This is a genomic window from Xanthomonas axonopodis pv. maculifoliigardeniae, from assembly GCF_041519315.1.
In the GTDB taxonomy this organism is placed as follows: Bacteria; Pseudomonadota; Gammaproteobacteria; order Xanthomonadales; family Xanthomonadaceae; genus Xanthomonas; species Xanthomonas euvesicatoria.
Genome location: NZ_CP167998.1, coordinates 4,020,227 through 4,132,190, shown reverse-complemented (window position 1 = coordinate 4,132,190; position 111,964 = coordinate 4,020,227). Strand labels below are relative to the sequence as shown.

The following is a 111,964-nucleotide window of genomic DNA, read 5'->3' as shown; positions in this document are numbered from 1 at the left end:
GGGAAGAACTGGTCAGCGGCGACGCTGCGCTGGCCAGTGCATTGCAGGCTTCGCTTGAAGACCGTTAGCCTGGCGGTGCCGGGCAGCGTGTGAAGCGCGAATGGAACCACTGCGTTCACCGCCTGGCGGGCGCGGCTGGTGACCGTGCGGTCGCGCGTCCTCCGCGGTTCACCTGCGCCGTCCATGCCGACCTGAGGCGTGCTTGATGGTGGTCGACGCTGCGCTTGGCGTGGCTCGACCTTCCAACGACCAGAACAAGTGCAATGGCTGGTTCGGCACGACCACCTGCAATGCCGGCGTCCGGTAGAGGCCATTGCACGTTACTGCCAGCACCGATGCGCTCTGCAATGCACGCAGGCCACCACCGCGCTCGCGTCGCTCAGCGTGTGGCAAACAGCCGCGCCAGTTCGCGCACCGCCGCTTCCGTTGCGGCGCGGTCGGGCATGGCGTCTGCGTTATTGAAGTCGTGTGCGCCTTGCGCCTGCACCAACAACCCGTCGCGTCGCGGCACGACGTTGAGATTGTGGCCGCGCCAGACCAGGCCATAGGTGACTTCCGGCTGCGGGATCAGGCGCGCGGTCTGCCCGCGCACCGGAATCACGCTGTCGTCGCCCAGCAAGGCGCGCGCCCCGTAACCGGTGGCGTTGATCAGGATCTTCTCGCGCAGATCGCCGAATTGGCGCGGATGCTCGAACTCGCGCGTGTAGAGCTCGCCGCCTGCCTGCAGGAAGTCATCCATCAACAAGCGCGCATACGCGCTGAGGTTGAAGGTGAGCTGGCTGTAGCGGCGCACGAACGCCACCGGAAATGGATGATCACCGGGCGCCACCGGCTGCGAGCGCGGGCCCAGATCATCGAGCAGTTCGCGCTCCAGCGGCGGATAGTCCGGCTCATGCGCTTCGGCAGAGGCGACAGGTTGATCGAAGGGCACGTCCGAGAGCACGTAGCCATCGCGCCATTCAATCGGCTCGCCGGGCAGGCCCAGCAAGGTCTGGTAGCGGCGAAACGACGTGCGCGCCATTTCTTCCCAGCGCCTCTTGAAGTCGGCAGTGGCGTGGTCGCTGGTGCACACGCGCGAATCCGGCGACCACACGCCGGTGGCATAGAACGAGCGCACATCCGGCAGGCGCTCGCGCGCGTAGATGCGCACACGCAAGCCGGCGCGTTGCGCCACCAGGGCGGTGGTCAAGCCGATCGCGCCGCAGCCGATCACCGCCAGCACGCGCGCCTGCGGGTCGGCGGCACGCACCAACCGTAATGCCTGTTCGGCGGCACCCCACGAGAGCGACCACCCGCTGCCGCCATGTCCATAGTTGTGCACCACCGTCTTGCGGCCGATGCGCTCGGCTTCGATCCGCGGCCCCTGCGCGCGGAACGGACGCGTGCACCCGTTGATGGCGATGATGCGATCGACCGAGGCGCGCATCGGCGCCAATGGCGGGGCAGCCGCGAACGGCGCAGGCAGACCACCCGGCAGCGTGACCGGCTGGGTGGCGGGCGGGACGGCGAGCGCCTTGTTCGTTGCTGCCCAGCTCGCGGTGGAGGCGGCCGCCAGCGCAACACCGGCGCTGCGTAGAAAATGACGACGGTGCATGCAACTCCTTACAAGGTGTGGTGGGTGATGGGGTCGCCATGATGCGGCTCGCCACGCCTGCGCGGAGGCATGCCGAGGCCATCTTCAGATGCTGTCTGCCGCGTGGCAGCAACCGAGCGCGGCATGCGCAGCGCAAGCGTGCATCCAGCATAGCGCGCGCATCTGCCGCGGCCATGGCCCGGCACCAGGGTTTCGCACCGCAATCCTGGCGTTTGATGCCACGCTGGCGGCCATTCGTCGCCCGGGGCTTTCGCAGTGGCGCGCGCCGGCTATGCTCGCTCCCGTCCCATCCCAACGAGCTGCCCACCCGTGTCTGCCAGTGTCTTCCTGATCGTGCGCATCGTGTTCGCCTGGGCCGCCGCGTTGGTGGTGGCAGGGATCATGTGGACGCAGTTGTTCGGCTCCATCGGCCCGATCTTCGCGCTGGCCTGCATGGTCTTGCTGACGCTGGCGTTGATGAGTTCGGTCACCCATGTGCGGCGCGTGCGCCTGATCGCCGATCGGCTGGACCACACCACCTTGTCCACCCGCCAGCGCCGCCAGATCGAAGTACCGCTGGATGTGCAGGCCAGCTTCGCGGTGATGGAAGAGGCGGTGCGTGCGCTACCGCGCGTGCAGGACATCGAATGCGCGCCGGGCAGCCTGCTGATTCGCGCCAAGGTGCGCCGCATCGACCCGTACGCAGGTCGCCAGCCCTCGCGCTGGAACCTGTTCGCGCGCTTTGCCATCACCCACAACCAGATCCTGGCGACGATCGCGCCGGGGCAGGGCACCAGCAGCGTCACCGTGTTGTGCGAGCCCGACGCTGGCGCCTGGGTGGATCTGTTCGCGGTGGACGAAGGCAGCAACTACGAAAACGCCGAGGCGATCAATCGCGCGGTGGTGCGCCGGGTCGGTGAGCAACGTCGTGACGAACAGGCCGCCGCCGAGCAATCGGTCATGGAAAAGGAACTGGCCGTGGCGCGCCTGAATCTGCTGCACGCCCAGGTCGAGCCCCACTTTCTTTACAACACGCTGGCCAGCGCGCAGGTGCTGGCGCGCACCGACCCGCCGCGCGCCGAGATCATGATCGGCCATCTGATCCAGTACCTGCGCAGCTCGCTGCCCAGCGCCGACGGTGCCATCGCCACCCTGGGCGAGGAACTCGAACGCACCCAGGCGTATCTGGAGATCCTGCGCATCCGCATGGGCACGCGGCTGGCCCTGCAGGTGGAAGTGCCCTACGAACTGCGTGCGTTGCCGCTACCGTCGATGATGTTGCAGACCTTGGTGGAAAACGCCATCAAGCACGGGCTGGAAGCCAAGCCCGGTGGCGGCACCGTGTGGATCCTGGCGCGTCGCCACGATGACCATGTCACGCTCACCGTGGCCGACGACGGCCAGGGCTTCAACACGCACAGCCACGGCACCGGCATCGGCTTGAAGAACCTGCGCGAGCGGCTGAAGCTGATTTATGCCGACAAGGCGAGCTTTGCCATCGTGTCCAACTTCCCCAGCGGGGTGGCGGCCACCTTGAGCCTGCCGCTGCCGACGCAGTTGGGTGCCGCGCCACCGCCGCCGTTGCCCGTTGCGGGCGCGCAGGCCGCACACGCCGCACAGGTGCGGGCATGAGCGCGCTGCGCGCCGTGGTGGCCGAAGACGAGGCCTTGCTGCGGCAGTCGTTGCTGACGCTGCTGGCCGAGGTGTGCCCGCAGTTGCAGATCGTGGGCGACTGCGAGGACGGTGCCAGCGCGCTGGAGACCATCGCCGCGCAGCAGCCGGAGGTGGTGTTTCTGGATATCCGCATGCCCGGCCTCACCGGCATCGAGGTGGCGCGTGCGATGCGCGAGGTCAGCCCGCGCAGCCAGGTGGTGTTCGTCACCGCCTACGACCAGTACGCCATCGATGCGTTCGAACACGGCGCAGTGGATTACCTGCTCAAGCCCATCGGCCGCGAGCGGCTGCAGGCCACCTGGCAGCGCGTGCAACAACGCGCTACTGCCGGCCAGCCGGATGGCGCGCTGCTGGAGGCTTTGCTGCAGCGTCTGTCCGCGCGCCCGGCCGCTGCCAGCCACACGCCGCCGCTCGCCTGGCTGACCGCCAGCAGCGGGCGCGAGACGCGCTTGATCGCGCTGGACGAGGTGGCGTATTTCCAGGCCGATCAGAAGTACACCACGGTGATGACTGCGGCCGGCGACGCGGTGTTGCGCACGCCATTGCGCGAACTGCTGGATGTGCTGGACCCGCAGGTGTTCAAACAGATCCACCGCTCGACCATCGTCAACATGAAGGCGGTTGCCTCGGTGGTGCGCGAGGACACCGGCAAGGGCCGGCTGGCGCTGCGCGGCCGCAGCGAAACGCTGACCGTCAGCCAGCCGTTCATGAGCCTGTTCCGCGGCATGTAAGTGCGACTGCAAGACATCGCGCGCAGTCCCGGATGGATGCGGACAGCGCGCGTGGAACCTACGTATGCGCGTGAGTGCCACAGCGTTCCGATGACCGACAACCGCTGCCTGACGCGCTGCAGCCTGCCTTGATTCCCCCGTTTGCATCGACTGAAAGGACTGTCTCCATGCGCCTGATCGCCTCCCTGGTGTATTGCCTGCTTGCCCTGGCCGGCTGCCATGAACGCAATGGCACCACCTCGATCACCCGTGCCACCCGCGATGGCCACGATGTGATCTTCAGCAAGACGCTGATCACCGCGAGCAGTACCAGCGTGCATTGCCTGGCCAGCGATACCGGCCATTGCTACTACCTGATCTTTGAGGAGCAGTGCGGCGCTCGCGGCAGCGGCGATGGCGCAAGCGCACCGACGTGTGCCCGCAAGACCCTGGACAGCTTTGTGCTGGTGCCAGGGCAGGTGCGCGAATTGCGCGGCGTTCCCAGCCAGGCGCACACCTGCGTGGAGACCACCGCACCGCAGGCCGATTGCCACGGCTGAGGAAGGCGCACGCACGCACCGAGCTGTGGTTGGGCGTGCGTGCGTGTGCGTAGGCCACGCGCAGAAGCCTTAGTGCCCATCGCGGGTGCCTGCGGGTTCCGGGCACCGGCGGCGCCAGCCTGGCGGCTGTGCAGGCGCTGCTGTCGCTGCTGCAGACAACGAGCCCTGGCGTGCGTGGATCTGCCGCGCACTGCCGGATCGGCAGGATGTCGGCAGCGACGCCCCGGTCGTGCCTGAATACGCACTGACGGCAAGCGGTCGCTTCTGCGATCATTACCGGCTTGTTGCCGGTTCACGGCGTCCTCACTGCCAGGCTCCTCATGTCCGAACACTCGCTACGCCGCGACGTTGGCCCCTTCGCCCTCATGCTCACCGGCCTGGGCTCGATCATTGGCTCTGGTTGGCTGTTCGGCGCCTGGCGCGCGGCCGGCCTGGCCGGCCCCGGCGCGATCTGGGCCTGGGTGCTGGGCGCGGCGATCATCACCACCATCGCGCTGTCGTATGCCGAGCTGGGCGCCATGTTCCCCGAATCCGGCGGCATGGTGCGCTACAGCCATTATTCGCACGGCTCGCTGGTGGGTTTCATTGCCGGCTGGGCCAACTGGATCGCCATCGTCTCGGTGATCCCGGTCGAGGCCGAGGCCTCGGTGCAGTACATGGCGTCCTGGCCATGGGCCTGGGCGCAGGGCTTGTATGTGCAGGCGCCTGGTGGCGCAGGCGAGCTCTCTGTGCCCGGCCTGCTGATTTCCGCGGTGCTGGTGCTGGTGTATTTCTTTCTGAATTTCTGGAGCGTCAAGCTGTTCGCACGCTCCAATACGCTGATCACCGTGTTCAAGCTGGTGGTGCCTGCCGCCACTGGCGTGGCGCTGATCGCCAGCGGCTTCCATAGCGAAAACTTCAGCGTCGGCATCCACGGCGATTCGCATGTGCTCGACCTGGCTGCGGTGCTCACGGCGGTGGCCACCGCCGGCATCGTCTTCAGCTTCAACGGCTTCCAGAGCCCGGTGAATCTGGCTGGCGAGGCGCGTAACCCCGGCCGCAGCATTCCGTTCGCGGTGCTGGGTTCGATCGCGCTGGCCACGGTGGTGTACGTGATCCTGCAGGTGGCCTACATCGGCGCCGTGCCGCCGGATCTGCTGGCCAAGGCCGGCTGGCACGGTATCGATTTCCGCTCGCCGTTCGCCGAGCTGGCCATCATCGTCAACCTGCATTGGCTGGCGATGCTGCTCTACATCGATGCGTTCGTCAGCCCCAGCGGCACCGGCATCACCTATACCGCGACCACTGCACGCATGGTCTACGGCATGGAAAAGAACGGCACCATGCCGGCCGTGCTGGGCAAGCTGCACCCGGTCTGGGGCGTGCCGCGCATGGCGATGTTCTTCAACCTGGCCGTGTCGTTCGTGTTCCTGTTCTTTTTCCGCGGCTGGGGCACGCTGGCGGCCGTGATCTCGGTGGCCACTATCATTTCCTACCTCACCGGCCCGATCAGCGCGATGGCGCTACGCCGGCACGCGCCGGAACTGCACCGCCCGCTGCGTATCGCCGCACTGCCGGTGCTGGCCGGCGTGGCCTTCGTGATGGCCACCGAACTGCTGTATTGGGCACGCTGGCCGCTGACCGGCGAGATCATCCTGCTGATGGTCGTGGCGCTGCCGGTGTACTGCTATTACCAGGCCAAGCAAGGCTGGCCGGATCTGCGCCGCAACCTCAAGGGTGCGGCCTGGATGATCTGCTACCTGCCCACCATTGCACTGGTCTCGTGGGCCGGCAGCACCGATTTCGGTGGACATGGCTACCTCAGCTACGGCACCGATCTGATCGTGGTCGCAGTCGTGGGCGCGGTGTTCTACGTCTGGGGCGTGCGCAGCGGCTGGCGGACACCCTCGGTGGAGAAGGCGGTTGCGCAGGCGTGAATGTTCACAGGCGCTAGCCGGCGCCGACTCCCGGAAACCGGCTGGCGGTCACCGCTGGGAATAAACAAGAACGGCCGGTGCAGTGCGCACCGGCCGTTCTTGTTTGCAGCCGAATCATTGCTGCAGGTAGCGTGTTTCTCGGTCAACGCGTCGCTGCATCGCCACGGGGGGGGGCTGGTCAGGAATTGACCACCAGCCGTGGCGCGCCATCGAAGCGGTCGAGGTCGCGCAGCAGTTCGGTATAGCGGCGTAGCCGGCCCATTTCGCGCATGTTGACGATGTCTTCGTGGCGCAACTCGCGCTTGGACGTGACCTCCTGCTTGTAGCGCAGCACCTCCGGGTAGCGGCGCGTCATGTCCAGCGCGTCGGCAACGCATTCGACCGAGTCGGCGTCCGGCGTCACCCGCGCGCGGCTGTTGAAGGCGCGTAGCCAGCGTTCGAAACCGGCGCTGTGGTCGAACAGGTCGGCGATGTACCACATCACGAACAGGATCGACGCCCACGAGGTGAAGATGATCACCACCCGGCTGAAGGTCAGGTGGTAGTCGTTCTGCCACAGCTGGTGCGTGATCACGCCCAGCAATATCAGCGAGATCGCCTGCCAGCCGATGATCGAGGCGATCACCCACTGCTTTTTGGCCACCTTGAGCAGCGAGAGCTCTTCGTCGAGCTGCGCGTCGGTCTTGTCGCGCCAGTGAGCCACCTGCTCGTCGAAGGGGAGCCGATGGAGTGCGTTGTCCTGCAATAGCAGGCCTAAACCCTGGAACAAAGCGATCATGACAAGCTCCTGACGGATGGCTGGTACGAACGACTTGCTGCACTGGCCGCGGCCGGTGCCCTGGAGCGTCCGCAACGTGCTGGCGAAGCAGTGCGTCGACGGACGGCCTTAGTTCTAGCACTTTCGCTGTGCATGGCAATGCCTCAAACGAAGCGCTGGCCGCGCAATTCTGCGCGGACGCGCACAAATTGCTGAATTCAGGCGGATTTGCTGCCATGCCGTCGCCGCGTGCCTGCGCGGCGCCTTCGATCTTGCTGCACTGCACACCCGGCGCTGCGGCAATTGCCGGGTTCCAAGGACAGGCAAGCTGGCTTGCCGGACATGCTGCAAGGGTAGGACGTTCGGCGACGCCGGGCCCGTTGGTAGAAAGCTCAGCGGGCCTGATCGCCCGGATGGTCAGTACCCCACCCAGGTGCCAGGTCGCGTTCTTCCGGCCGCGCGGTCACGATGCCCGTCAGCATCTGGTCGCCATCGCCATCGCCATCGCCACACTGACGTGCCGAACGAATGCCGGTCAGCGCTACGCTGACCTGGCGTTGCAGATGGGCTGCGTATCATTGCCGCATGTCAGCCGTCCTGCGCACTCTCACTGCCCCCGCCGCCAAACAGATCCACCGCTGGGTGCTCGACGCGTTTCCGCGTGGTCAGAGCACCATCGAATACGATCAGCCGCTGGGCGATCCCGGCATCTTCGGGCCCGACAGCATCACCTGGCGCATCCACTCCGAATTTCCGGGCATGCTGTCCGGCGGCCTGTGCGCATTGATGTTGCAGTTGTTGCATCCGCGGGCGCTGGCCGGGGTCTACGACCATTCCAACTTCCGCACCGATTTGATCGGGCGGCTGCGGCGCACCACCAACTTCGTCGCCGGCACCACCTACGCGCCAGCCGCGGAAGCCGAACAGCTGATTGCGCGCGTGCGCAAGATCCACTCGCAGATTCGCGGCCACACTGCCGACGGCGTGCCTTACGAGGCCAACGACCCGCAGTTGCTCACTTGGGTGCACGTGACCGAGGCCTATGGGTTCTTGCAGGGATGCCGGCGTTATTGCCGCCAGGTGCCTGCTGCCATCGCCGACCGCTACTACGACGAAGCGCGACGCGTGGCCGAGGCGTTGGGCGCAGCCGATGTGCCGGCCAGCGAGGCGCAGGTGGATGCGTATTTCGCATCGGTGCTGGGAGAGTTACGCATGGACGCGCGCTCGCGCGAGGTGCTCGACATCCTCACCAGCATCCAGCTGCCGGTGCCCGCCGCGGGTCTGTCGCGCGGGGTATTTCTCGGCGCCGGCACGGCCTTGTTGCCCGGCTGGGCCAGCGACATGCTCGGCCGCACCACCACCCAACGCGCGCAGGCGCGCGCATCGGCACGGTTGCTGCGCAGCCTGTCGCCGCTGTTCCGCACGGCCTTGCGCGACGGACTGTCTGCGCGCGCATGCAGGCGCATGCAATTGCCGCCGGCGATGTTGCTGGAGTGGCCTGACAGCGTGTAACGGCGGTGGGCCGGGCGGAGCGGGTGTTCTGAGGTGCGCTGGTGGCGCGATAGGCAATCGCTGGTCGTGCCGTTTTTTCGACGGCAACCACGACGTGGGTACTCACGCACTTCGCCATCCCCCGGCATGGCACTGCCGCGCGCCACGACAAACAATGCCGCAGACACCAGCTCCACTGGCGCTGCATCGACCTCGACCAGCACCTACCAGATCCTGACCCGCTGCTCCGGCGCCAGATACAGCTGCTGACCCTGTGTCACATCGAAGGCCGGGTACCAGGCATCCAGGTTACGCACGGTTTGCGCGCGGAAGCGGCCAGGTGCATGCACATCGGTGAGTAGCGCATTGCGCAGTGCCGCGTCGCGATACTTGCCGCGCCAGGCCTGTGCAAAGCCAAGGAAAAAGCGCTGATCCGGGCTGAAACCGTCCAGGGTCCGGGGCTGCTTGCCCTGCAGCGACAGCTGGTAGGCGTCATATGCAGTGGCCAGGCCTGCAACGTCGGCGATGTTTTCGCCCAGCGTCAGCTTGCCGTTGACCGACAAGTCGTCGAACGGTTGGTAGGCGCTGAACTGCGCGGCCAAGGCGTTGCCGGCGCTCTCGAATTTTTTCAGGTCTTGCGGTGTCCACCAGTTGTGCAGCTCGCCGTGTTCGTCGAACAGCGCGCCCATGTTGTCGAAGCTGTGGCTGATCTCGTGGCCGATCACCGCGCCGATCGCGCCATAGTTCACCGCATCGTCGGCGGCGGGGTCGAAGAACGGCGGTTGCAGGATCGCCGCCGGGAAGATCAGGCGGTTTTCCAGTGGTACGTTCAGCGCGTTGACCTCCTGCGGCAGCATGTACCACTCGCGATGATCGACTGCCTTGCCCAGCTTGGCCAGGTTGCGGCGGTATTCGAAGACCTCGGCGCGTTGCACGTTGCCGAGCGCATCATCGCGGCGCACGTCCAGCCCGCTGTAGTCGCGCCAGGTGTCCGGGTAGCCGACCGCCACCGTCAGGCCGGCGATTTTCGCCTTGGCATGCTGTTTGGTTTCGGCGCTCATCCACTCCAGTGCGTCGATGCGTTTGCCGAACGCGGTGATGATGTTCTTCACCATCTCTTCGGCACGCGTCTTGGTCTGCGCGCTGACGTACTTCTGCACGTAGCGCTTGCCGACCGCTTCGCCCAATGCGGCGTTGGTCGCGTCGATGCCGCGTTTCCAGCGCTGGCGCTGCTGCGGGGTACCTTCCAGCGTGGTGCCGTAAAACGCGAAGCGCTCGTCGGCGAAGGCCTTGGACAGGTAGGGCGAGGCGCGATCCAGCGCGCGGAAGCTCAGGTAATCCTTCCAGGTCTGCAGCGGCTCGGACTGCACCAACGCCGACAACCCGCTCACCGCGCGCGGCTGCCATACGATGAAATCCTGTTGTGCGTTGAGGCCCGCTGCCTCGAAGAACACCGCCCAGTCCAGGCCGGGCGCATTGCGCGCGAAATCGGACTGCTTCCAGGCATTGGCGCCGGCCTGCACGTTGTTGGTCTGCTCGGGAGTCGCGTGCACACGTGCCATGGCGATTTCCAGCGCCAGGATGCGCTCGGCCCTGGCGGGCGCATCGTCGATGCCGGCCAGCTCCAGCAAGGTGACGATGTGCGCGCGGTAGGCTTCGCGCAGCTGCGCCATACGCCCGCCGTCCAGGTAGAAACTGCGCTCGGGCATGCCCAGGCCGCCTTGCACCAGATAGGGCACGTAGCGGCCCGGATGATGCAGGTCCTGCGACACCCACAGGCCGAACAGCCGGTCGGTATGGAAATTGGTGGCGTTGAGCAGATCGACATCGGCACGCAGCTGGCCGCCCAAGGTGCGCGCCAGGGCCTGCTTGTCGTCGAGCTGGGCGATCGCTTCCAGTTCCGGTTGCACCGGGCGCACGCCCTTGGCCTCGATGCTGGCTTCGTCCATGTAGGCGGCGTAGTAGTCGCCGATCTGTTTGTCTTCACCGGTGACGCGGTCGTTGGCGGCAGCGCCTTCGATGATGTCGCGACTATGCCGCTCGGTCTCGATGGCGATGGAAACGAAACTGTTGAAGCTGGCGCGATCTTCCGGGATCTGCGTGCGCTTGACCCAGTTGCCGCTGGCGTAATCGAAGAAGTCGTCGCCCGGCGCCACGCTGCGATCCATACCGGCCGCATCGAAGCCGAAATCGCCGAGCTTGGGCTTGCTAGGGGGCGGCGCGGGGTGCGTGCTCGCGACCGGTGTCGCGCCATCGCGGTGGCATGCGGCGGTGGTCAACAGCGCGGCAGACATGGCGGCGATGAGGACGGGGCGATGCAAAGAAGCCATGCGGCGCAGCTCGTATAACCAAAACGGACAGCACAGTGTAGTGGCCTGCAGTGCCGGGTGCCGGTTCCAGCGTAGGCTTCGCCGCGGATCGCGGTGATGCGGACACGCTCGGTTCAGCGCCGGCGCTGATACCAGAAGCCGAGCGCGTCGCGGGTCTGCAGCATGCGCCGCCCGCGCCACAGAAACCGCAACAGCAGGCTCAGGTGCTCGCGCTTGGAAAAGCTGCGCAGCTTGCGGTCGGAGGTGTGCACGGTCTGGCGCAAGATCACAAAGCGTCCGCAGCGCGCCAGGGCGCGGCTCAGTGCCACGTCTTCACCGGCGTAGTAGCGCGTGTTGAAGCCCCCTGCACTGACGAAGGCCACCCGCGTGCAAAACAGAAAGCACCCGGGCGCAATGCCGGAAACACGGAAAAACCAGCCAAACACCGCCTGCGCCATGCGCTCGGACCACACCCGCTTGCCCTGCAGATGCACCTGCGCCCCACCGCCTACCGCGCCGGCATCGAGCGCAGCCAGTGCTGCGCCAACGACGTGCGGGTTGATCAGTGTGTCGGCATCCAGAAACAACAGGCGCTCGCCTCGTGCGGCCTGTGCGCCGGCATTACGCGTGGCGGCGATGTGGCGCAACTGCACCTCCAGCACCTGCGCGCCATGGCTGCGTGCGATGGCTGCCGTGGCGTCTTCGCAGGCATCGGCCACCACGATCACTTCATAGTCCAGCTGCATGGCCTGCGCGCAGGCATGCAGGCACTGCAGCGTGTCGCCGATCAGGGCAGCCTCGTCATGGGCGGGAATCACGAAGGACAGCATGGGGCAATAGGCGTGTGAACTGCAGCCAGTGTGCAAGGGGCTGCGAAGCGGGAGTGTGAGCAGGGGCGGTCAGCATCCAGTACGCGCGATCGACGAGCGCTGCGAAACACACACGCATCTATCGATTGCGGTGTGACAGTTGGATGGCAGCAGTGGCGCGCGGCAAGCTCCACCGGCGCCAACGCAGTGCCGCAGCGCTGGCTGTGCGCTGCGAGGACCCGCGGCATACCGCAAGGCGATTGCGCTCACCGCCATGCGGGCGCGGCCGTGCCCAGAATCGGCATGTGCCACGTTCGTACACGCCGGTTCCAAGTGCGCCGTCCGCAGCCACCTGGCAGCCGCCGCTGCGTGTCAGCCAACCTAGGCCACGCAGCACGGCTCAGCGGTTGACCGCGCCCATCATTGCTTCCGGGTAGCGCGTGCCAGCCGCAGCCTGCGGCGGGAAGATGGCATCGATGCGGGCCAGTTCGTCCGGCATCAGGGCCACATCCAGCGCAGCGATGTTTTCTTCCAGATAGGCCAACCGCTTGGTGCCCGGGATCGGAACCAGGTCCTGGCCTTGCGCCAGCACCCAGGCCAGTGCCAGTTGCCCCGGTGTGATGCCCTTGTCGGCAGCAATGGTCTTGACCTGCTCCACCAGTTGCAGGTTGCGGGTGAAGTTTTCGCCTTGAAAACGCGGCGAATGGCGGCGGTAATCGTCGGCATCGAAATCGTCCGGCGACGAAAACGCGCCGGTCAAAAAACCGCGCCCCAGCGGCGAGTAAGGCACGAACCCGATGCCGAGTTCGCGCACCGCGGCGAATACGCCGTTGTCTTCAGGCTCGCGCGACCACAGCGAATATTCGGTCTGCACCGCAGTGATGGGGTGCACCGCGTGCGCACGGCGAATGGTGGCTGCGGCCGCTTCCGATAAGCCGAGAAAGCGCACCTTGCCCTGTTCGACCAGGCGCGCCATCGCGCCTACGGTGTCTTCGATGGGCACGTTGGGGTCGACGCGGTGTTGGTAGTACAGGTCGATATGCTCCACGCCCAGCCGACGCAGGCTGGCTTCGCACGCGGACTGCACATACGCCGGGCTGCCATCGATGCCGCGCACCGACGGGTCGTTGGGGTCGAGCTTGATGCCGAATTTGGTGGCCAGAAACACTTCATGCCGGCGCGAGGCAATCGCCTTGCCGACCAGCACTTCATTGGTGTGCGGGCCGTACATGTCGGCGGTGTCGAGCAAGCTGATGCCACGATCGAGCGCGCGGTGGATCACCGCGATCGAGGCGGCCTCGTCGCTGCGGTCGCCATAGAACGCGCTCATCCCCATGCAGCCAAGGCCCAGGGCCGAAACGGTGGGGCCGGAACGGCCAAGCGTGCGGGTTTGCATGGGGGGACTCCGTGCAGCAAAAGGTCGGGAGACAATGGCGTGAAAGGCGTTAGCGCGATGTGGCCCACGCGCTAACGCACGGCCCGCGCAGATCGGCAGGCCATGCTGCGATCTGCGCGGGCTGGCGCGGTGTGCAATCAGCCCTTGAGCTTGGCGGCCACTTCGGCCACGCGCTTGCCGAACAGCTTGGCCGTTTCCAGGTCGCCGCGACGCGGCGCTTCGTCCGGCGACGCGTCCGATGGCGAGATCGCCAGTGCACCGCCCCAGCCGCCAGTCCAGTTCACGTCCTGCGGCCCATGCGCCTTGGTGTTGGCCGGCGGCAGCCCGGTGCCCACCCAGATCTGGCCATGCTGTTGCGACAGCGTCCACAAGTACTGGATGGTGGTGGCCTTGTCGCCGTTGGCCGATGCCGAATTGGTGAAGCCGGCAGCGACCTTGTCCTTCCAGGCCTGCGCAAACCACGGTTTGGAGCTGGCATCGGCAAATTTCTTGAACTGCCACGCCGGGCCGCCCATGTAGGTGGGGCTGCCGTAGATGATGGCGTCGGCGGCACTGATGGCATCCCACGCGTCGTCGGGCAGGTTGCCGTCCTGGTCGATGCGGTACAGCGTGGCCTCACCAACGCTGGCCGCGCCTGCGTGCACGGCTTCGGCCTGCTTGACGGTGTGGCCGTAGCCGCTGAAATACACGATGGCGATCTTGCTCATGGGCACTCCTGTTGAACGGGGAGCCGGATTGTGCGCACACCGGTCGCGACAGCAGAATGACCACGCACGGGACGAACTGTTGCCGCGGTCGTTTGCCGCCGCGGGTGAACCGGGATGCGTTTGTCGAAATGTCGCGTGCTTGCGCGCCCAGTTCCCCGATCCCACATCCCGGCCGCATTGGCTCACGTGCCGGATCAGCGACCTGTTTCTTGGCGTCGCCGCTGGCTCAACCAGGTCCGGGCTCGGCCATGCATTCGATCAGGTAATCGATGAAGCTGCGCACCTTCGGTGCCAGGTGGCTGCGGCTGGTGTACACCGCAAAGATGCCGATTTCGTCCAGTGCGTAGTCCGGAAGGATGCGCACCAGCCGCCCTGCGGCGAGGTGCGGCTCGGCCAGGAAATCCGGCTGCATCACGATGCCTTGCCCGGCCAGCGCGGCAGCGTTCAGCACATGCCCGTTGTTGGCGCGCAGGCCGCCGCGCAGGCGCACGTCGATATCGCCCTCCGGGCCCTGAAAGCGCACCTCGTCGCCGCTGGGGGAGTAGTGGTAGAGCAGGCATTCGTGGCCGGCCAGATCGGATGGGTGCCGGGGTGTTCCGGCACGCGCCAGATAGGCCGGCGATGCACATGCCAGGATGCGGACCTTGCCCAACTGCCGGGCGATCAACATCGGCGCCGGCCGGCGGGTGATGCGGATGGCGACGTCGAAGCCTTCTTCGACCATGTCCACCAGGCGGTCGGACAGCGACAGGTCCAGTTCCACCTGCGGGTAGCGTGCACGAAAGCCCGGCAGCAATGCGCCCAGGCGCTCGATGCCATAGCTCACCGGCGCGTTCACCCGCAGTACGCCGGCTGGCTCCAGCGCTTGCGCGCCGATGGTGGCCTCCAGGTCGTCTAGATCGGCCAGCAGCTGCCGGCAGCGCTGGTAGTAGGCGCTGCCGGCACTGGTCAGGCTGACCCGGCGGGTGGTGCGGTTGAGCAGGCGGGTGTCGAGCCGCTGTTCAAGCGCGGCGACCTGGCGGGTGACGCTGGCAGTGGAGCGGTCCAATGCATCGGCGGCGGCGCTGAAGCCGTTGCGCTCGGCCACCGCGGCGAACACGCGCATCGCATCGAGGGTATCCATGGCGGGTCCGATTGTTACCTCAAGTGAAATAATTTATCTGAAGTAACTGTATTTATCAGAATTCTGTAACGAATAGGCTGGTGTGGTGCCTACTGGAGTCCGCCATGACGGCTGGCCTTGCATCTTCGCGTCCCCATCGGCACGGCTGTCTGCATCAGCGTGTGCGTTTGCGGTGCCCGGCATGACCTGCGTGATGGCGTGCGCTCCGGCCGGCTTGCGCCCGCTGGCTGGCGCTTGTGGGCTTGCCGCCGCCGACAGACACGCTTGTCACCGTGGCTGGCGCCCGAAACCCGGGCGGCGACCGGGGACCTGGCGTCATGGGCGGAGTCGGTGATCGCCCGGGCCTTGCCCGACCAGGCGCATTCGCCATGAGGCCGTCGCGCTGATGCTGTTTTCATCGATCAAGGAGCTGTCCATGACCCGCTTGCCTTCCCTGTACATCTCGCACGGCTCGCCGATGACTGCGCTGCAGCCGGGGCAGGTCGGCGAGCGCCTGGCCGACCTGCGGCACGCGTTGCCGCGGCCGCGTGCCATCGTGGTGGCGAGCGCGCACTGGCTGGGCCGTCGCCCGCTGGTCAGCGGTGCGCTGCGGCCGCCGACCATTCACGACTTTGGCGGCTTCCCGGCGCCGTTGTATGCGCTGGACTATCCGGCGCCCGGCGAGCCGGCATTGGCGCAGCAGATCGTGCGCCGGCTGGAGCAGGCCGGCCTGCATCCGCAGCTGGACCCGCAGCGCGGCTTCGATCACGGCGTCTGGGTGCCGCTGCGCCTGCTGTATCCGGACGCCGACATCCCGGTGGTGTCGCTATCGATCCAGCCCGAGCTGGGACCGGCGCACCAGTTCGCGGTGGGGCGTGCGCTGGCGCCATTGCGCGATGACGGCGTGCTGGTGGTTGGCTCAGGCAGCATCACCCATAACCTGCACGACTTGCGCCACGGCTACAGCGCCGAGCGGCAAGCGCCGTACGTGCGGCCCTTCATCGAATGGACCGAACGCAAGCTGCTGGACAACGACATCCCCGCGCTGCTGGACTACCGCCGCCAGGCGCCGCATGCCGCACGCGCGCATCCCAGCGACGAGCACTGGCTGCCGCTGTACGTGGCGATGGGGGCGGCCGGCGATGACCGGCTTGGTGCGCAGCGCATCGACGCCGGCATCGATGCGGGTTTGATGGCCATGGATCTGTATCGCTTCGACGGCCCTGCAGCGGCGGCGGAGCCGATCGCGGCATAGCGCCGGGGTGCGGACGTGGGCGCATCGGCATGTTTGCGCCAAGTGCTGCAATGCCGATCGGGATGGTGCAATCGCACGGTCGGCAGGGGCGGGACGCATGCAGTTGCGAGCGGCCGGATCGCGCCAACCCGCAGCGCTCTAAAGCATTCACGATCGGGTGCATGCGAGTCTCATAGGCTGAGACGCCACCGCTGCATGCTGCCCGCGTGAAAATCCTCGACAAGCTCGCCGTCCTCGCCGACGCCGCCAAATACGATGCCTCCTGTGCTTCCAGTGGCGCCAACAAGCGCAACTCGCTGGGCACCGGCGGCATCGGCAGCACCGAGGGCATGGGCATCTGCCACTCGTACACGCCCGATGGCAGATGCGTGTCGCTGTTGAAGATCCTGCTGACCAATTTTTGCATTTTCGACTGCGCGTACTGCGTCAATCGCGTGTCCAGCAATGTGCGCCGTGCGCGCTTCACGCCGGAGGAAGTGGTCACGCTCACGCTGGATTTCTACAAGCGCAACTACATCGAAGGCTTGTTTCTCTCCAGCGGCATCATCCGCAACTCCGACTACACCATGGAGCAACTGGTGGAAGTGGCGCGGCAGCTGCGCGAGGTGCACCATTTCGCCGGTTACATCCATCTCAAGACCATCCCGGATGCGGCCCCGGAGTTGCTGGCAGCGGCCGGACGCTATGCCGATCGCTTGAGCATCAATGTGGAGTTGCCCACCGAACAGGGCCTGACGCTGCTGGCGCCGGAAAAAAGCGTGGGCGGCATTCGCTCGGCGATGGGCGAGTTGCGCTGGCGCATCGAAGAGAACCAGCTCGAACGCAAGGCCGAAACGGTGCGCCGCGCCAAGCCGCCACGCTTTGCACCGGCCGGGCAGAGCACGCAGATGATCGTCGGCGCCGACAATGCCAACGACCGCAGCATTCTGGACACCAGCCACAACCTCTACGGCAATTACCGCATGCGCCGGGTGTATTACTCGGCCTTCAGCCCCATCCCGGACGCCTCGTCCAAGCTGCCGTTGCAGGCGCCGCCCCTGCAGCGCGAGCACCGGCTGTATCAGGCCGACTGGTTGCTGCGTTTCTACGAGTTCAGCGTGGAAGACATTGCGCCGGCGCAGTCCAGCGGCATGCTCGACCTGGACGTGGACCCCAAGCTGGCCTGGGCATTGCGCAATCCCGAGCGGTTTCCGGTGGATCTGAATGCGGCACCGCGCGAAATGCTGCTGCGCGTACCGGGCCTGGGCACGCGCAACGTGGAGCGTCTGTTGTTGTCGCGGCGGCATGCGCGCTTGCGGGTTGGGGATCTGGCACGGCTGCGCGTGCCAATGAAGAAGTTGCTGCCGTTTGTGAGTGTGCTGGATCATCATCCGCGTCAACGCTTGGATGATCCTGTGCGGTTGCGGGCGCAATTGGCACCTGCGCCTAGGCAGGCGGGGTTGTTTGATTAGTGCCTCTGCGATAAGGCCGCACCGGTCCCCTGCGCTCCTCGCCACGCGCGGCACGGCGCCCAAACTCGCTACGCTCAAACAAGGGCGCCGCTTCGGCCACGCATGACTGCGGTGCTCGGCTCGCTTTAAGGCGACGGGGTGAAGCAAGATCCACGGCCACGGCCACGGCCACGGCCACGGCCACGGCCACGGCAATAGCAGCGGCGATAGGGTCTTGGTGTTGATGGTGGCGTTAGTCTCTGGGGAGTGCGGTGTGAGCGATGTTCAGCGCTGAGGTGGAGCCGCCGTGGAGCTTTGAGGCGTGGCGCGCGTTGGCGCGGGCGGGCTGGTGCGCGCAGGTGGAGCCGGACGATGTGGCCTGGAATGGCGGGGCGCAGGGCGGCTTGTTGATGGGGCAGGGCCTGTTGGCCTTGCCGGCTGTGGTGCCACCACCACGGGTCTCTGCGGATTTCATGCAGCTGGCGGCCTCGGTGCTGTGTCACCGCGACCCGCAACGGCATGCCGTGTTGTATCGCTTGCTGTGGCGCGTTGCCTCTGGAGAAAAAGCCTTGCTGGAGCGCGCCACCGATGTGGATGTGCACCGGCTACGGCAGTGGCAAAAAGCGGTGCAGCGCGATACGCACAAGATGAAGGCCTTCGTGCGCTTTCGCCGCCTGCCCGGGGAAGAAGAAGACTTCGTGTCCTGGTTCGAGCCCGAGCACTGGATCGTGGATCGCGTGGCGCCGTTTTTTGCGCGCCGGTTTGCCGGCATGCGCTGGGCGATCCTGACCCCGTACCGCAGCGTGCGTTGGGATGGGCAGGCGTTGGCCTTTGGCGAAGGCGCGGTGCGCACCCAGGTCCCGGCCGACGATGCGCAGGAGACGCTCTGGCGCACGTACTACGCGCACATCTTCAACCCGGCGCGGCTCAACCCGACCATGATGCGGCAGGAAATGCCGCAGAAATATTGGAAGAACCTGCCCGAAGCCACGCTGTTGCCGGAGCTGATCCGTGAAGCCGGCGTGCGCGTGCGCGAGATGGCCGAGCGCGCGCCCGAGCCGGTACGGCGACGGGTGCCGGCGGCGCCTGCGCCACTGCCGGACGTGGCCACCCAAAGCCTGGCCCAGTTGCGCACTGCCGCACGCGATTGCCGGCGTTGCGAGCTGTGGCAACCAGCAACGCAAACAGTGTTCGGCGAAGGGCCCGACGATGCGTCGGTGATGGTGATCGGCGAGCAGCCTGGCGATGAAGAGGACTTGAGCGGTCGTCCGTTTGTCGGGCCTGCCGGGCGCCTGTTCAACATGGCATTGGGCGAGCTGGGTGTGGACCGAGAGAAGTTTTACGTCACCAATGCGGTCAAGCATTTCCGTTTCGAGCAGCGCGGCAAACGGCGGCTGCATCGCAATCCCGAGCGCACCCATGTACAGGCCTGTAGCGGGTGGTTGCAGGCCGAACGGGCGCAATTGCGTCCGGCCCAGATCGTCTGCCTGGGCGCGACTGCGGCGCAAGCGGTGTTGGGAAGCAGCTTCCGATTGATGCGCGAGCGCGGGCAATGGCAACGCCTGGACGACGGCACGCCGGTGTTGACCACGGTGCATCCGTCCTGGGTGTTGCGCCAGCCATCGACCGATGCGCGCGAAGAAGGGTATCGCGGATTTGTCGAAGATCTCCGTCGATTGCTGGATCCACCGCCGCCGTCCAGCGATCAGTCGAGATAGGGAAACCGCGCGTCGCACGGGCAAAAAAATACGCGTGCAAGGGCACGCGCACGGTGTCGGAGAATCAGGACACCAAGCGGAGCCACCGGCACGCCGGTCACTCCATCACCGCCGCTTGACGGTTTGATTGCGGTCGCTGGAGGCTGGCTCGCGCGACGCACAGCATGTTGAACGAAGACCTGCCTTCGGTAGGACGTTCGCAGATCCACTGCCCTCCACCGTCGATCGGTGGCTTGGAGTTGCTGATCCACTAGCGACAAACAGAACCCACAGGGCAGCCGTCATGCGGTGCCTCTGGTTGCCCGATACCGCACTAGCCGAGACATCTTGTGTGTCGATGTCGCGTAAGGTCTGCGCTTGCTAAACGGTCGCCTCATCGACGGAAACTTCTTCAAGACAGCGCGTCTGAGGCCATGACGCTGCATGAAAGCGCTGCGCCATCGGCGGAAAAACCACATTCCGCCGATGGCAGCGTGCCTGCGTCAGCCGCGACGCGTCGCAGTGCGACGGCAGGCCATTACGGCATCAGCACCTTGTCCACCACGTGGATCACGCCATTGCTCTGCATGACGTCGGCAATGGTGACGTTGGCGGTATTGCCCTTGACGTCGGTGATGGTGACCTTTTTGCCATTGAGCTTTGCGGTCAGCGGTTCGCCCTGCACGGTGGTCAGCGTGGCGCTGCCGCCGCCGGCCTTGATCTTGGCGATCAGCGAAGCAGCATCCACCTTGCCCGGCACCACGTGATAGGTCAGCACCTTGGTCAGCGTCGCCTTGGATTCGGGCTTCAGCAAGGTGTCGACGGTGCCGGCCGGCAGTGCCGAGAAGGCCGCATTGGTCGGTGCGAACACGGTGAACGGGCCCGGGCCCTTCAGCGTGTCGACCAGGCCGGCGGCTTTGACGGCAGCGACCAGCGTGGTGTGGTCCTTGGAGTTGACCGCGTTGTCGACAATGTCCTTGGTCGCCAGCATCGGCGCGCCGCCAACGGTCGGATTGGACGCAGCATAGGCGGGAGCCATGGCGCTGCTCAGGGCAATGGCGGTGGCAACGGCAAGCGACTGGAATGAAGTCTTCATGAGGCATCGATCCTTTTGGGTTGGCGATCGCCTGGATGGCAACCGTAACGTCAATACGCGCCTGCGAAACGGCCGGATGCATCACGCTGTTTTGACATTCATCACCACGTTTGGCGTGGTGATGGTGGCGTCACAGGTGGCTGGTGCCCGCGTGGGCCACGACCGACAGCGATACGACAGCGGTCGCTGCACCCGCACGCGCTCGCGCGTCATCTGTGGCTATAGCGCGATGGTTCGTGCCCTTCCAAGAAAGCGGCAAGGCGATGCGCAACGCCCTTCGATGCCGTGGGCGCGACATGCCTTCGGCTCGATCGGATCGGGCGTTCATGCACTGCGGCCGACGCAGACGTGCCTGTGTCCAACATGCCGGCTGCGGTTGCGGAAACGCCTGTGCGTCATTGCATCGTTCGTCACCGATCGAGCCGCAGCCGCTCGCCACCGCGTCGCTGCACGATCGGTTTGCCGCAGGGCGCGCACTTGAAGCGCGTCACCGCGCCTGCCTCCATTCGCCAGCGTATCGGACGCCGGCCGATTGAACCGATCCGCAACAACCCTGCCGCATCGCCCAACCTGCCAAGGTGCGAGGCAATGCGGTGGTTTTCATCACCGGGTGCAACACGGTATGGTCCGGTAGGTGCGTTGTTGTGCGTCGCAATATGCGATGCCGCGCGTGCGGCCGTTTCTTCATTCCGGGTTCTTCATGCATTCGATCGATGTCGTCCTCGCCATGTTGCTGGCGGTCGCGGCCAGCGGTTACCTCATCCGCATCCTGCCGTTTTCGCTGCCGCTGCCGTTGGTCCAGATCGCGCTGGGCGCGGTGGTCTCCGGCGTCTTCGATGCCGGGCACGAGCTGGAACCGGAGCTGTTCTTCCTGTTGTTCCTGCCGCCACTGCTGTTTCTGGATGGCTGGCGCATTCCCAAGCAAGGCCTGTTCCGCGACAAGGCGGCCATTCTGGAACTGGCGTTGGGGCTGGTCATCTTCACCGTGATTGGGGCCGGCTTCTTCATCCATTGGCTGATACCGGCGATGCCGCTGGCCGTGGCGTTTGCGCTGGCAGCGATCATTTCGCCAACCGACCCGGTGGCGGTGTCCTCGATCGCCTCCAAGGTGCCGATCCCCAAGCGCCTGATGCACATCCTGGAAGGCGAGTCGCTGCTCAACGACGCCTCGGGCCTGGTGTGTTTCCAGTTCGCGGTGGCAGCGGTGCTGACCGGCACCTTCTCGGTGGCGGCCGCTTCGCTGACCTTTCTGTGGGTGGCGCTGGCCGGCCTGGCCCTGGGCGTGGCGACGACCTTTGGGTTGAGCCGCATCCAGGCCTGGATCTGGCGGCATTTCGGCGAGGAGCCCGGTTCGGCGATCCTGGTCAACCTACTTACCCCATTTGCGGCGTATCTGCTGGCCGAAGCCTTCCATGCCTCCGGCATCCTGGCCGCAGTGGCCGCCGGCATCACCATGAGCTACGTGGAAATGGCCGGCAACGCCCCGGGCAATATGCGCCTGCAGCGTTCGGCGGTGTGGGACACGGTGCAGTTCACCTTCAACGGCATCATCTTCGTGCTGCTGGGCGAGCAGTTGCCGGGCATCCTGGACGGTGCGGTGCGCAGCGTGCAGGAGGCCGGGCACCTCAATCCCTGGTGGCTGGCGGTGTACGTGGCCACCATCAGTCTCAGCCTGATGGCGTTGCGTTTTGTGTGGGTGTTCCTGTCGTTGCGCTGGAACATCTTCAAGGCGCAGCGACGCGGCGAGGCGCATGTCAGCCCGCCGTGGCGCATCGTGGTGGCGGTGTCGCTGGCCGGCGTGCGCGGTGCGATCACCCTGGCCGGCGTGCTCACGCTGCCGTTGATGCTGGAGGACGGCTCGCCCTTCCCGGCCCGTCAGTTGGCGATCTTCCTGGCGGCCTCGGTCATTCTGGTGTCGTTGCTGGTGGCCAGCGTCGCGTTGCCGCGGCTGTTGCGTGGGCTGGAGTTGCCCGAAGAAGAAGACGAGCAGCTCAAGGAAGACCTGGCCGTCAAGGCCGCTTCGCAGGCGGCGCTGGATGCAGTGGAAAAGCTGCGCCAGCGGCTGGTGGAAGACAGCAAGCATGCCGAGCGCTACAACGCGGCGGCCAACCAGGTGAGCCAGCGCTATCAGCGCAAGCTCGGCGCGGTGGACATGGCCGAGACCGATCCGGAAGAGGCGGTTGCCTACGAAAAGGCGCTGCGCCAGTTTCGCCATGCGGCCTTGGTGGCCGAGCGCAATGAGCTGTTCAAGCTTGCGCGACGACGCGAAATTTCCGACGACCTGTCGCGGCGGCTGGTGCGCAATCTGGATCTGATCGAGTCGCGCAAGCGCGCGTGAGCGCGCTGATGCGCGCGGGAATCGGGAATCGGAAGTGGGGAATCGCAAGAGCCAAGGCGGTTGCGATGTTTGGGTAGGAGCGCACCTGGGCGCGATGGGGCATTAGCGGGAAAGCCCCATCGCGCTCAAGCGCGCTCCTGCATAGAGATACGCCAACACCGGGGTGCAGCGTGCGTGCGCAGCCCAGTTCGCTCACGCTCCTGCGCGTGTGTCGGGAGACACCATCCCACTCGCACTGCTGCCATTTTCATGGCGCACGGCCTACCCTGTGGCGCTTATCCTCCCGTGCCAGACCCATGACTTCGATCGTCTCCATCCAGGGCTTGAGCAAGACCTACGCCGGCGGTTTCCAGGCGCTCAAACAGGTGGATCTTGAGATCCGGCGCGGCGAGATCTTCGCGCTGCTCGGCCCCAACGGCGCCGGCAAGACCACCTTGATCAGCATCATCTGCGGCTTGATCAACCCCAGCTCCGGCACTGTGCTGGCCGACGGGCACGACATCGTGCGCGACTACCGCGCCGCGCGTGCCAGCATCGGCCTGGTGCCGCAGGAACTGGCCACCGATGCGTTCGAAACGGTGTGGGCCACGGTGCGTTTCAGCCGCGGCCTGTTCGGCAAGCCGGCCAATCCGCAGTACCTGGAAACCATCCTGCGCGAGCTGTCGCTGTGGGAGAAACGCAACAACAAGATTTCCACGCTCTCCGGCGGCATGAAGCGGCGTGTGCTGATCGCCAAGGCGCTCGCCCACGAGCCGCGCATCCTGTTCCTGGACGAGCCCACGGCCGGTGTGGACGTGGAGCTGCGTCACGACATGTGGCAGATGGTGCGGCGGCTGCGCGAGCAGGGCACCACCATCATCCTGACCACCCACTACATCGAAGAGGCCGAAGACATGGCCGACCGCGTCGGTGTCATCAATCGCGGCGAGCTGGTGCTGGTGGAAGACAAGCACACGCTGATGCGCAAGCTGGGCAAGAAACAGCTCACGTTGAGCCTGCAGGCGCCGTTGCAGGCGCTGCCCGCCGCGCTGGCCGACCTGCCGCTGGAGTTGGCCGCCGAAGGCAACGCCTTGATCTACACTTTCGATACCCAGGCCGAGCAGACCGGCATCGGTGCGCTGCTGCGCCGGCTCAACGAGCAGGGCATCGACTTCAAGGACCTGCATTCCAGCGAGAGTTCGCTGGAAGAGATCTTCGTCAACCTGGTGCATGGCGCACGTCAGCAGGAGGTGCGCGCATGAACCTGCATGCGATTGCGGCGATCTACCGCTTCGAAATGGCGCGCGCCTTCCGCACGCTGACCCAGTCGATCGCCTCGCCGGTGTTGTCGACCTCGCTGTACTTCGTGGTGTTCGGCGCGGCGATCGGTTCGCGCATGGGCGATATCGACGGCATCAGCTACGGCGCCTTCATCATTCCCGGCCTGGTGATGTTGTCGCTGCTCAACGAGAGCATCTCCAATGCTTCGTTCGGCATCTACATGCCGCGCTGGGCCGGCACCATCTACGAGGTGCTGTCCGCGCCGGTGGCGTGGTGGGAAATCGTGATCGGCTACGTGGGCGCGGCGGCGACCAAATCGGTGATGCTGGGGTTGTTGATCCTGCTGACCGCGCGGCTGTTCGTGCCATACGAAATCGCGCACCCGGTGTGGATGCTGGGCTTTCTGGTGCTCACCGCGCTGACCTTCAGCCTGTTCGGTTTCATCATCGGCATCTGGGCCGATGGCTTCGAAAAACTGCAGGTAATTCCGCTGATGGTGGTGACGCCGCTGACCTTCCTGGGCGGCAGTTTCTATTCGATCAACATGCTGCCGCCGTTGTGGCAGAAGGTCACCCTGTTCAACCCGGTGGTGTATCTGATCAGCGGCTTCCGCTGGAGTTTCTACGGCAAGGCCGATGTGCATATCGCGGTGAGCACCGGCATGACGTTCCTGTTCCTGCTGGCGTGCCTGGGCGTGGTGGCGGCGATCTTCCGCAGCGGCTATCGGCTCAAGGCGTGAGTGGTGAAGGCAGTGGTGTTTGTCGCTGCAGTTTGGTGGATGCGGCCAGAGGTCCGGGTCGAACGGTGAGCGAGGCGAGGGCGCGGTGCCCTCGCCGCTCGCGGGACACGCCGCAAGTGCGTCCATGTAGGCTCGGTGGCGGCATCCATGCCGCCACACGGTCCCGCAAGCGACAAGGGCACCGCGCTAGAAAGTTGGTCGATTGCTTTGCTTGAACCCTGCGGACCGACACTCTCGACAGGTGCTTGCCCGCCTACCGTCGCCGGACCTTACGCGGCATGGATGCCGCGTAAGAGCTTGTAGGGACGTACTTGCAGCGTGTCCGGCGATGGTGGGCAGGCAAGGAGCCTGCAGCAAACTCGCGCTCAGCAGCTCTGCAATGGAACAGCGTGAAGTCGTTTGGTCAGCCGCTCTTACTCGGCAGCAGGCTTGGCGTCGTGCCTGGTGTCCAGGAAGTAGGCCACCACGTCGCCCTTGATCTTCATCGTCATCGGGTTGCCGCGACGGTCGCGTGCCTTGCCGACCTGCACCTTGATCCAGCCTTCGCTGACCGAGTACTCCTCCACGTTGTCGCGTTCGATACCGTTGAAGCGCACGCCGACGCCGCGGTTGAGGGCATCGGCGTTGTGGAACGGGCTGCGTGCGTCGATGGCCAGGTGATCGGGAGGGGTATCGCTCATGGGAAAGGCGTCATGGCGGCCGGGATAGCCGTCTTCGGCCGCACAGGATACGGGCCTGCGCCGGGAAGACCAGCCCCGGCGACGCAACGACGTGCGCCCATCGGTTTGCTTGCGCGCCGTCAGGCCTCACACTTTATGCCCCTGCACTCCAGCAAACGAGACCGCAATGCCTGACAACAGTGCCGACTACGAAGACGACGAAGGCCTGCAGCCCGAGGGCGACGAAGACGATGTGGATGACCATCCCGCGCGGGTGTGGAACCTGCTGGTGCTGATCAACCCCGGCGACGAGGACACCGCGCTGGCCCAGTTCGACGCCTGGCGCGAAACGCAGGCCGAGACCGATGGCGACGACGGCGACGATGCCTGGTTGTGGGCGCTGAAGGACGTGATCGATTGGCGCTCGGGTTTCTATGTGGACTGGAAGGACGCCGATGCGTTCATCGCCGCCATCGACGAACTCAGTGCGCGCTGGAACCTGCGCATCGATTGGGGCGGTGACCTGGACGACGAAGACTTCGCCGGCAACCTGGAGGTCCCCGACTTGATGGCGGTGGCATTCGATCGCCTGCGCGAGCACGGCTACTCGCTGTGGAACTGGAACACCGGTGGCGACGCCTATGCCGGCTGGATTGCGCTCAGCCGCGACGACGACGCCATGCTGGCGCTAACCTCGTTGCTGGGGGTGGAAGTGCGGCTGGGGAATGAGGCGTTCTGAGGGTTGGGATTGGGGAGTTGGCATTCGGGATTCGCAGGGGCGGTCCCGTGCTTGCTGTTGCGTGAGTCGATCTTTGCGCGCGCTGAATTGCGACAAACGTAAAGCCGCACTCATCAGGCTGTGCGGACGCCGAGCGAGTGCGGCTGTTGCTCGGAATCGGTGGACCACCGCGGCGTTCGCATCCGCCTGACGGCTGTTCACAACGTTTTGTTCGCCACGCTGATGCGCGCACTGGCTGGTCGGAAAGTTTGGGCAAGCGGCAGCAAGACAGATGCGCTGCTTGGTTGGGAGCACGCTTGCCGGCATGACGCGTGATGGAAATGGCCTTGCTCGTGCGTTCAAATCAGGCCTCCCGATGTGCTTATGCGCACGTGATCGACGCAATCGCCCGGCACTTGCGAATCCCGAATCTCCACTCCCCAATCCCGGTTTTCAAGGCGCCTGGCCGCGCGCCTGCGCCCGCGCATTGGCGATCAAGCCCTTGAGCAGCGCGCGGTCGGTGTGGCGGGAGATGGGAATGGCGCCCAGGGCAATGGCCTCAAGGCGCAGCGGCGCGGGCACGTCGTAGTGCGCACCGCTGAGTTTGTTCTGGAAGGCGCGGCGGGGAATGCCCAGCCGCGCCGCCATGGCATGCAGCTCGTCCAGCGTATCGCCGAGCAGGTGCGCCCAGCGCTGGTCGCGCCACAGGTGCACCGCATCGTCGACGTAGACGGCCATCGGCCGGGTCAGGCCTTCTTGGACTTCTTCGGCTTCTTGCCGGCGCTGTCGCCGTCGGGCGCGTCCGCTGCAGCGTCGGAAGCCTGGTCGCTGGCATCTGCAGCACTGTCGGTGGCGCTGGCAGTGTCGTCTTCAGCCGCGTCGTCAGCACCGGCCTCGGTGCCGGCGTCCTGTGCTGCGTCTTCCGCCTCGCCGTCTTCATCCGCATCGGCGTTCTGGAACTCGGACACCAGCTTGGTCAGGTATTCCTCGGCGGTCTGGCCTTCGTCGGCGGCCAGGTCGTCGATCATCTGCTGCAGCTGGGTCGAATATTCCAGCGAAATGGTCTTGCCTTCGGCTTCCTGCAGGTTGGCCAGGTGCTTGAGCATGGCCAGCATCGGGACCGGGTTGTCGGCGCTGCCCATGGTCTGGCCGCCGATCGACAGCATCCACTCGCTGCCACCCTGCAGGCCGATCGCGGCGACCACGCGGCCATCGGCGTCCTGCAGCACGGCATGGTTGGTGACCTGGGGCGCCTGGCCCAGACGGACGAAGGGGCGCTTGGGCTGCTGCTTCTTGCGCTTGTCGCGCTTGGCCTTGGAATTACGGGACACGGTGTTCTCGACGCTGGGAATGGCCGGCCATTCTAGAGCGTGCGCCGCACGATGCGATGCGTAGCGGAGTTGGCCCGTGGATGCGAACCGGCTGCCGGGGGGCACCGTCTCCGCAGGCACCGACCTGAGAGCCGCCACCAGGACGCCCCAAGCCCGAACCGCCGCAGGCCATCTCCCGGTGTCGAGTGCCTGGCGAATCCGGAAAATCCCGGCCCGCGCCACCAAGCCTGCCGGCCTGCGTTACCGCTTCTCCACCGCCGCTTCGGCCGCTTTGGCGAGCGCCGTGGCAGAGGCCACCTGCGCGCTGGACGACATGCGCGGTCCTGCCGGACGCGCAGCAGCAGTTCCTGCCGATGCCAGGGCCGGAGCCGGGGTCGCAGCCGCGGCGGCGGCGACTGGCGGGGCCGCGGCCGGTTTTGCGCTTTCGGCAGGCGTCCCCACGGTGGCGGTGCCGGTGGCCGCGGCGCCGCTCAGATCCGGCACCTGGGTGTCGGCATCGTGCAGCGACTTGCCCAGTGCCACGCCCTGGTCTGCGCCGGCCAGCGCTGCGTTTTCGGCGTCCTGGGTCATCACCACGATACTGATGCGGCGGTTGATCGGGTTCTGCGGATCGGTCTTGTCGAACAGCACCGACGAGGACAGCCCCACCACACGCGTCACCTTGGCATCGGACATGCCCCCGGCCACCAGGGCGCGGCGCGCGGCATTGGCGCGGTCGGCGCTGAGTTCCCAGTTGGTGTAGCCGGCATCGCTGCTGTAGGCGGTGGTGTCGGTATGGCCGGTGATGCTGATGTGGTTGGGCACCTGGTTGATGAAGCTGGACAGCTCGCGCAGGATCGCCACCGTATACGGCTTGAGCTGGTCGCGGCCGATGTCGAACATCGGGCGGTTCTGCTTGTCCACGATCTGGATGCGCAGGCCATCGGGCGTGAGGTCCAGCAGCAGCTGGTCCTTGAACGGCTCCAGCGCCTGGCTCTTGTCGATGGCCTCCTTCAGGTCCTGCATCAGCGCTTCCAGGCGCCTCTTGTCCTTGGCGCGGCTGTCCACGTCGGTATCGGCCGCGTTGTCGCGCTTGCGGCCCATTTCGTCCTTCTGTCCCTTGGCCATGTCGGCGGTACCGCCGAGCTTGATCATCGAGGTGCTGGCGCCACCGGGTCCGTTCATGCCGGGCGAAGGCGCCGGCGATTTGCCGGACAGCGGGCTGGGGTTGCGGAAGTATTCGGAGATCGCCGCGCGCTGTTCCTTGGTGGTGGCCGCCATCAGCCACAGCACCAGGAAGAAGGCCATCATCGCGGTCACGAAGTCGGCAAACGCCACCTTCCAGGCGCCGCCATGATGGCCGCCACCCTGTACCTTCTTGACCCGTCGGATGATGACGGTGGATTTGGCCTCGGCCATGACCGCGGCCCTACTTGATCGTCTTCAGGTGCGTTTCGAAATCGCCGAAGCTCGGACGCACGTTGGAGGGCAGGGTCTTGCGCGCGAATTCCAGCGCGATCTTCGGGTTGTAGCCACGCAGGCAGGCCAGCAGCGCGGTCTTGACCGCTTCATAGATGCGCCCGTCCTGCTCGGCACGCGCTTCCATCGCCGCCGACAACGGCGAGACGAAGCCGTAGGCCAGCAGGATGCCGAGGAAGGTGCCGACCAGCGCGGCGCCGACGTGGTGGCCGATCTCCTCGATCGGCCCGCCGATCGAGCCCATGGTGATCACGATGCCGAGCACCGCCGCCACGATGCCGAAGCCGGGCAGGCCGTCGGAGACCTTGCTCAGCGCATGCGACGGCGCCAGGGCTTCGTGATGGTGTTTTTCCAGTTCCAGTTCGAGCAGCGGTTCCAGCTCGTGCGGCTCGATGTTGCTGCCGATCATCAGGCGTAGGCAGTCGGTGATGAAATCCAGCAGGTGATGGTCGGCCACTACCTTGGGGTAGTTGCCGAAGATGGTGCTGTCCTGCGGCTTTTCGACGTGGTCTTCCAGCGCCATGAAGCCGTCGCGGCGCGCCTTGTTCAGCAGTTCGTAGATCAGGCTCAGGGTGTCCTTGTAGTCCTCGGACTTGTACTGCGGGCCCTTGAACACGCCCATGATGCCGCTGAGGGTTTCCTTGACGATCTTGCCCGGCGTGCTGACCAGGAACGCGCCCAGCGCTGCGCCACCGATGATCATCAGCTCGTACGGCTGCCACAGCGCGCCCAGCTTTCCGTGCGACAGCACGTAGCCGCCGAGGACGCTGACGATGACGACGATGAAGCCAACGATGATGAGCATGGCGCAGCCGGAAGCAAACTGGGGTTGCTAGTGGTTTCGGCTTGCGCGGCCGATTCTTGAAGCGCGTGGCGTGAAGACGTGCGCTGTAGCTGAATGTCTAACCGATTGTGGTGGCGGTCTCATGCACGCATCTGATCGCCTCGCCGCCTGCCAGCGACAGTGTCGCTTCGCCGGCGTGTTCCCAGAATTGGTTGCCCTGTGCATCGGCAAAGCGCGCCCCGGATGCTGCCTGGGCACTGAGCAGGATCAGCCTGCGGTCGTCGAGGGTCAGCTGCAGGGCATCGGTGGCCGCATTGAAACGTGTCGCGACCGTGCGCGGGCCGCAGCGCCAGGCCACCGTCTGCGCGGGAAGCGCGGGGTCGGCCGCCGCCGCTGGAGCGGGCGTCTTGGCCGGACGCGGCAGCGGGCCGGTCACGCTGGCGTCGGTGCCTGTGGCAAGCGGGCGGGCATCGGTTTGGACACCGGCTGGCTGGGCATGTGCGGGCTTGCCCGCCTGCGCTGCCGGGGGCGGGCTACCTGCGCTGCAGCCGGCGAGTGCGGCCGCCAGCAGGCCGGTGAGCATCAGGGATGAGGACGTGTGCATCTGCGTACTCCTGCCTGGTTTGGATTGCCGCCGTGTTTGCGGCGGTTGGGACCTGGGCGCCGGCCCGGCGCCCCAAGGGCGTGCATCTTGCGCGCCGGGGCCGGAAGGCCTGCCTATGACTGAACACGCGACCGCTTTACCGCTGGGACCTAGCCTGCATGTGGCCGGCCGTATGGAAATCAAGCCGTATCTGGGTCTCTCGCCGGCGACCGATCTGCACATCGTCATTGCCGGCTCGAGCCGCGTGCAGGCGGTGCCTGTCATGGCGCGCAAAGCGCAGGCAGGCGTTGTTTACTTCCTCCCGGGCACTGCAACGGCGGTGGCCCACAAACGCGGCGCCATCAGGCCGGTTGCGCCTCGGCGCCTTGGCGCTGCAGCGGGTTCGGCAGGGCCTGGCCGTTTTCGGTGAAGCCCAGCGAGACCGAGTTCAGGCAGTGGCGCTCGCCGGTGGGCGGCGGGCCGTCCGGGAACACATGGCCCAGGTGGCTGTCGCAGCGCGCGCAGACGATTTCGGTGCGGATCACGCCGTAGCTGGTGTCGCGGATCTCGCGCACATGGGCCGGGTCGTAGGGCGCAAAGAAGCTCGGCCAGCCCGTGCCGGACTCGAATTTGGCGCTGGAACGGAACAGCGGCAGCCCGCACAGCCGGCAGGTGTAGACACCGTCCAGCTTGTTGTCCAGAAACACCCCGCAGAACGGCGCCTCGGTGCCATGGTGCAGCAGCACGCGCTGTTCCTCGTCGCTGAGCCCGGCGATCAGGGCATCGCGTTGGGCGGGGGAGGGAGGGGTCAGATCGAACTGGCTCATGGGGCTCTCGCATGCGCTCGCCAGCGGGGTGCCGGCGCCTGCTTCCGTGATGTGGGCAGTGTCGGGGTGGTTCAACCGGTGAGACGCAGCCAACGGCCCGCCACTGCGGCGGAGGTCAGCCTTCTTCGCACCGCAACCACCTTGCGAAAGCGTTCATCCCCCGGCCGGTCGCATGCATTGCCGCAGCGTCCTTGCGCCCCAATCACTGCATGACCCTCAAACACGCAAGGTGCCTGTCATGGCGATCCACGCATCAAGCCGCCGCGTTCTGCTATGCGTTCTACTGACGCTGACCGGCGCGGTGGCGGCGCAGTCGGCCACCACCACGCGCTCATCCACGACCTTGCAGCCCATCACCACGCCGACGCCCGTCCCGCCCACGGTAACGCCGCCGCGCGCGCTGCAGCCGGCGCCTTCGGCCGCACCGGTGCCTTCGCAACTGGGGCAACGCTCGGTCGCGCCGAGCATCCCCACGCATGGGCCGGCACAAATGCCGGTCGCGCCTGCCGGCAGCCAGGTGACGCCGACCAAGGCGATGGTCTACGACCGCAACGGCCGTCTGCTGCAGGGCATGCAGCCGGCCGGCGCCAACCGGGTGCTGGATACCAAGACCGGCCGCTACTACGACGCGGTGCCGGCGGGCGATGGCATGCGCGTGGTGCGCTGACAGCAGCAGCGCGATCTGATGGCGCCAACCGCCAACCGCCAATCCCGAATCCCCGCCTCAATCGGCGATCGGCAACGCCAGCGTCTCCTTGACCTCTTCCATCACGATATAGCTCTTGGATTCGCGCACATGCGGCATGGTCAGCAAGGTGCTGCCGAGCAACTTGCGGTAGGACGCCATCTCGCTGATGCGCGCCTTGAGCAGGTAGTCGAAGTCTCCGGAGACCAGGTGGCACTCCAGCACGTTGGGCAGCTTCAGCGCGGCGCGGCGGAATTCTTCGAAGATGTCGCCGGACTTGTAGGCCAGGCTGATCTCCACGAACACCAGCAGGCTGGCCTTGAGATAGTGCGGGTCCAGCCGCGCGTAATAGCCGGTGATGGCGCCGTCGCGCTCCAGCCGGCGCACGCGCTCGGTGCACGGCGTGGTCGACAGTCCGACCCGCTCGCCCAGTTCGGTGAACGAAATCCGCCCCTCCTGCTGCAGGATGCGCAGGATCTTGCGGTCGATCTTGTCCAGCTCGCGGGCGCGGGTGCTCATGAGGTTTGTCTGTGCAGGGTTTGGCAGGAAGTTTCACTGCAAAGCCGTGCCGATTCCAGAAATGGCACTGCCTGGCTCGCAATATACTGCGTCTAACTGTCCCCCTCGGCGCGTGGTTGTGGGGGAATGCCCTTTTCAGGAGAACGACATGCGTGTGCTCATTCTCGGTAGCGGCGTCATCGGCGTGACCAGTGCGTGGTACCTGGCGCAGGCCGGTTGCGAAGTGACCGTGGTCGACCGCCAGCCGGCAGCGGCGCTGGAGACCAGCTACGCCAACGCCGGCCAGCTGTCGTTCGGCTACACCTCGCCGTGGGCGGCGCCCGGCGTGCCCGGCAAGGCGGTGAAGTGGCTGTTCGAGCAGCACGCACCGCTGTCGATCCGCCCCACCCGCGACCTGCGCCAGCTGGCCTGGCTGAGCCAGATGCTGCGCAACTGCACCGCCGAACGCTATGCGGTGAACAAGGCGCGCATGGTGCGCATGTCCGACTACAGCCGCGATTGCCTCAACGCCCTGCGCGCCGAGACCGGCATCGAATTCGAAGGCCGCCAGCTTGGCACCACGCAGTTGTTCCGCACCCAGCAGCAGCTGGATGCGGCCGCGCAGGACATCGAGGTGCTGGCCCAGTACGGCGTACCGTACGAGCTGCTGAGCCCGGCGCAGATCGCGCAGTTCGAACCCGGCCTGGCCGGCGGCGGCGCGCAGATGGCCGGCGCGCTGCGCCTGCCCGAAGACCAGACCGGCGACTGCCGGCTGTTTACCCAGCGCCTGGCCGAACTGGCCGCGCAGGCGGGGGTCACGTTCCGCTACGGGCAACAGATCGAGCGGCTGGAGCACGGCGGCGGCCAGGTCAGCGGCGTGCAGATCGATGGCCGCATGGAAACGGCCGACCGCTACGTGCTGGCGCTGGGCAGCTATTCGGCCGATTTGCTGCTCTCGCTCGGCCTGCACCTGCCGGTGTACCCGCTCAAGGGCTATTCGCTCACCATCCCGATCGTCGATGCGCAGCGCGCGCCGACCTCCACCGTGCTGGACGAGAGCTACAAGATCGCGCTCACCCGTTTCGACGACCGCATCCGCGTCGGCGGCATGGCCGAGGTGGCCGGCTTCGATCTGTCGCTGAATCCGCGTCGTCGCGCCACCCTGGAAATGGTCGTTAACGACCTGTTCCCCGGCGGCGGCGATCTGGCCCAGGCCGAGTTCTGGACCGGCTTGCGCCCGGCCACCCCGGATGGCACCCCGGTGGTGGGCGCCACGCCCTATGCCAACCTGTTCCTCAACACCGGGCATGGCACGCTGGGCTGGACCATGGCCTGCGGCTCCGGACGCTACCTGGCCGACCTCATGCAGGGCCGCACGCCCGAGATCGATACCGAAGGCCTGGACGTGTTCCGCTACCTGTCGCCGCGCAGCGCGCGCGCGCAGCGGGAGGCCGCGTAGTGCGTCCTGCGCAAGCTTGGATCGATCTGGAGGCATTGCGCCACAACTACCGCCTGGCCAGGCGCCTGGGCGGCAGCAAGGCGCTGGCGGTGGTCAAGGCCGACGCGTACGGGCACGGTGCAGTGCGCTGCGCGCAGGCGCTGGAGCCGGAAGCCGATGGCTTTGCAGTGGCCTGCATCGAAGAGGCGCTGGAACTGCGCCAGGCCGGCATCCGTGCGCCGATCCTGTTGCTGGAGGGATTTTTCGAACACGACGAGTTGCGCCTGATCGCCGAGCACGATCTGTGGACGGTGGCGGCCACGCCGCAGCAAGTGCGCGCGCTGGCCGAGTTCCAGAGCCCGCGGCCGTTGCGGGTGTGGTTGAAGATGGACAGCGGCATGCATCGGCTGGGCCTGTCGCCGGAGGATTTCCGCGCCGCCTGGTTGCGCCTGCGCGGGCTACCGCAGATCGCCTCGCTGGTGCTGATGACCCACCTGGCACGTGCCGACGAGCTGGACTGCAGCCGCACCGACGAGCAGGCGGTGGCCTTTGCGCTCACCGCCGGCGGCATGCGCGCAGAAACCAGCCTGCGCAATTCGCCCGGCCTGCTTGGCTGGCCGGCGCTGCGCAACGACTGGTCGCGCCCCGGGTTGATGTTGTACGGCGCCAACCCGTTCCCGCAGCACACCGAGAACACTGCGCAGCTGCGTCCGGTGATGACGCTGCGCTCGCGCATCATTTCGGTGCGCGAGTTGCCGGCCGGCGAGCCGGTGGGCTACGGCGCCCGCTTCGTTGCCGAACGACCCACGCGTGTCGGCGTGGTGGCGATGGGCTATGCCGACGGCTATCCGCAGTTCGCGCCCAACGGCACCCCGGTGCTGGTGGACGGGCAGATCTGCCCGTTGATCGGTCGCGTCTCGATGGACATGCTCACCGTGGACCTCACCGACCACCCGCAGGCCGACATCGGCACGCCGGTGCAGCTGTGGGGCGACGCACCGCAGGTCAGCGCGCTGGCAGCGCAATGCAACGTCAGCGCCTACCAGCTGCTTTGCGGGCTCAAGCGGGTACCGCGGATCTATGTGGGTGAGGCGGAAGTAGGCAAACTTTCAGCATAGGTGCATCCCTTCTTCCCCACGGAGAAGGTGGCGCGTAGCGCCGGATGAGGGTGCGAGCGAAGCTGCGTGCAGTTTGAATGCCAGGCGTGCTGCGCGCGGTACCTTCTCCCCCAACCCCCGCTCCGCGCGCCGGCCTGCGGCAGCGGCGCAGGCGCACCAAGGCACGCGCGCCAGTGGCGCGCAAGCTGTGCCGTGGCGCCTCGACGGGAGAGGGGCTTTCAGCGGCAACTCACAACCCGGCGGTACTGCGATCGCCACGGAACTGCTTGCGCACCCAATCGTCGATCATCGCCTTTTCGAAGCGCAGCGGATCGCTGTCGGTCAGGCGCGGTCCGCTCATCAGAAAAGCCGAATCCACCAGCTTGCGTTCGCCCTGGTCGATCACGCGGCCATCGGCGCCGGTAAGCGTGTAGGTGAAGCTCAGGCGCGGCGGGTAGATGTCCTTGACCACGCGCACGTCCTGCATGCGCGGCCCGTGCCAGGGCTCGTACTGGCCGGCGCGGCGGATGTCGGTAATGGTCACGCTCAGATGCTGGCCATCGGGCAACTGGCGCGCTGCGCTCTTCTGAAAGTGGGTGGCCAGCTGGGTCACCCAATCGCCGCGTTGCGCCTCCCAACGGTTGCCGCTGAAGCGCATCTCGGAGAACTGCGCAGGGTCGGTCCAGCGCACGTCCACCTTGCCGTCGCTGCCAAGCGCGCGCGGCGCATCGGGGTCGGTGACGTTGCGCACCCCGGCCTGCACACCGGTCGCGGCAAGCACACCCGCCAGCAGCAGGCTGGCGCCGGAAAGATTGGAAAGTTTCATCGAAAGCCTCCAAGCGGAAGGTACGGTGTGTACCGGCTGTTTTCGCAGTGTGGGGGCGCCTCAGAACGCCCGCAACGCGCTGCACGCCTGGGTTCGTCACCACGTTGCCGCGCGGTTAATCAGCTTGCGGAACACCATGACGGCGGGTTCACTGCGCCTGCGCCCGCGCTTCACGGCACAGCCCGGAAGATCGCCAGCATGGACACCCACACTTTCCGCACAAAATCAGCGTCTTCGGCGCCGGCTCACATGCCGTCGGATGTGCGTTTGCAATTCATCGACTGGGCCAAGCAGCACGGGCACAACCCCGCCTCCGGCGCGGCCGCCTTCGTGGCATTGCAGAGCGAGGTCGACCTGGATCTGGCCACGCGCGCGCTGCAGCTGGAGCCCGGTGCCGATCCGCGCGCGGCGCTTCGCGAGCATCTGGCTGCACTGGCGCGCCAGGTGGATGTGGCCGTGCAGTTCCCGCCGGTCTACACCTATACCGCGGCCAATGGCCTGGATTACCGCTACTCGCTGATGCTGGTCATTGCCGAAGATTGCGTGGAGTGGACCGGCCGGGTCTGGCACGACCTGGACTATCAGGGAATGCTCACCGGCCGTGGGCAGGGTCCGCGTGCTAACTACACCCAGCTGGCGCGCATGGCGCTGGAACATGAGCTTGATCAGGAGCGTCCCCGTTATGTCCAGGCATGAACTCGAACTGCAATTGCCGGTGGGCGCGCAGATTGCCGGTGGGGAAGACGGCTTCAGCCAGCGCTGCCGCGAGGAATGCGCGCAGATGGGGGTGGCGCGGGTCCGCCTGTTGCTGCTGGATTCCGATTACGCACGGTCCACTGCCTGGCGCGAGGAAGCGCAACGCTGGATGGACGAACAGCTGCGTCGCGAGGGCGAATGGGTGTTCCGCGGCGTGATCGCCGGCATCGTGGTGCTGGCAACCTGCATCGGATTCGCCGCCACCACCTTGTGGTGAACACGGGGCTGGGCGAGGAAAGCGTGAACTTGCCCAGCCCCACGTGCACCCGCTGACGACATCAGGCATGGTTTCATCTGCCCGTCATCCGCTCCGGCAGCATCCGTGGTTTCCGATTTGAGCACTCCTTCTTCCAGCCCCACGCTGGCTGCCGCACTGCCGGCCGCCATCGCCGAGCCGTTTCTGGACCCGGCGATGTATCACGAGATTTTCCACAACATCGATGCCGGGTTTTGCGTCATCGACATGGTGTTCGACGGCGAGCAGGCGGTGGACTATGTGATCCGCACCACCAATGGTGCCTTCGAGCGCTACACCGGCCTGTCGCCCAACGCACTGAACGTCTCCATCCGCAACCTGCTCCCCGAGCACGAGCAGGAATGGTTCGACCGCTACGGCCACGTCGCGCGCACCGGCAACCGCATCCACTTCGAAATGCAGGCCAAGGCGCTCAAGCGCTGGTATTCGGTGGATGCGTTCCGGGTCGGGCAGCCAGAGCAGGCACGGGTGGCGATCCTGTTCATGGACATCACCGAGCGCAAACGCGTGGAGCGCGAGCTGGCCGAGAGCGAGGCGCGCTTCAGTGCGCTGGCCGACGGCTTGCCGATGCCGGTCTGGGTGCTGGACGCGCAGGGCGTGGTGCGCTTCGTCAACAGTGCGTATGGCGAATTTTTTGGCCTGGATATTTCCAGCGGTACGGTGTCGGCGTGGAGCGAACTGCTGCATCCGGACGACTTGCCGACGTTCCAGTTCGAGTTGGCCGCATCGCTGCAGGAACAGCGCGGCCTGCGCGCGCTGGTGCGTGCGCGCCGCCATGATGGGCAGTGGCGCTGGATTGAAATGACCGCAACCCCGCGCTATTCGGCCGACGGCCGCTTCATCGGGCTGGCCGGCAGCAGCCCGGACGTGACCGAGCAGCGCGAGATCGAACTGGCGCGCGAGCAATTGCTGGAATCCGAGCGCAGCGCGCGCAACGAGGCCGAAAGCATGGCGCGGTTGAAGGACGAGTTCCTGGCCACGCTGTCGCACGAATTGCGTACCCCGCTGACCACCATCCTGGGCTGGAGCGAGTTGCTGCTGCAGCGGGTCGAAGAAGGCCAGCCGTATTACAAGGGGCTGTCGGTGATCGCCAGCAGCGCACGTGCGCAGAAGCGGCTGATTTCCGACATGCTCGATCTCAGCAGCATGTTGCTGGGCAAGGTGCAGCTGGAAGTCGAATCGCTGGATCTGGTCGAGCAGGTGCGCGAAGCCTTGAACACCCAGGAACTGGCTGCCGAAGGCAAGGACCAGGTCCTGGAGCTGCACGTGCCGCCCACGCCCTGCCTGGTGCTTGGCGATGCCACGCGCCTGCAGCAGGTGTTGTGGAACCTGCTGTCCAACGCAATCAAGTTCACCCCGGCCCATGGTCGTATCGACGTCAAAATCGAGCGCGACGATGGGCATCTGGTGGTCTCGGTCTGCGATTCCGGCGACGGCATTGCAGCCGAATTCCTGCCGCACCTGTTCGGTCGTTTCCGCCAGGCCGACGGCACCACCACGCGCCAGCATGGCGGGCTGGGTCTGGGCCTGGCGATCGTGCAGCAGCTGGTGGAAATGCACGGCGGACAGGTCGGCGCCACCAGTGGCGGCCGTGGCAAGGGCGCGACCTTCACCGTGCGGCTGCCGGAACATATTCCCGACCAGGCCAAGCGCCCACGCCGCGAGCTGCGGCGGCGTCTGATGTCCGAACAGATCGTCGAAGCGCGCGCGCTCAATGGCTTGCGCCTGCTGGCGGTCGAAGACCAACCGGACATGCTCGATTATCTGCGGCGTCTGCTCGAAGAGCAGGGCGCCGAAGTGGTGGTCGCCGGCAGCGCCACCGATGCGCTGGCATTGATCGATCATCGTGGCCACGCGCGCTTCGATCTGATGCTGACCGATATCGGCATGCCGGGCATGGACGGTTACGGCTTGATCCGTACCGTGCGCGAAAACCTCGGGCTGGATGCCACCGCGTTGCCGGCCGTGGCAGTCACCGCGCTGGCCCGCGAAGACGACCGCAAGCGCGCGCTGGAGTCCGGGTTTCAGGAACATCTGGCCAAGCCCTACAGCGTGGCGCAACTGGTCACGGCCGTGCGTGCCGCGCGCCAGGCGGTGGAGTAACCGGCGCGCAGCGCACAGCCGCGCAGCGGGTCACCGCAAGGTGGTGAGGCGACGCGTTGGATGCGCAGTAGCGTGTGTGTGGCTTGCGTACCTGGCGTCTTTCCATGAGGCGCCGATCTACCCCAGAACAACCGATCGTCATGCGACGCACAGGTGGTTTCGTGGATGAGCCTTTCACCACCGTTGCAGCATGGCCGCGCTAGAAGACGGATGCGTGCGCATGCGTGGCGACAATGCCGCGCCAATGCCGAGCACCGACACACGACACGTTTTCTGCCTCTTTCACGCATGCTGGCCTAGCGTGGTGCGCTCAGCTCACGGAGATCGCGCAATGCCCAAGTATGCCCCGCACGTGTATTCAGAACAGGTCCAGATCGCCACGCTCGAACATTGGGTGTCCCTGCTCGATGGTCAGGAGCGTGTGCGCATCGAACTCGACGACGGCAGCATGATCAGCGGCACGGTTGCCGTGCGCCCAAGCCTGCAGACCTATCTGGACGACCACGACAACGAGGGATTGAACGGTCAGCTGCGGCTGGACCAGCTGGATGCATCGCAAGAGCCGCAATGGATCTGGATGGACCGGATCGTGGCGGTGCACCCGTTGTTGCTGGGCGCCGATCCGCAAGTCATGCCGTGACGGTGGTGTGTTGACGGTGTGTTTACTTCTCGCCGTCGCGTTGGCGGCATGATCGCTGGCTGACGCAACCGTCCAGGATTTGCCCGCAATGAATGCATCCCGATTGAAGTTCGCTCGCTGGCCGCTGTCGTTGATGGCGCTGGCCGTCCTCGCCGCGTGCGGCGACACGGCAACATTGGCGATCGAACAGGGAACCGGGCCGGACCCGCAATTGCCCGAGCCGGTGAAGCGTCTGATTCCCACCGTCAAGGTGGCGCCGGTCAAACGCTGGGCAGCCAATGCCAAGCCCATCGCGGCCGACGATCTGCAGGTTGCTGCGTTTGCGCGCGATCTGGATCACCCGCGCTGGGTCTACGTGCTGCCCAATGGCGATGTGTTGGTGGCCGAAACGGCCGAGCCGCCCAAGCCCGAGGATGCCGAAGCGGGCGGTGGGCTGCGCAAGAAAGTGCAGGGCGCGATGATGAAAAAGGCCGGCGCGGCGGTGGCGAGCGCCAATCGCATCACCTTGCTGCGCGATGCCGACGGCGACGGCGTGGCAGAAGTGCGCACGCAGTTCGTCAGCGGGCTGTTTTCGCCGTTCGGCATGGCGCTGATCGGCGACCGCTTCTATGTCGCCAACGCCGATGCGCTGGTGAGTTTTCCGTACAAGCCCGGCGACACGCATCTCACCGCCAAGCCGACTTTCGTGGCCAATCTGCCCGGCGGCATCAACCATCACTGGACCAAGTCGCTGCTGGCCAGCCCGGACGGCAGCAAGCTCTATGTCGGCGTCGGTTCCAACAGCAACGTGGCCGAAAACGGCATGGAAGCCGAGCTCAATCGTGCGGCGATCCTGGAAATCGACCCGGCCACCGGCAGCAGCCGCGTCTTCGCCGGCGGCTTGCGCAACCCGGTGGGCACCGCATGGGAGCCGCAGAGCAAATCGCTGTGGGTGGTGGTCAACGAGCGCGACGAGATCGGCAGCGACCTGGTGCCGGACTACCTCACCTCGGTGCGCGACGGCGGTTTCTACGGCTGGCCGTACAGCTACTACGGCCAGCATGTGGACGAGCGGGTCAAACCGCAGAATGCCGAACTGGTGGCCAAGGCGATCAAGCCCGATTACGCGCTCGGCCCGCATACCGCATCGCTCGGCCTGAGCTTCGCCAGCGGTACCTTGTTGCCCGAGCGTTTCCGCCAGGGCGCCTTCATCGGCCAGCACGGCTCGTGGAATCGCGACCCGCCCAGCGGCTACAAGGTGTTGTTTGTCCCGTTCGCCGATGGCAAGCCCAACGGCCCGCCGATCACGGTGCTGGATGGATTCCTGGATGCCGAAGGCAATGCGCAGGGCCGCCCGGTGGGTGTGGCGTCGGACAGTCGCGGCGCACTGCTGGTGGCCGACGATGTGGGCAATGTGATCTGGCGGGTGACGCCGAAGGCGCGTTGAGACGGGCACGTCGATCGCTTGCGCAGACCAGCGGGCACTACCAGTTGGTTGCGGGAGACGCACGGCCCCCAAAGGGCCATCCCCCCGTCTCTCATAGGAGGGCGGCCCGAAGGTGGACGAAGGCGATGTGCGCAGCCTGGGTCTGCATCGTGTAGAAAACGGTTTGTCGCAGCGCTGCTGACATGTGCCGCAGGCAGCAATTGGAAACACGCGGCTGGAAACACTCGGCAATTCCGAGAGTGCACCCTCGGTTGATTGCCGGAAAATGCGAAGGTTCGCGAGCTGACCGATGTGAGCGGTCGGACGAACCGCATCCGATCGGCAAAACATCGCAAGAACCCGGTCCAGCCTCGTGCAGCGTGTCGGCTGTGAACTGTGCGCTGCAGTCGAGGGCGCCTGACGCATGCTTCATCGCATGCGGCAGGGAAGGGTCCAGGCGCCCGCATCAACTACCTCGTTCCCTCAACGTGGCGCTTCCGGCGAGGCGCTGAAGCGGCGCGCATAGCCACGCTCCTCGGTAATGCGGGTGATGTCCTCGTCTGCCATTTCCGGGGCACCGTACACCGCGTAGGCCACCGTGCCATCGCCGCGTTCGCCGATCTGGTGCAGACGGTAGCGGGGTCTGCCGGCGCCGGTGTTTTCGGGGTAGTGCATCGGTGGCGGGGTGTCGTCCAAATCCATTTCGCTGTTGTCGACAACTCCTCCTACGAACAAGGCTCGCATCGCGTCTCTCCGTGTGGGCTTGGATCCCAGCCTAGGCGGGCGAATGTTGCGCGCGCATCAATGGTCCGTATACACAATGGAAGGCGCGCGGCGGGCATCTGGCACACGTCCCTTACAATGACGGCCTGTTCCTGACCCGATGATCCGATGGCTGGCCCGCACGACGCCCCGCTTCAAGCCCTGTTCCTGCCTTTTGCCCAAGGCGCGCTGCCATGGCCGGAAGGACCGGTTTTGTTCCTGCGCGCGCGCGACGGTTTTCCGCTGCGCGAGCAGGCAAGCACCCAGACGCTGACCTGCGAGCAGAGCTTCCGTCCGTTTGCCGAAGCGCTGGAGCGCAATGGGTGGACCGTGCGCGAAGAAAGCGAGATCGAGGCCGACAGCACGCGCTATGCCCTGGTGCTGGTGCTGCCTCCGCGGCAGCGCGAGGAGGCGCGCGCGCTGTTCGCACGTGCGGTGGCGCTGACTGCGCCCGGTGGCCGTGTGGTGGCCTGCCAGTCCAACAACGAAGGCGCACGCTCGGGGGAAGCCGATCTGCGCCAGCTCACCGGGCTGGCCGGCAGCCTGACCAAGTACCACTGCCGCACCTATTGGAGCGCGCCGCTGCCGGCCGACACCGATGCCGCGCTGCAGGCGCGCTGGGCCGCGCTGGATGCGCCACGCAAGATTCTGGACGGCCGCTTTGTCAGCCGTCCCGGCGTCTTCGCCTGGGATCGCATCGACCCGGCGTCCGCGCTGCTGGTCGAGCATCTGCCAACCACGCTGGCCGGCCATGGCGCCGATCTGGGCGCGGGTTTTGGTTATCTGTCGGCCGAAGTGCTGGCGCGTTGTCCCAAGGTCACCGCGCTGGATCTGTACGAAGCCGAGGCGCGCGCATTGACGCTGGCGCGGCGCAACCTGCAGGACATCGCGCATCCGGCGCAGCTGCACTACCACTGGCGCGATGTCACCGCCGGGCTGGTGGCGCAATACGATTTCATCGTCAGCAACCCGCCGTTCCATACGCCGTCGCGTGCCGACCGCCCGGACATCGGACAGCGCTTCATTGCGGTGGCCGCACAGGCACTGCGCCCGGGCGGGCAATTGATGCTGGTCGCCAACCGGCACCTGCCTTACGAACAGGTGCTCAACGACAGTTTCGGACAGGTCCGCGTGGCTGCCGAACGCGATGGGTTCAAGCTGATCGCGGCGATCCGCGGCCGCGGAGCGCGCCCATGAAGCTGGTCAAACACATCGCCAATCTCGGCTACGGCAGCCGCAAGCAGGTCACCCAGCTGTTCCGGCAGGGCGCGATCACCGATGCGCAAGGCGAGGTGCTGTATGCCGACGACCAGGTGGAGCACGACGCCATCCGCATCGATGGCGAACCGCTCGACCCGCCAGCGGGCTTGAGCCTGTTGCTGCATAAACCCAGCGGCTACACCTGCTCGACCAAGGACACCGGCCGGCTGATCTACGAATTGCTGCCGCCACGTTTCCGCCTGCGCGCGCCGGTGTTGGCGCCAGTGGGTCGGTTGGACCGCGAGACCAGCGGCATGCTGTTGATGACCGACGACGGCGCGCTGCTGCACCGGATCATTTCGCCCAAATCGGCCCTGGACAAGGTGTATGACATCACCCTGGCCGAGGACCTGCGTGGCGAGGAGGCCGCGCTGTTCGCCAGCGGCAGCTTGCTGTTGGACGGCGAAACCAAGCCGCTGCTGCCGGCCGAGCTGGAGGTGCTTGGCCCACGCCAGGCGCGGCTGACCTTGCACGAAGGCCGCTATCACCAGGTGCGGCGCATGTTCGCTGCCGCCGGTAACCACGTGGTCGCGCTGCACCGCAGCCGCATCGGCGGCCTGTCGCTGGATGGATTGTCGTCGGGGCAATGGCGTGCGCTGGAAGCGAACGATCTTGAGGTGTTGTTCGGCCGCGGCGCTCCGGCATGACCCACAGTGCAGCGCTGCCGTTTCGCCCGCAGGCGGTGATCTTCGACATGGATGGCTTGATGCTCGATAGCGAGCGCGCCATCACGGCCTGTCTGGCGCAGGCCGCCGACGACCAGGGTCTGCAGATCGAACCGGCCTTCTGGTTGCGCATGGTGGGCACCGGCGATGCGGCCTGCCGCCGGCTGCTCGGCGAACGGATCGGCGAGGCCGCGGCCGACACCATGCTGGCGCATGCGCAACGGCTGTATGCCGCTGCGGTCGAGCGCGGCATCCCGCATCGGCCCGGCATCGTTGCGCTGTTGGACTATCTGGCAGCCCAGCGCATGCCGCGCGCGGTGGCCACCTCCACCCAGCGCCCGCTGGCGCTGCGCAAGCTGGAAGCGGCCGATCTGTTGTGGCGCTTCGATGCCGTGTGCACGGCCAGCGACGTGGTCCATCCGAAACCTGCGCCGGATATCTACCTGCTGGCTGCGCGCACCTTGGCGGTAGACCCTGCGCACTGCCTGGTGCTGGAAGACTCGCCCACCGGCGTGCGTGCAGCATTGGCGGCCGGCATGACACCGATCCAGATTCCGGACCTGCTCGAGCCCGACGCCACCGTGCGCGCGCTCGGCCACCGCATCCTGCCCTCGCTAGTGGATGCACAACGCTTGCTGGAAGCACGCTTGTCGGGGTGACGGGTTCGGGTGGATACGTCGCGGGGCCAGTTCATGCGCCAACCCGGCTGTGATCACGCAGGCGCTGCCGACCGCCTCGCTGCGCTTACGCGTAGTGCATCTTGCGCGACATGCCACCGTCGACGATGAAATCCTGCCCGGTGACGAAACCGGACAGCTGCGGCGCAAGCAGATACACCGCCAGCTGCGCAATGTCTTCGGGCGTGCCCACGCGCCCGGCCGGGTGCTGTGCATGGTCGCGACGCGACAATTTCGGCGCCCGCCGGCGCTGCGGCGCGCGCCACGCGTCGGTGCTGATCCACCCCGGGCTGATGCTGTTGACGCGCACATGCGGTCCTTCGCTCAGCGCCAGCGCGTGGGTAAAGGCCACCAGGCCGCCCTTGGCTGCGGCGTACGCTTCGCTGTGCGGCTCCGATTGCCAGGCGCGGGTGGAGGCGATGTTGACGATCGCCCCACCGGCTGGCGCCTGCCTGAGCGCGGGCAGCGCCTGCCTGCTGCACAGGAAGGCGCCGTGCAGGCTGGACAGCCGGCTGTTCCAGGTGTCCCAGTCCAGTTGCGGCAGTGCTGCGATATGCGGATCGGGCACGCCGGCATTGTTGACCAGCCCATCGATGCGCCCGAAGCGCTTGAGCGCTGTGGCGACCAGGCGCGTGGCCTGCGCCTGGCGCGCGGCATCGCAGCGGACGAAAGCGCTACGGCGCGGCAGTGCCCACTCCTGCAGGCAGGCCTTGCCGGCATCGGCATCCAGATCGCCAATCACCACGCTGCCGCCCGCGCCCAGCACCGCCTGGGCAATGCCGCGGCCGATACCTTGCGCCCCACCGGTGACCACCACCACGCGGTCCTGTAGCGGCGACGGGTTCCATGCGGAAACTGCGGGGATCAAGGCCATGGCATGCGGCACGTGGGTGAGGGTGGCGGCACTGTAGCGCGCGGGCTGTCGTCGTCGCAGCAACGTGGAGCGCGGATGAGGATTGGGGCGCACGTGCCATGCGTGCGCTCGATGTCATCCACATTGAACCTGACGGATGCAGGCTGATCCGGGCAGCTGCCCGGATCGCGTGCGTTCCGCAATGTCCCGGTGCCGCCGGTGCTGCTGCGCTTGCACTCAATCACACGATTGCCCGGTACCACGCGTGTGCAGCGTGCCCGGCGGCATGCGGCGCTCGACCAGTTCGACGCCGAGCACGTGATCCGCATGCGGCTGAAGAACTTCCGCCCTGTTTTATGCCGACGACCTGCGGGCGCAGGTGGCGAAAATCGCACTCGCTGCAGTCCCGGACGGCAGGTGCAGCACTCAGTGCTCTGCACCGTTGAGCACGCGCTCCCAGCCATCGCTGCCCAGGCGTTCGAGCGTCTGGATATTGCGTTCCACAATCACATCCGGATCCGGGAACGCCGCCACCGCACGCTCCACGCTGTCTTCGCGCAACAGGTGCAAGGTGGGGAAGGGCGAGCGGTTGGTGAAATTGGCCACATCGTCCAGCGCCGCGCCTGCGAACTGGTACTCCGGATGGAAGCTGGCCACCTGCAACACGCCTTGCAGGTCCAGCGCTTCCACCGCCGCATCGGCGTTGTCGAGAAAGTCGTTGTAGTCCAGGAAGTCGGTGAGCACGTCCGGATGCACGATCAGCGTGGTGTCGATCTGTTCGGCCGGCGTATCGCGCAGCAGCACCAGTTCCTCGGCCAGTTGTTCCAGCAAGGCTTCGGGCGTGCTGGCATCGCTGAGCACCAGCCGCACCTGTTCCTTGACGTACACCGCCTTGGCGAACGGGCACAGGTTCAATCCGATCACCGCACGTTCGATCCATTTGCGGGTCTCGGCGATCGGATCGGAGGTTGCGGGCGTGGTGGTCATCGTGGCGGCAGCGGCCTGGCGCGCCAGTGTATGCGATCGCCATGCAGCGGACCGCGCGCGTGGTTGGAGGCAGCAGCGGGCGCTAGCGGGGCACCATCGCGACGCTGCGCGCGAGGCGGCAGGTTTCTTCCGCCTCGCGCGCAGACCAGCTTGCGCTCACGCATTTAGGCCGTGCGGCGCAGCACGGAGCTGCGCCTGCAAGAACGCGATGGACGCCTGCGCGACGGCGCCGGCCAGCGGGGTCTTGTGCGGCGACCCGATCGCATGCGCGCCGGTGTCGAAGGCCAGCGCCTGCCTGTGTGCCGGCGCAGTGCCCAGCGCTGCGAACATCTGCAGCATCGCCGGCACCGAGGCAACGCCGTCTTCGCGGCCGTCGGCAGCGCGGTAATAGCCTAGAAACACCGGGCAGCGCACCTGTGGCCACGGCGGGTCGGCGGCGATGAGCGCAAACAGGTCACGCAAGGCGCGAAATCCGTCCGGATGGATCGTTTCCGACCAGAACGCACGCGCGGCAGGCGTGCGCGTGCGCGGGTCGATCAACGGCGCCTGCGCGGCGCAGATCTGCTCGAGCAATGCCGGGTCGGCTGGCCGGATGCCGGGTGACCAGGCAACCACGCCGGCCACCGCGTCCGGGTACCGCGCGGCCAGCCACAAACCCAGTGTCGCGCCCATCGACGAGCCGACAATCGCAACCCGCTCGCCCATGCGTTGCGCCTGGGCCAGTGCCTCCAGCGCCGAGGCCTGCAACACCGCCGGTGTAAGCCCCTGCATTGCATCGGCGGCGGTGAGCCCGTGCCCGGGCCAGCGATGCACGTAACCGTTGGCGCCCAGCGCATCGGCCATCTGTTCGGGTAGCGCGCCTGCTTCGCCCGGGCTGGCGCTGAAGCCGTGCAGGTACAGCACCGCCAGCGGCGTGCCGGCGTGCGCGGCATGCTGCCAGTAGGCGCGTGCGGCGTTGCCCGGCTTGAGCTCAGGGGCGTGCATGGCTGGCGTGCCGGGCGAGCAGTGCCAGCAATTCGTGCGCATTGATCGGCTTGGGCAGATAGCCGGCCACGCCCGCCGCGCTGGCGTCGCGCATCGAATCGGTCCGCGTGTCGGCGGTCAGCACGATGATCGGCGGCAGCGCCGACATCGCATCGCGCGCCTCCCGCAGCGCATCCCAGCCGGACGTGCCCGGCATGTGCAGATCCAGGAACACCAGGTCCGGCGCTGCCTCGCGGATGCGCTGCACCGCGTCGGTGCCATCGACCTGGAAGCTCACCCGATGCCCGGCGCGGGTCAGCAGATTGCCGATCACCAGACGATTGGTATCCATGTCTTCAAAGACCAGGCAATGCAGGGAAGGCACGTTTTCTGCGTGCTGGGCCAGCGCATCGCGCAGCGCGAGCGTATGGCTGCCGGCCGCGGCGCCGGGCAGTTCGAAAATCCAGCGGAAGATGCTGCCACCGGCGGGGTTGTCGCTCACGGTCAGGCTGCCGCCCATCGCATCGGAAACCGACAGCGCGATGTAAAGCCCCAGGCCTACGCCGCCTTCGACGCGGCTGAAGCCGGTACTGAGCTGAGTGAACGGAGTGAAGATGTAGGCCTTCTGATCGTCCGGTACGCCGATACCGGTGTCGGTGACGGTCACCGCGATGCTCCAGCGCTCCTGCACCTGGGTCGCGTCGATCAGTAGATCCACCGTGCCGCCGGCCGGGGTGAACTTGATCGCATTGATCACCAGGTTGCTGATCACCTGTTCGATGCGGCCTTCGTCGCCCATCACGTGCGGTGCCTGCGGGCTATCGACACGCACATCGAGCGTGACGCCCTTGCTGGACGCTGCGGTGGCGCAGACCGCTTTCACCGTGGTGACCACGTCCAGCAGGTTCAACGGCTTGCGATGCAGCTGCAGGCGTCCGCCGTCGATGCTGGCCACATCCAGCACCTCGTTGACACGATGGCGCAGCGCGGTTGCATTGACGGTCACCGATTGCAGCAGCTCGCGTTGCTGTGCCGGCATTTGCTCGGTTTCGATCAATTGGGCGCAGTTGATCACCGCATTCAGCGGCGTGCGCAATTCGTGACTCATGGTGCTGATGAAACGGCTTTGCGCATCGCGCGAGGCCAGTGCCTGCAGTGCCACTTCCTGCATCGCAAGCACGATCCGCGCCACCAGCAACGGCAGCACGATGATCAGCGCCACGGCATAGACGAAATACGCCGGACGCGACAGCCAATAGCCTGACGGTGCGGTCAATAGCATCAGCACGAAGGTGCTGAGCAACACCGGAAATATCGCGCGTTGCCCGTAACGCGCCACCGCCGCGATGGTGATGAACGGCAAAAATGCATTCAACGACATCAACAGGATGAAGGCCAGGTAGGTCTGGATGCCGATGAACAGCAGGTTCATCGCAAAGCCCATCGCATCGAGCCATTCGCTGGGCGCAATGACACGGCGGCGTACCAGCAGCATCCACACCACCGACAGCACCCACAGGCCGACCGCGGTGGGAAAGACATGGTGCGCGTCGGCCACCAGCACCGGTTGCGGCCCGTACAGCCAGCCCAGGCACCACGCGGTGACGATGCTCTGCACGATCACGCGGCCCACGCAGGCGCGATATTCCAGGAACGACTCGAACAGCCGCACCAGTCTGTCGTTGCGCAACTGCCTGGCGGCCAGGATCAGGCCGGGCGCTGCGCGGTTGGGAGTGCTACGCATGAGGGTCCGCATCGTCGGAGGGAAGGGTACGCCGGTACTGCTTGACCAGCAGGCCAGCCGCGTTCGCCACCGCAGTGAAACGCTGCGCAAGCGTTTCGCCCAGCGCGCCATGGCTTGCGGCATCGCGCAACTGGTCGCAGGCCTTCAGCAGTTGCTGCGAGCCGGTCAGCGAGATGGTGTTTTTCAACGAATGGATCTGCTGCAGCGCCTGCGCCTGCGGCGTGCCGGCATCGCCGAGCGTGCAGGTGGCGATGGCATGTTCGATCTCCACCAGGAAGGCATCGGCAAACGCCGCTGCCGCCACCGGATCCAGGTCGGCCATGGTGTGCAGCGTCGAGCCGGTCTCGATGCGTGGTTGCGCATGGGCGGCGGCGTGCCGGGCATGTTCGCCCGCTGCGTTGGCCGGCCCGTGCATGCGCAGGCGTTGCAACAGGCTGGCGAACAGGTCGCGCATGCTCGCAGGCTAGGCCAGTGCGGCGAGGTGACGGGCGCCACCGCGCCGCGTGCCGCGCGCAGGCCGCAGGCGCCACTCCGGCTCACCCGGCCGCACGGCGCGCACGCGCAGCGCCGTCCCGATCGTTGCGGTCACCCCGCCGCACTCAATCGCGGAAGTTGTCGAACTGCAGCGGCAGTTCGAAGTCGGCCTTTTTGAGCAGCGCGATCGCGTCCTGCAGATCGTCGCGCTTCTTGCCGGTGACGCGCAGCTTGTCGCCATTGATCTGCGCTTCGACCTTGAGCTTGGCTTCCTTCAACTTGGCCACCAGCTGCTTGGCCTGCTTCTGCTCGATGCCTTGCTTGACGGTCACTTTCTGCCGCGCGCCGGCCAGGTTGGTTTCCACCTCGCCAAACTCCAGGCAGCGGATGTCGATGCCGCGCGCCAGCAACCGCGCGCGCAGGATGTCGGTCATCTGCTTGATCTGGAAATCGCTGGGCGCGGACTGGTTGATCACCTTGCCGTCTTCCAGCTCGAACTTGGCCTGGACTCCCTTGAAGTCGAAACGTGTGTCCAGCTCGCGGTTGGCCTGATCCACCGCATTGGTCAGTTCGTGCTTGTCTACTTCGGACACAACGTCGAAGGAAGGCATGCAAAGCTCCTGCAATTGAAAAACAGCCGCCATTCTAGGCCATCGTGCCGGCCCGGCCGTCATGTCGGCCTTGGCGGGCGTGCCAGTGCCGCGGCGATAATGCGTGCATGCCCACCACCCGCTCCCCGCTTCCCGCCATCGCCTGGATGGTGGCCGCCGTGGCCTGTTTCTCGCTGATGGACGCGGGAATGAAGCTGCTCTCGGCGCATTACCCGCCGCTGCAGGTCACCTTGTTGCGCGGCGCTGCCTCGTTGCCGTTCGTGCTGGTGTGGGTGTTCGCCACTGCCGGGCCGCGCGCGATCGTGCCGGTGCGCTGGGGCCTGCACCTGCTGCGCGGGGTGCTGGGCATGGTGATGATCGGCTGCTTCGTCTTCGGCATCAAACGCATGCCGTTGTCCACCGCCTACACGCTGTATTTCGTGGCGCCGCTGCTGGTGGCCGCGCTGTCGGTGCCGCTACTGGGCGAGCACGTCGGCCCGCGCCGCTGGACCGCGATCGGCATTGGCCTGGTCGGGGTGATCGTAGTGCTGCGCCCGGGCGTGGACGGGCTGATCTCGCTGCCCGGGCTGATGGTGCTGCTGGCCGCCATCGCCTATGCCGTCGCGGCGATCACCGTGAGCCTGCTGACCCGCACCGACACCCCGCAGGCCATGGTGGTGTGGTTTTTGCTGTTCATGGCCATCGGCGCCGGGTTGCTGGCCATCCCCGGCTGGGTGCCCCTTCAGGCCGGGCATGCCGGGCTGATTGCCGGCATGGGCCTGGCCGGTGCGCTGGGCCAGGTTGCGCTGACCCAGGCCTTCATGCGCGGCGAGGCCTCGATGATCGCCCCGCTGGAATACACCGGTCTGGTCTGGGTGATCGGCTGGGATTGGCTGCTGTGGCAGACCCTGCCCGACAGCTGGACCTGGACCGGCGCCGGCATCATCGTCGCCAGCGGGCTGTATTTGTTGCGCCGGGAGCGGATACGCCAGGCGGACAGGCCGTTGCCGCTTGAGAGGCCGTGAGGACGGGATTTGGGATTCGGGATTCGGGATTCGGGATTCGGGATTCGCAACAGCCGAAGCGCCGTGGCCTTTGCGAATCCCTGGCGGCCGTGATTCGGGATTCGCGATTCGGGATTGGCAACAGCGGGGCCGCCGTGGCCTTTGCCAATCCCCAATCCCCAATCCCCAATCCCCAATCCCGATGGTAGGCTTCACGACCCCCCAACCGGCCACGCGCGGTGATCCAGTTTCAGCGCCTGCACAAGTCCTATTCCGTCGACGGTCGCCAGATCGTGGCGCTGCATCCGCTCGATCTGCGGATCGGCCCGGGTGAGGTGTTCGGCATCATCGGCCATTCCGGCGCCGGCAAATCCACGCTGATCCGGCTGATCAACCGGCTGGAAGAGCCCAGCGGCGGTCGTCTGCTGATCGGCGACGAGGACGTGACCGCGCTGGACGGCCAGGGCCTGCGCGCCTTGCGCCGCCGCATCGGCATGATTTTCCAGCACTTCAACCTGCTGTCCTCGCGCACCGTGGCCGGCAATGTCGCCTTCCCGCTGGAACTGGCCGGCACGCCGCGTGCCGAGATCGATGCGCGCGTGGCCGAGCTGCTGGCCCGGGTCGGGCTGCAGGAGCACGCCAACAAGTATCCGGCGCAACTATCGGGCGGGCAGAAGCAGCGCGTGGGCATTGCGCGCGCGCTGGCCACCCGCCCGCAGATCCTGCTGTGCGACGAGGCCACCAGCGCGCTGGACCCGCAGACCACCGCCTCGGTGCTGCAGCTGCTGGCGCAGATCAATCGCGAGCTCGGCCTGACCATCGTGCTGATCACCCACGAGATGGATGTGATCCGCCGTGTCTGCGACCGCGTCGCGGTGCTGGACGCCGGCAAGCTGGTGGAAACCGGCCCGGTGACCGAGGTGTTCCTGCATCCCAAACACGCCACCACCCGGCGCTTCGTCTCCGAAGCCGAACATGTGGACGAAGCCGAGCTGCATCGCGATTTCGCCGCAGTCGGCGGACGCATCGTGCGGCTGACCTTCCTGGGCAACGGTACCTACGAACCGGTTCTGGGCCGCATCGCCCGCGAAACCGGGGTGGACTACAACATCCTGTCCGGGCGGGTGGATCGCATCAAGGACACGCCCTACGGCCAGCTCATCGTCGCCCTGACCGGCGGCGACCAGAACGCTGCACGCGCCGGTTTCGTCGCCGCCGGCGTGCAGGTGGAGGATCTGCGCGTATGACCCCGATCGTTGCTGCCGCCGGCGGTTTCTTCCGCAATCTCGATGCCGCCAAGTGGGGCGACATCGGCCAGGCCACCCTCGATACCTTGCTGATGCTGGCCGGTGCGTTGCCGCTGACATTGCTGATTGGCCTGCCGCTAGGCGTTGCGCTGTTCCTGTGTGGCGCGCCGCAGTTGCGCCGGCGCCCGGTGCTGTACGGCGCGCTCGCGGCGCTGATCAACCTGCTGCGCTCGGTGCCCTTCATCATTTTGATGATCGCGATGATCCCGCTCACGCTGATGCTGATGGGCACTTCGCTGGGCGTGCGCGGCGCGATCCTGCCGCTGGTGGTCGGCGCCGCGCCGTTTTACGCACGCCTGGTGGAAACCGCGCTGCGCGAAGTCGACCGCGGGATCATCGAAGCCAGCCAGGCAATGGGCGCCACTACCCGGCAACTGGTGCTGCGGGTGCTGTTGCCCGAAGCGCGCCCCGGCCTGATCGCCGGCGCCACAGTGACCACCATCGCGCTGATCGGCTTCACCGCGATGGGCGGTGCGATCGGTTCCGGCGGCCTGGGCGATGTGGCCTATCGCGAGGGCTACCTGCGCTCGCACTCGGACGTGGCACTGATCACCGTCATCGCCTTGCTGGTACTGGTGCAGGTGCTGCAGATGCTGGGCGACCGCCTGGTGGCGCATTACAGCCGGCGCTGAGCCGGTGCGCGGCTGTTGGGGCGCACGTGACCCAACAGCTGCATCGCCGCCCCGTTCGCACCGCGCGGTGCATCGCTGCCACACGCCGCGTCTGGTAGGTTGAGCGCCTGCGGCAGGTCCGCATTCCTCCTCCCACGGATCCCTACATGAGCACATTCGCGTTTCGTTCCCTCCTGGCGGCAGCCACGCTGGCATTGGCGTCCTGTGGTGGTGGTGGCGGTGGCGGTGGCGGCAGCGGCGGCGACACCCTGACCGTGGCCGCCACGGCCGTGCCGCATGCCGAAATCCTGGAAGTGGTCGAACCGCTGCTGGCCAAGCAGGGCGTCAAGCTCGATGTACGGGTGTTCAACGACTACGTGCAGCCCAACGACCAGGTCGTGCAGAAGCAGATCGACGTCAACTACTTCCAGACCGAGCCCTATCTGGATGCGTACAACCGCGACCGCAAGAGCCAGCTGGTCACCGTCGTCGGCGTGCATATCGAGCCCTTCGGTGCCTATTCGCGCCGCTTCAAGGCGCTGGCCGAGCTACCTACCGGCGCCGATGTGGTGATCCCTAACGACCCGAGCAACAACAGCCGCGCGCTGATCCTGCTCGACAAGGCCGGGGTGATCAAACTCAAGGACCCGAGCAACGCCCTGTCCAGCCAGCGCGACATCGTCGAAAACCCCAAGCAACTCAAATTTCGCGAACTCGATTCGGCCATGCTGCCGCGCGTCCTGGACCAGGTCGATCTGGCGCTGATCAACACCAATTACGCGCTCGACGCCGGGCTTAATCCCACCCGCGATGCGCTGGCGATCGAAAGCAAGGACTCGCCGTACGTCAACTTCCTGGTGGCGCGCGCCGACAACAAGGACGATGCGCGCGTGCAGAAACTGGCCAAAGCGCTGACCAGCCCGGAAGTGAAAGCCTTTATCGAGCAGAAGTACAAGGGCGCGGTGCTGCCGGCGTTTTGACTGCGGGCAGCGGCGCTTTTACACCCAGGCGTCTTCACCACGACTTGTAGTAATAGATGCCATCGGCCGTCATGACCAGGTTGATGGCATTCTCCTCGCCGTTGCGATCGCTCATGCTGGGGTGCAGCTTGGCGCCTACGATATTGAAGTCGTGCCCGAGCGCCAGCAGGTCTCTCTCGATTTCGAAGCTGCCCAGCTCGTCTTGGTTGGAGATCATGCCGCCTACCAGGAATATGTCGGGCTTACGCACGCCTTCTTCGCGCATATCGTCGCGGATTTCGGAAAGTGCATCTTGTGCATCCTGTATCCCCGAATAATGCAGCAGGCCCAGGATGTCGTGGCCGCGAGGATTCTTTCCTTTCGCACAAATGCAGACGCATGAAGACAAACCGTGCGTGCCGATCGAATCAAATCCATCTTGCGCAAGATTGATGACGACACATGCGTCCATATCCACATCCATTGTCCGGCTGGCTTGGATATCGCGTACAGACCGGACGGCGCGGATGTGGGGCGTGCAAAAGAGTGCGGCGTATTGTCGTTCCAGATCGTGAAATGGCTGGATCTGCTCCCGGGTAAAGCCGTCCGGGATGGCGAATGCGTCGCTGCCGCATGGGCGCGCACGGCTGCCGGCGCGTGCGCCATCGCCATCGCCCGCGGTGTCGGCAACACGCTTTCTGGGTCGTTGGCGCGGCAACCCCTGGCAGTCGGGGTGGGGCGCAGGCCATTGCGCAATCCCGTCGGCTGGATCGGCCGACGGCGGCGGCTCCGCGGTGTAAGCGGTGCTGGTGGATGTGTCGGGTCTGATGGAAGCCGGCTTCATGGAGTCAGGACCGCCCGCGATACACGTCTGGATCCTCGCATCGCCCCTGCATGAGGGCACGCCCGCTGCCGAACCAATGGGGCTGGAAAACGAAGTGTTCTGCTTGGACGAAAACGGATGCGCGAAGCCTGCTTCTTCGAACATCGCATCTTGATCGCCTGGCGGCGCGCCGGTACCGGGATCAACAGCCCAACGATCCAGTTGCAGCTCGCCAGGCGGGTGTCCCGTTCTTGCCAAAGGGCGCCCAGATCGCAGCTCTGCGGCAACATTGCCGACGATGTCTCCGTGGTCGCTGCCGATCTTCGGCAGGACGCGCTCGATCCTTCCCAATGCGTATCACGTTGGCGCGTTCGCCCCGAGCCGAGCGCGTTCGCCGTGCTGCAGATGGGCGCAATTGGCACCGAACACGCGCTGCTGCACGTATACGTAGTAGCGTCATCGGCCATCTTTCTACGGCAGTCTCCCGATGCCTTTGCTGCTTGCCATTCCGCTGGCTGTGATCATTGCCCTGGCAGTGTTCGTGGTGGTGTTCCCGTTGTCGCTGCTGCAGCGCTTCCGCATGGGTACTGCACGTCGTCAGGCGCGTGGATGGCTGCTGATGATCAACCTGGTGTCGGCGGGCATCTCCAGCGTGCTGTTTGTGATCTTCAGCTTGATCGCGGCGGCGTTCTGGCCCGGCGCGATCAGCCACGCCGCATTCGGCTGGGCCTGCGGGTTGGCGCTGGGCGCGTTGGCGTTGCGCCTGACACGCTTCGAACGCACCACGCAAGGCCTGTTTTACCGGCCCAATCTGTGGCTGGTGCTGGGCTTGACTGCGTTGGTCGTGGTCCGGGTGATCGCCGGGATGGTGCAGGGCTGGCGTAGCGCCTGGCAGGGGGTGGCCTGGCCAACCGACGGGTGGCTCAGTCATGCCAGCCTGCTCGGCGCTGCCGGCGTCTTGCTCGGTTATGCGCTCGCCTATGCCACCTTGCTGTGGTGGCGCTGGCGCAGCGCACGTTTGCGCGGCAGCGTTTATTGGCGGTGAGGGCGTTTGAAAGCGCGCGCCAGGCGATTGTGTTCGACGCATGCACGGGGGTGTCGACGCATGCAGGTGCACGGAGTTGCAGACGCATTGGAAGCGATGAAGCAGAGTCGGAGGCAAATAGTCACGCCACTATTCGCATTCGTACCGGAGAGCTGACACGGCACCTCAGGCCTCGGTCGTAACGGCCCGCACCCCACATCTCACGCCACACACAAAAAAAACGGGCCTTTCGGCCCGTTTTTTCTTCAACCAACGCCCTGGTGGGCAGCGGTCTGCTTAGAAGCGCGCACCGATGCCGAAGCCAACGGTCCACGGATCCAGTTCCAGCTCGCTGCCGGTACCCTGGCCACCCACGCGCAGTTCCGGACGCGAACGCATGTAGCGGGCGTCGGCACGTGCGAACCAGGTGGAATTGATGTTCATGTCCACACCAACGGTGCCGATGACGCCCTTGGCGGTGCTCAGGCCCACGTGGTCGCCGGTGGTCGACGCCGCGTCGATCTTTTCGTTGCTGAAGTTCGACTCGTAGTAGCCCACGCCCACGAACGGACGGAACACGTTGTCCGCTTCGCCGAAGTGATACTGACCGCTGATGGCGATCGGCTGCTGCTCGACGGTACCGACCTTGCCCACGCCATCGGCGTTGACGCGGTGGTTGAACTTGTCGGCGGCGCCCCACAGTTCAACGGCCCAGTTGTCGTTGATGTAGTAGCTGGCGCTCAGCGTCGGTGCCGGGCCGCCATCGACGTCCAGGCCCGGCGCCGGGTTGTTCTTGGGGTTCAGCAGCGCCACGCCACCGACCACGGCCCAATGCTTGCCAGAAGCGGTATCGCTGCTGGTGGACATCGTGCTGGAAGAAGTCGAGGAGGTGTCGCCGGTATAGGTGGTGTCCTGCGCGAACGCGGACGGTGCAATCGCAAGTGCAGATACAGCAGCCAGGCTCAGGATGGAAATGGAACGCATGAGGGTCTCCTCGTCTTGTTGTTGGGCCCGTGGAGTGGGCCGCGCCAAAACTATTCCTAAAAATCTGAATCCACGCCCACCTGCGGCCCGCTAAAATTTCGTTTGTTCAGGAATTCCCCCAAGAAGGCCGTCGTTACGTCATGCAGTCTGAAAAAGACATTCACGCAGATGCGATTGCCGTGACGAAAAAACACCTCAGCCAAGGCTTGCCAGCGCACGTTCGCAGCGATTGCAGGGTGTTGCTGCTTGGTTCGATGCCCGGTGTCGCGTCACTGGAAGCCGCGCGTTACTACGCGCATCCACGCAATCGTTTCTGGCCGCTGATGCATGCCCTATTGGGCATTGATGCGGCCGCAAGCTATGCATTGCGCTTGCAAGCATTGCTCGACCATCGCGTGGGCCTGTGGGACGTCATCGGCCAATGCGAGCGGCGCGGCAGTCTGGATACGTCCATTGTGGCGGCGAGCATCGTGGTCAATCCGCTGCCCGCGTTGCTGGCCACGCTGCCGCAGCTGCGCATGGTGGCCTGCAATGGCGCTGCGGCAGCACAGGCCTGGCGCCGGCATGTACAGCCGCAGCTATCGGCGCAGCTTTGCGCGCTGCCAGTCGTCGCGTTGCCATCCACCAGCCCGGCCAACGCGGCCTGGTCGCTGCCGCGGCTGGCCGCAGCCTGGCAGCCGCTGTGCGATGCGCTGCGCTAGCCGGGGTGAGACGCCGCGAGGTCGATATGGAATGCCAGCGTCGCAGTGACCGCGCCGCCGTCGCGGTGCCCCCGCATTGATCGTTGACGCACGCTGCCCGCCTGCGTCGACACCTGCGCTGCGCGCGTGGCCGCCATTGGCCAGAAGTCATGCCAGCCTCCGGCACAGGTCTGCGTGCCAGAGGCGCAGGCATGCTGCAGCCTGTCCGCAACGGAGTGGCGAGATGGCGATCAAACACGCAATCACGATGGCAGCAGCTGCGCTGTTCGGGCTGTTGAGCGGCGCAGGGGTGGCCGCTGCCAAGGACCAGGACCTGCACTGCGAGGTCAGCAGCGATTACGACCTCACGCTCAACGCCCGCAGCCTGATCCTGATCCGCGAATCCGGCACGCCGCAGCGGCTGGTGATGCGCCAGGGCGCCCTGTTCGTCGACGACCGCTGGGTGGCATTGAGCGAAGACGATCGCGCCCGCCTGGTCCAGTTCGAGCGCCAGACCCGCGAGGTGGTGCCGCTGGCGCAGGCAGTCGGGCGCGAAGCGGCCGATATCGCAGTCACTGCATTGGGCGAGGTGGCCGCCGGCTTCAGTCGCAGCCCCGACGCCACGCGCGCGCAGTTGGCAAACGTGCGCGAGAAGATCGATGTGCGCTTGAAGCAGAGCTTCGGCAAGAGCCAGCTGACCCCGATCGATATCGACGACGACATCGGCGCGCTGGTGGCCGAGCTGCTGCCGCAGCTGATCGGCGATGTGGTGGCCGGCGCGGTGCAGTCCGCGATCACCGGGAATGACGTGCAGCTGCGTTCGCTCGATGGCATGGAGGCGCGCATCGAGCGCCTGGTCGAGCCGCAGGCGCGTGCATTGCGGCCACGCGCGCACCAGTTGTGCCAGCGCCTGGAAGCGCTCGATGCGCTGGACAATGCGCTGGCGTATCGTTTGCCGTCGGGCGAGCCACTGCAACTGTTGCGGGTCGATCGGCGCGCGGCGAAATGATCGGCGTACGCACGCATGCGGACGCTGCATCCCGCCGGGCGCGCGATTTTTTGCACGGCAATGGTTGGCGCTGCGGCCCGCAGCCGGCCACAATAGGGGTTTCCCCATTCTGTTGCCGGAGTTCCCCGTATGGCCGAAATCAAGGAAGCACTTGTCCCCGATATCGGTGACTACAGCGACGTCCCGGTAATCGAGGTGCTGGTGTCCGTCGGCGATACGGTCAGCAAGGACCAGAGCCTGGTCACGCTGGAATCTGACAAGGCCACCATGGAAGTGCCTTCGTCGGTGGCGGGCGTGGTCAAGGAACTCAAGGTCAAGGTCGGCGATTCGCTCTCGCAGGGCGCGCTGGTGGCGTTGATCGAAGTGGCCGATGCCGGCGCCGAGACCGCCAAGCCCGCCGCCGCCGCACCGGCCAAGGCGGCGCCCGCCGCCGCCCCGGCACCGGCCGCCAAGGCCGAATCTGCTGCGCCTGCGGCCTCCTCGGAAGGCGGCCTGATCGAAGCGCGCGTGCCCGATATCGGCGACTACACCGACATCCCGGTGATCGAGGTGCTGGTGGCCGTGGGCGATACCGTCGCCAAGGACCAGAGCCTGGTCACGCTGGAATCGGACAAGGCCACGATGGAAGTCCCCTCCTCGGCCGCCGGCGTGGTCAAGGAACTCAAGGTCAAGGTCGGCGACACGCTCTCGCAGGGCAATGTGGTGGCGATCATTGCGGCCAGCGATGGCGGCACCGGTGCGGCGCAGTCGCCGGCCAAGCCCACCACCGACACCGCCGAAACCGCGGGCAAGGTCGAGCCGGTTGCCGTCCCGGCCGAGCCGGACAAGCTGGCCCAGCGCGAGATCGCGCAGGTGCAGGGCGCGCGTTCCGGCGCCGGCACGCAGGCAGCGCAAGGCGGCCAGCCGTCCGCGGGCAACCCGAGCAGCCCGCCGGTGACCTTCGATGCCGACAGCGTGCTGCCGTCCAAGGTGCCGTACGCCAGCCCGGTGGTGCGCGTGTTCGCACGCGAATTGGGCGTGGACCTGAACCAGCTCAAGGGCAGCGAAAAGGGCGGCCGCATCACCCGTGAAGACGTGCAGCGGTATGTGAAGGCTGCACTCAGCGGTGGCGCACCGGCCGCAGCCGGCGCTGCGCCGGCCGGTGGCGGCAACGGCCTGAACCTGCTGGCCTGGCCCAAGGTGGACTTCAGCAAGTTCGGCGAGACCGAAACCCAGCCGCTGTCGCGCATCAAGAAGATTTCCGGTGCCAACCTGGCGCGCAACTGGGCCATGATTCCGCACGTCACCCAGTTCGAGTCGGCCGACATCACCGACCTGGAAGCCCTGCGCGTGGCGCTCAACAAGGAAAACGAGAAGGCCGGCATCAAGCTGACCATGCTCGCGTTCCTGGTCAAGGCCAGCGCCGCGGCGCTGAAGAAGTTCCCCGAGTTCAACGCCTCGCTGGACGCGGCCGGCGAGAACCTCACCCTGAAGAAGTACTTCCACATCGGGTTTGCGGCCGATACGCCCAACGGCCTGGTGGTGCCGGTGATCCGCGATGTCGACAAGAAGGGCGTGCTGCAGATCGCGCAGGAAAGCGGCGAGCTGGCCAAGAAGGCGCGCGACGGCAAGCTGGGCCCGGCCGACATGAGCGGCGGCTGCTTCTCGATCAGCTCGCTCGGCGGTATCGGCGGCACCGCGTTCACCCCGATCATCAATGCGCCGGAAGTGGCGATCCTGGGCGTATCCAAGTCGGCGATGCAGCCGGTGTGGAACGGTAAGGAGTTCGCGCCGAAGCTGATGCTGCCGTTGTCGCTGAGCTATGACCACCGCGTCATCGACGGCGCCCTGGCAGCCCGTTTCACCACCTACCTCAGCCAGGTGCTGGCCGACATGCGTCGCGTCCTGCTGTGAGGGCCGCGCTGCTGACCATCGCCGCGCTCGGCGTGCTGCCGTGGGCAAACGCGGCCGCACGCGAATGCGAGAGCACGCTCGGCCGCGGCTGGCCGCCGGCCGTGGGCAACTACGGCACTGCCGTGACCACGTTGCTGGATGGCGGCACCAAGCCGGCCTTGTCGTTGCTGACGCTGCCCACACGTGGGGTAGAGAGCGCGGTGTCGCTGGTGCCGGGCAAGGAAGGCGCCGACTGGACCCTGCGGCATAGCCGCGCCGACGAGCGCGTCTACAGCTGGGTCAGCCAGACCGACCGCGGCAGCGTGCAGTTCCGCACCGAGCAGACCCCGGAAACGGTCGAGGTCCCGATCCCGGCGCCGTTGGCCAAGCGCCTGGTCAGCAACTGGACCAACACGCTGACCCAGCTCGCACCGAACGGACGCACCGCGCCGGTGAGCGAGGGCGAAGTGCTCTCGTTCCAGGTCGATGGCGTGCGCTACAGCGGCGCGCGCCCCAGCTGCGGTGCCGGCGAGTTGCTGCTGAAACAGGCCGCGCTGCTGATCGAAGCCAGCGAAGGCAAGGAAAAGAAGCGCGACAAGCGCTGGACCCAAATCGAATCGTCGCTGGATGAACTCCAGCAGACGCTTGCCGGCACGGCCGGTTGAGCTACAGGAGAAGCAAATGGCGGTCATTGAAATCAAGGTTCCCGACATCGGCGATTACAGCGATGTCCCCGTCATCGAAGTGCTGGTCGCCGTTGGCGACAGCGTGGCCAAGGACCAGGGCCTGGTAACGCTGGAATCGGACAAGGCCACGCTGGAAGTGCCGTCCTCGGCGGCCGGTGTGGTCAAGGAACTCAAGGTCAAGGTCGGCGACACCCTGTCCGAAGGCGCGCTCGTGCTGCTGCTCGAAACCGAAGGCGAGGCTGCCGCGCCGGCCAAGGCCGAACCCAAGGCTGCCCCGGCCGCTGCAGCGCCTGCCGCCGCACCGGGCAGCAAGCCGCCGGTGACGCCGTCGCACCGTGCCCCGGCCGAGCCGGCCGCGCCCAAGCCGGCGCTGGCCAGCGGCAAGCCGGCCGACATCGAATGCAAGATGGTGGTGCTCGGCGCCGGCCCCGGCGGCTACACCGCTGCGTTCCGCGCGGCCGATCTGGGCCTGGAGACGGTGCTGATCGAGCGCTACGCCAGCCTGGGCGGTGTCTGCCTCAACGTCGGCTGCATCCCGTCCAAGGCGCTGCTGCATGCCGCCGCGGTGATCGACGAAGTGGCCCATGCCGGCGACTTCGGCGTGGACTTCGGTCAGCCCAAGATCACCCTGGACAAGCTGCGCGAGTACAAGGAAAAAGTGGTCGGCAAGCTCACCGGCGGCCTGGCCAGCATGGCCAAGCAGCGCAAGGTGCGCACCGTCACCGGCGTGGCCAGCTTCGTCTCGCCCAATGAGCTGGAAATCGTCGGCGACGACGGCAAGACCCAACTGCTGCGCTTTGAGCACTGCATCATCGCCGCCGGCTCGCAGGCGGTGAAGCTGCCCAACTTCCCATGGGACGACAAGCGCGTGATGGACTCCACCGACGCGCTGGAGCTGCACGACATTCCCAAGACCCTGCTGGTGGTCGGCGGCGGCATCATCGGCCTGGAAATGGCCACGGTGTACAGCGCGCTCGGCAGCAAGGTCACCGTGGTGGAGTTCATGGACCAGCTGATGCCGGGCGCCGACAAGGACCTGGTCAAGCCGCTGGCCGATCGCCTGAAAAAGCAGGGCGTCGAGGTCCATCTCAAGACCAAGGCCACCGACGTCAAGGCAGACAAGGCCGGCATCACCGTGTCCTTCGAAGCGGCTGTGGAAGGCGAAAAGCCCGGCCTGCAGGCCACCACGTACGACCGCGTGCTGGTCGCCGTGGGCCGTAGCCCGAACGGCAAGAAGATCGGTGCGGAAAAGGCCGGCGTCACCGTCACCGAGCGCGGCTTCATTCCGGTCGATCGGCAGATGCGCACCAACGTGCCGCACATCTTCGCCATCGGCGACATCGTCGGTAACCCGATGCTGGCGCACAAGGCCACCCACGAAGGCAAGCTGGCTGCCGAAGTGGCTGCCGGCGAGAAGAAGGAATGGGTGGCGCGGGTGATCCCGTCGGTGGCCTACACCAACCCGGAAATCGCCTGGGTCGGCGTCACCGAGACCGAAGCCAAGGCCAAGGGCCTGAAGGTGGGCGTGGCCAAGTTCCCGTGGGCCGCCAGCGGCCGCGCCATCGGCATCGGCCGTACCGAAGGTTTTACCAAGCTGATCTTCGATGAACAGACGCATCGCGTGATCGGCGGCGCCATCGTCGGCGTGCATGCCGGCGACCTGCTGGCTGAAATTGGCCTGGCGATCGAAATGGGTGCCGAGGCCGAAGACATCGGCCACACCATCCACGCGCACCCGACCCTGAGCGAGTCGGTCGGCATGGCCGCCGAGGTCTACGACGGCACCATCACCGATCTGTACATCCCCAAGAAGAAGTGACGCCGCTCCGCACGACCGTGCCGCCACGTGTGGCACGGTCGCCGCGGTGGTGACGCCATGCACGGAGGTCGCCGTGGGGCAGGGCAATCTGTGTCCCGAACTGCAGGCGCTGCTGCAGCGCGAATTGGCCGGCGGCAACCGTATCGCCGAGCCGCCGCGGAGGACCGACTGGCCCCATCCGGGCTCGGTGTTCGTCTCGCTGAAGCGCGACTTGCGCAGCGACGTGGCGTCGCTGCCGGCGACGGTGCAGCATGCGATCTGCACCGATCCGCACTACGGGTGGCACGACGAGTGCTACTGCATCACGCACCAGCATCTGTTGGTAGCGGGTGCGACCAAGCCGCCCTGAGCCTGTGTCCGCTGCTGCCCTGTGGCCGGCGCCGCGTCGGTGACGTGCCACGCATCCGTCAAACGACAAAACCCCGCATCGCTGCGGGGTTCTGCATGAAGCTGCTTTTCGGGTCCCGGGTCCCGGGTCCCGAGAGGATCAGAACGCGAACGTCACGCCTGCCACCGGGCCCTTGAACTCCTGCTTCAGGCCGACCAGGCCGTCGCTGCCCTCGCGGTCCACGTCCAGCTTGAACCAGTCGTAGCCGGCGAAAATGCCGAAGTTCTTGGTGAAGCGGTATTCGGCAATCGCGTTGGCGCGGCTCAGGTCGCCATCGTAGTCGCCGAAGTCGCCCCAACTGGTGTTGAGGTACTGGCCCTGCACATTGAACAGCCAGTGTTCGCTGGGACGCGCGGTGAAGCGGATACCGACGACCGGCGCAACGCCGTCTTCGCTTTCGTCCAAGACGTCGCCACTGAACAGCGTGCCCAGATCGGCGTAGGCATTGGCCTCGACCTTGGCGTACTCGGCACCAATCTGCAGGCCCAGGCTGAATTCCGGAGAATCGATCACCGAGTAGTCGTACACGAAAGTGGCGACCTGGTACTTCAGCTCGCCCTTGATGAAGCTGCCGGACGGCACGGTCACGCCGCCGGCGCTCAGATCCTGGCTCAGGGTCTCGCGGCGATCCTTGTCATACTTGAAGTAGTCGAAGATCAGGCGCTGGCGGGTGCTGATGCGGAACACGCCATCCACGCGCGGCTCCCATTCCTTGCCGCCCAACTTGAAATCTTCGTTGACCGAGACATTGTTGCCGGCCAGCAGGGTGTTGCCGCGCAGGGTGTTGTCGTTGTCGACATTCATCGCGCCAAGGCGGAGCTGGAAGCGATCATCGGTGTCTTCGGCGTGTGCGGGCGCGACATAGGCGACGGCCAGGACGCACGGGATCGCCAGTGCGAGGAGGTGTTTCATGGGGGCTCCGAATTCTTGGAATGGTCAGGCGGTTCGGCCTGTGCAGCGCATAGTCGATAAGCGCGCGTCTTTCAAAAGTGAAGGGGCCGTCCAGTGGGCGTGAAGGCGGCCGTAGCAATCGGACAAAACGGTCCGCTTTGCTAATTCTTTGGTGGAGTCACGGAACACGTGCAGCGGCGCTGCCAAGGGTCGTTCGGAGGCAACGCAAACCAGGAAATCGATTGGACCGCCGATGGGAAGGTCGCAGGGTGCGACAAAATGCGTACAAAAGCAGGAGCCCCGGTCTCCCAGGGCTCCCAGACGCGGCCTGCGGCGCTACCTTTCGACGAGGATGTGCAGGCCTCGCAAGTTCTGACCGCCGGTTTGTGGCAAAGTTCCCACCCGCGACGGGGGCAGCCATGTGGTGCGTTGCAGCAAGCGATGACCTCTGCCGGTTGTCTCGCAATTTGTCCCATTGCTATACTTTCGCGGCTCGACGAGGCGCAGCTGCGCTTCCCACTCATTCACACGTAAGGTAACCGTAGTGCTGAACTCCGTTGACGCGGGTCGGCGGTTGATGCTGCGCGCTGCGGTATATCCGCTTGCCGCCGTAGCTATAACCAGTCTGGGGTTGCTGTTGGTCGGTCCCCGTTACGCTGCCGGTCTGGCATTGACCGGATTTGCGACGGTGCTGGGCGGTTGGGTTGCGGCACGTACCGCGCTAGGTGGCGGTATCCAGGCAGCGGGCATCGCCATGGTGCGGCTGATCCTGGCGATGGTGCTGAAGTGGGTGTTGGTTTTCGTGGCGCTGGCGCTGGGCTTCGGCCTGTGGCGGCTGCCTCCTCTGGCTTTGTTGGCGGGTATCGCCATCGGGCTGATTTTTCAGGTTCTGGCTCTGGCCAGGCGTTGATTCGAACTTAAAGGGCTCCGGACACATGGCGGGCGAGGCAGCAACACCTACCTCCTATATCCAGCATCACTTGCAGAACCTGATCGTTCCGGTTCGCGATGGTGGCGGCACGTTTTGGACCATCCACCTCGACACCCTGATCATGGCGGTGTTGATGGGCCTGGTCATGGTCCTGGCGTTCTGGACGGCGACCCGCAATGCCACGGCCGGCGTGCCGGGCAAGTGGCAGGCGTTCGTGGAAATCTGCCTGGAGTTCGTCGACCGCCAGGCCAAGGACACCTACCACGGCAGCAGCAAGCTGGTGACGCCGATCGCGATCACCATCTTCTTCTGGATCCTGTTGATGAACCTCATCAAGATGATCCCGGCCGATTTCATCGCCATTCCGCTGGGTTGGGCCGGCGTGCACGCCTGGAAGCCGGTGCCGACCGCCGACGTCAACGCCACCTTGGGCATGTCGATCAGCGTGTTCTTCCTGATGATCGTGTTCTCGCTGCGCTCCAAGGGCGTGGGCGGCATGACCAAGGAATTCCTGACGGCGCCGTTCGGCAAGTGGATGATGCCGTTCAACCTGCTTTTGAACATCGTCGAGTGGCTGAGCAAGCCGATTTCGTTGGCGATGCGACTGTTCGGCAACATGTTCGGCGGCGAGATCGTCTTCCTGCTGATCTGGGTGCTGGGCGGTGCAGGCATCGCCGGCATGGTTGCTGGCGGCGCATTCGGCCTGGGCTGGATGCTGTTCCACCTGCTGGTGATTCCGCTGCAGGCCTTCATTTTCATGATGCTGTCGATCGTGTACCTGAGCCTGGCTGAAGACAGTCACTGAGTTTGCGTCACCCTTCATCTGCTTTATTCCGCTTCATCCATCACCCTTAGAAACTTTCGTTCGGAGATCACCATGTACCTCGCCGTCCTGACCAACCTCGCTCAAGTCCAGAGCTCCACCGTCCTCGCCGTCGGCATCATGATCGGCCTGGCCGCGCTGGGTGCCGGCCTCGGTCTGGCCATCATGGCTGGCAAGTTCCTGGAATCGGCTGCGCGCCAGCCGGAACTGATCCCGGTGCTGCAGGTTCGTATGTTCATCACCGCCGGCCTGATCGACGCCGCGTTCATCATCAGCGTCGCCGTCGGCCTGCTGTTCGCCTTCGCCAACCCGCTGGCCCAGGTGTTCATCGAGCGTCTGTCGCAGGCTGCCGGCTGATCCAGCGGTAGCAGGATGTGGATGCGGCCCTTGGCGGTTGCATCCGCGGATGAAGGTCGGAAAGCGCCGCCCGCGCGGTGGCGCTTTCACCCCTAAACAGCGATTGAGCGACCCATGGATATCACCCTTACCATCTTTGCCCAGGCGCTGGCCTTCGCCGGTCTGATCTGGATCGTCGCGACCAAGATCTGGCCGCCGCTGCTGCAGGCGATCGAAGAGCGTCAGCAAAAGATTGCTGAAGGTCTGGCTGCGGCCGACCGGAGTCAGAAGGACCTGGCGCAGGCGCAGGAAAAGGTCAACGAAGCACTGAAGGACGCACGCACCAAGGCCAACGAGATCATCGATCAGGCCCATGCGCGCGCCAACCAGATCATCGAAGCGGCCAAGCTGGAGGCAATTGCCGAAGCCAACCGTCAGAAGGATCTGGCGCAGACCGAAATCGACGCATCCGCCACGCGTGCCCGCGAGGAGCTGCGCAAGCAGGTCTCGGTGCTGGCCGTCAGCGGTGCAGAAAAGCTGCTCAAGCGCGAAATCGATGCCAACGCCCACAAGGCGCTGCTCGACGAGCTGGCGGCGGAGATTTAAGCGATGAGTCAGGCCCTCACCCTTGCCCGTCCCTACGGCCGTGCCGCGTTTGCGATCGCGCGTGAGGGCGGCAACTTCGCGCCCTGGTCCGATGCGCTGGCCTTTTCGGCGCAGGTGGCCGGCGACCCGCGCGTGGCCGCATTGCTGCTCAACCCGGCCCTTGGCCAGGAACAGGCAGTGACGCTGCTGGCCCCGCCGCAGGCGGGCGAGGACTATCTGCGTTTCCTTGGCGTGCTTGCCGATGCGCAGCGGCTGTCGCTGCTGCCGGAAGTGGCAGGCTTGTACGAACAACTGCGTGCCGAGGCCGAACATGTCGTCAAGGCGACGGTGACCTCGGCCGCTGCAATGAGCCAGACCGAACTCGACACGATCGCTGCTGCGCTGAAGAAGCGCTTCGGCCGCGACGTGGGCATCACCACCGCAGTCGATGCGTCGCTGATCGGCGGCGCGGTGATCGACACCGGCGACGTGGTCATCGACGGCTCGCTGAAGGGCAAGCTTGCGCGTCTGCAAAGCTCGCTCTCCCACTGAATTCACATAAACGCACGGCCCTCGCGGCCGGCACCTAGGACTGAACGATGGCAACCACGCTCAACCCCTCCGAAATCAGCGACCTGATCAAGACCCGCATCGAAGCGGTCAAGCTGTCCGCAGAGTCGCGCAACGAAGGCTCCGTGACCAGCGTGTCCGACGGCATCGTGCGCATCTTCGGCCTGGCCGACGTGATGCAGGGCGAAATGATCGAACTGCCGAACAACACCTTCGCGCTGGCACTGAACCTGGAGCGCGATTCGGTCGGCGCCGTGGTGCTGGGCGATTATGAAAGCCTGCGCGAAGGCGACGTGGCCAAGACCACCGGCCGCATCCTGGAAGTGCCGGTGGGCCCGGAACTGCTGGGTCGCGTGGTCAACGCACTGGGCGAGCCGATCGACGGCAAGGGCCCGCTGGGCGCCACCCAGACCGCACCGGTGGAGCGCGTTGCGCCCGGCGTGATCTGGCGCAAGTCGGTCGACCAGCCGGTGCAGACCGGCTACAAGTCGGTCGATGCGATGATTCCGATCGGCCGTGGCCAGCGCGAGCTGGTCATCGGTGACCGTCAGACCGGCAAGACCGCGCTGGCGATCGACGCGGTGATCAACCAGAAGGGCACCGGCATCAAGTGCGTGTACGTGGCGATCGGCCAGAAGGCCTCGACCGTTGCCAACATCGTGCGCAAGCTGGAAGAAAACGGCGCGCTGGCGCACACCGTGGTGGTGGCTGCCACCGCGTCTGAATCGGCCGCGATGCAGTACATCAGCCCCTACGCCGGTTGCACCATGGGCGAGTACTTCATGGATCGCGGCGAAGACGCGCTGATCGTGTATGACGATCTGTCCAAGCAGGCCGTGGCCTACCGCCAGATCTCGCTGCTGCTCAAGCGCCCGCCGGGTCGCGAAGCCTATCCGGGCGACGTGTTCTATCTGCACTCCCGCCTGCTCGAGCGCGCCGCGCGCGTGTCCGAGGAATACGTGGAGAAGTTCACCAACGGTGCGGTGACCGGCAAGACCGGCTCGCTGACTGCGCTGCCGATCATCGAAACCCAGGCCGGCGACGTGTCCGCGTTCGTGCCGACCAACGTGATCTCGATCACCGACGGCCAGATCTTCCTGGAAACCGACCTGTTCAATGCCGGTATCCGTCCGGCCGTCAACGCCGGTATCTCGGTGTCGCGCGTCGGTGGCGCCGCCCAGACCAAGATCATCAAGAAGCTGTCCGGCGGCATCCGTATCTCGCTGGCGCAGTACCGCGAGCTGGCGGCGTTCGCGCAGTTCGCCTCGGACCTGGACGAAGCCACCCGCAAGCAGCTCGAGCGCGGTCAGCGCGTCACCGAGCTGATGAAGCAGAAGCAGTACGCGCCGATGTCCATCGCCAACCAGGCGCTGTCGATCTACGCCGTCAACGAGGGCTACCTCGACGACGTGCCGGTCAACAAGCTGCTGGCGTTCGAGGAAGGCCTGCACGCGCACTTCGCCAACACCCAGGGCGAGCTGGTCTCCAAGATCAACAGCACCGGCGGTTGGGACAACGACATCGAAGCCAGCTTCAAGAAAGGCATCGAAGAGTTCAAGACCACGGGCAGCTGGTAAGCCAGTCGCCGGGATTTGGGATTGGGCATTCGGGATTCGTAGGAGCGATGGTTCGGGGCGTTGGCCGATTTCGAATCGTTGTTCCCATATCCCAGAAGTTAGGCATCCGGGGTTCGCGGAAGCGGTGAGGTAGGGAGGCTGTTGCCAATCCCCAATCCCGATTCCCGAATCTCACTAAGCGAGCGAAGCGAGCGAGTATGGCAGGCGGACGCGAAATCAAAACCAAGATCAAGAGCGTGCAGAACACCCGCAAGGTGACGCGCGCGCTCGAAATGGTCTCGGCCTCCAAGATCCGCAAGGCGCAGGAGCGCATGAAGACCTCGCGTCCGTATGCGCAGGCGATGAAGCAGGTGATCGGGCATCTGGCGCAGGCCAGCACCGATTTCCAGCATCCGTTTCTGGTCGAGCGCGAACAGGTCAAGCGGGTCGGCTATATCGTGATCTCGTCCGACCGTGGCCTGGCCGGCGGTCTGAACAACAACCTGTTCCGCAAGATGCTGGGCGAAGTACGCCCGTGGCAGGACACCGGTGCCGAGATCGACGTGGTGACCATCGGCCAGAAGGCCTCGGCGTTCTTCCGTCGCATCAAGGTCAACATGGTCGGCAGCGTGACCCACCTGGGCGACAGCCCGCAGGTGGAGCAGCTGATCGGCGTGATCAAGGTGATGATCGATGCCTTCATCGAAGGCAAGGTGGACCGCGTCTACCTGGTCTACAACCGCTTCGTGAACACCATGACGCAGAAGGCCAGCTTCGATCAGCTGCTGCCGCTGCCGGCCGCCGAACACAAGGTGGCGCACCACGATTGGGACTACCTGTACGAACCCGATGCCGCCACCGTGCTGGAGCACGTGATGACGCGCTACATCGAGTCGCTGGTGTACCAGGCCGTGCTGGAAAACGTTGCGTCCGAACATGCCGCGCGCATGGTGGCGATGAAGGCCGCCAGCGACAACGCCAACAAGATGATCGGCACCTTGCAACTGGTCTACAACAAGGCACGTCAGGCGGCGATTACCCAGGAAATTTCGGAAATCGTCAGCGGCGCAGCGGCCGTGTAGTGCCGGGATTCGGGATTGGAGATTCGGGATTGGCAAGAGCAGCGCAGCGCGCTTTTACCAATCCCGAATCACGAATCCCCAATCACGAAATCCATGGGATGGCGCAGGCCATCCGGACAGAACTAAAGCTAACCGGAGCAGCAAAATGAGTCAGGGCAAGATCGTTCAGATCATCGGCGCGGTCGTCGACGTCGAATTCCCGCGCAATGAAGTGCCGAAGGTGTATCACGCGCTGAAGGTCGACGGCACCGAAATCACCCTGGAAGTGCAGCAGCAGCTCGGCGACGGCGTGGTGCGCACGATTGCGCTCGGCTCCACCGACGGCCTGAAGCGCAACCTGGTCGCCACCAACACCGAACGCGCCATCTCGGTGCCGGTCGGTGCCGGTACGCTGGGTCGCATCATGGACGTGCTGGGTCGCCCGATCGACGAAGCCGGCGACGTGCAGGCCTCGGACCACTGGGAAATCCATCGCGGCGCACCGTCGTATGAAGACCAGTCCTCCAGCACCGAATTGCTGGAAACCGGCATCAAGGTGATCGACCTGATGTGCCCGTTTGCCAAGGGCGGCAAGGTCGGCCTGTTCGGCGGCGCCGGCGTCGGCAAGACCGTCAACATGATGGAACTGATCAACAACATCGCTAAGGCGCACTCGGGCTTGTCCGTGTTCGCCGGCGTGGGCGAGCGTACCCGCGAGGGCAACGACTTCTACCACGAGATGAAGGACTCCAACGTCCTGGACAAGGTGGCGATGGTCTACGGCCAGATGAACGAGCCGCCGGGCAACCGTCTGCGCGTGGCATTGACCGGCCTGACCATGGCCGAGTACTTCCGCGACGAGAAGGACGCCAGCGGCAAGGGCAAGGACGTGCTGTTGTTCGTGGACAACATCTACCGCTACACGCTGGCCGGTACCGAAGTGTCCGCGCTGCTCGGCCGCATGCCGTCGGCGGTGGGCTACCAGCCGACCCTGGCCGAGGAAATGGGCGTGCTGCAGGAGCGCATCACCTCGACCAAGAGCGGTTCGATCACCTCGATCCAGGCCGTGTACGTGCCTGCGGACGACCTGACCGACCCGTCGCCGGCGACCACCTTCGCCCACCTGGACTCGACCGTCACGCTGAGCCGTAACATCGCCTCGCTGGGTATCTACCCGGCGGTGGATCCGCTGGACTCCACCAGCCGCCAGATGGATCCGCTGGTGATCGGCCACGAGCATTACGACACCGCCCAGCGCGTCCAGCAGACCTTGCAGAAGTACAAGGAACTGAAGGACATCATCGCCATCCTGGGCATGGACGAGCTGAGCGAAGAAGACAAGCAGTCGGTGTCGCGCGCACGCAAGATCGAGCGCTTCTTCAGCCAGCCCTTCCACGTGGCCGAAGTGTTCACCGGTTCGCCGGGCAAGTACGTGTCGCTGAAGGACACCATCCGCGGCTTTAAGGCGATCTGCGACGGCGAATACGACCACCTGCCGGAGCAGGCGTTCTACATGGTCGGCAGCATCGAAGAAGCGGTCGAGAAAGCTAACAAGATGAGCGCCAAGGCGTAAGAGCCGGGATTTGGCATTCGGGATTCGGGATTTGGTACGGCGGTAATTGGGGAGCGGAAACGAGGTGAGTGACCACAGTGAAAGCTGCGGTTGCCAATCCCGAATCCCGCATCCCCAATCCCCGCCTCACAGAGTGAGGCAGCATGAGCACTATCCGTTGCGACATCGTCAGCGCCGAGAAGGAAATCTTCCACGGTGAGGCGACGCTGGTCGTGGCTACCGGCGAGTTGGGCGAGCTGGGCATTGCGCCCAAGCACGCGCCGCTGATCACACGCCTGAAGCCGGGCAAGGTGGTGGTGACCACCGCCAATGGCGAACAGCTGGATTTCGCCATTTCCGGCGGCATCCTGGAAGTGCAGCCGCAGGTGGTGACCATCCTGGTCGACACCGCGGTGCGTGCGCAGGACATTGACGAGGCGGCCGTGCGCAAGGTCAAGGAAGAGGCCGAGCGGCTGCTGGCCAACCGTGGCAACACGGTGGACGTGGCCGAGGCACAGCGTCAGCTGGCCGAAGCGACAGTACAGCTGCAGGCGCTGGAGCGCTTGCGTCGCAACCTCAAGCACTAAGCGTGGTCTGTCCACTCCAGGGTGGGCATGCACGTCCGACTGCTGCAAGTTCGTCTGCAGATATGAAGTTCGAAACGCCGACCATCGTGTCGGCGTTTTCGTTTTTGGAGCGCCGCGTGCGGGTGCGTGAATCCGCGGTGGCGCGCGGCAGGCACACTGCGTGCCTTGGCGCACCGCTGCACCGCAGCGCTGCATGGCAAGCTTATCCCGGCACGTTGAGGAAGATGGCATGACCCGTTCGATCGATGGCATTCGCGCTTACATGGTGAGCGGCCTGTTGGCCGCCGGACTGCTGGGGTGCGCATGGCCGGCGCGCAGCCAGCCGCCGTTGGATCTGCTGATGGATCGCATCGTGCAGCGCAATGCCATTGGCGATGCGGTAGCGCTAAGCAAGTGGGACAGCGGCAAGCCGGTGCTGGATCAGGCGCGCGAGGCGGCGGTGCTGCAGAGCGTGCGCGATCAGGCGCCGGCGCATGGGCTGGATGCCGACGACGCGGCGCGGTTCTTCGGCGCGCAAATCGAGGCCAACAAGTCGGTGCAGTACGCGCTGCTCAACCATTGGCACGAGCGCGGACATGCGCCGAACACCGCACGTCCGGATCTCAGCGCGCTGCGCGCTCGCCTGGATCAACTGCAGAGCGAACTGCTCGATGCGCTGGCCGATGTGGCCTCGACGCGCAGCGCGCCCGACTGCCCGGCCAGCACCGCGCGTGCCGCTGCGCATTACGCAGAGCAGTGGCAGCTGGATGCGCTGCATCGTGCGGCACTGGTGCGCGGCCTGGGCGATTTTTGCCACTGATCCATAGCGGCAACGTGTCTGCGAGACCAACGCGCTGTCATGCGGTTGGAGCGGCCGACAACACGTGTCCGCGTTCGCTTGGTGGCGATTGCAGCGGTTTTGTCGGCCGCATCCTGGTGGATGCAGTCAGGCGTTCAGATCGAACGCTGAGCGTGTCCAAGGCGCGGTGCACTGGGCGCTCGCCAGGCGCGCCCTCAACCCGTCCTGGAAAGGCGATGACGGCATCGATGCCGTCAACTGTCATGCAATCGGCGAGGACGCTGTACGAGAAAGGTCGCTGGCAGCCTGGTTGAATGCCACGCACACCGGCCGACGCGACTGGTTTTTGTTCCCCGACCGGGTGTGGACCCGATGCAGCATGGATGCCGCATAAGAGCGACAAGGACATCCGCGCGATCGATCAGCACTGGAACAGATGCCGCGCCTGTGCTGCGCGCTGTCTGCGCGCAAGCGGTGTCCCCTTTTGCGTCGTATCGCCACACGATCGAGCAATCGCTCGGCGCCTGCGCATGCCTCGATCAGCGATACACCACATGCCGGCCCAGGAAGAACGACACGACCGCCAGCCCGCCTTCGACCAGCGGTTTTGCCAGCCATGCCTGACGCAGGCCGAGTAGGTCTACCGTGGTCGAGAGCAGCCAGGTGCTGATCAGCGTGAGCGTCAGCCACATCACCGCAAAGCGGCCGAAGCGTCGCCAACCCAGTCGCGCATCGCCTTGCTGGGCGAAGGTGTAGCGGCCGTTGAGCCAGAAGCCGAGCATGGCGCCGCCGATGCGTCCGAGCAGATTGGCGGGCACCGCGGGCATGCCTGCGGCGGTTGCGGCGATGAAGATGCCGCAATCGACGACCAGCTGCAGGGCGCCAATGATCATGAACTGGCTGCCTTGGCGGAACAGACTCATGCGTGCGGGGCAAAGGAAAGGGGCGCCCATCCTAGCGGCAGCGAGGCGCAAACGTTGTTAGTGCGGGCGAACGCTGCATCCGGGCAACGACGCGAGGGGGCGCAGCGACTAGAATTTGGACATCCCTATGCCTGGAATGTCTTGATGACCCTGCCCCTGCACGTTGTGATCCTGGCCGCAGGCGAAGGCAAGCGCATGCGCTCGTCCCTGCCCAAGGTGCTGCAGCCGCTGGCGGGCCAGCCGATGCTGGCGCATGTGATCGCCACTGCGCGGCAGCTGCAGCCGGCGGCGATCCATATCGTGTACGGGCATGGTGGCGACCAGGTGCAGGCAGCCTTCGCCGATCAAGGCGATCTGCAGTGGGCCGAACAGCGCGAGCAGTTGGGCACCGGACATGCCGTGCAGCAGGCAATGCCTGCGATTCCCGATGCGGCAACGGTGCTGGTGTTGTATGGCGATGTGCCGCTGATCCGCAGCGAGAGCCTGTTGCAGTTGCTGCATGCACCGGGCCGCATGGCGGTGCTGGTTGCCGAACTGGCCAATCCCACCGGCTATGGGCGCATCCTGCGCGATGCGGAGGGCAAGGTGGCCGCGATCGTCGAGCAGAAGGACGCCAATGACGAGCAGCGCCGCATTCGTACCATCAATACCGGCATCCTCACCGCTGAATCCACTGCGCTGCGCCGTTGGCTGGCTGGTTTGTCCAACGACAATGCGCAGGGCGAGTTCTATCTCACCGACGTGTTCGCCAGCGCCGCAGCCGATTTCACGCCGGCCGACATGGTGCACGTGGCCGACCCGCAGGACGTGGAGGGTGCCAACGACCCGTGGCAACTCGCCCAGCTCGAACGTGCCTGGCAACTGCGCGCCGCGCGCACGCTTTGCCTGCAGGGCGTGCGCATGGCCGACCCGGCGCGTGTGGAGCAGCGCGGCAGCGTGCAGGTGGGGCGCGATGTGCAGCTGGATATCGATGTGATCCTGGAAGGCAATGTGACGCTGGGCGATGATGTGGTGATCGGCCCGTTCGTGCGCTTGCGCGACGTCACGCTCGGTGCCGGCACGCACGTGCGTGCGCACAGCGATCTGGAAGGCGTGGTCACCGAAGGCGCGGTGCAGATCGGCCCGTTCGCGCGTTTGCGCCCCGGCACCGTGTTGGCCGATGGCGTGCATATCGGCAATTTCGTGGAGACCAAAAAGGTCACCATGGGCGTCGGCAGCAAGGCCAACCATCTGACCTATCTGGGCGATGCGGTGATCGGCAGCAAGGTCAACATCGGCGCCGGCACCATCACCTGCAACTACGACGGGGTGAACAAGTCGCAGACCACCATCGGCGATGGTGCGTTTGTCGGCTCCAACAGCGCGTTGGTGGCACCGATCGAGATTGGCGCCAATTCCACCATCGGTGCCGGTTCGGTGATCACGAGCGATGCGCCAGCGGGCCAGCTCAGTGTGACGCGTGCGCGGCAGACCGTGATCGAAGGCTGGAAGCGGCCGACCAAGAAATAGGCTGCGGTGCACGCTGGATCGCAGGGAACAGCGCCGCATTGGCGCTGATTGCGCCTGTTGGCCCGATGCATGGGAAGTGCGCAACAGCTCCGCCGTTCTCGGAACGACGCATCAAGGCTGCTCGCGGGACCAGGCGGCCCGGCCGCTGGCGGAGCGCTGAACGTGCGGGAGCGCCCCCGGGCGCGATCGGCCGTCCATCGCGCCCAGGGGTGCTGCCATGACATGCGCGGGGCGCGTGCGCTGACGGAAGGCGTGATGCAACGCATGGATTGCATCGCAAGTCCTGCAAGCCTTGCTGCGTTCAAGCCGCCAATGGCAACAGCAAGGTCACGCACAGGCCGCCGTGTTCGCGGTTGTGCAGCGAGATGCGGCCGCCGTGCGCTTCGGCGATTTCGCGGGTGAGGGCAAGCCCAAGACCTGTGCCATTGCGCTTGGTCGAATAGAACGGCATCAGTGCGTTGTGCAGCACCGCTTCGTTCATGCCGTTGCCGCGGTCGAGCACTTCGATGCGTAGCCACTGCGGCACGCGCGTGACGCGTAGGGCGACATCGCTATTGGGCGGCTGTGCTTCGCTGCAGGCCTCGTGGGCATTTTTCAGCAGATTGAGCAGCGCCTGCTCGATCTGCGCTGCATCGATCCGGCTGGAGACATCGGTCAGCGTGCCCTGTACCTGGAACGGAATCTGCTGCTGCAAGCGCTGCAAAAACGGCGCCCATTCGATGGTCTGCAGCTGCGGTTGCGGCAATTTGGCAAAGCGCGCATAGCCGCGGATAAAGCCTTCCAGGTGACGCGCGCGTTCTTCGATGGTCTCGAACACCGTCCCCAGGCGATCGGTGCGTTCGCGGCGCAGCAGCTCGGCGCCCGAATGCGCCAGCGAGGCGATCGGTGCCAGCGAATTGTTCAATTCGTGGCTGATCACGCGGATGACTTTTTTCCAGGTCTGCACTTCCTGGCGGCGTAACTCGGTGGTCAAGGTGCGGATCAACAACAGCTCGTGCCCGCGCCCGTTGATGTGAAAGCTACGCCGCGACAGGTGATAGATCTGCTCGTCTTCTTCGTCGTCGCCATCTTCGCGTACCGCGAACAGGCAATCCCCGCCACGTGCCAGGGCGTCGCGCAATTCGGCCGGCATGCGGCCGAGCACATCGTCCAGATGCTGGCCTTCCAGCTTGCGTCCTTCGTACAGCAGCTTGCGTGCGGCATTGTTGGAAAACCCGATCCGCCGCAGGCCATCGCCGCCGGCGACCACCAGCAGCATGGCCACCGGTGTGTTCTGCAGCATGGTGTCGAGCATCAGCTCGCGCTGTACCAGATGACTACGCTGCGCACGCAGCACATCGCCAAGCTCGGCATGCGCCTGCACCAGTTGCGCCAGTTCGTCGTTGCCGCGCCAATACACACCGAAGTTGTATTCGCCATCGCGGTAGCTGCTGGTGGTGCCGGCCAGCGCACGAAACAGCGAGCGCATCGGTGCGGTGGCGCGGTTGAGGCTGAACCACATCGCTGCCAGCAGGACGAGGACCGAAATCGCCGCCACCTGCCAGCCGTGGTCCAGCCAGTACGCCATGAACCATGGCAATGCAGCCGCCAGCGCAAGCACTGGCAGCAAGCGTAAAAACAGCGAAAACGTGAAAGAGCGGTTCCGCATGCGAAGGTTCATTCCGAGCTGATGCCGTAGCGGTCCATGCGCCGATACAGCGCCTGGCGGCTCAACCCCAGCTCGGCGGCCGCTTGTGCGATCACGCCTTGCGCGCGTGCCAGCGCCTGTTCGATACGCGCGCGATCCGGCTCGCCTGCAGCCGGCGTCGCCGGCCGTGGCGCGGCTGCACGCGGCAGGTTCAGATCGCCCGCCTCGATGCGCGCGCCCTGCGCGAGCAAGGCGGCACGTTGCAGCACATTGCGTAGCTCGCGCACGTTGCCGGGCCAGGCATGCCGTTGCAAGGCATCGCGCGCCTGCGCGGATAGCGGCTTTTCACCGGCAAGGAAGTGCTCGGCCAGCGGGCCGATATCGCCGGGGCGTTCGGCTAGTGCGGGCAGTGCGATTTCCACCGTGTTGAGCCGGTAATACAGATCCTCGCGAAAACTGCCGTCGCGGATCATCGCCGGCAGATCTGAATTGGTGGCGCTGATCACGCGCACCTTGGCGTGGCGTTCGCGGTTGGAACCCAGCCGCTCGTAACGGCCGGTTTCCAGCACGCGCAGCAACTTCATTTGACCCGCCAGCGGCAGGTTGCCGATCTCGTCGAGAAACAGCGTGCCGCCATCGGCCGCTTCGAACTTGCCCTCGCGCGCTTTGTTGGCGCCGGTGTAGGCGCCGGCTTCGGCCCCGAATAATTCGGCTTCGATCAATTCACCTGGCAAGGCGCCGCAGTTGAGTGCAATGAACGGACCATGTTTGGTGGCCGAATTGGCCTGGATAATCTCGGCAATCTTTTCCTTGCCGCTGCCATTGGGGCCGGTGATCAGCACTGGCAAGTCAGAGCGTGCGACCTGGCAGGCCAGGGCGATTGCGCGCTCGCTGGCCGGATCGGCGAACACCGCGCCGCGCAGGTCGTAGCGCTGGGTCAGCTGCTCGCGGCCGCGGCGTTCGCGTTCGCGACGACGTTCCAGTTCGCGGCGTGCTTCGGACAGTTCCAGCAGGTTGTTGACCGTGGTCAGCAGCTTGGTGTCGTCCCAGGGCTTGGCGATGTAATCGGCCGCACCGGCCTTGACCAGGCCCACCGCGCTGCCCAGGTGCGTCCAGGCGGTGAGCAGGATCACCGGCAGGTCCGGATGACGCTGACGCAGTTGGGTAAACAGCGCCTCGCCTTCTTCGCCGGAGGTGGTGTCGGCGGTGAAGTTCATGTCCTGGATCACCAGATCGAACGCCTGCTCGTCCAGCAGCGCCAGCCCGGCCTTCGGCGAATGCGCGTGCCGCGCCTCGATGTCGTGCAACGAAAACAGCACTTCCAATGCAGTGGCCACGGCCGTGTTGTCGTCGATGATCAGGATGTGCGGCATCGCATTGCTCAAGAAGGCGCGGGATGGGATCGGCACAGAATACTGGCAACACGCAGCGACAACGCGCTGCTCGGCGGGGGCGGCAGATCGCCGGGCGGCAAGGTCGGCGGACTCAAGCGGCCGATGCAGGGTGCATCGGCTGTTGCCGGCACGGCGCTGGTTATGGAGCCGCGGGCGGCAACAGCGGTGTGTACGTGGCCGCTGTCCAGATCAGGTGCACCTGCACACCATCGCGCATGACATCCACAGCGATGGGGTTGCCTGCAGCAGCCTGCAGTGCGGCCAGCAATGTTGCGATTGTGGTGATCTGGGTTCGGCCTGCCGTGCGCACGCGGTCGCCACGTTGCAACTGCAGGCTGAGCGACGCGCTGGCCTGGGTCACCAGCAATCCGTCGCTACTGGCGACGAGCTCCAGAATTTGATCGTCATGGCGCCAGTTCAGCCGGGTGTCGTCGATGGCGAGCACCTCTTGCGTCGAAGTGCTGGACGAGGCCGACGCCGCGTGCGCCCGCGTTGCCGCATCGGCCTGGCCGGGGTGAAGGAGGCAGCAGGCGGTCAGGGCGATCAGTGCCGATGATGCAAGAGAGCAAGGCATGAGGGAATCCGGTTCGTAACGATGGTGGAAACGCACGGTGGATGGCGAGCCGGGTTGCTTCCCCACTGCCAAGCGACGGGGAAGCAACGCCGGCCATCATGCACTGCGGGTGGCAACAGCCGGGGGCACTGCGGCTGCGCGGCGGGCCGGCCAGAACACCGCCAGCTGGCCGAGCATCCATAGCAGCAGCGCGCCAATCGGCAGGTAGATTGCCGGCAGTCGCGGCAATTCATAGCGTGCCATCAGCCAGACGTTGATCGAGTAGGCCATCAGCATGCCGAGCACGATGCCGACCGAGGCGAGCAGGAAATTCTCGATCTGGAAGTAGCGCAGGATCTGGCTGCGCGTTGCACCCAGCGCACGGCGGATACCGATCTGCTTGGTGCGTTGCTGCACCCAGAAACTCGCCAGGCCGACGATGCCCAAGGCGGTGACGATCAGTAGTGCGATGCACACCGCTCCAAGCAGCCAGATCATGGCGCGATCATTGCGGAAATACTTTTCGCGGATTTCGGTGTAGGTCTCTTGTTTCAGCACCAACCGGCTGTTGTCCACTTTCATCAAGACCGCCACTGCCGCCTTCAGCACTTCCGCCCGACGCAAGGGATCGGTGACACGTAAGATGTATTGCCCGTTGTTATACGGTGGACGGATGGGCAGCAGCATCGAATAGTCCTTTGCCGACAGTCCATTGACATTGTTCGGCCGCGCCAGGGTGCGCACGATTCCGACGATACGCAGCGGGACATCGCCAGAGTAGATGGTCTTGCCGAGCGCGCTGTGGTCGGGGAACATCTTGTCCGCTGCCCCCTGCGTCAGAATGACCGCCGCACCCTTCTTGCGGACTTCATCGTCGTTATCAGCCTTTTCCTGGCTGATGTATTCGTCGGGGCTGAAGTCGCGGCCGGCATTCAATTGCAGGCCAAGTGCGTCCAGGCTGCCTTCGCTGACCAGATACTGCGCGGCATTGAGCGTGGGGCGTTCCTGCTCCGGGGTCAGGGTCAGCCCCGTGTTGGACGAGTAATTGACGAAGGGGATCTGATTGGTGATGACCGCATTGCGCACGCCGGGTACCGCGCGTAGCGCTGCCAGATCCTCCCGGGTACGTGCATCGGCATTGGCCTGCGGGCCGATGCCGTCCAGCTGGATGCTCAGCAACTCCTGTTCGGCGATGCCGCTGGGAGTCCGGAGCGTGTCCAGACGATTGCCGATCAAAAACAGCGAATTGCAGATGATGGCGCAAGCCAGTGCGATCTCGAGCACGATCAGTGCAGCGGCCGTCTTATGGCGGCGCAAGGTGGAGATGATGGGTCGGATGTCCATGGGCTGACCTTGAAGATAGGAAGCGTGGCTCGCCGCGATGCGGCGGGCAGGAGGTTCAGGACGACTTCAACTGCAGTGCCGGTGCGACCTGGATGGCGCGCCAGGACGGCAGGATGCCGGCGAGCAGGCTCGCGGCGATCGCAATGGCGAATGTCAGCAGCAGCATCGTGAGATCCAGATGCGCCAGCGCGGCGTAATCCACCGGTTGCTGACGCACGGCCCACAGCCCCAGCCACGCCAGCCCAAGTCCGCCGATGCCGCCGGCCAGGCCGATGGTCCCTGCCTCCACCAGGCACTGCGCAAAGATTGCGCCACGCGACGCGCCAAGCGCACGCCGCACGCCAATCTCTCCGCTGCGGCGCAGGAATTTCGCCAGCAACAGGCCGACCGTGTTGAGCAGGCACACCAGCAGAAAGCCCATGGCCAGCCACAACTGCAGACGGACGTCGCTGGGAACCACCTTGTTGTAGTCCAGCCACTGCATCACGTTGCGCAGGCGCACATTGTTGGGCCGGGTAAAGCGCCCGGCGGCACGTTGTTGATCGGAATAGTTTTCGAGGTAGGCCTTGTAGTCGCCCGCTTGCTTGGCATTTTCCAGCTCCACCCAGTACTGCACCCAGGTGCAGGGCGCATTCAGCGCGGTGGTGTCGCCCGCCTCGACCTTGCCGGAGCAGTTGGTCCCGCCGGCGTGGGCCAATTTCAGATCCATCGCCGTACTGAACGGCACATACAGCTGTTCGTTCGAGCCGTAGGTGTCTGTGATGTCGTAGAAGCGTGGGTCGATCTTCCAGGTATCCAGGACGCCGACGATACGGAAGGTGTTCTTGTCCACGCGCACTTCGCGCCCGACGCTGTTGCCACCGTCGAACAGCTTTTCGTTCAGCGACTTGCTGATCACCGCGACACGTTCGTGCCGCTCGTCGCTTGTGCCGGACCACGCTTGGCCGTAGAGCAAGGGCACGTCGAACATCGCAAAGAAATCGGCCGAAGTGAAACGAGCGTTTAGCTTGAAAGGACTCAATCCACTGCGCTGTGGCTCGATCGCGACACTTCCGCCTGACATCATCGCCTGACGCATGGCGCGCTTCTCACGCAGCAGCGCCTCGGCGTCGAAGCGGGTGGACTGGTAATCGGGCTCGTCTCCCGGCTGATAGCCCGACTTCGGTTCCGCATCCACCTGCACATAGAACAACCGATCGCTCTTTTGCGGAATCGGGTCGCCCGACAACACATGGAACACCGTCAGCGTGGTCATGCTGGCGCCGATACCCAGCGCGATGGCCAGCACCATCAGTGCGGTCAGCACCTTGTTGCGGCGGAAGCTGCGTACCGCAAGATTGAAGTAGTAGCCGAACATGGGTGGGCTCCTCAGTCGGCCAGGGTTGCAACGGCGGCAGGCGTGCGCATCAGGCTGGGATTGCGTTCCAGGTCGGTGGCCTGCCCGTCGACGATGTGCACGTTGCGCTGCGCGCGTGCGGCCAGTTCCGGATCGTGGGTGACCATGACGATGGTGGTGCCCTGGCTGTTGATCTCTTCCAGCAGTTCCATCACCCCGCGCGCCATTTGCGAATCGAGGTTGCCGGTGGGTTCGTCGGCCAGCAGCAGGCGTGGACTGCCGGCCAGTGCGCGCGCAATCGCAGCGCGCTGCTGTTGCCCACCGGAGAGTTCGGTGGGGTAGTGACGCAGGCGCGAGCCCAGGCCGACCTTGGTCAGTGCCTCTTCGATGCGCTGCTTGCGCTCGGCTGCCGCCATGCCGCGATACCGCAGCGGCACATCGACGTTGTCGAACAGGTTGAGGTCGGGAATCAGATTGAAGCCCTGGAAGATGAAGCCGATCTTGCGGTTGCGCAGGCGCGAACGTGCATCGTCGGACAGATGGCTGACGTCTTCGCCATCGAGCAGATACTGCCCGCTGGTGAAGGTTTCCAGCAGCCCGGCCAGGTTGAGGAAGGTGGTCTTGCCCGAGCCGGAGGGGCCGGTGACCGCGACGAACTCGCCTTCGCGCACATGCAGGTCCAGCGACCGCAGCGCATGCGTTTCCACCTGTTCGGTGCGGAAGACCTTGGAGACCGCTTGCATCTTGAGCATTGCCGATTCCTTTGCGAAGAGAGTGTGCGACGAGTGGAAATGAGTGAATCAGTGGACGGTGACGCGCGGTGCGTCGCCAAAGTTGTCTGCACCGGAGACCACCACGCGGTCGCCGACCTGTAGCCCGGAGAGCACCTGCACTTCGCCCAGGCTGCTGACACCGAGCGTGACCGGGCGCCGCGCGGCGGTGTTGCCATCCATCACATAGGCATAGCTGCCGCCGGATTGTTCGACAAACGGGCCGCGTTCGACCTTGAGCACGTTGCGGCGCGTGTCCATCAACACGCGTGCGCTCATGCGCTGGCTCTGGCGCAGGCCTGGCGGCTGCTTGTCGGTGAAGCGGATGCGCGCGGTGACTTCGCCATTGACCACTTCCGGCGACACTGCCGAGATGGCGCCGGCGAACGGTTGGCCGCTGCCGCTGGTGAGCTGGGCCGGCATGCCGATCGCCAGATCGCGGGCGAAACTCTCCGGCACCTTGATCTCCACTTCGAACTTGGACAGATCCACCACGCCCAGAATCGGCGCGTTCGCCGCCACCTGGGTGTGCTGCACCGCCTGCACCTGGCCGACCTGGCCATCGAAGGGCGAGCGCAGCGTGAGCGCGTCCACCTGGCGCTGCACTTCGGCCACCACGGCGCGTTGGCGGTCTGCCAGCAGGCGCTTGTTGCGCGAATCCAGGTCCGCACCCTGGCTCTTCAACGCGGCATCGCGCTGGGCGTGCTGCAGGTCGATATCGGTCTTCTTCAAGGTGTCCTGCGCCTTGGCCAGTTCCACCTGCGGCACGGCGCCACCGTCGTAGCCGCGTTGGTAGCGCTCCAGGTCGCGTGCGGCAGCCTGCTTGTCGATCTGGGCCTGGTCGGTGAGCTTGCTGGCGTTGGCACGCGCCAGGGTGGCATCCAGGGCCGCGCGGCTGGATTCGGCCTCCAGGCCGGCCAGGGTGGCCTGCTCCTGCGCCAGCTTGCTGCGCAGCTCGGGGCTGTCGATGCGCGCCAGTTCCTGGCCCTGCTTGACGACGTCGCCAGCCACCACGCTCAGCGTCACCGTGCCGGCAGAGATGGCGTACAGCACCGGGCTGTTGGCGGCGATCACGCGGCCGTCGGCGGCGATGTCGCGTACCAGGTCGCCTCGGGTGACGGTGGCAACGCGCACGCGGCTGGCGTCGAACGAGCGGCTGCCGGCGCTCCACGCAGCCACGGCCCAGCCGATCCCGGCAAGCACCGTCACCGCGGCGACGCCAGGCCACAGCCAACGGCGCCATGGCGCGCGCTGGGCGGGTGTGCGGAGAACCTGGTCCTGGGCAGAGGTATCGCGAATCATGGTCGGCTGGCTCGGTGGCGTCACTGCGATAAAGCAGGACCCGTGCCAACGTTCAAGTCATTGAAATGGATGGTTTTGTTGGCGTGGCGACCGGTGTCCGCAGTGTCCGCGGACACTGCGGGCGGACACGCTGTCCGGGCACGGTCATGCAGCGGACAAGAGCGGACACGCTAAAATGTCCGACTTCTTTTGCGAGAGCTGTCCTATGTGCGGCATTGTCGGAGCGATCGCCGGGCGCGATGTGGTCCCGGTCCTGATCGAAGGACTCAAGCGCCTGGAATACCGCGGCTACGATTCCTCCGGCATTGCAGTGCTCGATGGCGTGCAGGTGCGCCGGGTGCGTCGCACCGGGCGGGTGGCCGAGATGGCGCAGGCCGCGCAGGCCGAACAGTTCGGCGCCACGCTGGGGATCGGCCACACCCGCTGGGCCACCCATGGCGGCGTCACCGAAGCCAACGCGCACCCGCACATCAGCGCCGGCGTGGCGCTGGTGCATAACGGCATCATCGAAAACCACGAGGAGCAGCGCGAAAAATTGCGCGCGCTTGGCTACACCTTCGAGTCGCAGACCGACACCGAGGTCATCGCGCATCTGATCCATCATCATCTGGGCAACGCCGGCGACCTGCTCACCGCGCTGCAGCGCACCGTCAAGGAACTCACCGGTGCCTATGCGCTGGCGGTGATGAGCCAGGCCGAACCGGAACGCTTCGTCTGCGCGCGCATGGGCTGCCCGTTGCTGATCGGGGTGGGCGAGGGGGAAAACTTCGTCGCTTCCGACGTGTCGGCGATCGTGCAGGCCACGCGCCAGGTGATCTTCCTCGAAGAAGGCGACACCGCCGAATTGCACCGCGATGGCGTGCGCATCTTCGACGGCAACGATGCACCGGTGGAGCGCCCGCTGCACCTGTCGGACGTGTCGCTGGCCTCGCTGGAACTGGGCCCGTTCCGGCATTTCATGCAGAAGGAAATCCACGAGCAGCCGCGCGCCTTGGCCGACACCATCGAGGCGGCGATCGATGCCAAGGGTTTCCCGGCATCGCTGTTCGGCGCCAACGCAGAAGCGGTGTTGCGCGACATTGAAGGCGTGCAGATCCTGGCCTGCGGTACCAGCTACTACGCCGGCATGACCGCCCGTTACTGGATCGAAGCCATTGCGGGGCTGCCGTGCAGCGTGGAGATCGCCAGCGAATACCGCTACCGCGCCGCGTATGCCAACCCGAAGCATCTGATCGTGACCATCTCCCAGTCCGGCGAAACGCTGGACACGATGGAAGCACTGAAATACGCCAAATCGCTGGGGCATTTGCACACGCTGTCGATCTGCAATGTGCCGGAAAGTGCGATCCCGCGCGCCAGCGAGCTGGTCTGCTACACGCGTGCCGGCGCCGAGATCGGCGTGGCCTCGACCAAGGCCTTCACCACCCAGCTGGCGGTGTTGTTCCAGCTCACCATGGTGTTGGGGAAGTTGCAGGGCCGCATCAGTGACGCCGAAGAAGCCGAGTATCTGGAGCAGCTGCGCTTTTTGCCCGGCAGCGTGCAGCATGCATTGAATCTTGAACCGCAGATCATGGCCTGGGCCGAACGATTTTCGCCGAAGGAGAATGCGCTGTTCCTCGGTCGCGGCCTGCATTATCCGATTGCATTAGAAGGCGCGCTCAAGCTCAAGGAAATCTCATATATCCACGCCGAAGCGTATCCGGCCGGCGAGTTGAAGCATGGGCCGCTGGCACTGGTGGATGCGGCGATGCCGGTGGTGGTGATCGCACCGAACGACCGCCTGCTGGAAAAGGTCAAATCCAACATGCAGGAAGTGCGCGCACGCGGCGGCGAGCTGTTCGTGTTCGCCGACCAGGACAGCCACTTCAGCGACTCCGAAGGCGTGCATGTCATCCGCACCCCACGCCATGCCGGCGTGCTGTCGCCGGTGATCCACACCATCCCGGTGCAGCTGCTGGCTTACCACACCGCCCTGGCACGCGGCACCGATGTGGACAAGCCGCGCAATCTGGCCAAGTCGGTGACGGTGGAGTAAGCGCTGCCGCGGTGCCGTCTGCGCGCACTGCCAGCTGCATGCAGTCGATGCATGCACGCAGTGCAGGTTCGGCTCTATCGCTGTCATGTTCCAGGATGGCGATTGCGTGCAACGTCGTGCTGGTTGCGCTGACGCGCAACGCGCGAGGTTCAGCTCCTCGCAAAGCAGTCGTCGACGTCCTGCCTTTGCACGTGGCGATGCCGCTTCCAGGAGTGGCCGTATCCGTCTGGCGAAGGCGCGGTCGCACTGCCAGCGGCCGATCCTTAGCGCTCCACCACAGCCTCTGCCAACGCAGTGGCCCAAGTTATGCATAAGCTCCTGGCGAGGGTCCACACCACGCAGGAGGACGTATGCACGAGTCTTTCAAACAGGGGGCGCCGGCCGAGTTGTGGCAGGCGTTGGTGCGCGAGGCGGGGCAGCGGATTGCGCGTCCGCTGGACGAATCGCGCGAGCATTATCTGGTGTTCGTGTTGCTGCGCTTCCAGCGCGATGCGCATCTGCTTTCGCGCACACAGGCGCTGGCATGGCTGCATGCGCAGGACCAGATCGGTAGCGTGCGGGCCGACGCATTGCGTGACGTGGGAGACGGTTGCCTGCTGATTGCAGGCCTGTTTCCGGGCGTGGCGCAACGCCGGCGCCTCAGTGTGGATTACTTCATCGATCTGGGCAGGGGCGCGTATTCCGAAGTGGCCGACACCCGCTGCAGCGATGCAGGTCTGTTCGCGCAACTGGCCCAGAGCTATCGCGAGCTGGTGCGTATATTGGCCGCATTGCGCACGCCACGCGATTGGCAACCAGGCCCAGGCGGAATCTTGCATGCCTAAGCAGTGAGCATCTGAGGGGCGGTCCCCACACATGCGTGGGGACCGCCCCGACTGCGATGGCTGCCGTGTGCGGGCACACTATCCCTGCAGGACGATCGGCCGGGTGCGTTTGTGCCATTACCCGTCGATCAGCGCCCTGCATGTGGGAAGCCGTCGTGTGCGAGCGGTGGCGCATCGGTCGCGCTGCATGGGGGACATGCAGCGCGTCGCACTTATCCATAGGGACAGGGATTCATGAAGACGTGTATCGCGGCGGTGCTATTGGCACTGCCGGGGCTTGCTGTTGCGCAAGACGTGCCGCTGGGCTATGCCGGACAGGGCGGAATGACGCTGCAGGAGATCGACCCTGCCATTTATGCGTATCACTATGACCACGGATTCGTGGGCGAAGATGCGATGGGCTGGGATCCTGCGCTGCAATTCGCCTGGTCGCGCATCGCAGCCGCCAAGGTCTGCGCACAGCAATCGCCGTCCGATGCATTGATCGGCAAGCTGGTGGAGCAGTACGGCAAGGATGCCGGCGTGCACCAGATCAACGGCATTGGCTTCCATGAGGCACAGATGCGGGCGGCTGGTACCTTCTGTACCGCTGCGCGCGTGACCGAAGCCACTGCGGTGGTGCCTGCGTTTGCAGGCGGAGATTTCTCCACGGCAACTGCCTATGCGGCTGCTGCAGTTGCAGGCACTGTGGCGGTTGCCGCAACACAGGCGCAACCAAGTCCGCAGTCCGATGCAGGCGTTGCCATGACGCCCTCGGCAGATTGGGCCTTGCAGCTCCCATTGCATTCGAGCATGCGGGTGGGCTCGAACGGCCTGCCCAACGGCGACGAAATGCTGCGTGTCGTCCGCCGCGGACATACCGGGATGGTCGTCGGTTTGCAGATTGCCACCAGCCTGTTCGCGCGCGGTGTTGCGGTCTCTGCCTTCGGAAAAGATCAGCTGAAAGGCGAAAAGATGGAGGCCCTGGGGAATCCCGGCTATCAATTGCAGCGCGATGCGGTCAACGCGCATTTGAAGACCTACTTCACCGGGCATCCGCGGGCCGTACCCGCAGAACCGTTCCCGTTGCAGGTGTTGATGTCGGACTGGCTGCTGGTGTATCAGAGCCTGGCCGATACCAAGTCGCCTTACGAGCTGCGCTACGCAGTGACGATCGGTGGGGAGCGCAGCGGCTTCTTGAAGCGCAAGGCGAGCCCGGTCAGTCTGGACTGCGCGCCGACACCGCGTACTGCCTCGCTGGAAGAATGGGAAGCCAACGATTACGCGTTGGTCAAAGCAGCCGCACAAGCCTACAGCGACGAATGCGCAGCGAAATTCGCCGAGCAGTTGCCGCAGTGGTTCCCTGACAGAGAAGCTGTTGCGACGTCCAACTGACGGACCAGTGCTGGTGGCGCCGGATATCCGGCGCCCGATGTGATGGGAAACAGCGCGTAATGCAGGCGTAAACCAGAAGAGGCACCGATCCATCGATCGGTGCCTCTTCTGTGTTTGTGTTGCGCGACGATCAACCGACGCTGCGCGCCTGGCTGCGTTGTTGCTCGTGCTGATCTTGAACCTGCGTCTGCGTCTGCGCTTCCTGCCGCACAGCATTGCTGCTCTGCTCCAGCGGCCGTTCCGCAGCGGTTGCCTTGTCGGTGTAGATCCGCTGATGCGCCGGGTCGGTTGGCTGACCCTGCACGGCAAACAGTCCGTTGCCGTCCTTGCTTTGCGCCACCATGTCGATGCGTTGCATGCCGCTGACCTTGGCTTCGAAGGTCATGTGGCCGGCCGCATTTACCAACTGCTGCCGATTGGCGAAGGCATTCGGACCGAGCTGCTCCAGCTTGTTGACGGCCTGATTGAACAGCGGGTGGTCGGGATTGGTTTTCTCCGAGAGCAGGGGCGTCTTTTCCGCCTGCTTCAACGCAGCCTGCGTATCGCGGCCAACCACGCCATCGTCCTGCAGCCCATGCGCACGCTGGAATGCCTTGACCGCCTCGCTGGTCCGTTGGCCATAGGCGCCGTCAGCCTTGAGTTCGTTACCGCCTGCGTCCTTGTAACCCAGTTGCTGCAGCGTCTGCTGCAATGTGCGCACTTCTGCGCCACGCGCATTTTCGCGCAGGACACCCGGCGCATCAGCGGCGGCGTGTGCCTGGCTGGGTTTGTGCTCGGTCGCTGCGTGAGATTGCTGCTTGTTCTGGCTGCGCTCCTGCAGCAGGTCGCGCGCCTCAGACAGCGGGTCGCTCGCATACAGCTTGACGCCCTTGGCGTGCTTGCGCTCGAGGTAGGAATCCAGCGAACTGAGCTCGACACCCTCGCCGCCACGGGATTGGCTGATCTTGAGCTGGCCATCCTTGGGGTCACGCACCACCATCGTGATGTGGTCGATGCCCTTGTAGCGCCCCTTGTCCCAACTCTGCGGGCCATTGTCCTCGCCGATGATCATGCCTTCCTTGAGGGTCTGGGCAGTCACATCCTTGCCTTGGATCAGCACGCCGGAGCGCAGCTCGGCCTTGCGCAGCAGTTCGGATGCACTGTCGAAACCAGGACTGAACTTTTCGTCCTTGGTGAAGATGGCCTTGCCGGCGCCCTTGTTGATCTCGTCCATGGTCGCGTTCTGCATCTCGACCACCCAGCCAGAACAATCGACCCTGCCTTTGTCGGGATCTTTCGCGCCCAGGCCGTATTTGACGTGATCGTATTTGTTGGTGAGGTCATAGGCTGCGTGAAGCGCAATGCCTTGCGCTGCGGGTTTTTCCGGCTGGGCAGGCGCAGAGTGCGCTGGCGCAGCGTGCGAGGGTGCCTGCTGCGTGGTCGAAATCGGCTCGATGCCTTTTTCAGGAATCCGGATACGGTCCATCTTCGTATCCCAGTACTGCACGAAGGTCTGTGCCATGTCCTTGTCGGACATGCGCCGGAACGTCGCCGAATCGACGCCGGTCAGGGACTTCAGCTCTTTCTCGCCGACATTGTTGAGAATGTTGGCGCGTGTGCTTTCCAGGCCAAAAGATCCCGTGGCGATCGCGGTCTGCAAAGAGCGATAGCCACCGGCGCCTTGCTGATGGGCCAGATACATATCCAGGCCATCGGGCTCGGGCTTGCCCGACAGGTACGGCCGCCCATCGCGTTCATGCCGATTGACCAGGCTCGTCCGGTTGTCCAGATACAGCCGCGCTGCTGCGTCGGTATTGGCCACCGCGTCCAGCTCGCGTCCGGCAATGCCGTACTGCTGGGCAGTTGGCGGCGTGAACTGGAATAGTCCTTTCGCACCGCCGGGGCCGCGACTGGCCAACTCGTCGAAGGCGCCGCCAGTCTCTACGTGGGCAAAACGCAGGAAGTCGTCACGCGGAATATTCCGCTCGGCCGCTTCGCGTTCGATGATGTCGAGCACTTGGGCTCGTGAGTAGTTCGTCGGCATCGCTCAAGGTCCTTGATTGAGTGCTGCAGCCACGCGGCTGCAGCGGTACGCCGCCCGAACCAATTCCTTTGGTCCTGTATCAAGGGGTCGGCAAATACGATTTGCTGGCGGCATCGTAGCGGTATTCAACCGTCGCGTCACCCCCGCTCGTCGGGGGAACGGCAGAGGCCGTTACCCGCAATGCGGGCAGTCCTGGCTGCTTCACGAACGCAAGCGTGCTGGTGTTCTTGACGCAGGCAATCTTGCCGGGCGCATCTTCGCCACAGTTGGCGCTGTTGTCCTCACCCGCCGGAATGTTGCCGATATAGGTCCAATGCTTGTCGTTGACGTTATCGGTTTCTTTCGGGTTGAACACGAGTGCGTCGTAAGAAAGGATGCGCACGCCCGACTGCAGGCTCCACGTCGGCACGGCCAGCACCAGCCTGCCGTCATCGGTGACAAAGGTCTGTGGTTGACGCGTCGTGTCGACGGTGTTGCCCTGCTCCATGCCGCCGAATTCGCCGATGTAAGGCTCTGCGCCAAGCAGCTTCCATGGAGACTTGCTCCCCGGTTCGCTGGCCACAAACGTGGCGTGAGCAAGCGTCACCTTGGTACCAGGGGCAGCATCGTGATTCTCGCGCTCGGCGCCATAGAGCTCGGGCGTTTCCCAGGCGAAGCCGGTGTAATACCGGGTACCGCCGAGTTCGAACTGAAAGCCGTACCAATAATTGATCCAGCTGCCATTGGCGACCTCGTAGGAGGTTGCGCCATCGCCGTCCACGTTGCTGATGAAATACAACACGCTGTCGGTCCGCGGCGGCTGCAATTGCTGGGTCGATCCCTGGGTTGCGTCCTGCATGGGAGGTGCATCCTTTTCTGACGGTTTTGGAGGAGTGCCGGCCGCGGCTGCGGCGGTCTTCGGAGCGGTGGCGTCCGGTGTCGTCTGTGTGCAGGCGGCGATCGTTGCTAGCGCAAGGACAAGTGAAATCTTCCTGACGAGCATTGGGGTGCATCCATTGCGGAGGGCGGCGAAAGTCTACTCCAGCCCGCCGTTGTGTCCAGTCGTTGCACCGGGCCTGGCGGCTCCCGCACGTCGTTGCGGCGCGGGGCTTCCACGTCGCGGATGCGCTGCGTTCGGCCTGTGCATCCGCTGACGCGCCAGCTTGCCGCTGAGCGGCGGACTTACGCCAAGGGCGTATTGGAAATGATCTCCACCCAGTAACCGTCCGGGTCCTTGATGAAGGCCAGGTGCTTCATGCGGCCGTCTTCCAGGCGTTTCTGATACGGCACGTTGAGGCTGTCGAAGCGTGCGCAGGCAGCATGGATGTCCGGCACCGAGATACAGATATGGCCGAAACCGCGTGGGTCGCTGTTGCCGTCGTGATAGACCGGGCCATCCTGGGTTTCGGTGCCATGGTTGTGGGTGAGTTCGAGCACGCCGGGGATGCCGGCCATCCACAGGCGACGCTGCGCGTCGTCATCGGGAATGGCCGTGCCTTCGGGCAGCAGCGCGAGAAAATACAGGCTGAATTTTGCGTCGGCAAAATCGCGTGCGTCGAGCAGGCGGAAGCCCAGGACACGGGTATAGAAATCCAGCGACTGTGTTGCGTCCTTGACGCGCAGCATGGTGTGGTTGAACACGAAGCCGTGCGTGTCGGCGGGCGCGGCATTGGCGCCTGGCACGTGTTGCAGATCGTTCAAAGGCATGGCGGTCTCCTGGTGTGGATTGCGGGTGGGGGGTGTTGCGCGAAGGGGGATGGTAGCCAGGGCAGGGTTGTCGGCGTGTCATGGCGAAAGGGCAGCGGTTCGAATGCGCTGGCGTTGGAGGAGAGGGCCAACTGCATCTGCCCGTGCACGATGCTATCGCCTCAAAACCACACGCGCACACCGGCAACAAAGCGGCTGTCGCGTGCGGGGGCATCGTCCATCGCGGCGCGTTGTGCGCTATCGCCGAAGCTGCGGCTGTGCACCCAGCCGATGTACGGCGCGAAGCGGCGGGTAATCTCGTAGCGCAGGCGCAAGCCAAGTTCCACCGCTTCCAGACCGCTGCCAATGCCGCGGCGGTTGTCGTCGGTAAGCGCGATGTCGGCTTCCGCACGCGGCTGCAGGATCAGACGGTTGGTCAGCAGTACCTCGTATTCGCCTTCCAGCCGCAGCGCCGCGCGGCTGCCAGTGCCCACATACAGCGTGGCTTCGGTTTCGAACTTGTAGGGCGCCAGGCCTTGCACGCCGAAAGCGGCCCAGCTGCGATGTTCGCCTGCGCCGATGTCCTGGCGCGCGCCGATGAGTACATCCCACCATGGCGAAATGGCATGGCCATAGAACGCCTCCAGCGAGGCAGGTTCGGTGCGCCCGTCGTGCCGTTCGCCCTCGCTGCGCAGCCAGAGCCGGTCGATGTCGCCGCCGATCCATGCGCGCGATTCCCAGGCCTGGCCGCTACCGCGATGCGTGTTGGACGCTTCAAGCCGATCGAGCAGGACATAGTGGTTGATACCTGCCGAGTGCATCGTATGCGTGTGCAATGGTGCGAATGCGGCGGCGATGTCGTCCGCCGTGGGTGGGGGAATGGGGTCGCGAGGGAGTGGGTGACTGCGTGTCTCGGCGGGTGATGCAGGAGTTTGTGCAGCGTGTGTGGGCTGCGTGTGGTGCATCTTGGAGTGATCCATCGACGCGTGATCCATCGCCTGGTGGTGCATGGATGCATCGCCCATGGATCCATGCTTCATCGATTCATCGTCCATGGGGCCGGTACCCGTGTCAGCGTGCGCCATGTGAGCGTGGTCCATGTGAGCGGCCTGAGATGAGGCAGGGGTCGTCTGCATGCCATCGGTCACTTGCATCGCATGGTCCTGCATGTCCTGCGGTGCGTCCTCCAGCGCATCGTGCTGATGCTCCTGCGCAAGTGCAGATGCGCTCGCCAGGAACGCAGCAGCCAACCAGGCCTGTGTGCGAAAGCGACTCATGCCTCCACCCGCACTTCGCGCATCATTCCTGCTTCCATGTGGTACAGCAGATGACAGTGATAGGCCCAGCGGCCGAGCGCATCGGCACGCACGCGGTAGGTGCGGCGGGTGCCCGGCGGCATGTCGATGGTGTGCTTGCGTACCTGGAAGTTGCCGTGTGCATCTTCCAGGTCGCTCCACATGCCATGCAGGTGAATCGGGTGCTGCATCATGGTGTCGTTGACCAGCACGATACGCAGCCGCTCGCCGTATTGCAGACGCAAGGGTTGCGCGGAAGCGAACGCGATGCCATCGAAGGACCAGGCGAATTTTTCCATGTGCCCGGTCAGATGCAGCTCGATGTCGCGCCCGGGTTCGCGCCCATCCGGATCCTCGAACACGCTATGCAGATCGGCGTAGCACAGCACGCGGCGGCCGTTGTCGCGCAGGCCCACGCCGGGGTCGTCCAGGCGCGGTGCGGTGGCATTGCTGCGCATGTCGATCAGCGGGTTGCCGGTTTCGCTGGCGGGATGATGCGGCGCCTTGTCGTGTGCCTGGGCATCGTCGTGCGAGTGCATGGTGTGCGTCCCATGCGCCGCCAACATCCCGGGCGCGCCGTGCATTGCGGGTAGCGCGTGGTGCATCCCATCGCCATGTCCCATGTCCTGCATGGTCAGGATGGCGCGCCGATCCAGTGCGGGAATCGGCGCCTGCAAGCCGTGTTGCACTGCCAGCGTGCCACAGGCAAAGCCGGTGCGGCCCATGTCCTGCGCGAATAACGTAAACGCATCCTGGCCGAGCGGTTCGACGATCACGTCGAAGGTCTCGGCCGCGGCGATGCGCAGTTCGTCCACGCTGACCGGATGCACGTACTGCCCGTCGGCGGCCACCACGGTCATGCGCAGGCCGGGAATACGGATGTCGAAGTAGGTCATCGACGAGCCGTTGATGAAACGCAGCAACACCTTTTCGCCTGGCTTGAACAACCCGGTCCAGTTGCCGGCCGGCGCCACGCCGTTGAGCAGGTAGGTGTAGGTGTTGGCGTTGACGTCGGACAGGTCGGTCGGGGTCATGCGCATGCGCCCCCACATGCCGCGGTCGGCCAGCGTGGCGCGCAGGCCGTCGTCGCGCGCATCGCGCAGGAAATCGACGACCGTGCGCTGCGCGTAATTGTCGTGGCTGGGCATCTGCTTGAGCCGGCGGAACAGGGCGGCCGGGTCCAGGTCGGTCCAGTCCGAGAGCAGCACCACATGCTCGCGATCGTGCCGGTACGGCGGCGGCGTCAGCGGGTCGATGACGATGGCGCCATACAGCCCGGACTGCTCCTGAAACATCGAATGGCTGTGGTACCAGTAGGTGCCGGACTGGCGCAGCGCAAAGCGGTAGTGATACTCCTGGCCCGGCGCGATGCCGTCGAAACTCATCCCCGGCACGCCGTCCATGTTGGCCGGCAGCAACAGGCCATGCCAATGCACCGAGGTGGCTTGGTCGGCCAGCGCGTTACGCACGCGCACGCCCACCGTGTCGCCCTCGCGCCAGCGCAGGGTGGGCGCCGGCAGGCTCTGGTTGACCGTGATTGCGGAGCGGGTGTGTCCGGTGAAGTTCACCGGCAGGCGGCCGATCTGCAGCGACTGGCTGCTTCCACGTAGCACCGGCGTGGTGGCCTGGGCGGCGGCGCGCGCGTCGTAGCGCCACAGGCCGCTGGCTGCGGCGACGCCGCCCAGGGCCAGGCCCTGGACGAAGCGGCGCCGGCTCAGACCGCTGGCGGTTGAGCCGTGGGAAAACGGGGGATCGAAAGACATGACATCTCCTGCGCGCTCCATCGGCAAGATGGAGCGCAGCGCAAAACTGAGGAAACCCGCGCAAGCACGCGCGGGGCCGAGGGCGGCCAAGGCAGGGCCGTCGGCGCTCAGGCGATGGGAGGTCGTACCGGTTGGTCGGGCAGCGGGCTGCTGCGCCCCTCGGTCAGGGTGTCCGGCACCGCCGGGTGGCCGAGCAGGCCGGCGGCTACGGCAGGCAAGGTTAACAAGGCGAGGCTGGCGTGCTGCAGGCAATCGCAGCTGCCCAGCTTGCAGCAGTCGGGCGCGTGCGCACGCGTGGCCTTGTCGTGCCACTGCATGGCTGTCGGCGTAGGCATCGCGTCATGGCACGGCACGGCTGCCGGTGACTCGCTCTGGGTCGCGGCGGTGCCTCCCGCCATGGTCACGGCGGGCATCGCGCCCGACGCCATTGCCGGCATGGCCATGCCCACCGACGCCCACGCGCCGGTTGCCGTATTGGCAACCAGGCTCAGGCACAGCAGCAGGCGGAGCAGGCGATGCAGCACAGGTAGTCGCGGCAGTGACAGGTGCAGCGAGCATAGCATCGGCCCCCAGCTGTCCGCCCGATGCGCTGGGTGCGTAAGCGGGCAGGTGGGGGCGGTAGAATTGAGGCTACTTTCGCAGCCAAGTCCTGCCATGTCGCAGCGCCAGTGGGTGGCCGCCGCCATCCGGAAGATCGAGGCCGATTTCAATCGTTCGGCCGACACCCACCTGATTCCGATGGAACTGCCGGGCTATCCGGGCATCGACCTGTACTTCAAGGACGAGTCCAGCCATCCGACCGGCAGCCTCAAGCACCGCCTGGCGCGCTCGCTGTTCCTGTACGCGCTTACCAATGGCTGGCTGCGCGCCGGGCGCCCGGTGATCGAGGCGTCCAGTGGCTCCACGGCCATTTCCGAAGCGTATTTCGCGCGTTTGCTCGGCGTGCCCTTCATCGCGGTGATGCCCGCCTCGACCTCGCCGGAGAAGATCGCCGCGATTCAATTCCAGGGCGGCCGCTGCCACCTGGTCGAACGCGCCTGCGACCTGGACAGCGCCTCGCACCAGCTCGCACGCGAGACCGGCGGGCACTTCATGGACCAGTTCACCTATGCCGAGCGTGCCACTGACTGGCGCGCCAACAACAACATCGCCGAATCGATCTTCAAGCAACTGGCCGAAGAGCCGCACCCGATCCCGGACTGGATCGTCTGCAGCCCCGGCACCGGCGGTACCAGCGCCACCCTGGGCCGCTACGTGCGCTATCGGCGCCATGCCACCCGCATCCTGTGCGCCGACCCGGAAGTGTCGGTGTTCTTCGACGGCTATTGCCGCGCAGTAGACGGCCAATGTCCCAAGGAGCTGGCCATCACCGGCGGTTCGCGCATCGAAGGCATCGGCCGCCCGCGGGTGGAATCGAGCTTCATTGCCAGCTGCGTGGATGTGATGATCAAGGTGCCCGATGCGCTGAGCCTGGCGGCGATGCGCCACGTCAGCGCCACGCTGGGCCGCCGCGTGGGCGGCTCCACCGGCACCAACTTCGTCGGCGTGCTGCAGGCTGCCCGGCGCATGCGCGACGAAGGCCGGCAGGGCTCCATCGTCACCATCCTGTGCGATGCCGGCGAACGATACGCGCACAGTTATTACGACCCGGCCTGGTACCAGGCGCGCGCGATCGATGTCAGCGACAGCGATACAGCCATTGCGCTGGCCGTGAACGGCGGCGATTTGCCTGCCTTGCCTTGTGCGGCGCTGGAATGACCGCCATATCCGGGACGTAGGCATCAAGGCGCTGCGCTCACCGCCACGCCCGTGCGATCGGTGTCCGCAGTCGGCGGGTCCAGGCGCGCACCGTGCCCTCGGTGCCGTGCTCACCTGCTGACGGTTGCGTGCCACGTTTGCCGATCCTTGAATCCACTCATCCAGTCCATTGCCGGAGCGCTCCATGACCAACCCGCTGCTCGATCTGTCCGGACTGCCGTCCTTCGATGCGATCGGCCCCGAACACGTGGGCCCGGCGATCGACCAACTGCTCGCCGAGGCCGAGGCGGCGGTGAAGGCGGCCGAGCAGGTCAGCCCGGTGTGCTGGGACAGCTTCGTCACGCCGCTGGACGATGCCACCGAGCGGCTATGGCGTGCGTGGGGGCAGGTGGGGCACCTGCAGGCGGTGGTCAACACGCCCGAGCTGCGCGAGGCCTATAACTGCAATCTGCCCAAGGTGAGCCGCTTCGGCAGCGCGCTGGCGCAGAATCTGGCGCTGTATGCGCAATACAAGGCGCTGGCGCAATCGCCGGAAGCCGCACACTTCGATGAGGCGCGTCGCAAGGTGCTGGAAAACGCGCTACGCGATTTCCGCTTGGGCGGTGCAGAACTCGATGATGCCGCCAAGGCGCGGTTCGCACAGATCCAGGAAGAACTCTCGGCGTTGGCAGCCAGGTTCTCGCAGAACGTACTCGACGCTACCGATGCGTGGTCGTACGTGACCGAAGACCAGACCCAGCTGTCGGGCCTGCCGGCAGAAGTGATTGCCGCCGCACGCGCCGCCGCCGAAAAAGACGGCGTGCCGGGCTGGAAATTCACCTTGCAGATGCCGTGCTATCTACCGGTGCAGAGCGATGCCGACAGCCGCGACCTGCGCGCGCGGCTGTATCGCGCCAATGCCGAGCGCGCGTCCGAATTCGGCGATGCCACGCTGGACAACAGCGCCAACATCGATCGCATCCTGGCCCTGCGCGCCGAGTTGGCGCAGCTGCTCGGCTTTGCCAGTTACGCCGACTATTCGGTTGCCACCAAGATGGCGCAGAGCCCCGACGAGGTGATGGGCTTCCTGCGCGATCTGGCCGCGCGCGCCAAGCCGCATGCACAGCGCGACCGCGCCGAGCTGGAAGCCTTTGCGCGCGACGAGTTGGGTCTGGATGAACTGCAGGCCTGGGACCTGGCCTACGCCTCGGAAAAACTCAAGCAGGCGCGTTACAGCTTTTCCGAGCAGGAGGTGAAGCAGTACTTCACCGAACCGAAGGTGCTGGCCGGCCTGTTCGATGTGATCCACAGCCTGTACGGGCTCACCGTCAAACCCGACAGCGCGCCGGTGTGGTACCCGGACGTGCGGTTCTACCGTTTGGAAGATGCGCAAGGCACCCTGGTTGGCCAGTTCTATCTGGACTTGTATGCGCGCGAAGGCAAACGCGGCGGCGCGTGGATGGACGATTGCCGCAATCGCCGCAACACCGCCAACGGCGTGCAGACGCCGCTGGTGTATCTGGTGTGCAACTTCGGGCGCGGCAGCGGCGATGCACCGGCCACCTTCCGCCACGGCGAAGTCACCACGCTGTTCCATGAAATGGGCCATGGCCTGCATCAGTTGCTCACGCGGATTGGCGAGCTGGGCGTGGCCGGCATCAATGGCGTGGAATGGGACGCGGTAGAGCTGCCCAGCCAGTTCATGGAAAACTTCTGTTGGGAGTGGGAGCGCGTGCAGGCGATGACCGCGCACGTGCAGACCGGCGAACCGCTGCCGCGTAACCTGTTCGATCGCCTGCTGGCGGCGCGCAATTTCCAGAGCGGCATGTTCACCGTGCGTCAGCTGGAATTCGCCCTGTTCGACATGCAACTGCACAGCACCTACGACCCGTCGCAGGACAGCGTGCTGCAATTGATCGAGCGCGTGCGTGACGAAGTGGCGGTCAATCGGCCGCCGGCATGGAATCGCTTCCCGCATCAGTTCAGCCATATTTTTGCAGGTGGCTATGCGGCCGGCTATTACAGCTACAAGTGGGCCGAAGTGCTCAGCGCCGATGCCTATGCCGCATTCGAAGAGGCGCCCGATCAACTGGAGCAGACCGGCGCACGGTTCCGCGCCGAGGTGCTTGCGCGTGGCGGCAGTCGTCCGGCGGCGGAGAACTTCCGCGCGTTCCGCGGTCGGGCCCCGACCATCGATGCGCTGCTACGGCATAACGGCATGGCGGGCTGACGGCGCCGATGGCGCAGTCGTCACCTGCTACCGTCGCCACGGCGTTCGCATTGCATTGAGGTGAGCTGTCCTATAACCGCGACCTGGCGCCTCTTCGGGAGGCGCAGCATGCGGCGGGATAGGGCACAAGGAGAGCGCAATGCAGCGACGTTTTTCATGGAGTGCACTATGGCTGATGGCCGCGGCCCTGCCGGTTTGGGCGCAGCACACCGGCCACGCCAACGGTCTGGTTGGCCTGCGCGCCGGACCTTCCGAAGAGTACCGGCGCGTGGGCGAAGTTCAGCCCGGCGGTACGCTGCAGGTCTATGGCTGTCTCGACAGCGGCGTCTGGTGCGATGTGCGTTCACCGGAGGCACGTGGCTGGCTTCCTGCGGCCTCGATCGTGCTCGCTCACGGCGCCCTGAATCAGGTGGTGCCGAAGCTGACGTTTTCGCTGGATGCCTACTGGGACACGCATTATCGCGGCCGCGCATGGACCGTCGAGAGCGAGCGCGCCTACTGGCGCGATCACACTCCAGGGGACTCGCTGCCACTAGAGCTGCTAGCACCTGGCGAGGGCGTGACGGCGGACGGAGTACAGTCCCTGGCAAGGCGCGCCAAGGCCGAAACACGCGCAGAAACCGAGCGCACCCAGCGCGAGCGGGCCGTGATCGACCGGGCTGCGCTGAATCGGATAGATGCCGACAGGCGGGACGACAAGATACATCGGTGCGAACGCTCGGGAAGTCAGGACGACGCCGTGCAGAGCTGCATCTCCCAGGCACGCAGCGATTACGAGCAATCGGTTCGGCAACGGTGCGAAAATTCACGCAACCAGGATGACGCGCTACAGCGTTGCATCGATTAGACACGCATCGAGTGCGAGAAATTGCCTCGGCAATGGAAATTGGTGGCCGTCACGATTGCCAGCCGACCGCTCGTCGAACCAGGCCCGGCGTGCACTAGGAGGATACGCGCGGTTGGCCGCTGGGCCGGCATCAGCGGCGCAAGCGTGCGCTTGCTACGGCAGGCCTGACGCTTCGGCTGAGTGCCTGCAAGACCCTGGCAGCATTGCGTGATCTAGGCGCGCGTTGCCGCATCGCAGGCGAGCCACCGCAGCGTGATCGCGGCGGTGGCGCCAGTGGTTACACCCGGCCGAAGACCAGTGCCGCATTGGTGCCACCAAAGCCGAAACTGTTGGACATCACCGTGTTCAAGGTCGCGTCCTGTGTCTGCCGCAAGATAGGAAAGCCTTCGGCACGCGGGTCGAGTTCGTCGATATGCGCCGAGCCGGCCATGAAGCCATCGCGCAGCATCAGCAGGCTGTAGATCGCCTCGTGCACGCTGGCCGCGCCCAGCGAGTGCCCGGAGAGCCCCTTGGTCGAAGACAGCGGCGGCACGTTGTCGCCGAATACCTCGCGCACCGCGCCCAGTTCGGTGACATCGCCCAACGGCGTGGACGTGCCATGCGTGTTGAGGTAATCGATCGGGCGCTGCAAGCCCTGCATGGCCATGTGCATGCAGCGCACGGCGCCTTCGCCGCTGGGCGCGACCATGTCGGCACCGTCGGAGGTCACGCCATAGCCGAGCAGTTCGGCATGGATGCGTGCGCCACGCGCGATGGCGTGGTCGTAGTCTTCCAGCACCAGCATGCCGCCGCCGCTGCCGATGACGAAGCCATCGCGCTGCGCATCGTACGGGCGCGAGGCCACGGCAGGGCGATCGTTGAAGCCGGTGGACAGCGCGCCCATCGCATCGAACATGACGCTCATGGTCCAGTGCAGTTCTTCGCCGCCACCGGTGAACATCACGTCCTGCGCGCCATGCCGGATCAGATCTGCCGCCGCACCGATGCAATGCGCAGACGTCGCGCACGCGGCCGACAGCGAGTAGCTCAGCCCGCGTATTTTGAACGCGGTGGCCAGCGATGCGGACACCGACGAACACATCGTGCGCGGCACCATGTATGGGCCTACTTTGCGCACGCCACGGTTGCGCAGCAGGTCGGCGGTTTCCACCTGCCATTGGCTGGAGCCGCCACCGGAGCCGGCAATCACGCCGGTGCGCAGGCCGCTGACCTGCTCGGCATCCAGGCCCGCATCGGCGATCGCATCGCGCATTGCCAGGTATGCGTAGGCCGAGGCATCGCCCATGAAGCGTTTGAGCTTGCGGTCGATCAGGCTGTCCAAATCCAGCGCCACCGCACCGCCGACCTGGCTCCGCAGGCCTGCTTCGGCGTGATCGGGCAGCGCGGTGATACCGGAGCGGCTCTCGCGCAGTGCGCTGGAGACGGTGTCCAGATCGTTGCCCAGGCATGAGGTGATGCCCATTCCGGTAATGACGACGCGACGCATCAGAAATTCTCCGTTGAAGTGAACATGCCCACACGCAGATCCTTGGCGGTGTAGATCTCGCGCCCATCCACCAGCATGCGTGCATCGGTCTGCGCCATCACCAGCTTGCGGTTGATGACGCGGCTGACATCGACCTCGTAGCGCACCAGCCTGGCGCTGGGCAGCACCTGGCCGGTGAACTTGACCTCGCCGCAGCCCAACGCGCGGCCACGGCCTGGCGCGCCGATCCAGGTGAGGAAAAAGCCGGTCAGTTGCCACATCGCATCCAGGCCCAGGCAGCCTGGCATCACCGGGTCGCCGATGAAGTGGCAGCCGAAGAACCACAGGTCCGGGCGGATATCCAGTTCGGCACGAATCAGCCCCTTGCCATGTGCACCGCCGGCGTCGCTGATCTCGGTGATGCGGTCGAACATCAGCATCGGATCGTTGGGCAGACGGCCGCTGTCGGGCGCAAACAATTCCCCACGCGCGCTGGCCAGCAATTGGTCGCGCGAGTACGTACTTTGACGAGTCATGACGAACGTGTCCTGCAAGGAGCGAGAGGCGAGGCGGGGAAGGGTGCATGAGGTCGCGCGGTTCAATCAAACGTTTTATCCGTACGCATGCGTGCTGTTTTCCGCTGAGTGTGCAGTGCGCAGATGCACTGTTGCAGGCGAAGTCACGGTGCTCGGGACCGCCGTCGGCACATGCGTGGCAGGCCTGCATGGTAGTCGTGCAGGCGCTGCCGTCGATGCGTTACCTTGCTATTGAGTACGCGCTCGTGTTCGCTTTGCCAATCCGTGGCGATGTCTCTCGACGCAAGGGGTGAGACGGCGCTGGCTTATCATGGGCGCAGACCTGCGACAGAGAACCCCGCTTGATGCGCAAGATCGTGCACGTGGACATGGATGCGTTCTACGCGTCCGTGGAGCAGCGTGACGATCCGGGCCTGCGCGGCAAGCCGGTAGTGGTGGCCTGGCGCGGCGCGCGCTCGGTGGTGTGCGCGGCCTCCTACGAAGCGCGGACCTTCGGTATTCGCTCGGCGATGCCGGCCGTGCGTGCCGAGCGCCTGTGCCCGGACGCGATCTTCGTGCCGCCGGATTTTGCGCGCTACAAGGCGGTGTCGCGGCAAGTACGCGAGATTTTCCATCGTCATACCGACTTGGTGGAGCCGTTGTCGCTGGACGAGGCCTATCTGGACGTCACGCACGCCAAAACCGGCATGCAGTTGGCCACCGAGGTCGCGCAGTTGATCCGTACGCAGATCCGCGAGGAAACCCAGCTCACCGCATCGGCCGGCATCGCGCCGAACAAGTTCCTGGCCAAGATTGCGTCGGATTGGCGCAAACCCGATGGCCAGTTCGTGATTGCGCCCAGCCGCGTGGATGCATTTTTGCTGCCGCTCAAGGTCAATCGCATTCCCGGCGTAGGCAAGGTGATGGATGGCAAGTTGGCGGCGCTGGGCATCGTCACCGTGGCCGATCTGCGCCAGCGGCCATTGGAGGAACTGCAGGCGCATTTCGGCAGTTTCGGTCAGAGCCTGTATCGCCGCGCGCGCGGCATCGACGAGCGCCCGGTCGAGCCGGATCAGGAAGTGCAATCGGTCTCCTCGGAAGACACCTTCAGCGAAGATCTGGCGCTTGATGCACTGGACCCGCACATCCTGCGGCTGGCCGAAAAGACCTGGCTCGCCACGCGCCGCACCGAACGCATCGGGCGCACGGTCGTGCTGAAATTGAAGACCTCGAATTTTCGCATCCTGACGCGCTCCTACACGCCCGAGCAGCCGCCTACCTCGCAGGAGGCGCTGGCGCAGATTGCCCTGGCATTGACCCGCCGCGTGGAGCTGCCCACGCAGACGCGCTATCGCCTGGTCGGTGTGGGCTTGAGCGGTTTCAGCGATGTCGAGGATGGCGCCGTGCAGGGGCAGTTGTTCGGCCAGATGCCGCCGTTGGAGTGAGCGGCACGTGCTGCATTGCGTCTCGCATGCGGCGATGACTGCATCTAACGCAGGTGGCGAGCAATCCCCAGCGCTTGGCAGTGACATGCGCTGAATCTTGCACTGCGTACACTGCGGCTCTCCCACGCACGAGGCCGTCCGAATGTTTCCGTATCCGCTGGTGATCTTCGACCTGGATGGCACGCTGGTGGACAGCGCACCCAATATCGCCGAGGCTCTCAACGGCACATTGCAGGAGTTGGGGCTACAGCAGTTCAGCCAAGCCACGATCCGCAGCTGGATCGGCGAAGGCGTCAAGGTATTGCTTGCCACCGCATTGCGCGAAGCCGGCAGCACGCGCGATGCCGATGCCGAAATGCCGGTGATGATGCGCCATTACGAGGCGAGCCTGCTGCACGACCCGCAGTTGTACCCGGGCGTTGCCGACGCGCTGGCCGGCCTGCGCGATGCGGGCGCCACGCTGGCCTTGTGCACCAACAAGCCTGCGCGTTTTATCGCGCCGTTGCTGGAGCATCTGGGTATCGCCGCGCATTTCAGCCGTGTGCTCGGGGGCGATTCGTTGCCACAGCGCAAGCCCGACCCGGCACCGCTGCTGCAGCTTGCCAGTCACTTTCAACGCAGCCCGCAACAGTGTCTGATGGTCGGCGATTCGGCCACCGATGCCGCCGCCGCAAACGCCGCGAACATGCCGCTGGCGATGGTGCGTTACGGCTACCTGCGCGGTTTCGATGTGCAGCGCGCCGGTGCCGTGGCCATCGTCGACGACATGCGTGAACTGCTCGCGTTGCGCTGACCTTCGCGCGCACCACGAATCGACCGATGCGGCAGCGTGCGTTACGGCCCCAGGCGCAAGCTCGGGCGTCGGCGCTGAAGCGGGAGATTGTGCAACAGCGACCTGTGCCGCTGAGCAGCCAGCACCCAGGACACGGTGGTGAGCCATGCATGCCGACCGGTGCGTGTCGTCGCAGGACCTTGCGCTTCAGGCTCTGAAACGAGCCATGCGTAGTGCGACGCGAGGCTGCATGCATGAGCGCGCGTATGGGCCAGCTGCATCGATCAGCCGATTGCCGGGCGCTGCCGGCCGATTCAATCCTCGCCTGCTCGCTCTGCATCCGCAGCGTCGTAAAGGTCGGTTGCCGTATCCGCGTCGCCGTGCGTATCGTCGTTGTCGGCGCGCACATAGTGCACGGTTTCCACCGGACCGCCGACGGCACGGCCGCGCACCGGCAGCAGCGCGCTGGCCGCTTCATATTCAGCGAGCAAGGCATGCCGGCGCGCTTCGGGCACGTCCTGCCAATGGCAATCGGCCAACGCGCCTTCCAACGAATACAGCAGGTTGAGGCTGGGCTTGAAGCCCGCGCGGCGCACCTTGACGAATGCGCCCACCGCACCCACCGCTTGCAGGTCCTGCTGCGTGCGCAGCCCGACCTGGCGCAGCCATGCCGCGCTTTTGGGCCCGATGTTGCGCATCCGCTCGGTGGTCACGCCAGCGCGTCTACGAAGAGTTGCGCAATGGCTTCCAGGCCACGTTGATCGTCGGCATCGAAGCGGTCCAGCTCCGGGCTATCCAGGTCCAGCACGCCGATCAGCGCATCGCCTTTGACCAGTGGAATCACCAGCTCCGAGCGCGATGCCGAATCGCAGGCAATATGCCCGGGGAACGCGTCCACATCGGCAATGCGCTGGCTCTGCCGGGTACTGGCGGCCGCACCGCACACGCCCTTGTCCAGCGGGATGCGCACGCACGCCGGCAGGCCCTGGAACGGCCCCACCACCAGCTCGCGGCCGTCGTAGAAGTAGAAGCCGGCCCAGTTGAGCGACGGCAACGAATGGAAGATCAGCGCGGCCAGATTGGCGGCATTGGCGATCCGGTCCGGCTCGCCGTGCACCAGTGCCTGGGCCTGGGCGGTGAGCTGGGCATATTGTTCCGGCTTGCTGCCGGTCAGCGAAGAGGTGGCGAACATCGGCAAAGTTTAGCAGTGGCCGTCTTGCAGCGTGGTTGCGATCGGGCAAGGAACGCGCAGGAGCTTTCCAGCACTGAGTCGCGATCATTGGCCGAGGCAGCCAGCGGCGCGCACAGGGGCAACGTGGCCCCGCAGGCAAACGACAACCAACCGTCCTCAGCCGCACGTGCAGTGCGCACGCTATGCTGCGCGCCCTCACGGCAATGGCGGCGCGGCCGCAGGATCAGGCGTATGCAGCATCCAGCTTTTTATGTCACCGGCACCGATACCGGCATCGGCAAGACCATGGGCAGCACCGCGCTGTTGCACGCCTTGCGCGCACGCGGCCATCGCGCCGTCGGCATGAAGCCGGTGGCCAGCGGCTGCGAGCACACGCCGCAGGGTTGGCGTAACGAAGACGCGCTGGCGCTGCAGGCGGCCAGCGATCCGCAGCCGGACTACGCCACGCTCAATCCCTACGCCTTGCCGGCGCCGCTGGCACCGGAACTGGCGGCGGCCGATGTCGGCGTAACGCTGGCGCTGGAGCCCATCGCACACGCGTTCGCGCAATTGCGCACGCAGGCCGAGGTGGTGGTGGTGGAAGGGGTGGGCGGGTGGGTCGCGCCGCTGAGCGCGACCCTGGACCAAGCCGATCTGGTGCGCGCCTTGCAGCTGCCGGTGGTGCTGGTGGTCGGCGTGCGGCTGGGCTGCATCAACCACGCGCGGCTCACTGCTGCGGCCATCGCCGCCGATGGGCTGCAGTGCATCGGGTGGATCGCCAATGAAATCGATCCGCAGATGGAGCGCATCGAAGAGAACATCGGCATGCTGCGCCAGCGCCTGGCGATGCCGTGCTGGGGCCGGATCCCGTGGCGGCCGGGCGCCGACGCTGCCGCCCAGGCACACGGGCTGCAGTTGCCGCGCTAGCTGGCACGGCGCGCTCGCGCGGGCAATAAAAAAGCCCGACAGAGGGAGGGATCTGTCGGGCCGGATTGCACGGGGGGAGGGACCCATGCAAAGACGCTGAATTTATTGGCGCTTACTTACGCCGGGTCTTGCCTGATGCGCCGGCCTGGTCGCTGCCGTTTTCGAACTGCTGCTTGGCAAACTGCCCAAGCTCGCTGGACATCTTCAATCCCAGCCCGACCACTTCCTGATTGACCGAGGCCAGGCGTTCCAGGTTGTCGCGCGCAACCTGCAAGCCTTTCGGCCAGAGCGTCTGGTAGGCGCCCAGATCGCGCGCCTGCGCAAACTCGCCGAAGAAGCTGCTGGTCGCGTTGACGTTGCGTTCCAGTGTCTCCAAGGCCAACTGGTTGGCACGTGCTGCGACAGACGCGAACTGATTGGTGAAGCTGTTTTCGAACTGCGCCGACATTGCGAACCCCTTGGGGAAAGCCGTGACCGTTTGTTGCGTTGCAGCATACGCCGATGTTGCTGCGATGCAACACGTTTCCTGAAGATTTTCCAAACGTGCGTAGAGGCGCTTTAACATCAATAGTTTAGCCGGCCGCTCAAATAAGAAAAGCCGCCAGCTGGCGGCTTCAGGTCACCCCACTGCGCTGCCGCTTAGCCGCGATAGCGACAGCCGGAGGTGCAGGTCTCGTGCACCACGATCTCGCTCAGCTGCGGCAGCGCCGGCTTGAGCTGCTGCCAGATCCAGATCGCCAGGCGTTCGCTGGTGGGGTTTTCCAACCCTTCGATGTCGTTGAGGTAATGGTGGTCCAGGCGGTCGTAGATCGGCTGGAAGGCCGCCTTGATGTCGCCGAAATCCATGATCCAGCCGGTCTCGGCGCCGGGTTCGCCGCTGACATGCAGCTCGACGCGAAACGAATGGCCGTGCAGGCGCGCGCATTTATGCCCAGGCGGCACGTTGGGAAGCCGGTGCGCGGCTTCCAGGGTGAAGACCTTGAAGATGTCCATGATGGTGGTTCGGCAAGCAGGAAGAGGGAGGGATGCGTGACTGCACAGGGCAGGATCCCGCAAGAGACCGGGCAGGCCGGGACGGACAGAACAAGGGCCGCATCGCGGCCCTTGTTCTCAGCGCATGCCCAGCGCTCAGGCGCCGCGGTTGGCCGGACGGCCATTGCCGCCACGTCCACCATCGCGACGGCCTGCGCCCGCGCCAGCGTTGGCCTGACGCGGCCCGCCGCTGCGCTGGCCACCCGGCTTCTTCGGGCCGGCATGCGCATGCGCCTGACGCGGTGCATCGCCATGCGGACGACGGGCGTGGCTCTTGCGCGGCGCGCGCTCGCCACCCGGCTGCTCGGCGCGACCCGGCGCGCTGTTGCCCCAACGGATCGGGGTCTGCGGCTCGTAGCCCGGCACGTCGCGGATTTCCACGTCGCGGCCCAGCATGCGCACGATCTGGCGCAGCAGCTTGGCTTCGTCCTGCGCCACCAGCGAAATCGCCTCGCCGGTGGAGCCGTTACGGCCGGTGCGGCCGATGCGGTGCACGTAGTCTTCGGCCACCATCGGCAGGTCGTAGTTGATGACCTTCGGCAGCTGGTCGATATCGATCCCGCGCGCGGCGATATCGGTGGCCACCAGCACGGTCACGCGGCCTGCCTTGAAGTCGCTCAGCGCACGCATGCGCTGACCCTGGCTCTTGTTGCCATGGATCGCCGCGGTCTTGATGCCGGACTTCTCCAGGAACAGCGCCAGCTTGTCGCTGCCGTGCTTGGTGCGCGCGAACACCAGGGTCTGCTCGCGGCTGTCCTGCGCCAGCAGGTGCAGCAACAGATCGCGCTTGCGCGCGCCATCGACCGGGTGCACGCGGTGGGTGATGCTCTCGGCCACGGTGTTGCTCGGGGTGACCTGGATCTGCATCGGGTTGCGCATGAACTCCAGCGCCAACTGCTTGATGTTCTCTTCGAAGGTGGCCGAGAACAGCAGCGTCTGACGGTCCTGGCGCGGCAGCTTGGTCAGGATGCGCTTGATCGACGGCAGGAAGCCCATGTCGAGCATGCGATCGGCTTCGTCCAGGATCAGTACTTCGATACCGGACAGGTCCACGCTGCGACGTTCGATATGGTCGATCAGGCGGCCCGGGCAGGCGATCAGCAGGTCCACGCCACGACGCAGCGCATCGAGCTGGTTGCCCATGCCCACGCCGCCATAGATCACCGCGCTGGGGATGCGCAGGTACTTGCTGTAGCCGCGCAGGCTGTCGTGCACCTGGGTGGCCAGTTCGCGGGTGGGGGTCAGAATCAGCGCGCGCGGCTTGCGCGGGCCGTTGACGGTCTGCGGCGCGGTGCCAAGGTGCTGCAGCAGCGGCAGGCCGAAGGCAGCGGTCTTGCCGGTGCCGGTCTGCGCGCCGGCCAGCAGGTCGTGACCGGCCAGCACCAACGGGATCGCCTGCTGCTGGATCGGGGTGGGGGTTTCGTAGCCCTGCTCGGCCAACGCGCGCAGCAGGAAGGGCGCAAGGCCCAGGGATTCAAAAGACATCAGGAAGCTCCAAGTAAAGCGTCGCCGCCAAGCCAAGCCCGGAGCGCAAACGCATTGCAGATGCAAGAAGGTGAGGCTCGGAGCGTTCCCGTGAACCGCGCTGCGAGATGGTGGATCAACCCGATCAAGGAGCGATGGGTTTGTCGGCACCACGAAAGGCGTCGGGTGGGGCGGGCGAGCGGATCGATCGATCCTGGCCTCGCCGGCTGTCCCTAAGGGAAACGGACGGCCGCATGCAGACCCGGCAAGTGTACTCGCGTTTGGCGCGCTGCACAAAATCGCGGTTTCGCGGTTGTGGTCACGGTCAGTTGTTTCAGGTGCAACCAGTAGTGCGGCAGGCCGTACAATCGTCCGATCAGCCACAGCACAGGATGGTCATGAAGCTAGGTTCCCTGAAGGAAGGCGGCCGCGACGGCAGCCTGATCGTGGTCTCGCGCGACCTGCGCACCGCCGTGCGCGCCACCGGCATCGCGCCCACGCTGCAGCGCGCGCTGGAGGACTGGAGCAATGTGGCGCCGCGCCTGAATGCCTTGTCGGCCTCGCTCAACGATGGCAGCGCCGACGGCGTGTTCGATCTGGATGTGCAGGCCTTGGCCGCCCCCTTGCCGCGCGCCTACGAGTTCGTCGACGGCAGTGCCTACCTGCCGCATGTGGAGCGGGTGCGCCGCGCACGCAATGCCGAAGTGCCGGAAAGCTTCTACACCGACCCGCTGATGTACCAGGCCACCAGCGCCGGCTTCTATGGCCCGCGCGATGCCATCAAGGTGATCAGCGAGGACTACGGCATCGACCTGGAAGCGGAGATTGTGGTCATCACCGACGACGTGCCGATGGGCGCCTCGCCCGAGCAGGCGGCCGCGCATATCCAGTTGATCGGCCTGGTCAACGATGTCTCGCTGCGCAACCTGATTCCGGCCGAGCTCGCCAAGGGCTTTGGTTTCGTGCAATCCAAGCCGCGTTCGGCGCTGTCGCCGGTGTTCGTCACCCCCGACGAGCTGGACGATGCCTGGCGCGACAACAAGGTGCATCTGCCACTGGTCACGCACGTCAACGGCGCCTGGTTCGGCGCGCCCGAAGCCGGCAACGACATGCAGTTCGACTTCGCCCAACTGATCGCCCACGCCGCCAAGACCCGTCCGCTGTCGGCCGGCACCATCGTGGGCTCGGGCACCATCGCCAACCAGGACACTGCCTTGGGCGCCTCGTGTTTTGCCGAGCAACGCGTGGTCGAGACGCTGCGCGACGGCAAGCCCAGCACGCCGTTCATGGCCTTTGGCGACGTGGTGCGGATCGAGATGTTCGATGCCAGTGGCGTCAGCATCTTCGGTGCGATCGAACAGCGCGTCGAGCGGCAGCCGCTGCCATGACCTGCGGCGCAGCGACGACAGGCGGTCGCGTATGAGCGCGGCCCTGGAGCTGTTTTCGTACTGGCGCTCCAGCGCGGCGTATCGCGTGCGCATCGGTCTTGGGCTGAAGGTGCTGGATTACATCGCCCGCCCGGTGCATCTGGTGCGCGATGGGGGCGAGCAGCACGCGCCGGCCTATGCGCAACTCAATCCGCAGGAACTGGTGCCGACGTTGCGGCATGGCGATGTGGTCATCACGCAGTCGCTGGCGATTCTGGAGTATCTGGAAGAGGCATTCGCGCGCACCACGGCGCTGCTGCCGCGCGCGCCTGCCCAACGCGCCCGGGTGCGCGCATTGGCGCAGCTCATCGCCTGCGATGTGCACCCGCTCAACAACCTGCGCGTCATGCAGGTGCTGGAGCGCGAGTTCGCGCTGGAGGGCGCACAACGCCAGCAGTGGACACGGCGCTGGATGGAGCGGGGCTTTGCGGCACTGGAAACGCAGCTGGCGCGCGATGCGCAGACCGGGTGCTTCTGCCACGGCGATGCACCGGGCCTGGCCGATTGCGTGCTGATCCCGCAGCTCTACAACGCGCACCGGTTCGAGGTCGATCTGACGCCGTATCCGACCCTGCGGCGCATCGAGCAGGCCTGCCTGCAGTTACCGGCCTTCGACGCGGCGCGCCCGGAGATGCAGGCCGACGCGGTGGGCTGAGGGCAGGCTGTCACAGCCCTCATCCGCCCTTCGGGACCTTCTTCCGTGCCACGGGAAAAGGGCAGGCAATCACCCGGTTCGGGCAGTCGGCGTCACGCCAGGCGAATTGGAATGCAAGTTTGAGAGCTTCGGCACCGGCACCTGAAAGCACCGTGCGAGCGCCGATCTCGTCCTTCTCCGCAAGCGGGAGAAGGTGGCGCGCAGCGCCGGATGAGGGCGCCGGTTGCATCGGCATCGCGAATGCGGGTGCGCGTGGCAGAGTTCGGCCTGAAGGGGCAGGATCCAGCGGCCCCCGGTGACGCAAGATCACCGATCGTCGCCGCTAAACCGATTAGATGAACCCGTGACTGATCTTCGGTGCCGCGGCCGCTTCGTAATCCGCATACGGGTCGTGCTCGCCGGAGCCGCCCTCGGAGAGACGGAACTTCAGCGCCAGGCCGTCGCGCGAGTCGGCCGCGCGCAGTGCTTCTTCCTGCTCGATTTCGCCCGACTTCACCATCCGGAACAGGCATTGGTCGAAGGTCTGCATGCCTTCTTCCAGCGACTCTTCCATCGCTGCCTTGACCTCGTGCACCTGGCCGCGCCGTAGCAGGTCGCGGATCATCGGGGTATTGAGCAACACCTCGGTGGCGGGGCGGCGGCGCCCGTCCACGCCCTTGACCAGGCGCTGGGAGACCACTGCGCGCAGATTCAGCGCCAGGTTCATCAGCACGTTCTTGTGCGCGCTTTCCGGGAAGAAATTGAGGATGCGCTCGATGGTCTGGTCGGCGTTGTTGGAGTGCAGCGTGGCCAGGCACAGGTGGCCGGTTTCGGCGAAGGCGATCGCCGCCTCCATGGTTTCGGCGTCCAGGATCTCGCCGATCAGGATCACGTCCGGCGCCTCGCGCATGGCGTTCTTCAGCGCGCTCTGGAAGGCGTGCGTGTCCAGGCCCACCTCGCGCTGGTTCACGATCGACATCTTGTGCTTGTGCAGGTATTCGATCGGGTCCTCGATGGTGAGGATGTGCCCGGTGGTGGTGCTGTTGCGGTGGTCGATCATCGACGCCAGCGAGGTCGACTTGCCCGAACCGGTCGAACCCACCACCAGCACCAGCCCGCGCGGGGTCATGATGACGTCCTTGAGCACCTGCGGCAGGTTGAGCTCTTCGATGCTGGGAATCCGGCTGCGAATGGCGCGAATCACCATGCCCACCTCGCCGCGCTGCTTGAAAACGTTCACGCGGAAACGGCCGGCATCGGGCAGGGCGATGGCCATGTTGAGCTCGAGCTCGCGTTCGAACTGCGGCACCTGGCCTTCGTCCATCAACGAGTAGGCGATTTTCTTGACCATTCCCGGCGGCAACCCCGTATTGCCGAGCGGGTAAAGCTTGCCCTCGATCTTGATGTACACCGGCGCGCCGGTGGTCAAGAACATGTCCGAGGCATTCTTTTCGGTCATCAGCTTCAGGAAGTAGCCGATATCCATGCGCAATGGTTCCCCAACAAACAGCAGCGTCTCGTTGCAAGTCCGCCGCAGGCTTCCGACAATGGCCGTGCTCGAGACTTCTCGCTACGGCTCCCCTAATGACGGCTAGCTTCGCATACTTGCGGCGATCCCTGTATGGCATCGCCTGTTTCATGGTCCTTTCCTCTCCGGCCGCCGCCCAGGTGGCACCGGAGCTCACCGCCGCCGAACAGGCCGTGCAACGCGCCACCCAGGCCGATGCCGACCAATACGCCCCAGACCTGGTCAACCTGGCCCGCCAGGAATTGATGCAGGCCCAGCAGGCGCAACTGGACAAGCGCCAGCGCAAGCAGGTGCCCCAGATCGCCTTGCGCGCCGCCGCCGACGCCGACCTGGCCAAGG

The 111,964-nt window shown here is 65.5% G+C and carries 108 protein-coding genes and 1 other RNA gene (2 of these 109 cut by a window edge); 60 read left to right on the top strand and 49 right to left on the bottom strand.

The features are described 5' to 3' along the window. Positions 1-68: the end of a hypothetical protein gene (locus tag ACDH77_RS17550; RefSeq protein WP_057680890.1), read on the top strand. 127 nt of this gene lie to the left of the window's left edge; the window shows 68 of its 195 coding nt (coding positions 128-195); the start codon falls outside the window, past its left edge; the stop codon is at positions 66-68. Between the two features lie 311 nt (positions 69-379). Here the strand turns inward: ACDH77_RS17550 and ACDH77_RS17545 are convergent, their stop codons facing one another. Beyond that, a complete protein-coding gene (locus ACDH77_RS17545; protein ID WP_127167205.1) occupies positions 380-1,594 on the bottom strand; it encodes an FAD-dependent oxidoreductase in 1,215 nt (404 codons plus the stop codon). Between the two features lie 309 nt (positions 1,595-1,903). Between ACDH77_RS17545 and ACDH77_RS17540 the strand changes: the two genes are divergently transcribed. The 4 genes from ACDH77_RS17540 (at position 1,904) to ACDH77_RS17525 (ending at position 6,433) form a co-directional block, all read left to right on the top strand. Continuing rightward, a complete protein-coding gene (locus ACDH77_RS17540) occupies positions 1,904-3,205 on the top strand; it encodes a sensor histidine kinase (RefSeq protein ID WP_008577729.1) in 1,302 nt (433 codons plus the stop codon). Continuing rightward, positions 3,202-3,978 (top strand): LytR/AlgR family response regulator transcription factor, encoded by a 777-nt coding sequence (locus ACDH77_RS17535; protein ID WP_011348706.1) that lies wholly within the window; start codon positions 3,202-3,204, stop codon positions 3,976-3,978. The genes ACDH77_RS17540 and ACDH77_RS17535 overlap by 4 nt, the downstream gene beginning before the upstream one ends. A 167-nt stretch (positions 3,979-4,145) precedes the next feature. After that, on the top strand, positions 4,146-4,517 hold the full coding sequence (locus tag ACDH77_RS17530) for a hypothetical protein (protein ID WP_218533111.1): 372 nt from the start codon (positions 4,146-4,148) through the stop codon (positions 4,515-4,517). A 320-nt stretch (positions 4,518-4,837) separates the two neighbouring features. Further along, a complete protein-coding gene (locus ACDH77_RS17525) occupies positions 4,838-6,433 on the top strand; it encodes an APC family permease (protein ID WP_372164441.1) in 1,596 nt (531 codons plus the stop codon). A 178-nt stretch (positions 6,434-6,611) separates the two neighbouring features. Here the strand turns inward: ACDH77_RS17525 and ACDH77_RS17520 are convergent, their stop codons facing one another. Next, positions 6,612-7,286: a hypothetical protein gene (locus ACDH77_RS17520; RefSeq protein ID WP_008573315.1), complete on the bottom strand. Its 675-nt coding sequence runs from the start codon at positions 7,284-7,286 to the stop codon at positions 6,612-6,614. A 432-nt stretch (positions 7,287-7,718) separates the two neighbouring features. On the opposite strand from ACDH77_RS17520, the gene ACDH77_RS17515 reads away from it, so the two are divergent. Continuing rightward, complete coding sequence (locus tag ACDH77_RS17515; protein ID WP_014091150.1) at positions 7,719-8,702, top strand: oxygenase MpaB family protein; 984 nt, start codon at positions 7,719-7,721, stop codon at positions 8,700-8,702. A gap of 203 nt (positions 8,703-8,905) precedes the next feature. On the opposite strand, the gene ACDH77_RS17510 is transcribed toward ACDH77_RS17515, so the two are convergent. Then, positions 8,906-10,975, bottom strand: a complete 2,070-nt coding sequence (locus ACDH77_RS17510; RefSeq protein ID WP_014091149.1) for a M13 family metallopeptidase — start codon at positions 10,973-10,975, stop codon at positions 8,906-8,908. Between the two features lie 149 nt (positions 10,976-11,124). After that, positions 11,125-11,820 (bottom strand): glycosyltransferase, encoded by a 696-nt coding sequence (locus ACDH77_RS17505; protein WP_008573318.1) that lies wholly within the window; start codon positions 11,818-11,820, stop codon positions 11,125-11,127. A gap of 282 nt (positions 11,821-12,102) precedes the next feature. Here ACDH77_RS17505 and ACDH77_RS17500 point away from each other — a divergent pair. After that, positions 12,103-12,177, top strand: a non-coding RNA gene (locus tag ACDH77_RS17500) — sX9 sRNA. A gap of 22 nt (positions 12,178-12,199) precedes the next feature. Here the strand turns inward: ACDH77_RS17500 and ACDH77_RS17495 are convergent. From ACDH77_RS17495 to ACDH77_RS17485, 3 genes are all read right to left on the bottom strand, one after another. Further along, on the bottom strand, positions 12,200-13,195 hold the full coding sequence (locus tag ACDH77_RS17495) for an aldo/keto reductase (RefSeq protein WP_014091147.1): 996 nt from the start codon (positions 13,193-13,195) through the stop codon (positions 12,200-12,202). Positions 13,196-13,332: 137 nt separating this feature from the next. Beyond that, on the bottom strand, positions 13,333-13,902 hold the full coding sequence (locus ACDH77_RS17490; RefSeq protein ID WP_008573320.1) for a flavodoxin family protein: 570 nt from the start codon (positions 13,900-13,902) through the stop codon (positions 13,333-13,335). Between the two features lie 226 nt (positions 13,903-14,128). Then, entirely contained in the window at positions 14,129-15,025 is an 897-nt protein-coding gene (locus tag ACDH77_RS17485; protein ID WP_109291125.1) for a LysR family transcriptional regulator, read from the bottom strand. A gap of 385 nt (positions 15,026-15,410) precedes the next feature. Between ACDH77_RS17485 and ACDH77_RS17480 the strand changes: the two genes are divergently transcribed. From ACDH77_RS17480 to ACDH77_RS17470, 3 genes are all read left to right on the top strand, one after another. Beyond that, positions 15,411-16,259 (top strand): DODA-type extradiol aromatic ring-opening family dioxygenase, encoded by an 849-nt coding sequence (locus ACDH77_RS17480; RefSeq protein WP_029820370.1) that lies wholly within the window; start codon positions 15,411-15,413, stop codon positions 16,257-16,259. Positions 16,260-16,465: 206 nt separating this feature from the next. Continuing rightward, positions 16,466-17,710: a putative DNA modification/repair radical SAM protein gene (locus tag ACDH77_RS17475; RefSeq protein ID WP_008573323.1), complete on the top strand. Its 1,245-nt coding sequence runs from the start codon at positions 16,466-16,468 to the stop codon at positions 17,708-17,710. Positions 17,711-17,970: 260 nt separating this feature from the next. Then, a complete protein-coding gene (locus ACDH77_RS17470) occupies positions 17,971-19,407 on the top strand; it encodes a UdgX family uracil-DNA binding protein (protein ID WP_031424994.1) in 1,437 nt (478 codons plus the stop codon). Between the two features lie 517 nt (positions 19,408-19,924). Here the strand turns inward: ACDH77_RS17470 and ACDH77_RS17465 are convergent. Further along, entirely contained in the window at positions 19,925-20,482 is a 558-nt protein-coding gene (locus ACDH77_RS17465; protein ID WP_008573326.1) for a fasciclin domain-containing protein, read from the bottom strand. A gap of 661 nt (positions 20,483-21,143) precedes the next feature. Here ACDH77_RS17465 and ACDH77_RS17460 point away from each other — a divergent pair. The 3 genes from ACDH77_RS17460 (at position 21,144) to ACDH77_RS17450 (ending at position 24,819) form a co-directional block, all read left to right on the top strand. Continuing rightward, positions 21,144-22,820, top strand: a complete 1,677-nt coding sequence (locus tag ACDH77_RS17460; protein WP_008573327.1) for a Na+/H+ antiporter — start codon at positions 21,144-21,146, stop codon at positions 22,818-22,820. 296 nt (positions 22,821-23,116) lie between these two features. Next, positions 23,117-24,061 carry an ABC transporter ATP-binding protein gene (locus ACDH77_RS17455; protein WP_029820363.1) on the top strand — a complete coding sequence of 315 codons (945 nt, stop codon included), beginning with the start codon at positions 23,117-23,119 and terminating at the stop codon, positions 24,059-24,061. Continuing rightward, positions 24,058-24,819 (top strand): ABC transporter permease, encoded by a 762-nt coding sequence (locus tag ACDH77_RS17450; protein WP_008573329.1) that lies wholly within the window; start codon positions 24,058-24,060, stop codon positions 24,817-24,819. Before ACDH77_RS17455 ends, ACDH77_RS17450 begins: the two co-directional genes overlap by 4 nt. A 413-nt stretch (positions 24,820-25,232) precedes the next feature. Here the strand turns inward: ACDH77_RS17450 and ACDH77_RS17445 are convergent, their stop codons facing one another. Further along, positions 25,233-25,499: a DUF3297 family protein gene (locus ACDH77_RS17445; protein ID WP_029820361.1), complete on the bottom strand. Its 267-nt coding sequence runs from the start codon at positions 25,497-25,499 to the stop codon at positions 25,233-25,235. A 166-nt stretch (positions 25,500-25,665) separates the two neighbouring features. Between ACDH77_RS17445 and ACDH77_RS17440 the strand changes: the two genes are divergently transcribed. After that, entirely contained in the window at positions 25,666-26,217 is a 552-nt protein-coding gene (locus ACDH77_RS17440; protein WP_005911265.1) for a hypothetical protein, read from the top strand. Between the two features lie 432 nt (positions 26,218-26,649). On the opposite strand, the gene ACDH77_RS17435 is transcribed toward ACDH77_RS17440, so the two are convergent. From ACDH77_RS17435 to msrB, 6 genes are all read right to left on the bottom strand, one after another. Then, positions 26,650-26,934, bottom strand: coding sequence for a DUF4031 domain-containing protein (locus tag ACDH77_RS17435; protein ID WP_008573332.1), 285 nt, complete (start codon positions 26,932-26,934; stop codon positions 26,650-26,652). An 8-nt stretch (positions 26,935-26,942) separates the two neighbouring features. Beyond that, positions 26,943-27,527 (bottom strand): hypothetical protein, encoded by a 585-nt coding sequence (locus ACDH77_RS17430; RefSeq protein WP_057680897.1) that lies wholly within the window; start codon positions 27,525-27,527, stop codon positions 26,943-26,945. A gap of 240 nt (positions 27,528-27,767) precedes the next feature. Beyond that, positions 27,768-28,925, bottom strand: a complete 1,158-nt coding sequence (motB, locus tag ACDH77_RS17425; RefSeq protein ID WP_005911263.1) for a flagellar motor protein MotB — start codon at positions 28,923-28,925, stop codon at positions 27,768-27,770. 10 nt (positions 28,926-28,935) lie between these two features. Next, positions 28,936-29,790, bottom strand: a complete 855-nt coding sequence (motA, locus tag ACDH77_RS17420) for a flagellar motor stator protein MotA (protein ID WP_008573335.1) — start codon at positions 29,788-29,790, stop codon at positions 28,936-28,938. Between the two features lie 97 nt (positions 29,791-29,887). Next, positions 29,888-30,373 (bottom strand): MliC family protein, encoded by a 486-nt coding sequence (locus ACDH77_RS17415; protein WP_372353570.1) that lies wholly within the window; start codon positions 30,371-30,373, stop codon positions 29,888-29,890. Positions 30,374-30,714: 341 nt separating this feature from the next. Then, positions 30,715-31,179 (bottom strand): peptide-methionine (R)-S-oxide reductase MsrB, encoded by a 465-nt coding sequence (gene msrB, locus ACDH77_RS17410; protein ID WP_372353569.1) that lies wholly within the window; start codon positions 31,177-31,179, stop codon positions 30,715-30,717. A gap of 238 nt (positions 31,180-31,417) precedes the next feature. On the opposite strand from msrB, the gene ACDH77_RS17405 reads away from it, so the two are divergent. Further along, complete coding sequence (locus ACDH77_RS17405; protein WP_372173060.1) at positions 31,418-31,846, top strand: hypothetical protein; 429 nt, start codon at positions 31,418-31,420, stop codon at positions 31,844-31,846. Between the two features lie 57 nt (positions 31,847-31,903). Here ACDH77_RS17405 and ACDH77_RS17400 read toward each other — a convergent pair whose 3' ends face one another. Continuing rightward, a complete protein-coding gene (locus tag ACDH77_RS17400; protein WP_007963043.1) occupies positions 31,904-32,383 on the bottom strand; it encodes an Lrp/AsnC ligand binding domain-containing protein in 480 nt (159 codons plus the stop codon). A gap of 148 nt (positions 32,384-32,531) precedes the next feature. On the opposite strand from ACDH77_RS17400, the gene ACDH77_RS17395 reads away from it, so the two are divergent. Together ACDH77_RS17395 and alr are read left to right on the top strand one after the other, a co-directional pair. Continuing rightward, a complete protein-coding gene (locus tag ACDH77_RS17395; RefSeq protein WP_029820356.1) occupies positions 32,532-33,821 on the top strand; it encodes a D-amino acid dehydrogenase in 1,290 nt (429 codons plus the stop codon). Next, on the top strand, positions 33,821-34,918 hold the full coding sequence (alr, locus tag ACDH77_RS17390; RefSeq protein WP_031424989.1) for an alanine racemase: 1,098 nt from the start codon (positions 33,821-33,823) through the stop codon (positions 34,916-34,918). Before ACDH77_RS17395 ends, alr begins: the two co-directional genes overlap by 1 nt. Before the next feature lie 229 nt (positions 34,919-35,147). Here the strand turns inward: alr and ACDH77_RS17385 are convergent, their stop codons facing one another. Next, complete coding sequence (locus ACDH77_RS17385) at positions 35,148-35,723, bottom strand: DUF3016 domain-containing protein (protein WP_184421113.1); 576 nt, start codon at positions 35,721-35,723, stop codon at positions 35,148-35,150. Between the two features lie 249 nt (positions 35,724-35,972). Here ACDH77_RS17385 and ACDH77_RS17380 point away from each other — a divergent pair, with 249 nt between their 5' ends. The 5 genes from ACDH77_RS17380 (at position 35,973) to ACDH77_RS17360 (ending at position 40,904) form a co-directional block, all read left to right on the top strand. After that, complete coding sequence (locus tag ACDH77_RS17380) at positions 35,973-36,419, top strand: hypothetical protein (protein ID WP_029820354.1); 447 nt, start codon at positions 35,973-35,975, stop codon at positions 36,417-36,419. Continuing rightward, on the top strand, positions 36,406-36,696 hold the full coding sequence (locus tag ACDH77_RS17375; protein ID WP_008578030.1) for a hypothetical protein: 291 nt from the start codon (positions 36,406-36,408) through the stop codon (positions 36,694-36,696). The genes ACDH77_RS17380 and ACDH77_RS17375 overlap by 14 nt, the downstream gene beginning before the upstream one ends. 105 nt (positions 36,697-36,801) lie before the next feature. Then, positions 36,802-38,838, top strand: coding sequence for a PAS domain-containing sensor histidine kinase (locus tag ACDH77_RS17370; protein ID WP_005911255.1), 2,037 nt, complete (start codon positions 36,802-36,804; stop codon positions 38,836-38,838). A gap of 331 nt (positions 38,839-39,169) precedes the next feature. Next, positions 39,170-39,478, top strand: a complete 309-nt coding sequence (locus ACDH77_RS17365; protein WP_005911254.1) for a DUF3247 family protein — start codon at positions 39,170-39,172, stop codon at positions 39,476-39,478. A gap of 88 nt (positions 39,479-39,566) precedes the next feature. Beyond that, entirely contained in the window at positions 39,567-40,904 is a 1,338-nt protein-coding gene (locus ACDH77_RS17360; RefSeq protein ID WP_014091137.1) for a PQQ-dependent sugar dehydrogenase, read from the top strand. 462 nt (positions 40,905-41,366) lie between these two features. Here ACDH77_RS17360 and ACDH77_RS17355 read toward each other — a convergent pair whose 3' ends face one another. Next, positions 41,367-41,627 carry a hypothetical protein gene (locus tag ACDH77_RS17355; protein WP_074053337.1) on the bottom strand — a complete coding sequence of 87 codons (261 nt, stop codon included), beginning with the start codon at positions 41,625-41,627 and terminating at the stop codon, positions 41,367-41,369. A gap of 147 nt (positions 41,628-41,774) precedes the next feature. On the opposite strand from ACDH77_RS17355, the gene ACDH77_RS17350 reads away from it, so the two are divergent. The 3 genes from ACDH77_RS17350 to ACDH77_RS17340 are packed head-to-tail and all read left to right on the top strand — an operon-like array spanning position 41,775 to position 44,229. Beyond that, positions 41,775-42,842, top strand: coding sequence for a class I SAM-dependent methyltransferase (locus ACDH77_RS17350; protein WP_127171139.1), 1,068 nt, complete (start codon positions 41,775-41,777; stop codon positions 42,840-42,842). Continuing rightward, positions 42,839-43,552, top strand: a complete 714-nt coding sequence (locus ACDH77_RS17345; RefSeq protein ID WP_065628585.1) for a pseudouridine synthase — start codon at positions 42,839-42,841, stop codon at positions 43,550-43,552. The genes ACDH77_RS17350 and ACDH77_RS17345 overlap by 4 nt, the downstream gene beginning before the upstream one ends. After that, positions 43,549-44,229, top strand: coding sequence for an HAD family hydrolase (locus tag ACDH77_RS17340; RefSeq protein ID WP_372353568.1), 681 nt, complete (start codon positions 43,549-43,551; stop codon positions 44,227-44,229). The genes ACDH77_RS17345 and ACDH77_RS17340 overlap by 4 nt, the downstream gene beginning before the upstream one ends. An 85-nt stretch (positions 44,230-44,314) precedes the next feature. Here the strand turns inward: ACDH77_RS17340 and ACDH77_RS17335 are convergent, their stop codons facing one another. From ACDH77_RS17335 to ACDH77_RS17310, 6 genes are all read right to left on the bottom strand, one after another. After that, positions 44,315-45,121, bottom strand: a complete 807-nt coding sequence (locus tag ACDH77_RS17335; RefSeq protein ID WP_218507056.1) for an SDR family oxidoreductase — start codon at positions 45,119-45,121, stop codon at positions 44,315-44,317. A 405-nt stretch (positions 45,122-45,526) separates the two neighbouring features. Beyond that, a complete protein-coding gene (locus ACDH77_RS17330; RefSeq protein WP_372353567.1) occupies positions 45,527-46,087 on the bottom strand; it encodes a DUF1415 domain-containing protein in 561 nt (186 codons plus the stop codon). 156 nt (positions 46,088-46,243) lie between these two features. Next, positions 46,244-47,071, bottom strand: coding sequence for an alpha/beta hydrolase (locus ACDH77_RS17325; RefSeq protein WP_008578016.1), 828 nt, complete (start codon positions 47,069-47,071; stop codon positions 46,244-46,246). Further along, positions 47,058-48,794 (bottom strand): ATP-binding protein, encoded by a 1,737-nt coding sequence (locus ACDH77_RS17320; RefSeq protein ID WP_338339175.1) that lies wholly within the window; start codon positions 48,792-48,794, stop codon positions 47,058-47,060. Before ACDH77_RS17320 ends, ACDH77_RS17325 begins: the two co-directional genes overlap by 14 nt. After that, entirely contained in the window at positions 48,787-49,248 is a 462-nt protein-coding gene (locus tag ACDH77_RS17315) for a hypothetical protein (protein WP_031424982.1), read from the bottom strand. Before ACDH77_RS17315 ends, ACDH77_RS17320 begins: the two co-directional genes overlap by 8 nt. Positions 49,249-49,393: 145 nt before the next feature. Beyond that, a complete protein-coding gene (locus ACDH77_RS17310) occupies positions 49,394-49,879 on the bottom strand; it encodes a YajQ family cyclic di-GMP-binding protein (RefSeq protein ID WP_008578012.1) in 486 nt (161 codons plus the stop codon). 107 nt (positions 49,880-49,986) lie between these two features. Here ACDH77_RS17310 and ACDH77_RS17305 point away from each other — a divergent pair, with 107 nt between their 5' ends. The 4 genes from ACDH77_RS17305 to ACDH77_RS17290 all read left to right on the top strand — a co-directional run bounded on the left by ACDH77_RS17305 (position 49,987) and on the right by ACDH77_RS17290 (position 53,760). Beyond that, on the top strand, positions 49,987-50,883 hold the full coding sequence (locus ACDH77_RS17305) for a DMT family transporter (RefSeq protein ID WP_014091132.1): 897 nt from the start codon (positions 49,987-49,989) through the stop codon (positions 50,881-50,883). Between the two features lie 218 nt (positions 50,884-51,101). Continuing rightward, positions 51,102-52,109 (top strand): methionine ABC transporter ATP-binding protein, encoded by a 1,008-nt coding sequence (locus ACDH77_RS17300; protein ID WP_008578010.1) that lies wholly within the window; start codon positions 51,102-51,104, stop codon positions 52,107-52,109. After that, positions 52,106-52,801, top strand: a complete 696-nt coding sequence (locus tag ACDH77_RS17295) for a methionine ABC transporter permease (protein WP_003489185.1) — start codon at positions 52,106-52,108, stop codon at positions 52,799-52,801. Before ACDH77_RS17300 ends, ACDH77_RS17295 begins: the two co-directional genes overlap by 4 nt. A 146-nt stretch (positions 52,802-52,947) precedes the next feature. Next, a complete protein-coding gene (locus tag ACDH77_RS17290) occupies positions 52,948-53,760 on the top strand; it encodes a MetQ/NlpA family ABC transporter substrate-binding protein (RefSeq protein WP_338338939.1) in 813 nt (270 codons plus the stop codon). A gap of 34 nt (positions 53,761-53,794) precedes the next feature. On the opposite strand, the gene xopAK is transcribed toward ACDH77_RS17290, so the two are convergent. Continuing rightward, positions 53,795-54,583 (bottom strand): XopAK family type III secretion system effector, encoded by a 789-nt coding sequence (gene xopAK, locus ACDH77_RS17285; protein ID WP_277612242.1) that lies wholly within the window; start codon positions 54,581-54,583, stop codon positions 53,795-53,797. Positions 54,584-55,049: 466 nt separating this feature from the next. Between xopAK and ACDH77_RS17280 the strand changes: the two genes are divergently transcribed. Beyond that, positions 55,050-55,607: a hypothetical protein gene (locus ACDH77_RS17280; protein ID WP_031424979.1), complete on the top strand. Its 558-nt coding sequence runs from the start codon at positions 55,050-55,052 to the stop codon at positions 55,605-55,607. Between the two features lie 276 nt (positions 55,608-55,883). Here the strand turns inward: ACDH77_RS17280 and ACDH77_RS17275 are convergent, their stop codons facing one another. Beyond that, positions 55,884-56,570 (bottom strand): OmpW family protein, encoded by a 687-nt coding sequence (locus tag ACDH77_RS17275; protein WP_372353566.1) that lies wholly within the window; start codon positions 56,568-56,570, stop codon positions 55,884-55,886. A 140-nt stretch (positions 56,571-56,710) separates the two neighbouring features. Between ACDH77_RS17275 and ACDH77_RS17270 the strand changes: the two genes are divergently transcribed. The 6 genes from ACDH77_RS17270 (at position 56,711) to ACDH77_RS17245 (ending at position 62,985) form a co-directional block, all read left to right on the top strand. Then, positions 56,711-57,271 (top strand): DNA-deoxyinosine glycosylase, encoded by a 561-nt coding sequence (locus ACDH77_RS17270; RefSeq protein WP_031424977.1) that lies wholly within the window; start codon positions 56,711-56,713, stop codon positions 57,269-57,271. Between the two features lie 223 nt (positions 57,272-57,494). Then, positions 57,495-58,259, top strand: a complete 765-nt coding sequence (locus tag ACDH77_RS17265) for a DUF2884 family protein (protein WP_008578003.1) — start codon at positions 57,495-57,497, stop codon at positions 58,257-58,259. A 129-nt stretch (positions 58,260-58,388) separates the two neighbouring features. Further along, positions 58,389-60,152, top strand: a complete 1,764-nt coding sequence (locus ACDH77_RS17260) for a dihydrolipoyllysine-residue acetyltransferase (protein WP_031424976.1) — start codon at positions 58,389-58,391, stop codon at positions 60,150-60,152. Then, on the top strand, positions 60,149-60,796 hold the full coding sequence (locus tag ACDH77_RS17255; protein ID WP_008572889.1) for a hypothetical protein: 648 nt from the start codon (positions 60,149-60,151) through the stop codon (positions 60,794-60,796). Before ACDH77_RS17260 ends, ACDH77_RS17255 begins: the two co-directional genes overlap by 4 nt. 16 nt (positions 60,797-60,812) lie before the next feature. After that, positions 60,813-62,636: a dihydrolipoyl dehydrogenase gene (lpdA, locus tag ACDH77_RS17250; RefSeq protein ID WP_031424975.1), complete on the top strand. Its 1,824-nt coding sequence runs from the start codon at positions 60,813-60,815 to the stop codon at positions 62,634-62,636. A 49-nt stretch (positions 62,637-62,685) separates the two neighbouring features. Beyond that, positions 62,686-62,985, top strand: coding sequence for a hypothetical protein (locus ACDH77_RS17245; RefSeq protein WP_031424974.1), 300 nt, complete (start codon positions 62,686-62,688; stop codon positions 62,983-62,985). 138 nt (positions 62,986-63,123) lie between these two features. Here ACDH77_RS17245 and ACDH77_RS17240 read toward each other — a convergent pair whose 3' ends face one another. After that, positions 63,124-63,936: a hypothetical protein gene (locus ACDH77_RS17240; protein ID WP_008571043.1), complete on the bottom strand. Its 813-nt coding sequence runs from the start codon at positions 63,934-63,936 to the stop codon at positions 63,124-63,126. 523 nt (positions 63,937-64,459) lie between these two features. Between ACDH77_RS17240 and ACDH77_RS17235 the strand changes: the two genes are divergently transcribed. The 11 genes from ACDH77_RS17235 (at position 64,460) to ACDH77_RS17185 (ending at position 72,715) form a co-directional block, all read left to right on the top strand. Continuing rightward, complete coding sequence (locus tag ACDH77_RS17235) at positions 64,460-64,825, top strand: hypothetical protein (protein ID WP_005920882.1); 366 nt, start codon at positions 64,460-64,462, stop codon at positions 64,823-64,825. 25 nt (positions 64,826-64,850) lie between these two features. Further along, positions 64,851-65,651: a F0F1 ATP synthase subunit A gene (atpB, locus tag ACDH77_RS17230; RefSeq protein WP_005914709.1), complete on the top strand. Its 801-nt coding sequence runs from the start codon at positions 64,851-64,853 to the stop codon at positions 65,649-65,651. A 72-nt stretch (positions 65,652-65,723) separates the two neighbouring features. Beyond that, positions 65,724-66,026, top strand: a complete 303-nt coding sequence (atpE, locus tag ACDH77_RS17225; protein WP_002814105.1) for a F0F1 ATP synthase subunit C — start codon at positions 65,724-65,726, stop codon at positions 66,024-66,026. Positions 66,027-66,140: 114 nt separating this feature from the next. Beyond that, positions 66,141-66,611, top strand: coding sequence for a F0F1 ATP synthase subunit B (locus tag ACDH77_RS17220; RefSeq protein WP_003483999.1), 471 nt, complete (start codon positions 66,141-66,143; stop codon positions 66,609-66,611). A 3-nt stretch (positions 66,612-66,614) separates the two neighbouring features. Continuing rightward, on the top strand, positions 66,615-67,142 hold the full coding sequence (locus tag ACDH77_RS17215) for a F0F1 ATP synthase subunit delta (protein WP_031424973.1): 528 nt from the start codon (positions 66,615-66,617) through the stop codon (positions 67,140-67,142). Positions 67,143-67,189: 47 nt separating this feature from the next. Then, the gene (atpA, locus tag ACDH77_RS17210) at positions 67,190-68,737 is read left to right on the top strand and encodes a F0F1 ATP synthase subunit alpha (RefSeq protein WP_003484004.1); all 1,548 of its coding nucleotides are present in this window, start codon (positions 67,190-67,192) and stop codon (positions 68,735-68,737) included. 197 nt (positions 68,738-68,934) lie between these two features. Then, positions 68,935-69,798, top strand: a complete 864-nt coding sequence (gene atpG, locus ACDH77_RS17205; RefSeq protein ID WP_008571039.1) for a F0F1 ATP synthase subunit gamma — start codon at positions 68,935-68,937, stop codon at positions 69,796-69,798. A gap of 145 nt (positions 69,799-69,943) precedes the next feature. Continuing rightward, positions 69,944-71,350, top strand: a complete 1,407-nt coding sequence (gene atpD / locus ACDH77_RS17200) for a F0F1 ATP synthase subunit beta (RefSeq protein ID WP_003484008.1) — start codon at positions 69,944-69,946, stop codon at positions 71,348-71,350. A 143-nt stretch (positions 71,351-71,493) separates the two neighbouring features. Beyond that, positions 71,494-71,916, top strand: coding sequence for a F0F1 ATP synthase subunit epsilon (locus tag ACDH77_RS17195; RefSeq protein ID WP_003484011.1), 423 nt, complete (start codon positions 71,494-71,496; stop codon positions 71,914-71,916). Between the two features lie 62 nt (positions 71,917-71,978). Next, entirely contained in the window at positions 71,979-72,149 is a 171-nt protein-coding gene (locus tag ACDH77_RS17190; protein ID WP_154671624.1) for a hypothetical protein, read from the top strand. Continuing rightward, entirely contained in the window at positions 72,146-72,715 is a 570-nt protein-coding gene (locus ACDH77_RS17185; RefSeq protein WP_031424971.1) for a chorismate mutase, read from the top strand. The genes ACDH77_RS17190 and ACDH77_RS17185 overlap by 4 nt, the downstream gene beginning before the upstream one ends. Positions 72,716-73,233: 518 nt before the next feature. Here the strand turns inward: ACDH77_RS17185 and ACDH77_RS17180 are convergent. After that, positions 73,234-73,617 carry a GtrA family protein gene (locus ACDH77_RS17180; protein ID WP_008571035.1) on the bottom strand — a complete coding sequence of 128 codons (384 nt, stop codon included), beginning with the start codon at positions 73,615-73,617 and terminating at the stop codon, positions 73,234-73,236. A gap of 144 nt (positions 73,618-73,761) precedes the next feature. Here ACDH77_RS17180 and glmU point away from each other — a divergent pair, with 144 nt between their 5' ends. Beyond that, a complete protein-coding gene (gene glmU / locus ACDH77_RS17175; protein ID WP_031424970.1) occupies positions 73,762-75,126 on the top strand; it encodes a bifunctional UDP-N-acetylglucosamine diphosphorylase/glucosamine-1-phosphate N-acetyltransferase GlmU in 1,365 nt (454 codons plus the stop codon). A gap of 301 nt (positions 75,127-75,427) precedes the next feature. Here glmU and ACDH77_RS17170 read toward each other — a convergent pair whose 3' ends face one another. From ACDH77_RS17170 to ACDH77_RS17140, 7 genes are all read right to left on the bottom strand, one after another. Then, positions 75,428-76,774, bottom strand: a complete 1,347-nt coding sequence (locus tag ACDH77_RS17170) for a sensor histidine kinase (RefSeq protein WP_029820332.1) — start codon at positions 76,772-76,774, stop codon at positions 75,428-75,430. An 8-nt stretch (positions 76,775-76,782) separates the two neighbouring features. Next, the gene (locus ACDH77_RS17165; RefSeq protein ID WP_014091120.1) at positions 76,783-78,126 is read right to left on the bottom strand and encodes a sigma-54-dependent transcriptional regulator; all 1,344 of its coding nucleotides are present in this window, start codon (positions 78,124-78,126) and stop codon (positions 76,783-76,785) included. Positions 78,127-78,286: 160 nt separating this feature from the next. Further along, a complete protein-coding gene (locus ACDH77_RS17160) occupies positions 78,287-78,592 on the bottom strand; it encodes a hypothetical protein (protein ID WP_031424968.1) in 306 nt (101 codons plus the stop codon). Between the two features lie 225 nt (positions 78,593-78,817). Next, positions 78,818-80,044 (bottom strand): ABC transporter permease, encoded by a 1,227-nt coding sequence (locus ACDH77_RS17155; protein ID WP_218488647.1) that lies wholly within the window; start codon positions 80,042-80,044, stop codon positions 78,818-78,820. 55 nt (positions 80,045-80,099) lie between these two features. Continuing rightward, entirely contained in the window at positions 80,100-81,401 is a 1,302-nt protein-coding gene (locus ACDH77_RS17150) for an ABC transporter permease (RefSeq protein WP_218488648.1), read from the bottom strand. An 11-nt stretch (positions 81,402-81,412) separates the two neighbouring features. Continuing rightward, complete coding sequence (locus ACDH77_RS17145; protein ID WP_011348648.1) at positions 81,413-82,132, bottom strand: ABC transporter ATP-binding protein; 720 nt, start codon at positions 82,130-82,132, stop codon at positions 81,413-81,415. A 48-nt stretch (positions 82,133-82,180) separates the two neighbouring features. Further along, positions 82,181-83,452, bottom strand: a complete 1,272-nt coding sequence (locus ACDH77_RS17140) for an efflux RND transporter periplasmic adaptor subunit (protein WP_014091116.1) — start codon at positions 83,450-83,452, stop codon at positions 82,181-82,183. A gap of 205 nt (positions 83,453-83,657) precedes the next feature. Between ACDH77_RS17140 and glmS the strand changes: the two genes are divergently transcribed. From glmS to ACDH77_RS17125, 3 genes are all read left to right on the top strand, one after another. Next, entirely contained in the window at positions 83,658-85,487 is a 1,830-nt protein-coding gene (glmS, locus tag ACDH77_RS17135) for a glutamine--fructose-6-phosphate transaminase (isomerizing) (protein ID WP_031424967.1), read from the top strand. 350 nt (positions 85,488-85,837) lie between these two features. Then, a complete protein-coding gene (locus ACDH77_RS17130) occupies positions 85,838-86,311 on the top strand; it encodes a hypothetical protein (protein ID WP_005914723.1) in 474 nt (157 codons plus the stop codon). A gap of 234 nt (positions 86,312-86,545) precedes the next feature. Then, positions 86,546-87,685 (top strand): hypothetical protein, encoded by a 1,140-nt coding sequence (locus ACDH77_RS17125; RefSeq protein WP_029820326.1) that lies wholly within the window; start codon positions 86,546-86,548, stop codon positions 87,683-87,685. A gap of 130 nt (positions 87,686-87,815) precedes the next feature. Here the strand turns inward: ACDH77_RS17125 and ACDH77_RS17120 are convergent, their stop codons facing one another. From ACDH77_RS17120 to ACDH77_RS17095, 6 genes are all read right to left on the bottom strand, one after another. Further along, a complete protein-coding gene (locus tag ACDH77_RS17120; protein WP_029820325.1) occupies positions 87,816-89,681 on the bottom strand; it encodes a peptidoglycan-binding protein in 1,866 nt (621 codons plus the stop codon). A gap of 106 nt (positions 89,682-89,787) precedes the next feature. Further along, entirely contained in the window at positions 89,788-90,546 is a 759-nt protein-coding gene (locus ACDH77_RS17115) for a hypothetical protein (RefSeq protein ID WP_218488684.1), read from the bottom strand. 323 nt (positions 90,547-90,869) lie between these two features. Further along, complete coding sequence (gene gloA, locus ACDH77_RS17110) at positions 90,870-91,394, bottom strand: lactoylglutathione lyase (RefSeq protein ID WP_005914729.1); 525 nt, start codon at positions 91,392-91,394, stop codon at positions 90,870-90,872. 161 nt (positions 91,395-91,555) lie between these two features. Next, entirely contained in the window at positions 91,556-92,650 is a 1,095-nt protein-coding gene (locus ACDH77_RS17105) for a copper resistance protein B (RefSeq protein WP_011348642.1), read from the bottom strand. After that, on the bottom strand, positions 92,647-94,452 hold the full coding sequence (locus ACDH77_RS17100; protein WP_136733235.1) for a copper resistance system multicopper oxidase: 1,806 nt from the start codon (positions 94,450-94,452) through the stop codon (positions 92,647-92,649). Before ACDH77_RS17100 ends, ACDH77_RS17105 begins: the two co-directional genes overlap by 4 nt. A gap of 86 nt (positions 94,453-94,538) precedes the next feature. Further along, positions 94,539-94,994, bottom strand: coding sequence for a CopL family metal-binding regulatory protein (locus tag ACDH77_RS17095; protein WP_029820320.1), 456 nt, complete (start codon positions 94,992-94,994; stop codon positions 94,539-94,541). Between the two features lie 91 nt (positions 94,995-95,085). Here ACDH77_RS17095 and ACDH77_RS17090 point away from each other — a divergent pair, with 91 nt between their 5' ends. The 3 genes from ACDH77_RS17090 (at position 95,086) to ACDH77_RS17080 (ending at position 99,245) form a co-directional block, all read left to right on the top strand. Beyond that, the gene (locus ACDH77_RS17090) at positions 95,086-96,189 is read left to right on the top strand and encodes a PLP-dependent cysteine synthase family protein (protein ID WP_005914733.1); all 1,104 of its coding nucleotides are present in this window, start codon (positions 95,086-95,088) and stop codon (positions 96,187-96,189) included. A gap of 184 nt (positions 96,190-96,373) precedes the next feature. Then, complete coding sequence (locus tag ACDH77_RS17085; protein WP_218488649.1) at positions 96,374-98,398, top strand: M3 family metallopeptidase; 2,025 nt, start codon at positions 96,374-96,376, stop codon at positions 98,396-98,398. Between the two features lie 139 nt (positions 98,399-98,537). Then, positions 98,538-99,245, top strand: coding sequence for an SH3 domain-containing protein (locus ACDH77_RS17080; RefSeq protein ID WP_109291106.1), 708 nt, complete (start codon positions 98,538-98,540; stop codon positions 99,243-99,245). Between the two features lie 277 nt (positions 99,246-99,522). Here ACDH77_RS17080 and fabB read toward each other — a convergent pair whose 3' ends face one another. Further along, the gene (gene fabB, locus ACDH77_RS17075; RefSeq protein WP_372353565.1) at positions 99,523-100,731 is read right to left on the bottom strand and encodes a beta-ketoacyl-ACP synthase I; all 1,209 of its coding nucleotides are present in this window, start codon (positions 100,729-100,731) and stop codon (positions 99,523-99,525) included. Beyond that, positions 100,731-101,246: a 3-hydroxyacyl-[acyl-carrier-protein] dehydratase FabA gene (gene fabA, locus ACDH77_RS17070; protein WP_014091107.1), complete on the bottom strand. Its 516-nt coding sequence runs from the start codon at positions 101,244-101,246 to the stop codon at positions 100,731-100,733. The genes fabB and fabA overlap by 1 nt, the downstream gene beginning before the upstream one ends. A 344-nt stretch (positions 101,247-101,590) precedes the next feature. On the opposite strand from fabA, the gene dinB reads away from it, so the two are divergent. Both dinB and gph read left to right on the top strand, forming a co-directional pair. Further along, positions 101,591-102,670, top strand: coding sequence for a DNA polymerase IV (dinB, locus tag ACDH77_RS17065; RefSeq protein ID WP_008571016.1), 1,080 nt, complete (start codon positions 101,591-101,593; stop codon positions 102,668-102,670). Between the two features lie 142 nt (positions 102,671-102,812). Further along, a complete protein-coding gene (gph, locus tag ACDH77_RS17060; RefSeq protein ID WP_029820315.1) occupies positions 102,813-103,463 on the top strand; it encodes a phosphoglycolate phosphatase in 651 nt (216 codons plus the stop codon). A 293-nt stretch (positions 103,464-103,756) separates the two neighbouring features. Here gph and ACDH77_RS17055 read toward each other — a convergent pair whose 3' ends face one another. Further along, positions 103,757-104,155 (bottom strand): TfoX/Sxy family protein, encoded by a 399-nt coding sequence (locus tag ACDH77_RS17055; RefSeq protein WP_008571013.1) that lies wholly within the window; start codon positions 104,153-104,155, stop codon positions 103,757-103,759. After that, entirely contained in the window at positions 104,152-104,634 is a 483-nt protein-coding gene (locus tag ACDH77_RS17050; RefSeq protein WP_005920832.1) for a GAF domain-containing protein, read from the bottom strand. Before ACDH77_RS17050 ends, ACDH77_RS17055 begins: the two co-directional genes overlap by 4 nt. A gap of 231 nt (positions 104,635-104,865) precedes the next feature. Here ACDH77_RS17050 and bioD point away from each other — a divergent pair, with 231 nt between their 5' ends. Then, positions 104,866-105,540 carry a dethiobiotin synthase gene (bioD, locus tag ACDH77_RS17045; protein ID WP_218488651.1) on the top strand — a complete coding sequence of 225 codons (675 nt, stop codon included), beginning with the start codon at positions 104,866-104,868 and terminating at the stop codon, positions 105,538-105,540. Positions 105,541-105,652: 112 nt separating this feature from the next. Here the strand turns inward: bioD and ACDH77_RS17040 are convergent, their stop codons facing one another. From ACDH77_RS17040 to ACDH77_RS17030, 3 genes are all read right to left on the bottom strand, one after another. Further along, a complete protein-coding gene (locus ACDH77_RS17040; RefSeq protein ID WP_014091104.1) occupies positions 105,653-105,988 on the bottom strand; it encodes a phasin family protein in 336 nt (111 codons plus the stop codon). 191 nt (positions 105,989-106,179) lie between these two features. After that, positions 106,180-106,533 (bottom strand): 6-carboxytetrahydropterin synthase QueD, encoded by a 354-nt coding sequence (queD, locus tag ACDH77_RS17035; RefSeq protein ID WP_008576903.1) that lies wholly within the window; start codon positions 106,531-106,533, stop codon positions 106,180-106,182. A gap of 135 nt (positions 106,534-106,668) precedes the next feature. Then, on the bottom strand, positions 106,669-108,057 hold the full coding sequence (locus ACDH77_RS17030; protein ID WP_008576904.1) for a DEAD/DEAH box helicase: 1,389 nt from the start codon (positions 108,055-108,057) through the stop codon (positions 106,669-106,671). A gap of 308 nt (positions 108,058-108,365) precedes the next feature. Between ACDH77_RS17030 and ACDH77_RS17025 the strand changes: the two genes are divergently transcribed. Both ACDH77_RS17025 and maiA read left to right on the top strand, forming a co-directional pair. Beyond that, positions 108,366-109,424 (top strand): fumarylacetoacetate hydrolase family protein, encoded by a 1,059-nt coding sequence (locus ACDH77_RS17025; protein ID WP_181388266.1) that lies wholly within the window; start codon positions 108,366-108,368, stop codon positions 109,422-109,424. 31 nt (positions 109,425-109,455) lie between these two features. Further along, on the top strand, positions 109,456-110,118 hold the full coding sequence (maiA, locus tag ACDH77_RS17020; RefSeq protein WP_109291097.1) for a maleylacetoacetate isomerase: 663 nt from the start codon (positions 109,456-109,458) through the stop codon (positions 110,116-110,118). Between the two features lie 331 nt (positions 110,119-110,449). On the opposite strand, the gene ACDH77_RS17015 is transcribed toward maiA, so the two are convergent. Beyond that, positions 110,450-111,583 (bottom strand): PilT/PilU family type 4a pilus ATPase, encoded by a 1,134-nt coding sequence (locus ACDH77_RS17015; protein ID WP_008576907.1) that lies wholly within the window; start codon positions 111,581-111,583, stop codon positions 110,450-110,452. 98 nt (positions 111,584-111,681) lie between these two features. Here ACDH77_RS17015 and ACDH77_RS17010 point away from each other — a divergent pair, with 98 nt between their 5' ends. Continuing rightward, on the top strand, positions 111,682-111,964 hold the 5' portion of the coding sequence (locus tag ACDH77_RS17010; protein WP_042774027.1) for a DUF4398 domain-containing protein. The gene runs 101 nt beyond the window's last position; 283 of the gene's 384 nt are visible here — the first part of the coding sequence; it begins with the start codon at positions 111,682-111,684; the stop codon falls past the right edge of the window.

Bases quoted from the DNA above. Each gene is read 5' to 3' on its own strand.
- ACDH77_RS17480 (WP_029820370.1), top strand. From the start codon at position 15,411: ATGCTGTTTTCATCGATCAAGGAGCTGTCCATGACCCGCTTGCCTTCC.
- ACDH77_RS17190 (WP_154671624.1), top strand. From the start codon at position 71,979: ATGAAGTTCGAAACGCCGACCATCGTGTCGGCGTTTTCGTTTTTGGAG.
- ACDH77_RS17305 (WP_014091132.1), top strand. From the start codon at position 49,987: ATGCCCACCACCCGCTCCCCGCTTCCCGCCATCGCCTGGATGGTGGCC.
- ACDH77_RS17090 (WP_005914733.1), top strand. From the start codon at position 95,086: ATGTCGCAGCGCCAGTGGGTGGCCGCCGCCATCCGGAAGATCGAGGCC.
- ACDH77_RS17265 (WP_008578003.1), top strand. From the start codon at position 57,495: ATGGCGATCAAACACGCAATCACGATGGCAGCAGCTGCGCTGTTCGGG.
- ACDH77_RS17515 (WP_014091150.1), top strand. From the start codon at position 7,719: ATGCCGGTCAGCGCTACGCTGACCTGGCGTTGCAGATGGGCTGCGTAT.
- ACDH77_RS17440 (WP_005911265.1), top strand. From the start codon at position 25,666: ATGCCTGACAACAGTGCCGACTACGAAGACGACGAAGGCCTGCAGCCC.
- ACDH77_RS17545 (WP_127167205.1), bottom strand. From the start codon at position 1,594: ATGCACCGTCGTCATTTTCTACGCAGCGCCGGTGTTGCGCTGGCGGCC.
- atpD (WP_003484008.1), top strand. From the start codon at position 69,944: ATGAGTCAGGGCAAGATCGTTCAGATCATCGGCGCGGTCGTCGACGTC.
- ACDH77_RS17165 (WP_014091120.1), bottom strand. From the start codon at position 78,126: ATGCCGCACATCCTGATCATCGACGACAACACGGCCGTGGCCACTGCA.
- ACDH77_RS17525 (WP_372164441.1), top strand. From the start codon at position 4,838: ATGTCCGAACACTCGCTACGCCGCGACGTTGGCCCCTTCGCCCTCATG.
- ACDH77_RS17445 (WP_029820361.1), bottom strand. From the start codon at position 25,499: ATGAGCGATACCCCTCCCGATCACCTGGCCATCGACGCACGCAGCCCG.
- ACDH77_RS17365 (WP_005911254.1), top strand. From the start codon at position 39,170: ATGCCCAAGTATGCCCCGCACGTGTATTCAGAACAGGTCCAGATCGCC.
- ACDH77_RS17460 (WP_008573327.1), top strand. From the start codon at position 21,144: ATGCCGCGCGTGCGGCCGTTTCTTCATTCCGGGTTCTTCATGCATTCG.
- ACDH77_RS17315 (WP_031424982.1), bottom strand. From the start codon at position 49,248: ATGCGCGACCTGTTCGCCAGCCTGTTGCAACGCCTGCGCATGCACGGG.
- atpG (WP_008571039.1), top strand. From the start codon at position 68,935: ATGGCAGGCGGACGCGAAATCAAAACCAAGATCAAGAGCGTGCAGAAC.
- ACDH77_RS17015 (WP_008576907.1), bottom strand. From the start codon at position 111,583: ATGGATATCGGCTACTTCCTGAAGCTGATGACCGAAAAGAATGCCTCG.
- glmS (WP_031424967.1), top strand. From the start codon at position 83,658: ATGTGCGGCATTGTCGGAGCGATCGCCGGGCGCGATGTGGTCCCGGTC.
- ACDH77_RS17125 (WP_029820326.1), top strand. From the start codon at position 86,546: ATGAAGACGTGTATCGCGGCGGTGCTATTGGCACTGCCGGGGCTTGCT.
- motA (WP_008573335.1), bottom strand. From the start codon at position 29,790: ATGCTCATCATCGTTGGCTTCATCGTCGTCATCGTCAGCGTCCTCGGC.
- ACDH77_RS17030 (WP_008576904.1), bottom strand. From the start codon at position 108,057: ATGTCTTTTGAATCCCTGGGCCTTGCGCCCTTCCTGCTGCGCGCGTTG.
- ACDH77_RS17260 (WP_031424976.1), top strand. From the start codon at position 58,389: ATGGCCGAAATCAAGGAAGCACTTGTCCCCGATATCGGTGACTACAGC.
- ACDH77_RS17450 (WP_008573329.1), top strand. From the start codon at position 24,058: ATGAACCTGCATGCGATTGCGGCGATCTACCGCTTCGAAATGGCGCGC.
- ACDH77_RS17320 (WP_338339175.1), bottom strand. From the start codon at position 48,794: ATGCGTAGCACTCCCAACCGCGCAGCGCCCGGCCTGATCCTGGCCGCC.
- ACDH77_RS17455 (WP_029820363.1), top strand. From the start codon at position 23,117: ATGACTTCGATCGTCTCCATCCAGGGCTTGAGCAAGACCTACGCCGGC.
- ACDH77_RS17040 (WP_014091104.1), bottom strand. From the start codon at position 105,988: ATGTCGGCGCAGTTCGAAAACAGCTTCACCAATCAGTTCGCGTCTGTC.
- ACDH77_RS17495 (WP_014091147.1), bottom strand. From the start codon at position 13,195: ATGCAAACCCGCACGCTTGGCCGTTCCGGCCCCACCGTTTCGGCCCTG.
- ACDH77_RS17180 (WP_008571035.1), bottom strand. From the start codon at position 73,617: ATGAGTCTGTTCCGCCAAGGCAGCCAGTTCATGATCATTGGCGCCCTG.
- xopAK (WP_277612242.1), bottom strand. From the start codon at position 54,583: ATGAAGCCGGCTTCCATCAGACCCGACACATCCACCAGCACCGCTTAC.
- ACDH77_RS17270 (WP_031424977.1), top strand. From the start codon at position 56,711: ATGCAGTCTGAAAAAGACATTCACGCAGATGCGATTGCCGTGACGAAA.
- ACDH77_RS17145 (WP_011348648.1), bottom strand. From the start codon at position 82,132: ATGCTCAAGATGCAAGCGGTCTCCAAGGTCTTCCGCACCGAACAGGTG.
- ACDH77_RS17240 (WP_008571043.1), bottom strand. From the start codon at position 63,936: ATGAAACACCTCCTCGCACTGGCGATCCCGTGCGTCCTGGCCGTCGCC.
- glmU (WP_031424970.1), top strand. From the start codon at position 73,762: ATGACCCTGCCCCTGCACGTTGTGATCCTGGCCGCAGGCGAAGGCAAG.
- gph (WP_029820315.1), top strand. From the start codon at position 102,813: ATGTTTCCGTATCCGCTGGTGATCTTCGACCTGGATGGCACGCTGGTG.
- ACDH77_RS17435 (WP_008573332.1), bottom strand. From the start codon at position 26,934: ATGGCCGTCTACGTCGACGATGCGGTGCACCTGTGGCGCGACCAGCGC.
- ACDH77_RS17405 (WP_372173060.1), top strand. From the start codon at position 31,418: ATGGCGATCCACGCATCAAGCCGCCGCGTTCTGCTATGCGTTCTACTG.
- ACDH77_RS17115 (WP_218488684.1), bottom strand. From the start codon at position 90,546: ATGCAGGACGCAACCCAGGGATCGACCCAGCAATTGCAGCCGCCGCGG.
- ACDH77_RS17275 (WP_372353566.1), bottom strand. From the start codon at position 56,570: ATGCGTTCCATTTCCATCCTGAGCCTGGCTGCTGTATCTGCACTTGCG.
- ACDH77_RS17485 (WP_109291125.1), bottom strand. From the start codon at position 15,025: ATGGATACCCTCGATGCGATGCGCGTGTTCGCCGCGGTGGCCGAGCGC.
- ACDH77_RS17335 (WP_218507056.1), bottom strand. From the start codon at position 45,121: ATGGCCTTGATCCCCGCAGTTTCCGCATGGAACCCGTCGCCGCTACAG.
- bioD (WP_218488651.1), top strand. From the start codon at position 104,866: ATGCAGCATCCAGCTTTTTATGTCACCGGCACCGATACCGGCATCGGC.
- ACDH77_RS17510 (WP_014091149.1), bottom strand. From the start codon at position 10,975: ATGTCTGCCGCGCTGTTGACCACCGCCGCATGCCACCGCGATGGCGCG.
- ACDH77_RS17100 (WP_136733235.1), bottom strand. From the start codon at position 94,452: ATGGAGCGCGCAGGAGATGTCATGTCTTTCGATCCCCCGTTTTCCCAC.
- ACDH77_RS17215 (WP_031424973.1), top strand. From the start codon at position 66,615: ATGAGTCAGGCCCTCACCCTTGCCCGTCCCTACGGCCGTGCCGCGTTT.
- ACDH77_RS17470 (WP_031424994.1), top strand. From the start codon at position 17,971: ATGTTCAGCGCTGAGGTGGAGCCGCCGTGGAGCTTTGAGGCGTGGCGC.
- ACDH77_RS17535 (WP_011348706.1), top strand. From the start codon at position 3,202: ATGAGCGCGCTGCGCGCCGTGGTGGCCGAAGACGAGGCCTTGCTGCGG.
- ACDH77_RS17465 (WP_008573326.1), bottom strand. From the start codon at position 20,482: ATGAAGACTTCATTCCAGTCGCTTGCCGTTGCCACCGCCATTGCCCTG.
- ACDH77_RS17375 (WP_008578030.1), top strand. From the start codon at position 36,406: ATGTCCAGGCATGAACTCGAACTGCAATTGCCGGTGGGCGCGCAGATT.
- atpE (WP_002814105.1), top strand. From the start codon at position 65,724: ATGTACCTCGCCGTCCTGACCAACCTCGCTCAAGTCCAGAGCTCCACC.
- ACDH77_RS17380 (WP_029820354.1), top strand. From the start codon at position 35,973: ATGCCGTCGGATGTGCGTTTGCAATTCATCGACTGGGCCAAGCAGCAC.
- ACDH77_RS17290 (WP_338338939.1), top strand. From the start codon at position 52,948: ATGAGCACATTCGCGTTTCGTTCCCTCCTGGCGGCAGCCACGCTGGCA.
- ACDH77_RS17150 (WP_218488648.1), bottom strand. From the start codon at position 81,401: ATGTTCGGCTACTACTTCAATCTTGCGGTACGCAGCTTCCGCCGCAAC.
- fabA (WP_014091107.1), bottom strand. From the start codon at position 101,246: ATGACTCGTCAAAGTACGTACTCGCGCGACCAATTGCTGGCCAGCGCG.
- ACDH77_RS17330 (WP_372353567.1), bottom strand. From the start codon at position 46,087: ATGACCACCACGCCCGCAACCTCCGATCCGATCGCCGAGACCCGCAAA.
- ACDH77_RS17105 (WP_011348642.1), bottom strand. From the start codon at position 92,650: ATGAGTCGCTTTCGCACACAGGCCTGGTTGGCTGCTGCGTTCCTGGCG.
- ACDH77_RS17355 (WP_074053337.1), bottom strand. From the start codon at position 41,627: ATGCGAGCCTTGTTCGTAGGAGGAGTTGTCGACAACAGCGAAATGGAT.
- ACDH77_RS17080 (WP_109291106.1), top strand. From the start codon at position 98,538: ATGCAGCGACGTTTTTCATGGAGTGCACTATGGCTGATGGCCGCGGCC.
- ACDH77_RS17310 (WP_008578012.1), bottom strand. From the start codon at position 49,879: ATGCCTTCCTTCGACGTTGTGTCCGAAGTAGACAAGCACGAACTGACC.
- ACDH77_RS17140 (WP_014091116.1), bottom strand. From the start codon at position 83,452: ATGATTCGCGATACCTCTGCCCAGGACCAGGTTCTCCGCACACCCGCC.
- ACDH77_RS17395 (WP_029820356.1), top strand. From the start codon at position 32,532: ATGCGTGTGCTCATTCTCGGTAGCGGCGTCATCGGCGTGACCAGTGCG.
- ACDH77_RS17095 (WP_029820320.1), bottom strand. From the start codon at position 94,994: ATGCTATGCTCGCTGCACCTGTCACTGCCGCGACTACCTGTGCTGCAT.
- ACDH77_RS17295 (WP_003489185.1), top strand. From the start codon at position 52,106: ATGACCCCGATCGTTGCTGCCGCCGGCGGTTTCTTCCGCAATCTCGAT.
- ACDH77_RS17360 (WP_014091137.1), top strand. From the start codon at position 39,567: ATGAATGCATCCCGATTGAAGTTCGCTCGCTGGCCGCTGTCGTTGATG.
- dinB (WP_008571016.1), top strand. From the start codon at position 101,591: ATGCGCAAGATCGTGCACGTGGACATGGATGCGTTCTACGCGTCCGTG.
- fabB (WP_372353565.1), bottom strand. From the start codon at position 100,731: ATGCGTCGCGTCGTCATTACCGGAATGGGCATCACCTCATGCCTGGGC.
- maiA (WP_109291097.1), top strand. From the start codon at position 109,456: ATGAGCGCGGCCCTGGAGCTGTTTTCGTACTGGCGCTCCAGCGCGGCG.
- atpB (WP_005914709.1), top strand. From the start codon at position 64,851: ATGGCGGGCGAGGCAGCAACACCTACCTCCTATATCCAGCATCACTTG.
- ACDH77_RS17505 (WP_008573318.1), bottom strand. From the start codon at position 11,820: ATGCTGTCCTTCGTGATTCCCGCCCATGACGAGGCTGCCCTGATCGGC.
- ACDH77_RS17220 (WP_003483999.1), top strand. From the start codon at position 66,141: ATGGATATCACCCTTACCATCTTTGCCCAGGCGCTGGCCTTCGCCGGT.
- ACDH77_RS17415 (WP_372353570.1), bottom strand. From the start codon at position 30,373: ATGCACACGTCCTCATCCCTGATGCTCACCGGCCTGCTGGCGGCCGCA.
- ACDH77_RS17340 (WP_372353568.1), top strand. From the start codon at position 43,549: ATGACCCACAGTGCAGCGCTGCCGTTTCGCCCGCAGGCGGTGATCTTC.
- lpdA (WP_031424975.1), top strand. From the start codon at position 60,813: ATGGCGGTCATTGAAATCAAGGTTCCCGACATCGGCGATTACAGCGAT.
- ACDH77_RS17155 (WP_218488647.1), bottom strand. From the start codon at position 80,044: ATGGACATCCGACCCATCATCTCCACCTTGCGCCGCCATAAGACGGCC.
- ACDH77_RS17085 (WP_218488649.1), top strand. From the start codon at position 96,374: ATGACCAACCCGCTGCTCGATCTGTCCGGACTGCCGTCCTTCGATGCG.
- ACDH77_RS17185 (WP_031424971.1), top strand. From the start codon at position 72,146: ATGACCCGTTCGATCGATGGCATTCGCGCTTACATGGTGAGCGGCCTG.
- ACDH77_RS17530 (WP_218533111.1), top strand. From the start codon at position 4,146: ATGCGCCTGATCGCCTCCCTGGTGTATTGCCTGCTTGCCCTGGCCGGC.
- ACDH77_RS17490 (WP_008573320.1), bottom strand. From the start codon at position 13,902: ATGAGCAAGATCGCCATCGTGTATTTCAGCGGCTACGGCCACACCGTC.
- queD (WP_008576903.1), bottom strand. From the start codon at position 106,533: ATGGACATCTTCAAGGTCTTCACCCTGGAAGCCGCGCACCGGCTTCCC.
- ACDH77_RS17280 (WP_031424979.1), top strand. From the start codon at position 55,050: ATGCCTTTGCTGCTTGCCATTCCGCTGGCTGTGATCATTGCCCTGGCA.
- ACDH77_RS17050 (WP_005920832.1), bottom strand. From the start codon at position 104,634: ATGTTCGCCACCTCTTCGCTGACCGGCAGCAAGCCGGAACAATATGCC.
- ACDH77_RS17170 (WP_029820332.1), bottom strand. From the start codon at position 76,774: ATGCGGAACCGCTCTTTCACGTTTTCGCTGTTTTTACGCTTGCTGCCA.
- gloA (WP_005914729.1), bottom strand. From the start codon at position 91,394: ATGCCTTTGAACGATCTGCAACACGTGCCAGGCGCCAATGCCGCGCCC.
- msrB (WP_372353569.1), bottom strand. From the start codon at position 31,179: ATGAGCCAGTTCGATCTGACCCCTCCCTCCCCCGCCCAACGCGATGCC.
- ACDH77_RS17325 (WP_008578016.1), bottom strand. From the start codon at position 47,071: ATGCACGCCCCTGAGCTCAAGCCGGGCAACGCCGCACGCGCCTACTGG.
- motB (WP_005911263.1), bottom strand. From the start codon at position 28,925: ATGGCCGAGGCCAAATCCACCGTCATCATCCGACGGGTCAAGAAGGTA.
- ACDH77_RS17350 (WP_127171139.1), top strand. From the start codon at position 41,775: ATGGCTGGCCCGCACGACGCCCCGCTTCAAGCCCTGTTCCTGCCTTTT.
- ACDH77_RS17345 (WP_065628585.1), top strand. From the start codon at position 42,839: ATGAAGCTGGTCAAACACATCGCCAATCTCGGCTACGGCAGCCGCAAG.
- ACDH77_RS17130 (WP_005914723.1), top strand. From the start codon at position 85,838: ATGCACGAGTCTTTCAAACAGGGGGCGCCGGCCGAGTTGTGGCAGGCG.
- atpA (WP_003484004.1), top strand. From the start codon at position 67,190: ATGGCAACCACGCTCAACCCCTCCGAAATCAGCGACCTGATCAAGACC.
- ACDH77_RS17385 (WP_184421113.1), bottom strand. From the start codon at position 35,723: ATGAAACTTTCCAATCTTTCCGGCGCCAGCCTGCTGCTGGCGGGTGTG.
- ACDH77_RS17195 (WP_003484011.1), top strand. From the start codon at position 71,494: ATGAGCACTATCCGTTGCGACATCGTCAGCGCCGAGAAGGAAATCTTC.
- ACDH77_RS17400 (WP_007963043.1), bottom strand. From the start codon at position 32,383: ATGAGCACCCGCGCCCGCGAGCTGGACAAGATCGACCGCAAGATCCTG.